This window comes from Allorhizobium ampelinum S4 (genome assembly GCF_000016285.1).
Classification (GTDB): Bacteria; Pseudomonadota; Alphaproteobacteria; order Rhizobiales; family Rhizobiaceae; genus Allorhizobium; species Allorhizobium ampelinum.
Genome location: NC_011989.1, coordinates 1,948,788 through 2,064,130 on the forward strand (window position 1 = coordinate 1,948,788; position 115,343 = coordinate 2,064,130).

General features: G+C 57.3%; 100 protein-coding genes, 1 tRNA gene and 1 riboswitch (2 of these 102 cut by a window edge). Of the genes, 59 read left to right on the forward strand and 42 right to left on the reverse strand.

Annotated elements, in window-relative coordinates; genetic code table 11:
* Positions 1-242 carry the beginning of a DUF72 domain-containing protein gene (locus AVI_RS09325; protein ID WP_015916116.1) on the reverse strand. Its footprint begins 562 nt before the window's first position, so only the first 242 of its 804 coding nucleotides appear in the window; its start codon is at positions 240-242; the stop codon falls past the left edge of the window.
* Between the two features lie 21 nt (positions 243-263).
* Positions 264-3,185 carry an excinuclease ABC subunit UvrA gene (uvrA, locus tag AVI_RS09330; RefSeq protein ID WP_015916117.1) on the reverse strand — a complete coding sequence of 974 codons (2,922 nt, stop codon included), beginning with the start codon at positions 3,183-3,185 and terminating at the stop codon, positions 264-266.
* A 279-nt stretch (positions 3,186-3,464) separates the two neighbouring features.
* On the opposite strand from uvrA, the gene AVI_RS09335 reads away from it, so the two are divergent.
* Entirely contained in the window at positions 3,465-3,995 is a 531-nt protein-coding gene (locus tag AVI_RS09335; RefSeq protein WP_015916118.1) for a single-stranded DNA-binding protein, read from the forward strand.
* A gap of 42 nt (positions 3,996-4,037) precedes the next feature.
* Complete coding sequence (locus AVI_RS09340) at positions 4,038-4,292, forward strand: hypothetical protein (protein WP_041696642.1); 255 nt, start codon at positions 4,038-4,040, stop codon at positions 4,290-4,292.
* Between the two features lie 75 nt (positions 4,293-4,367).
* Here the strand turns inward: AVI_RS09340 and AVI_RS09345 are convergent, their stop codons facing one another.
* Complete coding sequence (locus AVI_RS09345) at positions 4,368-4,997, reverse strand: MarC family protein (RefSeq protein ID WP_015916119.1); 630 nt, start codon at positions 4,995-4,997, stop codon at positions 4,368-4,370.
* 278 nt (positions 4,998-5,275) lie between these two features.
* Here AVI_RS09345 and gyrA point away from each other — a divergent pair, with 278 nt between their 5' ends.
* Complete coding sequence (gene gyrA, locus AVI_RS09350) at positions 5,276-8,068, forward strand: DNA gyrase subunit A (protein ID WP_015916120.1); 2,793 nt, start codon at positions 5,276-5,278, stop codon at positions 8,066-8,068.
* 124 nt (positions 8,069-8,192) lie between these two features.
* Here the strand turns inward: gyrA and AVI_RS09355 are convergent, their stop codons facing one another.
* Positions 8,193-10,652: a heavy metal translocating P-type ATPase gene (locus AVI_RS09355; RefSeq protein WP_015916121.1), complete on the reverse strand. Its 2,460-nt coding sequence runs from the start codon at positions 10,650-10,652 to the stop codon at positions 8,193-8,195.
* Between the two features lie 185 nt (positions 10,653-10,837).
* Between AVI_RS09355 and ccoG the strand changes: the two genes are divergently transcribed.
* From ccoG to AVI_RS09385, 6 genes are all read left to right on the forward strand, one after another.
* The gene (ccoG, locus tag AVI_RS09360) at positions 10,838-12,424 is read left to right on the forward strand and encodes a cytochrome c oxidase accessory protein CcoG (protein ID WP_015916122.1); all 1,587 of its coding nucleotides are present in this window, start codon (positions 10,838-10,840) and stop codon (positions 12,422-12,424) included.
* A complete protein-coding gene (locus tag AVI_RS09365; protein WP_015916123.1) occupies positions 12,421-12,915 on the forward strand; it encodes a FixH family protein in 495 nt (164 codons plus the stop codon). The genes ccoG and AVI_RS09365 overlap by 4 nt, the downstream gene beginning before the upstream one ends.
* A complete protein-coding gene (locus tag AVI_RS09370) occupies positions 12,912-15,275 on the forward strand; it encodes a heavy metal translocating P-type ATPase (protein WP_015916124.1) in 2,364 nt (787 codons plus the stop codon). Before AVI_RS09365 ends, AVI_RS09370 begins: the two co-directional genes overlap by 4 nt.
* Positions 15,272-15,421: a cbb3-type cytochrome oxidase assembly protein CcoS gene (gene ccoS / locus AVI_RS09375; protein ID WP_015916125.1), complete on the forward strand. Its 150-nt coding sequence runs from the start codon at positions 15,272-15,274 to the stop codon at positions 15,419-15,421. Before AVI_RS09370 ends, ccoS begins: the two co-directional genes overlap by 4 nt.
* A gap of 137 nt (positions 15,422-15,558) precedes the next feature.
* On the forward strand, positions 15,559-16,989 hold the full coding sequence (gndA, locus tag AVI_RS09380) for an NADP-dependent phosphogluconate dehydrogenase (protein WP_041698004.1): 1,431 nt from the start codon (positions 15,559-15,561) through the stop codon (positions 16,987-16,989).
* Positions 16,990-17,063: 74 nt separating this feature from the next.
* Positions 17,064-17,915, forward strand: coding sequence for an MBL fold metallo-hydrolase (locus AVI_RS09385; protein ID WP_015916127.1), 852 nt, complete (start codon positions 17,064-17,066; stop codon positions 17,913-17,915).
* Between the two features lie 35 nt (positions 17,916-17,950).
* Here AVI_RS09385 and AVI_RS09390 read toward each other — a convergent pair whose 3' ends face one another.
* Positions 17,951-19,000: a LacI family transcriptional regulator gene (locus tag AVI_RS09390; RefSeq protein ID WP_015916128.1), complete on the reverse strand. Its 1,050-nt coding sequence runs from the start codon at positions 18,998-19,000 to the stop codon at positions 17,951-17,953.
* Between the two features lie 419 nt (positions 19,001-19,419).
* Between AVI_RS09390 and AVI_RS09395 the strand changes: the two genes are divergently transcribed.
* The 9 genes from AVI_RS09395 to AVI_RS09435 all read left to right on the forward strand — a co-directional run bounded on the left by AVI_RS09395 (position 19,420) and on the right by AVI_RS09435 (position 31,692).
* Positions 19,420-20,655 (forward strand): ABC transporter substrate-binding protein, encoded by a 1,236-nt coding sequence (locus tag AVI_RS09395; protein WP_015916129.1) that lies wholly within the window; start codon positions 19,420-19,422, stop codon positions 20,653-20,655.
* A 256-nt stretch (positions 20,656-20,911) separates the two neighbouring features.
* Positions 20,912-21,814 carry a carbohydrate ABC transporter permease gene (locus AVI_RS09400; protein WP_015916130.1) on the forward strand — a complete coding sequence of 301 codons (903 nt, stop codon included), beginning with the start codon at positions 20,912-20,914 and terminating at the stop codon, positions 21,812-21,814.
* A gap of 7 nt (positions 21,815-21,821) precedes the next feature.
* Positions 21,822-22,745 (forward strand): carbohydrate ABC transporter permease, encoded by a 924-nt coding sequence (locus AVI_RS09405; RefSeq protein WP_085946626.1) that lies wholly within the window; start codon positions 21,822-21,824, stop codon positions 22,743-22,745.
* 3 nt (positions 22,746-22,748) lie between these two features.
* The gene (locus AVI_RS09410) at positions 22,749-23,840 is read left to right on the forward strand and encodes an ABC transporter ATP-binding protein (protein WP_015916132.1); all 1,092 of its coding nucleotides are present in this window, start codon (positions 22,749-22,751) and stop codon (positions 23,838-23,840) included.
* 178 nt (positions 23,841-24,018) lie between these two features.
* Positions 24,019-26,466: a beta-mannosidase gene (locus AVI_RS09415; RefSeq protein WP_015916133.1), complete on the forward strand. Its 2,448-nt coding sequence runs from the start codon at positions 24,019-24,021 to the stop codon at positions 26,464-26,466.
* A 63-nt stretch (positions 26,467-26,529) separates the two neighbouring features.
* Complete coding sequence (locus AVI_RS09420) at positions 26,530-27,291, forward strand: sugar phosphate isomerase/epimerase family protein (RefSeq protein ID WP_015916134.1); 762 nt, start codon at positions 26,530-26,532, stop codon at positions 27,289-27,291.
* Positions 27,292-27,318: 27 nt separating this feature from the next.
* A complete protein-coding gene (locus AVI_RS09425; RefSeq protein WP_015916135.1) occupies positions 27,319-28,452 on the forward strand; it encodes a Gfo/Idh/MocA family protein in 1,134 nt (377 codons plus the stop codon).
* A 324-nt stretch (positions 28,453-28,776) separates the two neighbouring features.
* Positions 28,777-29,808 (forward strand): L-glyceraldehyde 3-phosphate reductase, encoded by a 1,032-nt coding sequence (gene mgrA, locus AVI_RS09430; protein ID WP_015916136.1) that lies wholly within the window; start codon positions 28,777-28,779, stop codon positions 29,806-29,808.
* 258 nt (positions 29,809-30,066) lie between these two features.
* Positions 30,067-31,692, forward strand: a complete 1,626-nt coding sequence (locus tag AVI_RS09435; RefSeq protein WP_015916137.1) for a glycoside hydrolase family 43 protein — start codon at positions 30,067-30,069, stop codon at positions 31,690-31,692.
* On the opposite strand, the gene AVI_RS09440 is transcribed toward AVI_RS09435, so the two are convergent.
* The 4 genes from AVI_RS09440 to msrP form a co-directional block, all read right to left on the reverse strand.
* Positions 31,677-33,551 carry an O-linked N-acetylglucosamine transferase, SPINDLY family protein gene (locus tag AVI_RS09440; RefSeq protein ID WP_015916138.1) on the reverse strand — a complete coding sequence of 625 codons (1,875 nt, stop codon included), beginning with the start codon at positions 33,549-33,551 and terminating at the stop codon, positions 31,677-31,679. The two genes, AVI_RS09435 and AVI_RS09440, sit on opposite strands and share 16 nt — an antisense overlap.
* On the reverse strand, positions 33,548-35,371 hold the full coding sequence (locus AVI_RS09445) for an O-linked N-acetylglucosamine transferase, SPINDLY family protein (RefSeq protein ID WP_049777175.1): 1,824 nt from the start codon (positions 35,369-35,371) through the stop codon (positions 33,548-33,550). Before AVI_RS09445 ends, AVI_RS09440 begins: the two co-directional genes overlap by 4 nt.
* Before the next feature lie 142 nt (positions 35,372-35,513).
* Complete coding sequence (msrQ, locus tag AVI_RS09450) at positions 35,514-36,161, reverse strand: protein-methionine-sulfoxide reductase heme-binding subunit MsrQ (protein WP_041696647.1); 648 nt, start codon at positions 36,159-36,161, stop codon at positions 35,514-35,516.
* Positions 36,162-36,163: 2 nt separating this feature from the next.
* A complete protein-coding gene (gene msrP / locus AVI_RS09455; RefSeq protein WP_015916141.1) occupies positions 36,164-37,111 on the reverse strand; it encodes a protein-methionine-sulfoxide reductase catalytic subunit MsrP in 948 nt (315 codons plus the stop codon).
* 258 nt (positions 37,112-37,369) lie between these two features.
* On the opposite strand from msrP, the gene ilvD reads away from it, so the two are divergent.
* Entirely contained in the window at positions 37,370-39,205 is a 1,836-nt protein-coding gene (gene ilvD, locus AVI_RS09460) for a dihydroxy-acid dehydratase (protein ID WP_015916142.1), read from the forward strand.
* Between the two features lie 69 nt (positions 39,206-39,274).
* Here the strand turns inward: ilvD and AVI_RS09465 are convergent, their stop codons facing one another.
* The 6 genes from AVI_RS09465 to rpe all read right to left on the reverse strand — a co-directional run bounded on the left by AVI_RS09465 (position 39,275) and on the right by rpe (position 44,751).
* A complete protein-coding gene (locus AVI_RS09465) occupies positions 39,275-39,751 on the reverse strand; it encodes a VOC family protein (RefSeq protein WP_041698016.1) in 477 nt (158 codons plus the stop codon).
* Between the two features lie 171 nt (positions 39,752-39,922).
* Entirely contained in the window at positions 39,923-40,915 is a 993-nt protein-coding gene (locus AVI_RS09470; protein ID WP_041698019.1) for an Lnb N-terminal periplasmic domain-containing protein, read from the reverse strand.
* Between the two features lie 181 nt (positions 40,916-41,096).
* Entirely contained in the window at positions 41,097-41,729 is a 633-nt protein-coding gene (locus AVI_RS09475; protein WP_015916144.1) for a LysE family translocator, read from the reverse strand.
* A gap of 226 nt (positions 41,730-41,955) precedes the next feature.
* Positions 41,956-43,257 (reverse strand): adenylosuccinate lyase, encoded by a 1,302-nt coding sequence (gene purB / locus AVI_RS09480; protein WP_015916145.1) that lies wholly within the window; start codon positions 43,255-43,257, stop codon positions 41,956-41,958.
* 88 nt (positions 43,258-43,345) lie between these two features.
* Entirely contained in the window at positions 43,346-44,077 is a 732-nt protein-coding gene (locus AVI_RS09485) for a DUF2259 domain-containing protein (RefSeq protein WP_139191472.1), read from the reverse strand.
* Positions 44,074-44,751, reverse strand: a complete 678-nt coding sequence (rpe, locus tag AVI_RS09490) for a ribulose-phosphate 3-epimerase (protein ID WP_015916147.1) — start codon at positions 44,749-44,751, stop codon at positions 44,074-44,076. The genes AVI_RS09485 and rpe overlap by 4 nt, the downstream gene beginning before the upstream one ends.
* Positions 44,752-44,944: 193 nt before the next feature.
* On the opposite strand from rpe, the gene AVI_RS09495 reads away from it, so the two are divergent.
* Positions 44,945-45,706 (forward strand): SDR family NAD(P)-dependent oxidoreductase, encoded by a 762-nt coding sequence (locus AVI_RS09495; RefSeq protein ID WP_015916148.1) that lies wholly within the window; start codon positions 44,945-44,947, stop codon positions 45,704-45,706.
* Between the two features lie 10 nt (positions 45,707-45,716).
* Here AVI_RS09495 and AVI_RS09500 read toward each other — a convergent pair whose 3' ends face one another.
* Positions 45,717-46,787: a branched-chain amino acid ABC transporter substrate-binding protein gene (locus AVI_RS09500; RefSeq protein WP_234617765.1), complete on the reverse strand. Its 1,071-nt coding sequence runs from the start codon at positions 46,785-46,787 to the stop codon at positions 45,717-45,719.
* Positions 46,788-47,005: 218 nt separating this feature from the next.
* Between AVI_RS09500 and AVI_RS09505 the strand changes: the two genes are divergently transcribed.
* The 4 genes from AVI_RS09505 (at position 47,006) to AVI_RS29060 (ending at position 50,761) form a co-directional block, all read left to right on the forward strand.
* The gene (locus tag AVI_RS09505) at positions 47,006-47,458 is read left to right on the forward strand and encodes a flavin reductase family protein (RefSeq protein WP_015916150.1); all 453 of its coding nucleotides are present in this window, start codon (positions 47,006-47,008) and stop codon (positions 47,456-47,458) included.
* A 21-nt stretch (positions 47,459-47,479) separates the two neighbouring features.
* Positions 47,480-47,824, forward strand: coding sequence for a TfoX/Sxy family protein (locus tag AVI_RS09510; RefSeq protein ID WP_015916151.1), 345 nt, complete (start codon positions 47,480-47,482; stop codon positions 47,822-47,824).
* Positions 47,825-48,389: 565 nt separating this feature from the next.
* On the forward strand, positions 48,390-49,910 hold the full coding sequence (locus AVI_RS09515; RefSeq protein ID WP_015916152.1) for a tyrosinase family protein: 1,521 nt from the start codon (positions 48,390-48,392) through the stop codon (positions 49,908-49,910).
* Between the two features lie 71 nt (positions 49,911-49,981).
* Positions 49,982-50,761 (forward strand): copper chaperone, encoded by a 780-nt coding sequence (locus tag AVI_RS29060; protein ID WP_187152349.1) that lies wholly within the window; start codon positions 49,982-49,984, stop codon positions 50,759-50,761.
* On the opposite strand, the gene AVI_RS09525 is transcribed toward AVI_RS29060, so the two are convergent.
* The 4 genes from AVI_RS09525 to AVI_RS09540 all read right to left on the reverse strand — a co-directional run bounded on the left by AVI_RS09525 (position 50,753) and on the right by AVI_RS09540 (position 54,308).
* Positions 50,753-51,157, reverse strand: a complete 405-nt coding sequence (locus AVI_RS09525; RefSeq protein WP_015916154.1) for an NUDIX domain-containing protein — start codon at positions 51,155-51,157, stop codon at positions 50,753-50,755. The two genes, AVI_RS29060 and AVI_RS09525, sit on opposite strands and share 9 nt — an antisense overlap.
* A 1-nt stretch (position 51,158) precedes the next feature.
* Positions 51,159-52,733, reverse strand: a complete 1,575-nt coding sequence (locus AVI_RS09530; protein ID WP_041696649.1) for a DEAD/DEAH box helicase — start codon at positions 52,731-52,733, stop codon at positions 51,159-51,161.
* Between the two features lie 141 nt (positions 52,734-52,874).
* Positions 52,875-53,498 (reverse strand): LysE family translocator, encoded by a 624-nt coding sequence (locus AVI_RS09535; protein ID WP_015916156.1) that lies wholly within the window; start codon positions 53,496-53,498, stop codon positions 52,875-52,877.
* Between the two features lie 132 nt (positions 53,499-53,630).
* On the reverse strand, positions 53,631-54,308 hold the full coding sequence (locus tag AVI_RS09540) for an alpha/beta hydrolase (RefSeq protein WP_015916157.1): 678 nt from the start codon (positions 54,306-54,308) through the stop codon (positions 53,631-53,633).
* Between the two features lie 296 nt (positions 54,309-54,604).
* Here AVI_RS09540 and AVI_RS09545 point away from each other — a divergent pair, with 296 nt between their 5' ends.
* From AVI_RS09545 to sufA, 8 genes are all read left to right on the forward strand, one after another.
* Positions 54,605-55,768 carry a cysteine desulfurase family protein gene (locus AVI_RS09545; RefSeq protein ID WP_015916158.1) on the forward strand — a complete coding sequence of 388 codons (1,164 nt, stop codon included), beginning with the start codon at positions 54,605-54,607 and terminating at the stop codon, positions 55,766-55,768.
* Positions 55,769-55,912: 144 nt separating this feature from the next.
* Positions 55,913-57,382, forward strand: a complete 1,470-nt coding sequence (sufB, locus tag AVI_RS09550) for a Fe-S cluster assembly protein SufB (protein WP_015916159.1) — start codon at positions 55,913-55,915, stop codon at positions 57,380-57,382.
* 279 nt (positions 57,383-57,661) lie between these two features.
* On the forward strand, positions 57,662-58,417 hold the full coding sequence (gene sufC, locus AVI_RS09560) for a Fe-S cluster assembly ATPase SufC (protein WP_015916160.1): 756 nt from the start codon (positions 57,662-57,664) through the stop codon (positions 58,415-58,417).
* Between the two features lie 23 nt (positions 58,418-58,440).
* Positions 58,441-59,715, forward strand: a complete 1,275-nt coding sequence (gene sufD, locus AVI_RS09565) for a Fe-S cluster assembly protein SufD (protein ID WP_015916161.1) — start codon at positions 58,441-58,443, stop codon at positions 59,713-59,715.
* Positions 59,708-60,100: a VOC family protein gene (locus tag AVI_RS09570; protein ID WP_015916162.1), complete on the forward strand. Its 393-nt coding sequence runs from the start codon at positions 59,708-59,710 to the stop codon at positions 60,098-60,100. Before sufD ends, AVI_RS09570 begins: the two co-directional genes overlap by 8 nt.
* On the forward strand, positions 60,090-61,340 hold the full coding sequence (locus AVI_RS09575) for a cysteine desulfurase (RefSeq protein ID WP_015916163.1): 1,251 nt from the start codon (positions 60,090-60,092) through the stop codon (positions 61,338-61,340). Before AVI_RS09570 ends, AVI_RS09575 begins: the two co-directional genes overlap by 11 nt.
* 26 nt (positions 61,341-61,366) lie before the next feature.
* A complete protein-coding gene (locus AVI_RS09580; RefSeq protein ID WP_015916164.1) occupies positions 61,367-61,747 on the forward strand; it encodes an SUF system Fe-S cluster assembly protein in 381 nt (126 codons plus the stop codon).
* Positions 61,748-61,887: 140 nt separating this feature from the next.
* Positions 61,888-62,274, forward strand: coding sequence for a Fe-S cluster assembly scaffold SufA (gene sufA, locus AVI_RS09585; RefSeq protein ID WP_015916165.1), 387 nt, complete (start codon positions 61,888-61,890; stop codon positions 62,272-62,274).
* A gap of 285 nt (positions 62,275-62,559) precedes the next feature.
* On the opposite strand, the gene AVI_RS31055 is transcribed toward sufA, so the two are convergent.
* The gene (locus tag AVI_RS31055; RefSeq protein ID WP_156536474.1) at positions 62,560-62,712 is read right to left on the reverse strand and encodes a hypothetical protein; all 153 of its coding nucleotides are present in this window, start codon (positions 62,710-62,712) and stop codon (positions 62,560-62,562) included.
* 122 nt (positions 62,713-62,834) lie between these two features.
* Positions 62,835-62,960, reverse strand: coding sequence for a hypothetical protein (locus AVI_RS31715; protein WP_267889559.1), 126 nt, complete (start codon positions 62,958-62,960; stop codon positions 62,835-62,837).
* Positions 62,961-63,179: 219 nt separating this feature from the next.
* On the opposite strand from AVI_RS31715, the gene coaD reads away from it, so the two are divergent.
* The 5 genes from coaD (at position 63,180) to tgt (ending at position 67,161) form a co-directional block, all read left to right on the forward strand.
* On the forward strand, positions 63,180-63,674 hold the full coding sequence (gene coaD, locus AVI_RS09590; protein WP_015916166.1) for a pantetheine-phosphate adenylyltransferase: 495 nt from the start codon (positions 63,180-63,182) through the stop codon (positions 63,672-63,674).
* Positions 63,675-63,701: 27 nt separating this feature from the next.
* Positions 63,702-64,280, forward strand: coding sequence for a peptidylprolyl isomerase (locus AVI_RS09595; RefSeq protein WP_015916167.1), 579 nt, complete (start codon positions 63,702-63,704; stop codon positions 64,278-64,280).
* 100 nt (positions 64,281-64,380) lie between these two features.
* Entirely contained in the window at positions 64,381-64,890 is a 510-nt protein-coding gene (locus AVI_RS09600) for a peptidylprolyl isomerase (protein ID WP_041696653.1), read from the forward strand.
* Between the two features lie 79 nt (positions 64,891-64,969).
* Positions 64,970-66,028 (forward strand): tRNA preQ1(34) S-adenosylmethionine ribosyltransferase-isomerase QueA, encoded by a 1,059-nt coding sequence (queA, locus tag AVI_RS09605; protein ID WP_015916169.1) that lies wholly within the window; start codon positions 64,970-64,972, stop codon positions 66,026-66,028.
* Between the two features lie 2 nt (positions 66,029-66,030).
* On the forward strand, positions 66,031-67,161 hold the full coding sequence (gene tgt / locus AVI_RS09610; protein WP_015916170.1) for a tRNA guanosine(34) transglycosylase Tgt: 1,131 nt from the start codon (positions 66,031-66,033) through the stop codon (positions 67,159-67,161).
* 13 nt (positions 67,162-67,174) lie between these two features.
* Here tgt and AVI_RS09615 read toward each other — a convergent pair whose 3' ends face one another.
* A complete protein-coding gene (locus AVI_RS09615) occupies positions 67,175-67,462 on the reverse strand; it encodes a hypothetical protein (RefSeq protein WP_015916171.1) in 288 nt (95 codons plus the stop codon).
* Between the two features lie 338 nt (positions 67,463-67,800).
* Between AVI_RS09615 and AVI_RS09620 the strand changes: the two genes are divergently transcribed.
* Together AVI_RS09620 and AVI_RS09625 are read left to right on the forward strand one after the other, a co-directional pair.
* Complete coding sequence (locus AVI_RS09620; protein WP_015916172.1) at positions 67,801-68,556, forward strand: metallophosphoesterase; 756 nt, start codon at positions 67,801-67,803, stop codon at positions 68,554-68,556.
* A 100-nt stretch (positions 68,557-68,656) separates the two neighbouring features.
* On the forward strand, positions 68,657-69,244 hold the full coding sequence (locus tag AVI_RS09625; protein ID WP_015916173.1) for a DUF1349 domain-containing protein: 588 nt from the start codon (positions 68,657-68,659) through the stop codon (positions 69,242-69,244).
* Between the two features lie 147 nt (positions 69,245-69,391).
* Here AVI_RS09625 and AVI_RS09630 read toward each other — a convergent pair whose 3' ends face one another.
* The 4 genes from AVI_RS09630 to AVI_RS09645 all read right to left on the reverse strand — a co-directional run bounded on the left by AVI_RS09630 (position 69,392) and on the right by AVI_RS09645 (position 74,143).
* On the reverse strand, positions 69,392-70,324 hold the full coding sequence (locus AVI_RS09630) for an XdhC family protein (protein ID WP_015916174.1): 933 nt from the start codon (positions 70,322-70,324) through the stop codon (positions 69,392-69,394).
* A gap of 74 nt (positions 70,325-70,398) precedes the next feature.
* A complete protein-coding gene (locus AVI_RS09635) occupies positions 70,399-72,690 on the reverse strand; it encodes a xanthine dehydrogenase family protein molybdopterin-binding subunit (RefSeq protein WP_015916175.1) in 2,292 nt (763 codons plus the stop codon).
* Positions 72,687-73,670: an FAD binding domain-containing protein gene (locus tag AVI_RS09640; RefSeq protein ID WP_015916176.1), complete on the reverse strand. Its 984-nt coding sequence runs from the start codon at positions 73,668-73,670 to the stop codon at positions 72,687-72,689. Before AVI_RS09640 ends, AVI_RS09635 begins: the two co-directional genes overlap by 4 nt.
* Entirely contained in the window at positions 73,670-74,143 is a 474-nt protein-coding gene (locus tag AVI_RS09645; RefSeq protein ID WP_015916177.1) for a (2Fe-2S)-binding protein, read from the reverse strand. Before AVI_RS09645 ends, AVI_RS09640 begins: the two co-directional genes overlap by 1 nt.
* Before the next feature lie 329 nt (positions 74,144-74,472).
* Between AVI_RS09645 and AVI_RS09650 the strand changes: the two genes are divergently transcribed.
* A complete protein-coding gene (locus AVI_RS09650) occupies positions 74,473-75,081 on the forward strand; it encodes a TetR/AcrR family transcriptional regulator (RefSeq protein WP_049777293.1) in 609 nt (202 codons plus the stop codon).
* Positions 75,082-75,087: 6 nt separating this feature from the next.
* Here the strand turns inward: AVI_RS09650 and AVI_RS09655 are convergent, their stop codons facing one another.
* Positions 75,088-75,960 carry a DUF3313 domain-containing protein gene (locus tag AVI_RS09655; protein WP_015916179.1) on the reverse strand — a complete coding sequence of 291 codons (873 nt, stop codon included), beginning with the start codon at positions 75,958-75,960 and terminating at the stop codon, positions 75,088-75,090.
* Positions 75,961-76,244: 284 nt separating this feature from the next.
* A complete protein-coding gene (gene cckA, locus AVI_RS09660) occupies positions 76,245-78,863 on the reverse strand; it encodes a cell cycle histidine kinase CckA (protein ID WP_015916180.1) in 2,619 nt (872 codons plus the stop codon).
* Positions 78,864-79,305: 442 nt separating this feature from the next.
* Between cckA and AVI_RS31400 the strand changes: the two genes are divergently transcribed.
* Entirely contained in the window at positions 79,306-80,778 is a 1,473-nt protein-coding gene (locus AVI_RS31400; protein WP_015916181.1) for a flagellar biosynthetic protein FliO, read from the forward strand.
* A 422-nt stretch (positions 80,779-81,200) separates the two neighbouring features.
* On the opposite strand, the gene dksA is transcribed toward AVI_RS31400, so the two are convergent.
* The gene (dksA, locus tag AVI_RS09670) at positions 81,201-81,620 is read right to left on the reverse strand and encodes an RNA polymerase-binding protein DksA (RefSeq protein ID WP_041696655.1); all 420 of its coding nucleotides are present in this window, start codon (positions 81,618-81,620) and stop codon (positions 81,201-81,203) included.
* 296 nt (positions 81,621-81,916) lie between these two features.
* Here dksA and AVI_RS09675 point away from each other — a divergent pair, with 296 nt between their 5' ends.
* The 4 genes from AVI_RS09675 to AVI_RS09690 all read left to right on the forward strand — a co-directional run bounded on the left by AVI_RS09675 (position 81,917) and on the right by AVI_RS09690 (position 85,821).
* Positions 81,917-82,417 (forward strand): SixA phosphatase family protein, encoded by a 501-nt coding sequence (locus AVI_RS09675; protein WP_015916183.1) that lies wholly within the window; start codon positions 81,917-81,919, stop codon positions 82,415-82,417.
* Between the two features lie 139 nt (positions 82,418-82,556).
* Positions 82,557-84,026: a YcjX family GTP-binding protein gene (locus tag AVI_RS09680; protein WP_015916184.1), complete on the forward strand. Its 1,470-nt coding sequence runs from the start codon at positions 82,557-82,559 to the stop codon at positions 84,024-84,026.
* Positions 84,023-85,120 carry a YcjF family protein gene (locus AVI_RS09685; RefSeq protein WP_015916185.1) on the forward strand — a complete coding sequence of 366 codons (1,098 nt, stop codon included), beginning with the start codon at positions 84,023-84,025 and terminating at the stop codon, positions 85,118-85,120. The genes AVI_RS09680 and AVI_RS09685 overlap by 4 nt, the downstream gene beginning before the upstream one ends.
* Positions 85,121-85,272: 152 nt before the next feature.
* A complete protein-coding gene (locus AVI_RS09690) occupies positions 85,273-85,821 on the forward strand; it encodes a hypothetical protein (RefSeq protein WP_015916186.1) in 549 nt (182 codons plus the stop codon).
* Positions 85,822-85,994: 173 nt separating this feature from the next.
* On the opposite strand, the gene speB is transcribed toward AVI_RS09690, so the two are convergent.
* The gene (speB, locus tag AVI_RS09695) at positions 85,995-87,050 is read right to left on the reverse strand and encodes an agmatinase (RefSeq protein ID WP_015916187.1); all 1,056 of its coding nucleotides are present in this window, start codon (positions 87,048-87,050) and stop codon (positions 85,995-85,997) included.
* A gap of 25 nt (positions 87,051-87,075) precedes the next feature.
* Positions 87,076-88,257 carry an aminotransferase gene (locus AVI_RS09700; protein WP_015916188.1) on the reverse strand — a complete coding sequence of 394 codons (1,182 nt, stop codon included), beginning with the start codon at positions 88,255-88,257 and terminating at the stop codon, positions 87,076-87,078.
* Between the two features lie 429 nt (positions 88,258-88,686).
* Between AVI_RS09700 and sthA the strand changes: the two genes are divergently transcribed.
* Complete coding sequence (gene sthA, locus AVI_RS09705; protein ID WP_015916189.1) at positions 88,687-90,111, forward strand: Si-specific NAD(P)(+) transhydrogenase; 1,425 nt, start codon at positions 88,687-88,689, stop codon at positions 90,109-90,111.
* A gap of 57 nt (positions 90,112-90,168) precedes the next feature.
* Here the strand turns inward: sthA and AVI_RS09710 are convergent, their stop codons facing one another.
* From AVI_RS09710 to AVI_RS09730, 5 genes are all read right to left on the reverse strand, one after another.
* On the reverse strand, positions 90,169-90,921 hold the full coding sequence (locus tag AVI_RS09710; protein WP_015916190.1) for an MBL fold metallo-hydrolase: 753 nt from the start codon (positions 90,919-90,921) through the stop codon (positions 90,169-90,171).
* Positions 90,922-91,099: 178 nt separating this feature from the next.
* Complete coding sequence (tig, locus tag AVI_RS09715) at positions 91,100-92,581, reverse strand: trigger factor (RefSeq protein ID WP_015916191.1); 1,482 nt, start codon at positions 92,579-92,581, stop codon at positions 91,100-91,102.
* Between the two features lie 383 nt (positions 92,582-92,964).
* Positions 92,965-93,049: transfer RNA gene (locus AVI_RS09720), tRNA-Leu, on the reverse strand.
* Between the two features lie 133 nt (positions 93,050-93,182).
* A complete protein-coding gene (locus tag AVI_RS09725; RefSeq protein ID WP_015916192.1) occupies positions 93,183-93,764 on the reverse strand; it encodes a GDYXXLXY domain-containing protein in 582 nt (193 codons plus the stop codon).
* Positions 93,761-94,870 (reverse strand): DUF2157 domain-containing protein, encoded by a 1,110-nt coding sequence (locus AVI_RS09730; protein ID WP_049777177.1) that lies wholly within the window; start codon positions 94,868-94,870, stop codon positions 93,761-93,763. Before AVI_RS09730 ends, AVI_RS09725 begins: the two co-directional genes overlap by 4 nt.
* Before the next feature lie 634 nt (positions 94,871-95,504).
* Between AVI_RS09730 and AVI_RS09735 the strand changes: the two genes are divergently transcribed.
* Positions 95,505-95,654: a DUF1127 domain-containing protein gene (locus tag AVI_RS09735; protein ID WP_015916194.1), complete on the forward strand. Its 150-nt coding sequence runs from the start codon at positions 95,505-95,507 to the stop codon at positions 95,652-95,654.
* Positions 95,655-95,857: 203 nt separating this feature from the next.
* On the opposite strand, the gene AVI_RS09740 is transcribed toward AVI_RS09735, so the two are convergent.
* The 3 genes from AVI_RS09740 to AVI_RS09750 are packed head-to-tail and all read right to left on the reverse strand — an operon-like array spanning position 95,858 to position 99,106.
* The gene (locus AVI_RS09740; protein WP_015916195.1) at positions 95,858-96,397 is read right to left on the reverse strand and encodes an MOSC domain-containing protein; all 540 of its coding nucleotides are present in this window, start codon (positions 96,395-96,397) and stop codon (positions 95,858-95,860) included.
* Position 96,398: 1 nt separating this feature from the next.
* Positions 96,399-97,706: a replication-associated recombination protein A gene (locus AVI_RS09745; protein ID WP_015916196.1), complete on the reverse strand. Its 1,308-nt coding sequence runs from the start codon at positions 97,704-97,706 to the stop codon at positions 96,399-96,401.
* Positions 97,703-99,106, reverse strand: a complete 1,404-nt coding sequence (locus AVI_RS09750) for a DegQ family serine endoprotease (protein WP_015916197.1) — start codon at positions 99,104-99,106, stop codon at positions 97,703-97,705. Before AVI_RS09750 ends, AVI_RS09745 begins: the two co-directional genes overlap by 4 nt.
* Before the next feature lie 256 nt (positions 99,107-99,362).
* Here AVI_RS09750 and AVI_RS09755 point away from each other — a divergent pair, with 256 nt between their 5' ends.
* The 5 genes from AVI_RS09755 (at position 99,363) to AVI_RS09775 (ending at position 104,629) form a co-directional block, all read left to right on the forward strand.
* Entirely contained in the window at positions 99,363-99,725 is a 363-nt protein-coding gene (locus AVI_RS09755) for a lysozyme inhibitor LprI family protein (RefSeq protein ID WP_041696660.1), read from the forward strand.
* 89 nt (positions 99,726-99,814) lie between these two features.
* A complete protein-coding gene (locus AVI_RS09760) occupies positions 99,815-100,324 on the forward strand; it encodes a DUF1203 domain-containing protein (RefSeq protein ID WP_015916199.1) in 510 nt (169 codons plus the stop codon).
* A 51-nt stretch (positions 100,325-100,375) separates the two neighbouring features.
* Positions 100,376-101,977, forward strand: coding sequence for an asparaginase domain-containing protein (locus AVI_RS09765; protein WP_015916200.1), 1,602 nt, complete (start codon positions 100,376-100,378; stop codon positions 101,975-101,977).
* 149 nt (positions 101,978-102,126) lie between these two features.
* Positions 102,127-102,462: a PilZ domain-containing protein gene (locus tag AVI_RS09770; protein ID WP_015916201.1), complete on the forward strand. Its 336-nt coding sequence runs from the start codon at positions 102,127-102,129 to the stop codon at positions 102,460-102,462.
* Between the two features lie 163 nt (positions 102,463-102,625).
* Entirely contained in the window at positions 102,626-104,629 is a 2,004-nt protein-coding gene (locus AVI_RS09775) for a bifunctional 2',3'-cyclic-nucleotide 2'-phosphodiesterase/3'-nucleotidase (protein WP_015916202.1), read from the forward strand.
* A gap of 76 nt (positions 104,630-104,705) precedes the next feature.
* Here the strand turns inward: AVI_RS09775 and AVI_RS09780 are convergent, their stop codons facing one another.
* Together AVI_RS09780 and AVI_RS09785 are read right to left on the reverse strand one after the other, a co-directional pair.
* Positions 104,706-105,032: an HlyU family transcriptional regulator gene (locus AVI_RS09780; RefSeq protein ID WP_015916203.1), complete on the reverse strand. Its 327-nt coding sequence runs from the start codon at positions 105,030-105,032 to the stop codon at positions 104,706-104,708.
* A 139-nt stretch (positions 105,033-105,171) separates the two neighbouring features.
* Positions 105,172-106,209: a glycosyltransferase family A protein gene (locus AVI_RS09785; RefSeq protein ID WP_015916204.1), complete on the reverse strand. Its 1,038-nt coding sequence runs from the start codon at positions 106,207-106,209 to the stop codon at positions 105,172-105,174.
* A gap of 690 nt (positions 106,210-106,899) precedes the next feature.
* On the opposite strand from AVI_RS09785, the gene ilvA reads away from it, so the two are divergent.
* The 7 genes from ilvA to AVI_RS09825 form a co-directional block, all read left to right on the forward strand.
* Complete coding sequence (gene ilvA, locus AVI_RS09790; protein WP_015916205.1) at positions 106,900-108,150, forward strand: threonine ammonia-lyase; 1,251 nt, start codon at positions 106,900-106,902, stop codon at positions 108,148-108,150.
* Between the two features lie 185 nt (positions 108,151-108,335).
* Positions 108,336-108,444, forward strand: a riboswitch (guanidine-I (ykkC/yxkD leader).
* A gap of 70 nt (positions 108,445-108,514) precedes the next feature.
* Positions 108,515-109,588: a putative urea ABC transporter substrate-binding protein gene (locus AVI_RS09800; RefSeq protein WP_015916206.1), complete on the forward strand. Its 1,074-nt coding sequence runs from the start codon at positions 108,515-108,517 to the stop codon at positions 109,586-109,588.
* Between the two features lie 73 nt (positions 109,589-109,661).
* The gene (locus AVI_RS09805) at positions 109,662-110,480 is read left to right on the forward strand and encodes an ABC transporter permease (protein WP_015916207.1); all 819 of its coding nucleotides are present in this window, start codon (positions 109,662-109,664) and stop codon (positions 110,478-110,480) included.
* On the forward strand, positions 110,477-111,292 hold the full coding sequence (locus tag AVI_RS09810; RefSeq protein ID WP_041696665.1) for an ABC transporter ATP-binding protein: 816 nt from the start codon (positions 110,477-110,479) through the stop codon (positions 111,290-111,292). The genes AVI_RS09805 and AVI_RS09810 overlap by 4 nt, the downstream gene beginning before the upstream one ends.
* 7 nt (positions 111,293-111,299) lie before the next feature.
* Positions 111,300-112,130, forward strand: a complete 831-nt coding sequence (locus AVI_RS09815; protein ID WP_041698044.1) for an urea amidolyase associated protein UAAP1 — start codon at positions 111,300-111,302, stop codon at positions 112,128-112,130.
* Between the two features lie 11 nt (positions 112,131-112,141).
* On the forward strand, positions 112,142-112,792 hold the full coding sequence (locus AVI_RS09820; protein ID WP_015916210.1) for an urea amidolyase associated protein UAAP2: 651 nt from the start codon (positions 112,142-112,144) through the stop codon (positions 112,790-112,792).
* A gap of 3 nt (positions 112,793-112,795) precedes the next feature.
* Positions 112,796-115,343 carry the 5' portion of a 5-oxoprolinase/urea amidolyase family protein gene (locus AVI_RS09825; RefSeq protein ID WP_015916211.1) on the forward strand. Its footprint extends 1,184 nt past the window's final position, so the window shows 2,548 of its 3,732 coding nt (coding positions 1-2,548); its start codon is at positions 112,796-112,798; the stop codon falls past the right edge of the window.

Sequence of the window (115,343 nt, forward strand, 5' to 3'; positions counted from 1 at the left end):
TTGGTGCAATAACGACTGGCTTTCAGCGAAAAGATGAAATCGTCAGGCACGTCAGAGGCCCATTTGGCAAAGGTTTCCGGCTTCTGGCTGGAATAATAGGTACCGTTGACCTCAATAGCCGTGAGCTGGCGGCTGGCATGTTCCAACTGCCGTTTCTTCGGAAGCCTTTCAGGATAGAACGTGCCTTCCCATGGCTCGAAAGTCCAGCCGCCGATGCCGGTGCGGATTGTGCCTGCGGTCATCTGCCCACTCCTTGTTGATCGCTATTCTGCGGCTTGCGGCTTCTTCATCGGACGGCGCTCCAGCAACTCCCTGAGGAAGTGGCCGGTATAGGAAGCCTCTACTTTGACGATCTCTTCCGGCGTGCCTTGGGCAACGATCTGGCCGCCGCCATCGCCACCTTCGGGGCCGAAATCGATGATGTGATCGGCTGTCTTGATGACCTCGAGATTGTGCTCGATGACCACGACGGAGTTGCCCTGATCGACCAGTTCCTGAAGCATTTCCAAGAGTTTGGCAACGTCATGGAAATGCAGGCCGGTGGTCGGCTCGTCTAGAATATACAGGGTGCGGCCCGTCGATTTCTTTGATAGCTCCTTGGCAAGCTTGATTCGCTGGGCTTCGCCGCCCGACAGCGTATTGGCCTGTTGCCCTACCTTGATGTAGCCGAGGCCGACATCGAACAGCGCTTGAAGCTTGTCGCGCACCGCAGGCACAGCCGAGAAGAATTCCACACCTTCCTCGACCGTCATGTCCAGGACGTCAGCAATCGACTTTGTCTTAAAGGTCACATCAAGCGTTTCGCGATTATAGCGCTTGCCGTGGCAGACGTCGCAAGTGACATAGACATCCGGCAGGAAGTGCATTTCAATCTTGATGACGCCATCGCCCTGGCAGGCTTCACAACGTCCGCCCTTGACGTTGAAGGAAAAGCGGCCGGGCTGATAACCGCGCGCCTTGGCCTCTGGAAGTCCAGAAAACCAGTCTCGGATTGGCGTAAATGCGCCGGTATAGGTGGCGGGATTGGAGCGCGGCGTGCGACCAATCGGCGACTGGTCAATATCGATCACCTTATCGATGAATTCGAAACCATCGATCCGGTCGTGATCGGCGGGGTTCTCGCGCGCGCCCATCACCCGTCGTGCTGCGGCCTTATATAATGTCTCGATCAGGAAGGTCGATTTTCCGCCACCGGAAACGCCAGTAACGGCGGTAAACACACCAAGTGGAATGGCCGCCGTGACATTCTTCAGATTGTTGCCCCGTGCGCCGATCACCTTGATCTGCTGACCTTTTTTCGGCTTGCGCCGCGCCGGCGGCACTTTAACGCCAAGCTCGCCGGTCAGATACTTGCCGGTCAGCGATTTGCTGTTGGCCATGATATCCTGCGGACTGCCCTTGGCAATCACCTGGCCGCCATGAATGCCTGCCGCAGGACCGATATCGACCACATAATCGGCGGCCAGAATGGCATCCTCATCATGCTCGACGACGATCACCGTATTACCGATATCGCGCAGATGCTTCAGCGTATCGAGAAGGCGGGCATTATCGCGCTGGTGCAGGCCAATCGATGGCTCATCCAGCACATAAAGCACGCCGGTCAGGCCTGAGCCGATCTGCGAGGCAAGCCGGATGCGCTGGCTTTCACCGCCAGACAGAGTGCCGGAATTGCGCGACAGGCTGAGATAGTCCAGCCCGACATCGTTGAGGAAGCTCAAGCGTTCGCGGATTTCCTTGAGAATACGAACGGCAATTTCATTCTGCTTGTCGGTCAGCAGACCAGGCAGGGTCTCGAACCAGCCACCGGCAACCCGGATCGACATTTCCGTTACCTGGCCGATATGCAGGCCGTTGATTTTCACCGCCAGCGCTTCCGGCTTCAGCCTGAAACCCTTGCAGGCCGGGCAGGGCGCGGCGGACATGTAGCGCTCGATTTCTTCTCGCGCCCAGGCACTATCGGTTTCCTTCCAGCGCCGCTCAAGGTTTGGGACGATGCCCTCGAAGGTCTTCGTCGCGCTATAGGAGCGCGCGCCATCGGCGTAGTGAAACTCGATCTTTTCTTCCGTGCCGTGCAAGATGGATTTCTGTGCCTCGGCGCTCAGATCCGACCATTTGCTGGTCAGCTTGAAGCCGAAAGCCTTGCCAAGACCTTCAAGGGTCTGATCGTAATAGGGAGAGCTGGATTTTGCCCAAGGGGCAATCGCGCCGTCCTTCAACCGCTTGTCTGCCTCGGGAATGATCAGCGCTTCATCTATCTTCTGCTGGAAACCCAGGCCGTCGCAGGTCGGGCAGGCGCCAAACGGATTGTTGAAGGAGAAAAGCCGGGGCTCGATTTCCGGAATGGTAAAGCCGGAGACGGGGCAGGCGAATTTTTCCGAAAACAGCACCCGCTCATGGGTCTCGTTCAACGACTTGTTGGCGGAACCGCCAGCCGAGGTTTCATTGGCCGGCAGCGGCTTGTCGGCAAATTCGGCGACCGCCAACCCGTCGGCAAGGCGAAGGCAGGTTTCCAGGCTGTCGGCCAGCCGCGAGGCCATGTCGGCCCGTACCACGACGCGGTCAACGACAATGTCGATATCATGCTTGTATTTCTTGTCGAGTGTTGGCGCCTCGGCAATTTCGTAGAATTGGCCATCGATCTTGACGCGCTGGAAGCCCTTCTTCATCAGCTCGGCGAGTTCTTTCTTATACTCGCCCTTGCGGCCCCGGATCAGTGGCGCAAGAATATAAAGTCGGGTCCCTTCCTCAAAGGCCAGGACGCGATCAACCATCTGGCTAACGGTCTGGCTCTCGATCGGCAGGCCGGTGGCTGGCGAATAGGGCACGCCAACGCGGGCAAACAGCAGGCGCATGTAGTCGTAGATTTCGGTGACAGTGCCGACCGTCGAGCGCGGATTGCGCGAGGTGGTCTTTTGCTCGATGGAGATTGCAGGCGACAGGCCTTCGATCAGGTCCACATCGGGCTTCTGCATCATCTCCAGGAATTGCCGGGCATAGGCCGACAAGCTTTCGACGTAGCGGCGCTGGCCCTCGGCATAGATCGTATCGAAGGCCAGCGACGACTTTCCCGAGCCGGAAAGGCCGGTCATCACGATCAGGCTGTTGCGCGGCAGGTCAAGGTCGATGCCCTTGAGATTGTGCTCGCGCGCACCACGGATGGAAATCGTCTTCAATTCGCTCATAACAAAACTCGGTTTGGGAGAGAGCCGCAGGCAGGAATGCCGCTCCTTATTTAGTCACTGCTGCCGTCCTGTCGAGACGGGTACGTCGATTCTGCGTTGGATTCCGATAGAGTTGACTGCATCATACAAATTTATTAGAACAAAGAAAGAACATTTTTTGGTTTAGATTCTTCGCTGTGGATTACAGGTGATCTGCCTGCCCTTAATCGACAGGGATAGGATAAGGTTAAAATTGATTGGATTTGTAAGCCGCCCCATGGTGGCAGCGAGGTGAGTATCATGGCTGGAAGCGTCAACAAGGTTATATTGATCGGCAATCTGGGAGCTGACCCGGAAATTCGCCGTACCCAGGACGGTAAGCCGATTGCCAACCTGCGCATCGCCACGTCCGAATCCTGGCGCGACCGTAATTCCGGCGAGCGCAAAGAAAAGACTGAATGGCATAGCGTGGTGATCTTCAACGAAGGTCTCTGCAAGGTGGCCGAACAATATCTGAAGAAGGGCGCAACTGTTTATATCGAGGGCCAGCTTCAGACCCGTAAATGGCAGGACCAGAACGGCAATGACCGTTACTCGACGGAAATCGTCCTCCAGGGCTTCAATTCGACCCTGACCATGCTTGGCGGTCGTGGCGATGGGGCAGGCGGCGGTGCTGCCCGTGGCGGCAGCGATTTCGGCGGAGGGGGCGGTGGCTACGACGACTACGGCTCGGCCCCGGCCCGCAGCGGCGGTGCGTCGTCCGGCGGTCGCGGTGCCAGTGCGCCGTCGGGCGGATTCTCGCGCGATATGGATGACGATATTCCGTTCTGATCGGCAGGATCAGCAAAATTTTTGATGTGATCGGAGGGGTCTATGCCTGAAGATGAAACCAAAAGCAGACCGTCTCAATGGCGGATTATTCTTGCTTTCATACTCGATCTGTTCAGTTCATTTTTCGTCTTGGGTTATATCGTCGGTTATCTGAGCGGTGGTTTGACGCCAGACGGTTTTCAGTTGAACGGCTTACCCGCCTTCATCATGTTTGCTTTGGTTGTCGCCTATTTTGTCGTGTTCAATCGATTTCTGGGCGGTACGATCTGGAACCGGATATTGCGGGCGAACTATTAGAAAATGTCCGTCCTAAACCGCCTGGGAAGGTTTCGGTTTTGCAATGGCGATGCCTTCATCGCCATTGCATGGGCATCAAAGGTGAAATGCCGATTTGATGCCGTCAACGACGAATTGAACGGATAGGGCGGCCAGGATGACGCCGAGCAGGCGAGTTAGGATGGCCCGGCCTGTCACACCTAAAAACCGGTCGAGGCGGTCGGCGATCACCAGGGCCAGCAGTACGACACCAATGCACAGTCCGATGACCAGGATCAGTTCCGTGCGCTCTACCGGGCCGGGCAAGGCGCCAGCCAGCAGAATGGTGGCGGAAATGGCGCCAGGGCCAGCGATAAGCGGCAAAGCCAGCGGGAAAACGGCGATATTGTGCATATGATCGCGGGTAATCGCGTCTTCCGAGGTCTTTTCCTTACGCTCCTGGCGTTTTTCGAAGATCATCTCGAAAGCGATGGCAAATAGCATCAATCCGCCTGCGATACGGAATGCGCCGATGGAGATGCCAAGTGCTTCGAGAATGCTGGCGCCGAAAACAGCAAAGACCGCCAGGATGCCAAAGGCGATGGCCGCGCCACGCAAGGCCACTTGTTTGCGTTGCTGCCGGGTCATGCCGCGTGTCAGGCCAAGAAACAGCGGTGCCAGGCCCGGCGGGTCCAGCGTCACCAACAGGGTGGTGAAGGCATTGAGGAGAAGTTCGACATTGGTCATGGATGTTCTCCTGTTTCGGTTTGGATAAAGGCCACAGATTGCGCGAAACTGGGGCGCGATGGTTTCTTCTACCATATACGGGCCGTTGAAGAGTGATTTCCGGCGCGTGGAGGCAACGTCAAGCCAACAGTGACGGTCATTCGGGCAGATAGCGCCTCAGGGTTCAAGAAATGCCTTGTCATAGCCGCAAAAGCCTGTTCAAAACCTCCCAGCTAATTGGCGCGGAAAGGGGCTTTCCGCTATAAAATCCCTAGTGATTCTAACAGGCGTGACCCGTTTTGACTGAGCAAAGCACACCCGGCGGCAAAATGCCGTCCGATATCGAACCCATTTCGATTATAACGGAGATGCAGCGGTCGTATCTCGATTACGCGATGAGCGTTATCGTCAGCCGCGCACTTCCCGATGTCCGCGATGGTTTGAAGCCCGTTCATCGTCGCATTCTGTTTGGCATGTCCGAGCTGGGTATCGACTGGAACAAAAAATATGTGAAATGCGCCCGTGTAACCGGCGACGTGATGGGTAAATTCCATCCACACGGCAACTCGGCGATCTATGATGCGCTGGCCCGTATGGCGCAGGATTGGTCGCTAAGGCTGCCGTTGATCGACGGTCAGGGCAATTTCGGCTCCATCGACGGCGATCCGCCAGCGGCGGAACGCTATACCGAATGCCGCCTGCAAAAAGCCGCACATTCGCTCCTGGACGATCTCGACAAGGACACCGTCGATTTTCGTGACAACTATGATGGCACGCTGTCTGAGCCTGTCGTCGTGCCAGCGAAATTCCCCAATCTGCTCGTCAATGGCGCTGGCGGTATCGCGGTCGGCATGGCGACGAATATTCCGCCGCACAATCTGGTCGAAGTCATCAATGGCTGTATCGCGCTGATTGAGAACCCGGCTATCGACTTGCCGGAACTGATGCAGATCATTCCCGGTCCCGATTTTCCGACTGGGGCGCTGATTCTGGGTCGAAGCGGCATTCGCTCTGCCTATGAGACCGGACGTGGTTCGGTGATCATGCGCGGTGTGGCGCGGATCGAACCGATGCGCGGTGATCGCGAACAGATCATCATCACCGAGATTCCCTATCAGGTGAACAAGTCGACGATGATCGAGAAAATGGCCGAACTGGTGCGCGACAAGCGCATCGAGGGCATTTCCGACCTGCGTGACGAATCCGACCGTCAGGGCTACCGCGTCGTTGTCGAGTTGAAGCGCGATGCCAATGCGGACGTGATCCTCAATCAGCTCTACCGTTATACGCCGCTGCAAAGCTCGTTCGGCTGCAACATGGTGGCGCTGAATGGCGGCAAGCCGGAACAGTTGACGCTGCTCGACATGCTGCGGGCTTTCGTCAGCTTCCGCGAGGAGGTTATTAGCCGGCGAACAAAGTACCTGCTGCGCAAGGCGCGTGACCGCGCCCATGTGCTGGTTGGCCTCGCCATTGCCGTTGCCAATATCGATGAAGTCATCCGGCTGATCCGCCAGGCGCCAGATCCACAAACAGCGCGCGAGCAGTTGATGGAGCGGCGCTGGCCGGCAGCTGATGTCGAAAGTCTGATCCGGCTGATCGATGATCCGCGCCATCGGATCAACGAGGACAACACCTATAACCTGTCGGAAGAGCAGGCCCGCGCTATCCTTGAATTGCGTCTTGCTCGCCTGACGGCCCTTGGTCGCGATGAAATCGACGAGGAATTGAACAAGATCGGGGCGGAAATCTCCGATTATCTCGATATTCTGTCGTCTCGCACGCGGATTCAAACCATCGTTGTCGATGAGCTTGTCGCCGTGCGCGATGAATTTGGCACGCCACGCCGCAGCCAGATCATGGAGGGCGGTCCTGATATGGACGATGAGGATCTCATCGCCCGTGAAGACATGGTGGTGACCGTTTCGCATCTCGGCTATATCAAGCGTGTTCCGCTGGTCACCTATCGCGCCCAGCGTCGCGGCGGCAAGGGTCGCTCCGGTATGGCAACCCGCGATGAGGATTTCGTTACCCGGCTATTTGTTGCCAATACCCATACGCCGGTTCTGTTCTTCTCGTCACGCGGAATCGTCTACAAGGAGAAGGTCTGGCGTCTGCCGATCGGCACCCCACAGTCGCGTGGCAAGGCACTGATTAACATGCTGCCACTGGAGCCAGGCGAGCGGATCACAACGATCATGCCGCTGCCCGAGGATGAGGCAAGCTGGGATAATCTCGACGTGATGTTCTCGACGACGCGGGGCACCGTGCGTCGTAACAAGTTGAGTGATTTTGTTCAGGTCAACCGCAATGGCAAAATTGCGATGAAGCTTGAGGAAGAGGGCGATGAAATCCTCTCCGTCGAAACCTGCACGATTGATGACGATGTGCTTCTGACAACCGCTTTGGGCCAGGCGATCCGCTTCCCTGTCGATGAAGTCAGAGTGTTTGCCGGTCGCAATTCCATCGGCGTTCGCGGCATTTCGTTGCAGCCGAATGACCGGATCATCTCGATGACAATTCTCAGCCATGTCGATGCCGAACCATGGCAGCGTGCGGCCTATCTGAAGCGTTCGGCTACCGAGCGCCGCGCCAGTGGCGTGGATGAGGACGACATCGCACTGGTTGGCGAAGAGGTGGGTGAAATCGGTGATCTTTCCGAGGAACGTTATCAGGAACTGAAGGCACGCGAACAATTCGTGCTGACGATTTCCGAACGCGGTATTGGCAAGCGCTCATCTTCTTACGATTTCCGTACGTCGGGTCGAGGCGGCAAGGGCATTCGGGCCACCGACACGTCGAAGACATTGGAAATCGGCCAGTTGGTCGCCGCCTTCCCGGTCGAAGACAAGGACCAGATCATGCTGGTCTCAGACGGTGGTCAGTTGATCCGCGTGCCGGTTGATGGCATCCGCATCGCCAGCCGCGCCACCAAGGGCGTGACGATCTTCAATACTGCCAAGGATGAAAAGGTCGTATCGGTCGAGCGCATCAACGAGCCGGAAGGCGAAGAGGATGGCGAGATCGGCGCAGAGACCAGTGCCGAGGAGGGTGTCGCCACCGATACAGCGACGCCGGATGAGAGCGCGACCTAAGGGATCTCCTTTAGGTTAAAAACCAGAAGGCCATGGCGTTATCCGCGCCATGGCCTTCTGCGTTCTGATAATCTTTGTGCCAAAAATCTGCCCCGTGCTCGTTTGTCAGATGCAGAGCCTGCCTTCACGCCGGGCGTAACTTGCGCAGCCTGAGCGCGTTGGTCAGCACAAAGACACTGGACAGTCCCATCGCACCGGCGGCGAAGATCGGCGATAGCAATGTTCCATTGACGGGGTAGAGCAGACCAGCCGCCAGCGGGATCAGCAGGACATTGTAGGCAAAGGCCCAGAACAGGTTCTGGCCGATATTGCGGATCACCGCCTTGCTGATGGAGATCGCCCGCGCCACGCCTTGCAGGTCGCCGGACATCAGCACGACATCGGCGCTTTCGATGGCGATATCGGAGCCGGTGCCAACTGCGATGCCGATATCAGCGGCGGACAGGGCCGGGGCATCGTTGATGCCATCGCCAACGAAGGCAAGCTTGCTTCCATCCTTGCGAAGACCGGCAATTGCCGCAACCTTACCGTCGGGCAGGACTTCGGCAATCACCGTGTCGATGCCGAGGCGGGCGGCGATAGCCTCCGCAGTGCGGCGGTTATCACCGCTGATCATCGCCACCTTGAGGCCAAGGTCATGCAAGGCGCGGATTGCCGCCGGTGTGGTTGCCTTGATCGGGTCGGCGACGGCCATCAGAGCCACGGGTTTGCCATCAATTGCCAGATAGAGCGGGGTTTTTGCGTCCAAACCGAGTTGTTCGGCGTCCTCGGCAAATGGCGAGAGATCAATGCCATGCCGGGTCAGCGCCCGGTCGGCACCAACAAGCACCTGATGGCCGGAGACGATACCGCTGATACCGTAGCCTGGCTCTGCAACAACATCGGTTGCGATCTGGCGAGGCGCTTGTTCAGCCTCGGAAGCGGCCAGGATGGCTTTGGCAATCGGGTGTTCTGAGCGCGCCTCTAGGCTGGCTGCGAAGGACAGAATATCGGCGCGGGAAAAGCCGTCTGCCGCCATCAGATCGGTCAGTTCCGGCCTGCCTTCGGTTAGCGTGCCGGTCTTGTCGAGAGCCACGACCGTGACATCACGCAGGCTTTGCAAGGCTTCGCCCTTGCGAAACAGCACGCCCAACTCGGCGGCACGGCCGGTGCCAACCATGATCGAGGTCGGTGTGGCCAGCCCCATGGCGCAGGGGCAGGCGATGATCAGCACAGCAACCGCATTGACCAGCGCATAGCTGAGTGCAGGCGTGGGGCCAAACAACAGCCAGACAATGAAGGTGAGCAGAGCCGCCGCGATCACGGCTGGAACGAACCAGCCGGTTATCCGGTCCACCATCCCTTGAATCGGGAGTTTCGAGCCTTGCGCGGTTTCCACCATGCGGATGATCTGGGAGAGCAGCGTGTCAGCCCCGACCTTGGTGGCGCGAAACCGGAAGGCGCCGTTTTTGTTAATTGTACCGCCGGTTACTACGTCGCCGTCTGCCTTTTCCACCGGAACCGGCTCGCCTGAGATCATCGATTCGTCGATAAAGGAGCGGCCTTCGATCACCACGCCATCGACAGGAAGTCTTTCGCCGGGACGGATGTCCAAGATGTCACCGACGATAACGGCGGCAATGTCGAGATCAACAGGCTTGCCCTCCCGGATCACCCGCGCGGTTTTGGGGCTAAGGCCGATCAGCCGTTTAATGGCGTCGCTGGTCCGGCCTTTGGCACGACTTTCCAGCGTTCGGCCCAGCAGCACCAGCGTGACGATAACGGCTGCCGCCTCATAATAGACATTGACGGTGCCTTGCGGCATCAGCCCCGGCATGAACGTGGCGACCAGCGAATAGCCATAGGCGGCGGATGCGCCCAGCACCACCAGCGAGTTCATATCTGGATGAAGGCCTATCAGGTTCGGCACGCCACGGCGAAAGAATGTGAGGCCAGGACCAAACAGCACTAGCCCGGCCAGCAGGGCCTGAAGCACCCAGCTGGTCTGCATGCCAAGCGTGTTCATCACCCAGACATGCAGGGCAGGAATGAGGTGCGACCCCATTTCGATGATGAAAACCGGAAGAGTCAGGAGAAAGGCAATCACAGTCATCCGCGTCAAGCGATGCGTCTCATCAGCGCGCTGATCGGGCAGGGGGTCGGACGGCGCTTCCGGATTGGCGGGTTTGCGAATGTGATAACCGGCCTGTTCAACGGCAGCCACGAGGGTCTGTCTATCCGTGTCTGCGGTGACAGTCACGGTAGCGCGTTCGGTTGCCAGATTGACCGCAGCTAAACTGACGCCTGGCACGGCGGCCAAGGCTTTTTCCACGCGCCGCACACAGGAGGCGCAGTTCATGCCGTCTATGTCCAATTCCTGGGTCTCGATACGCGGCGCATAACCGGCCTGTTGAATGGCTGCCAGCACGGCGGCGAGATCCGGCTGCTGGGAAAATTGCACACTTGCCTTTTCACTGGCCAGATTGACCGAGGCAGACGATACGCCCGGCACGGCGACAATCGCCTTTTCGACCCGCCGCACGCAAGAAGCGCAATTCATGCCATCGATAGCGATGGTGGTTTCAAGGGTGTTGCTGGCATTCATCGGTCTGGTTCCTATCCGGCTGCCAGCCATAGATAAGGCTTCCCACTATGGGAAGGTCAAGGCGTGAACTGGAGAAATCTCACCATAGCGAGGGCTGCTGTTTGAGGCGCATCGCCGCAGCTTGACTTAAGTCAAGGTTACAAAGGGCGGGACGTGAAAAACCTCTGATAACGAGAGGTGCCGTTATGACGAGCAATGGGATAGAGACACGACCGGATGTTGAGCGTTTTACCGCCGAGCCGGTGAATTCCGCCAAAATTCGCAGGCCGCTCTATGAAGCCCGCAAGAAGATCTTTCCAAAGCGTGCTTCGGGCCGTTTCCGGCAGTTCAAATGGCTGATCATGGCCATTACGCTTGGGATTTACTATCTCACGCCTTGGCTGCGCTGGGATCGTGGTGCCTATGCCCCGGATCAGGCGGTATTGATCGATCTGGCGCATCGGCGCTTCTACTTCTTTTTCATCGAGATCTGGCCGCAGGAGTTTTTCTTTGTCGCGGGCCTGCTGGTCATGGCGGGGTTTGGCCTGTTCCTGGTCACGTCAGCGGTCGGGCGCGCCTGGTGCGGCTATACCTGTCCGCAGACGGTCTGGGTCGATTTGTTTCTGGTGGTCGAGCGCTTTTTGGAAGGCGACCGAAATGCCCGCATCAAGCTGGACGGCGCGCCTTGGAGCCCGTCCAAGATTTGGAAACGGGGTGCCAAGCATGTCACCTGGATCATCATCGGCGTGCTGACCGGCGGCGCGTGGATCTTCTATTTCGCCGATGCGCCGAGCTTGCTGAAGGAGTTCGTCACCGGTCAGGCCGCCGGCGTTGCCTATGTCACTGTCGCCATCCTCACCGCCACAACCTATGTGTTCGGCGGGCTGATGCGCGAGCAGGTCTGCATCTATATGTGTCCATGGCCACGCATTCAGGGCGCCATGCTGGACGAAAAGTCGCTGGTCGTGACCTATAATGATTGGCGCGGCGAGCCACGGACCCGTCACGCCAAGAAAGTCGCCGCAGCCGGTGAGACTGTCGGGGACTGTGTCGATTGCAATGCCTGCGTGGTGGTCTGTCCGATGGGCATCGACATCCGCGAAGGTCAGCAGCTGGAATGCATCACCTGCGCGCTTTGTATCGATGCCTGCGATGGGGTTATGGATAAGCTTGCCAAGCCGCGTGGGCTGATCGCCTATGCGACATTGGAGGAATATCAATCCAATATGGCGCTGGCGACCGATAACGGCACCCAGTCGATCGATCCCGACCGGGTCCGCAAGGCCGATGGCAGCTTTGTCGATTCCATCAGGCATTTCGACTGGCGGGTGATTTTCCGGCCCCGGACCTTGCTGTATACAGCCGTCTGGTCAGCCGTCGGCGGCGGCCTGTTGTTTGCGCTGATGACCCGCGACAGGCTGGACATCAACGTGCTGCATGACCGCAATCCGCAGTATGTGCTCGAATCGAGTGGCGCGATCCGAAACGGCTATACGGTGCGGCTGCTCAACATGATCCCGCAACCACGCGACCTGACGGTGACGCTGGACGGCCTTCCTGACGCCACCATGAAGGTCAACGGCATGCAGGACCAGCCCGGTCGGTCGATCATCGTCACGGCGGAACCGGATGAGGCGACCACGCTGAAGATCTACGTCACGCTTGCCGGTCGTGACGTGACGGAGGCTTCCGAGCCATTCCGCTTTATCGTCAGTGATCCGAATTCCAGCGAGCAGGCCATCTACAAGGCTACATTTAACGGTCCCGGCAACGGATCTGGAGAGAAAAAATGAGTGCTGACAGCCCCAAAACCTTTACTTTCACAGGCTGGCACATGCTGGCGACAATCTGCTCCTTCTTTGGGGTGATCATCACGGTCAACCTGACCATGGCCTGGTATGCGGGCCATAGCTGGAGTGGCATGGTGGTGCAAAACACCTATGTCGCCAGCCAGCAATTCAACGACACGACAGCGCAAATCCGCAAGCTGCTGGATACGGGCATCCAGGGAACGATGACGATAAAGCAGGGGGCCATTGCCTATGATCTCGCCATTCCCGGCAAGGGTCCTGTGATTGCCGATCAGGTGGTCGCCAATTTCAAGCGCCCGGTCGGTGAGCATCAGGATTTCACCGTCATGCTGAAGCCAGCCGGTCCCGGACACTTCACCGGCGACCATCCTGTTGATGATGGCCATTGGATCGTCGAGACCATTGCAACGCGTGATGGGCAGCTGGTCATGCATGAAGCCAACCGTATGGCTGTCATCGGGGGTGAAAAATGAGCTGCTGCGCGGCGGGCTCGGAAGCGGCCCTCGACCTGGAACGCTCAGGGGCGCTGCTGCCATCCTCGGAGGAAATCCGGCTGGCAAGCCGGGATCTGGGCGAGGGGTTGACCCAGGTGGATTTCAGCGTACCCGGCGTCTATTGCGGCGCCTGCATCACCAAAATCGAGACGGCCTTGAAGCGTCTGCCTGCTGTCGAGCGCGCCCGCGTCAACCTCTCCACTCGGCGCGTCGGCGTGGTCTGGCGGACAAGGGTTGCAGAGGAAGGGCCGTTCATCGACCGGGAAGCAGGCCCATTTACGCACGATAGCGGGTTCGATCCGGCGGAGCTTGCGCGCGCCATTGCGTCTACCGGCTATAGCTGCCACCTGTTCACGCCTCAGGATCTGGCCTCCGATCTGCTCTTGAAACAATTGATCCGGGCCGTCGCCGTTACCGGCTTTGCCGCCACCAATATCATGCTGCTGTCTGTCTCCGTCTGGTCCGGTGCGGATGCATCGACGCGGGATCTGTTCCACTGGATTTCGGCACTGATTGCCGCCCCGGCCCTGATCTATGGTGGGCGGTTCTTCTATCAATCGGCCTGGACGGCACTTCGGCACCGGCGCACCAATATGGATGTGCCGATTGCCATCGGCATCTCGCTTTCTTATTTCTCGTCGCTGTGGGAAACCATTCATCACGGCGAACACGCCTATTTCGATGCGACGGCGTCGCTACTGTTCTTCCTGCTGATCGGCCGGGCGCTGGACCATATGATGCGCGACCGCGCCCGTTCGGCGATCAGCGGTCTGGCGCGGCTCAATCCACGCGGTGCCACTGTTGTCGGCGCAGACGGTAGCCGGGAATACCGGCTGGTGGATGATATCAAGGTGGGTGAACATGTCGCCATTTCCGCGGGCGAGCGTATCGCGCTTGATGGCACCGTCATCGCCGGGACCAGCGATCTCGACGTCTCCATCGTCAATGGTGAAAGTGCGCCGCAAACCGTGGGGCCTGGTGACGCCGTGCAGGCAGGAACACTGAGCCTCACAGGATCGCTGACCGTCAAGGCGACGGCACAGGCACGCGATTCCTTCCTGTCGGAAATCATCCGGCTGATGGAGGCGGCGGAGGGTGGCAAGGCGCATTACCGCCGCATAGCCGACCGCGCCTCGCAGCTCTATGCGCCTGTCGTCCATCTGCTGGCTCTCACCTCTTTCATCGTCTGGGGGCTTTATGACGGCGACTGGAAACATGCCCTGATGGTGGCGATTGCCGTGCTGATCATTACCTGCCCTTGCGCATTGGGTCTGGCCGTGCCGGTCGTGCAGGTGGTAGCAGCCGGAAAGCTGTTCCAGCGCGGCATCATGGTCAAGGACGGCTCGGCCATGGAGCGCCTGGCCAAGGTGGATGCCGTCGCGTTCGACAAGACAGGCACGCTGACGCTTGGCCGCCCCATGCCCGTCGATATCAACAAGGCCAGCCCCGGCATGATCTCCATCGCCGCCGGGCTTGCTGCTCATTCCCGTCATCCGCTGTCACAGTCCCTGTGGCGCAGCGCCTCATCCAATTACGCAGCCGGGGCAATCCGCAATTTCTCCGGTGTGACGGAAATTCCGGGTAGCGGCGTTGAGGCCGACGCGGCGGAAGGGCGCTACCGGCTTGGAAACCGCCGCTTTGCACTCGGCTCAGGCGAGGGTGAGGCCGATGGTCCGGCTCTGTCGGAAGTCATTCTTTCGCTGAATGGTTACAGTCTCGGCTGTTTCCGCTTCGAAGACAGCCTTCGCCCTAGTGCAGCGGAGGTTATTGCCGGGCTACAGGCCGAGGGCATGAGGGTCACGATCCTTTCGGGAGACAGGACGCCGGTGGTGAAAGCGCTCGCTGCACGGCTTGGCGTCGACGCGGCAGAGGCCGAACTCTCGCCATCCGGCAAGGCAAAGTTTTGCGCGTCAGCGGACGAGGCCGGGCAGCATCTGTTGATGGTAGGCGATGGCATTAATGACGCGCCAGCGCTATCGGCTGCCTATGTCTCCATGGCACCAGCCACGGCAGCCGATGTCGGGCGCCAGGCCGCCGACTTTGTCTTCATGCATGAGGGATTGGATGCCGTGCCCTTTGCCATAAACGTCTCCCGCCGGGCAGGGCAGTTGATCCGCGAGAATTTCGTGCTGGCAATCGGCTATAACGTGCTGGCCGTGCCGGTCGCTCTGCTGGGCTATGCCACACCGCTGATTGCCGCCGTCGCCATGTCGACCTCCTCGATCATCGTGGTGGCCAATGCGTTGCGGCTGAACGGGTTGGGCGGATTTACCCGCAAGGCCGACGCTCATGCCCTTCAACCCGCATCGAACCGCAAACCGCTGGGAATAGCCGCATGAACATGCTGATCTATCTCATTCCCATCGCGCTTTTGATGGGTGGCATAGGGCTTGCCGCCTTTCTCTGGTCGCTGAAAAGCGGCCAATACGAGGATATGGATGGCGCGGCGTGGCGGGTGATCACTGATGACGATGACCATCCTTGATCGTTGATTTGCCGATCATTTATGCATCTGCCGTCATGCATCCTTGTCTGTGCCATTTCATGTTGCATCTTGCTCCCCTGCCAAAGGAGTGCCAAAACAGCGCTGTCGTTTTTGGTTGAATGAAATGGAGCATGGTTATGCAGCAGGCGGAAATCGGACTGATCGGCCTTGGCGTTATGGGATCGAACCTGGCGCTCAATATTGCCGAGAAAGGCAACCGCATCGCGGTCTTCAACCGGACACCGGCGCGCACGCATGAATTCATCGGCGAGGCGGGCGACCTTGCCGGCAATATCATCGGCTGCGACACAATCGAGGAGTTTGTGGCCGCCATTCGCCCACCGCGCCCGATCATCATCATGATCAAGGCTGGCGACGCCGTCGATCAGCAGATGGAATTGCTCAAGCCGCATCTTTCGGCCAATGACATCATGATCGATGCGGGCAATGCCAATTTCCGCGACACGATCCGCCGTTTCGACAATCTGAAGGATAGCGGCCTGACCTTTATCGGCATGGGCGTTTCCGGTGGTGAGGAAGGCGCGCGTCACGGCCCTTCGATCATGGTCGGCGGCCTGGAGGAAAGCTGGAAGCGGGTCGAAAAGGTTCTCACCTCGATTTCCGCCAAGTTCAATGGTGACCCCTGTGTGGCCTGGCTCGGCAATGATGGGGCCGGTCATTTTGTCAAGACCATCCATAATGGTATCGAATATGCCGACATGCAGATGATTGCCGAAATCTATGGCATCCTGCGCGATGGGCTTGGGATGTCGGCCAGCGAAATCGGCGATGTATTCGGCCAGTGGAACAAGGGCCGCCTGAATTCCTACCTGATCGAAATCTCTGAAAAGGTGCTGAAGGCCAAGGACCCGATCACAGGCAATCCGATGGTGGATGTCATCGTCGATGCCGCAGGCCAGAAAGGCACCGGCAAATGGTCGGTGATCGAAGCGCAGAATCTCGGCATTGCCGCGACCGGCATCGAGGCCGCTGTGGCGGGACGTGTCCTGTCTTCGCAAAAGCAGGAGCGTGTTGCGGCGGAAGGAATTTTCGGCCTGCCGAAACCCGTCGAAAAGCCGCATGACGGCATGGCTTTCCTAGCCGATCTGGAAAGCGCGCTGCTGGCGGCAAAAATCGCTGCCTATGCCCAGGGGTTTGCGGTGATGGCTGCGGCCTCCAAGGAATTCGGCTGGTCGCTGCCGATGCCGACGATTGCGAAAATCTGGCGGGAAGGCTGCATCATCCGCTCGCAATTCCTCGACGAAATCACCTCGGCCTTTACCAAGGACCCTGACGTGGCAAACCTGATCGTCACACCGGCCTTCTCGAAAATGGTCAAGGATAGCGATGCAGCCCTTCGCCGCGTCGTCTCCTACGCAGCCCTTTCCGGCCTGCCGGTTCCGGCCCTTTCCTCGGCACTGTCCTACTTTGACAGCTACCGTCGCGGTCGCGGCACCGCCAACCTCATCCAGGCGCAGCGCGACTTCTTTGGCGCACACGGTTTTGCGCGGGTGGACGGCAAGGATTATCCGCACGGCCCCTGGGGCAGCGGTGCAGCGATCTACTGATCCCAACGGTTTTGCAATAAAAGCAATGCCTCGCTGCTTCACCGCAGCGGGGCTTTTTTGAGGGCGTTGTTTCGATGAACGATCATCTTGTCATTCTGGGCAGCAAGGGCGGCCCGGCGATCCGCCCCGGCGGCCCCAATCCAACATCGATGCTGCTCACACTCGGCGGACGCCGCATTGTTGTCGATTGCGGCCTTGGCGTAACACGCGGGGTGGTGGAGACGGGCATGTCGTTGAAAGAACTGGATCTTATATTCATTACCCACCTCCATTCCGATCATGTATTGGAGCTTGGTGGGCTTCTCCATACGGCCTGGACGACGGGGCTTGCAACGCCGGTGCTCGTCTATGGGCCTTTGGGCACGCAGCAGCTATGGCAGGGGTTTCTCGCCTCGCTTGACTATGACATCCGCACGCGAATCGAAGATGAGGGCAGGCCGGATCCGGCGGAATTGATTACCATCGTCGAATATGGCGAAGGGCCGATTTTCGACGAAAACGGCTTGACGGTGTCGGCATTGCGCGTTGACCATCCACCCGTGACGGAATGCTTTGCCCTGCGGTTTTCCTACGGCGAAAAGACGGTCGTGCTGTCGTCCGATACTGCCTATTTTCCGCCGCTGGCACAGTTTGCAGCCGGGGCCGACATTCTCGTTCATGAGGCCATGTTGCCGGACGGCGTGGAGAACATCGTTGCCCGAACTGGCAATGGTGCTCGCCTGCGGGAGCATCTCTACGCATCGCACACGCTTGCCGAAGATGCCGGACGGCTGGCGAGTGCTGCGGGCGTGAAAAAGCTCGTGCTCAATCATCTCATTCCTGCCGATGATCCGGCTTTTGGCGAGGCGGATTGGCGCCGTGCGCTTTCTACCGTCTGGCATGGACCATTGGTCATCGCCAGGGACGGGGTTTGTATCCCGTTCTGATCAACGGCCAAGATTCCTGTTGGCGGGTTATTGGTTCAGGACCACACAGGCTGGCTGATGCTTTGCAGCAGATGCGGCTCCACGCCATCGATGCTGGCAATCACCGCCTTGGCGAGTTCGCGTCCGGCCATCAACGCATCCTCATTGGCGGTGATGATTTCAGGACGTATCCACTTGAGGATTGGCACCGATTGCTTGGATACGAGATCAACATCCAGGCCCAGCCTCTTGTTCGCGGCATCAATACCGGCGTTGACGGCGATCGCGGCGCTGCTGGAAGAGCAGATGATTCCGTCTGGGGCCTCTGGTGAGCGCATCAGTGCTTCTATCGCGTTGCGGATCTCCTCGAGCGATCCATCGATATTGACGGAAACCGGCACTTCTTCAGCACCGGCCTCACGGATGCCGGCCACAAAGCCATCATGGGTATGGCGGTAATAGGTCAACTTGTCGGTCGGCGGTAACAAGGCGATCCTCCGCCGATGACGCTCGGCGAGGCGCTTTACCGCCTGGCTGGCAAAGGCCTCATTGTCGAAATCGTGAAACGGATGGATGAGACCGGATGCCGTGCGGCCATGGGCGGCAAACGGCATGCCGCGCTCTGTCAGCAGCTTGATGCGGGCATCGTCGGGTTCGGTGCGTGAAATAATCACCCCATCCGCCGAACCGGTGTCAAGAATATAGCGCACCGGCTGCATCGGGTCTTTGCTATGGGAATGCGGGGTGACGACGATATGGTAAGGCGTGCCTGACAAGACTTCGGAAATGCCGAAAACCATCTGGCTGCTGAAACCCATGATTTCTTCATCGATGCTGAGCACCAGGGCGATGACATTGGTCTTGCCGGTGCGCAGGCGCACTCCCGCACGGTTGGGCTGATAGCCCAATTGCCGCGCCACCATCCGCACCCGCTCCTTGGTATCGGCGCCGATATCCGGCGCATCCTTCAACGCGCGCGATACCGTGGTAATGCCGAGCCCGGTCAGGAAGGCAATGGTCTTGAGGGTAGGGCGTTCGCCCTTCCCCTCATGTACGGCCCCTGCATGTAAGGCCGTTTTCAGGCCTGGTCTTCGCTCATCATTCATGAAATGTCCGCCAGTAAAGTCTATTTCTACACTCCAATACTCAGTTTCGGCAAGGAGGTCTGTGACGGGAACCGTCACCGGACGAAAGGTCGATGCGTTCTAAATTCTGAAACGATACAGTAAAAATGTCGAGCGCTAATTCGGGATATTTTTTCAGATGAATTACAATCATTGCAGGTGCTGAGTCAGCTCAACCTATTTCGCATTTGCGAAGGAAAATCTATTTATTGAGGAAAAACAGCCTAAAATATCAGACTGCATTGCGATAAATCCTGATTTTCGGGATGTTTTTCCGATTTATGGTGGGCGCAATTTCAGGTGCAAAAAAGGTTGAATAAAAAATTTCTAATTCCCGGTTGCGTCCTCAAGAAGATTGACTTAGGTTTTTCCGGCAACGTTTCAGTGAGGGAGGAGACTCAATGATAATTCGGTGCATTGCGGCTGCATTGGCAGCCACTGTGGCCTTGCCGCTCGGCATGGCCAGCGCGACCGATCTGGAAGTGACCCATTGGTGGACTTCGGGGGGAGAGGCGGCTGCGGTCAAGGAGCTGGCAAAAGCTTTTGACGCGACCGGCAACAAATGGGTCGATGGCGCCATTGCCGGTTCTGGTGGCACGGCACGACCGATCATGATCAGCCGTATCACCGGTGGTGACCCAATGGGGGCGACCCAGTTCAACCATGGCCGTCAAGCGCAGGAGCTGGTGGAGGCCGGTTTGATGCGCGATTTGACGGATGTGGCCACCAAGGGTCACTGGAAAGATGTGATCAAACCCGCCAGCCTGCTGGATAGCTGCACATTGGATGGCAAAATATACTGTGCGCCAGTCAATATCCATTCCTCGCAGTGGCTTTGGCTGTCGAATGCGGCCTTTAAGAAAGCTGGCGTTGAGGTTCCTAAGAACTGGACCGAGTTTGTGGCCGCTGGCCCCGCTTTGAAAAAGGCAGGCATTCAGCCATTGGCGCTTGGCGGGCAGGCATGGCAGGCCAACCTTGTTTTTGATGACCTGTTGATTGCTCACGGTGGCAAGGACTTGTACCTGAAAGCCTACAAGGACAAGGACGCCAAAGTTGTGGCTGGGCCGGAGATGGCAAAAATCTTCCAGGCAGCAGAAGAAGCGAGAAAGCTTTCTCTGGGCACCAATGTTCAGGACTGGAATCAGGCCACCAATATGGTCATTACCGGAAAAGCCGGTGGTCAGCTTATGGGTGACTGGGCGCAAGGCGAATTCCAGCTTGCCGGGCAGGTGGCGGGTAAAGACTATTCCTGCCTGCCGGGTCTTGGCATGAATGAATATCTCACGGCAAATGGTGATGCATTCTACTTCCCCAAGCTGAAGGATGCTGCAAAATCCAAGGCGCAGGATGTGCTTGCCGAGACGATAGTTGATCCGAAAACGCAAGTTGCCTTTAATTTGAAGAAGGGTTCATTGCCTATTCGCGGCGATGTGGATTTGGCTGCTGCCAATGACTGCATGAAGAAAGGTCTGGCCATTTTGGCAAAGGGCAATGTGCTGCCGAGCACGGACCAATTGCTCTCTGCTGATACGCAAAAGCAAAAAGAAGACCTGTTTTCACAGTTCTTTGCCAACCCCGCCATGACACCCGAAGCCGCGCAGAAACGTTACGCTGAAATTATCTCCAGCGCAGACTGACACTGCCATTTTTAAAAGCCAGTCTCTCCATCTGTCGTCACCCTCGGGCTTCTCCCGAGGGTCTGTCGCCACAAAACTATGTCATTGACGTTGTTTCTGAAATTGGACGGCAGCAGATGCCCGGCACAAGGCCGAGCATGACGTCGGAGAGCTTTGAGGCGGAGGTGTGATCAAAGCGGGTTTACCGCCCGCTTTGATGTACCGACGCACATATTCAGTTTTATTTTTGACGCTGTGAGAAGAGGAGGTTGCTCTGATGATGGCCAAGGGCCAAACCACGCGACCCACACGGTGGCTGCGCAATCTGAATGCAAAAATTGCATCGATCCCGATGATCCTGATCGCGACAGTGATCTTCTTCGGTGGCAGTCTATGGACGGTCGTTTATTCTTTTACCAATTCCAAGCTTTTGCCGAGGCTGAATTTTGTTGGCCTTGATCAGTATGACCGCCTGTGGAGTTCGGCGCGCTGGATTATTTCCATTCAAAATCTGGCAATCTACGGTGTGCTGTCGCTTCTCTTCAGTCTTGTCATCGGCTTTGTGCTGGCGGCGCTGATGGATCAGAAAATCCGCTTTGAAAACGTGTTTCGCACGATATTTCTCTATCCCTTTGCCCTGTCCTTCATTGTGACGGGTCTGGTGTGGCAGTGGATTCTCAATCCTGAATTCGGCATTCAATCGGTTATCCGCTCGCTGGGGTTCACCAATTTTAATTTCGATCCGCTCTATAACCAGTCCATCGTGATCTACGGCATTCTGATTGCCGGGTTGTGGCAGGGCACGGGTCTGGTGATGTGCCTGATGCTGGCGGGCCTGCGCGGCATTGATGAGGATATCTGGAAGGCATCGCGCGTTGATGGCATTCCGACCTGGAAAACCTATCTGCTGATCATCATTCCCATGATGCGCCCGGTGTTCATCACCACGGTGGTTATCATCACCAGCGGCATTGTTAAGGTCTATGATCTGGTGGTGGCACAAACCAGCGGCGGACCCGGCATTGCCTCGGAAGTGCCTGCCAAATATGTTTATGACTATATGTTTCAGGCGCAAAATCTGGGGCAGGGCTTTGCTGCCTCCACCATGATGCTGCTCACTGTCGCCATTATTGTCATCCCATGGGCCTATCTGGAATTTGGAGGGCGCAAGCGTGGCTGATCGTTCCATTATCAAACCTTCGGATTTCAAAAACACCGAAAAGCGCCTGAGAGATGGGCCTCAGGGTGCCAAGCCAAAACGTACGCTTTCACCGCGCAACATCATACTCTATGGCATTCTGTTTGTGGCGGCTACCTACTATCTCTTGCCGCTTTACGTGATGGTGGTGACCTCGCTGAAGGGTATGCCGGAAATCCGCATGGGCAATATCTTTTCGCCGCCTGTGGAAATCACCTTTGAACCATGGGTGAAAGCGTGGAGCCAAGCCTGCACGGGTCTGAATTGCGATGGCCTGTCGCGTGGGTTCTGGAATTCGGTGCGTATTACCGTTCCCTCAATGCTGATCTCGATCCTGATTGCTTCTGTCAGCGGCTATTCGCTCGCCAACTGGCGGTTCAAAGGGGCCAATCTGTTTTTCGCGGTGCTGGTTGTGGGGGCCTTCATTCCCTATCAGGTGATGATCTATCCGATTGTCATTATCTTACGTGAAGCGGGCATCTATGGCTCGCTGTCTGGGCTGGTGATTGTGCACACCATCTTCGGAATGCCGATCCTGACGCTGCTGTTTCGCAATTACTTCTCCTCGCTGCCCGAGGAATTGTTCAAGGCTGCCCGGGTGGATGGGGCAGGGTTCTGGCAAATCTATTTCCGCATCATGCTGCCCATGTCGCTGCCGATCTTCGTTGTGGCGATGATCCTTCAGGTCACGGGCATCTGGAATGATTTTCTGTTCGGCGTGGTGTTCACCCGGCCTGAATATTACCCGATGACGGTGCAGCTCAACAATATCGTCAATTCGGTTCAGGGCGTGAAGGAATACAACGTCAACATGGCCGCAACGATTTTAACGGGCGCCGTTCCCCTGATTATCTATTTCGTCTCTGGGCGCCTGTTTGTGCGCGGTATCGCCGCTGGCGCTGTGAAGGGGTAAATCATGAATACCAGTGTTTCTATCCGTGACCTTTCTTTGAATTTTGGTGCCGTGACGGTGCTGAAAGACCTCAATCTCGATATTGCCGATGGCGAGTTTCTGGTGCTGCTGGGATCGTCCGGCTGCGGCAAGTCCACGCTGCTCAACTGCATAGCCGGGCTTCTCGATGTCTCCGAAGGGCAGATTTTCATCAAGGACAAGAACGTCACCTGGGAAGAGCCCAAGGATCGCGGCATCGGCATGGTGTTCCAGTCCTACGCGCTTTATCCGCAGATGACCGTGGAGAAAAACCTGTCCTTTGGCTTGCAGGTGGCGAAAATGCCCAAGACCGAAATCGACAAACGGGTGGCGCGCGCCGCCGAGATCCTGCAAATCGGGCCGCTGTTGAAGCGCAAGCCAGCCGAGCTTTCCGGTGGCCAGCGCCAGCGCGTGGCCATTGGCCGGGCGCTGGTGCGCGATGTCGATGTCTTCCTGTTTGACGAACCGCTGTCCAATCTTGATGCCAAGCTGCGGGCCGAACTCCGCGTTGAGATCAAGCGGCTGCATCAATCGCTGAAAAACACGATGATCTACGTCACCCATGACCAGATCGAGGCGCTGACGCTGGCTGACCGGATCGCCATCATGAAAAGCGGTGTCATCCAACAGCTGGACGATCCGATGACCATCTATAACCGGCCGAAAAACCTGTTCGTGGCTGGCTTCATCGGCTCGCCGTCGATGAATTTCTTCAAGGGCGAATTGCGCGAAAAGAATGGCGCGGTGGTGTTTTCCTCCGGCGGAGTCGATTTCGGCCTGACCGGCTATCAGGCCGATAGCACGCTCCTGCCCGGACGCAAGGTCGTGCTGGGCGCGCGTCCCGAACACATCGCCGTGGACGGCGATATCGGTCCGGGCGAGGAGGCGCATCCAGCTCTCGTTGACATTGAGGAGCCAATGGGCGCCGATAACCTCCTCTGGCTGAAGCTGGCGGGACAGGTGCTGTCAGTGCGCATTGCTGGCACTAGGCGCTACCGGCCCGGCAGCGAGGTTAAACTCGCCTTCGACATGTCCGTCGCATCGATTTTCGACGCCGAGACGGAAATGCGTCTTTGATACCAAGCCTCGAAGATGCTCACGCATCCTCGTCTTGAAGGCATTGCAAATATCTCAAATGCCTGAACGGCTTGAGATATTTTCAAACGGAATACCAACCGCCATTTTCAATGACCCTTGGTATGACACCCCTATCCAGAGGAGCGGTATCATCCGCTCCGCAGTTATCGAGGTGACCATGACCGATATCCACGACCTTGCCGGCCCCTGGCAGCTTTCCACCGTAAACGGTGAACACGCCTGCACCATCACCTTGCCCGGCGACGTGCATAGCGCGCTTCATGCGGCAGGCATGATTGCCGATCCTTATTTCGCCAGGAATGAGGAACAGGTGCAATGGGTGGCCGAAAGCGATTGGGTGCTGGTGCGCAGCTTCCATCTCGATGTGGCCGATGCGGACTGGTATCTGGACATCGACAATCTCGACACCGTCGCCATGGTGTTCATCAATGACATCCCGGTACTGTCTGCCGACAATTGCTTCCGGCGCTACCGCCCGGATGTCAGCGCCGCCTTGCAGCCGGGCGAAAATACCATTCGCATTGTCATCCATTCCAGCATCAAGGCAGGGGCTGAGCGGCAGGCGCGCCAGCCCTTTTACGTGCCTTACCATCCCGGCAATTCGCCGATTCCGCACGGTAACATGCTGCGCAAGCCGCAATGCCATTTCGGCTGGGACTGGAATATCGCCATCGCGCCGCTTGGCGTCTATGGCACCATTGCCATCCGCAAACTGGACCCGGCGCGAATCGAGCATGTCGAAACCAGCCAGCTGCACCATGCCGATGGCCGGGTGGAGCTGACGGTCAAGGCAACGATCTTTGCCAAGACCCCATCGGTGGTGCCGGTGCATTTCCAGCTGGAGGACGAGCGGCTGCGGCTGGACTGCGGCGTCAATGCCGGGGAAACGGTCATTACCCATGTGTTCGAGATTGAAAATCCTCGGCTATGGTGGCCAGCGGGCAGCGGCGAGCAGGCGCTTTATGCCCTTAGCCTAGACGTGCCGGGCTATACAGTCGAAAAGCTGATCGGCCTGCGGGTCATCGAACTGCTGACCGATGCGGATGAGGCGGGCAGCCGGTTTGCGTTCAAGGTCAATGGTCGGGAGATCTTCTGCCGGGGCGCCAACTGGATTCCCGCCGATGCGCTGTTTTCGCGTTCGTCGCTTGAAAAAACCAAGGGCTTGCTGGACTCGGCGGTCGCGGCCCATATGAACATGATCCGTGTCTGGGGTGGCGGTTTTTACGAGGCCGACTGGTTCTATGATCTGTGTGACCGCTTGGGCCTGCTGGTCTGGCAGGACTTCATGTTTGCCTGCAATCTCTATCCCTGTACCGATGATTTCCTCGATAATGTCGCAGCTGAAGTCGATTATCAGGTCCGTCGCCTGCAATCGCATCCGTCCATTGCGCTCTGGTGCGGCGACAATGAATTGATGGGGGCGCTGACCTGGTTTGACGAAAGCCGTGATAATCGTGACCGCTATCTGGTTGCCTATGACCGGCTGAACCGGGTGATCGAGCAGGGGGTCAAAAAGACCTTTCCGCAAGCCATCTGGTGGCCCTCCAGCCCCGCCTCCGGCTATCTCGACTATGGCGATGCCTGGCACGCCGATGGCTCCGGCGATATGCATTACTGGTCGGTCTGGCACGAGAACAAGAGCTTCGACAATTACCGAAGCGTCAAGCCGCGCTTCTGCTCGGAATTCGGTTTCCAGTCCTATACGTCATTGCCTGTCATCGAGAGCTTTGCCGAGGCAAAGGACATGAATATCGCCTCGCCGGTCATCGAGCTACACCAGAAGAATGCAGGTGGTAATGAGCGGATTGCAGGGACCATATTCCGCTATTTCCGCTTCCCGAAAGATTTCGCCAATTTCGTCTATCTCAGCCAGATCCAGCAGGGCCTGGCAATCAAGACGGCGGTGGACTATTGGCGCTCGCTGAAGCCGCATTGCATGGGTACGCTGTATTGGCAGCTCAACGATACCTGGCCTGTCGCCTCCTGGGCGAGCCTGGATTATGGCGGGCGGTGGAAGGCCATGCATTATATGGTCAAGCGCTTCTTCCAGCCGGTGGCCATTGCCGCCATCCCGGATGAAACGGGCAAGCGACTGCAGTTCTCCATGGTCAATGACACGGCTGACAGTGTCGATATCGATTTGACCGTGTTTGCGCTGACATTGTCTGGTGAGCGCCGGACACTGATGACGGCAAGCGGATCATGTTCACCTGACCGGGCAGAGATTTTGAGTTCCATTGAACTATCAGATGTCCCAGGTAATGGACTGATAATATGGGATTTCAAGGCATCCAATGGCATGAAAGGCGAGGGCCATTTTGTGTCAGGCGGCGCTTACAAAAGCCTGGAACTGGAACCATCGGGTCTTGAGCTAAAGGCCATGCCACAGGCCGATGGTTCTTTCGAATTGACGGTCACGGCCTCCGGTCTTGCGCTGTTCGTGATGATCGAAAGCCGCCTCGACGGGAGCTACAGCGACAACGCCTTCGACCTGACCGCCGGTGAAAGCCGCCGTGTGACCTTCACCCCAGCCACTCCGCTGCCGCCGGGCGAAGTGCCTGATTTCACTCTTTACGATCTCTATTCCTGCCAAACCGCCGACTAATCCGACACAAACCGACAACCCGCGTCATGGGAGGCGCGGCCAATTTTTCAGGAGGAAATGACCATGACCGATCTCGGTTTTCAGCTTTACAGCGCCCGCAATTTCCAACCGTTTTCCGCTATCCTTCCGAAGTTGAAGGCGGCAGGCTATACCCATGTCGAGGGCTATGGCGCGATGTATGCCAGCGCCGATGATGCGGCACTGAAAGCGTTGCGCGACGATCTCGACGCCAATGACCTGACCATGCCAACCGGCCATTTCGGCCTGGACCTGTTGGAAAGCGATCCGGCCAAGGCTCTCTCTATTGCCAGGACCTTGGGCGTCAAGGCGGTCTATTGCCCTCATCTCGTTGCGGACCTGCGTCCAACGGATGCAGCGGGCTGGTTTGCTTTTGGTCAAAGGCTGGAAAAGGCAGGCAAGCCTTTCGTCGATGCCGGGCTGCTGTTCGGCTGGCACAATCATGATTTCGAATTTGCGGTACTTCCCGACGGTTCAACACCGCAGGAGCAGATTTTCGCCGGTGGCCCGAGCCTGACCTGGGAAGCAGATCTGGCCTGGGTGGTGCGTGGCCATGCCGATCCCTTTAGCTGGATCGAGAGCTATGGCAAGCGGATCACCGCCGTGCATGTCAAGGATATCGCGCCCGCAGGTGAAAACAAGGATGAAGACGGCTGGGCCGATGTTGGCCACGGCACGGTCGATTGGAAGGGTCTGGTGGCCGCTCTGGAGCGCTATAACGTCCAATATTACGTGGTAGAGCATGACAATCCGAACGATATCGACAGATTGATCACTCGGTCTATTGCGTCCTTCAATTCATTTTAAATCAGTTACTTGTCAGGATAATCTCAGATGACACGTGAACTTAATGTCGGCATTATCGGATGCGGCAATATTTCCTCGGCCTATTTCACTCTTGCACCACTGTTCAAGGGCATCACGGTGGTGGCCTGCGCCGATATCAACATGAATGCAGCGGAGCTGCGCGCCGAGGAATTCGGCGTCAAGGCCCAGACGGTGGACGAGCTGCTGGCCAATCCGGATGTGGATGTGGTGGTCAACCTCACCATTCCGGCGGTGCATTATGCCGTTTCCAAACAGATCCTCGAAGCGGGCAAGCATGTCTATTCGGAAAAGCCGCTGGTGCTCAGCCTGGAAGAAGGTGAGAGCCTGCGGCGGATCGCCAAAGACAAGGGTCTCTCAGTCGGCTGCGCCCCTGACACCTTCCTGGGTGGTGCGCATCAGCTGGCGCGCAAGCATATCGATGAAGGTGGCATTGGCCGCGTCACATCAGGCACCTGCCATGTGATGAGCCCCGGCATGGAAATGTGGCACCCGAACCCGGATTTCTTCTTCCTGCCGGGCGGCGGGCCGATCCTCGATCTCGGGCCTTACTACATTGCCAACCTGATCAACCTGATCGGCCCGGTCAAACGGGTCGGGGCGCTGACCTCGATGGCCAGTGAGACCCGCACCATTACCAGCGAGCCGCGCAATGGCGAGGTGATCCCGGTCAAGACACCAACCAACATTCACGCCCTGTTGGAATTCGCCAATGGCGCGACCATTACGCTATCGGCCAGTTGGGATGTCTGGTGTCATCGCCATGCCAATATGGAGCTATACGGTACGGAAGGCTCGTTGTTCGTCACTGATCCGAATTTCTTCGGTGGCGTCGTGGAAGCCACGGGCCGCAACAAGGAGGTCAAGCCGCTGGAGGAATGGGACCATCCGTTCGGCATCAACAACCAGGAAAGCGCCCAAGGGCCGCGCGCCAATTATCGCACGGCAGGGCTTGCCGACATGGCCCTGGCGATCATTGAGGGACGCGATGCGCGTTGCTCGCTGGACCGGGTTTTGCATGGGGTGGATGTGATGACGGCCATTCTGAAATCCGGAGAGACAGGCGAATTTGTCTCGCTCTCCACCACCTGTACCCAACCGGCGGCTCTTGGCGTAGAAGAGGCAAGGGCCTTGCTTCGGTAAGGCGCACGAGAGCATTTCCAGCCAAAGTGTATCGCGGTTTGGCGTTCGGAAATGCGTAAAAACAAAGAGCTAGAGCATCTCCGCGATTCAACGAAACGCGGAAATGCTTTAGTGGAATGAATTTGACATTTGATACCCCCTTTGCGGCACCCTCGAGGATCAAATGTCAAATTCTTAAATTCCACTAGAAACAGAGACTTGCTAGTGGTCCTGAAGATTCCGACATTTGCTCTCGAGGGTGCTGCAAACGGAGGCAAATGTCGGAATCGGACCACTAGACAAAGGCGGCGGCGTAATGCCGTCGCCCATTTCAAGGAGCATATCATGACCTGGCAACCGGCTGAAAACCGCTATGAGCGGATGACCTATAATCGTTGCGGCAAGAGCGGGCTGAAATTGCCAGCGATCTCGCTTGGTCTCTGGCATAATTTTGGCGATGACACGCCGCATCAGTTGAAGCGGGACATGTGCCGCCGCGCCTTTGATCTCGGCATTACCCATTTTGACCTTGCCAACAATTATGGCCCTCTGCCGGGTGCCGCGGAACTGGCCTTCGACGAAATCCTCAAAACGGATTTTCATGGACTGCGTGACGAGCTGATCGTCTCGTCAAAGGCCGGATACAATATGTGGCCCGGTCCTTACGGCGAATGGGGCAGCCGCAAATATCTCATCTCATCCTGCGACCAGAGCCTGAAGCGCATGGGTCTGGACTATGTGGATATTTTCTATTCCCACCGTTTCGACCCTGACACACCGCTGGAGGAAACCTGCGGCGCGCTCGATCATATCGTCCGTTCGGGCCGGGCGCTCTATGTCGGGATTTCCTCCTATAATTCGCAGCGAACCCGCGAAGCGGTCGAGATCATGAAGGGCCTCGGCACGCCGCTGCTGATCCATCAGCCGAGCTATTCGATGCTCAATCGCTGGGTGGAGGATGACAAGCTGCTCGATACGCTTGAGGATGTCGGCATGGGCTCCATCGTGTTTTCGCCATTGGCGCAGGGCATGCTGACCACCAAATATCTCCAGGGCATTCCCGAGGACAGCCGTGCTGCCCAGAACCACTTCCTGAAGCGCGAGTTCATTCGTCCTGAGATCATCGAAAACATCCGCAAGCTGAACGCGATTGCCGAAAAGCGCGGCCAAACGCTGGCGCAGATGGCGATTTCCTGGGTGCTGCGCGGTGGTCGCGTCACGTCTGCCCTGATCGGCGCCAGCCGCGTGTCGCAGATCGAGGATTGCGTCAAGGCGCTGGACACGCCGGACTTTACCGAGGCGGAACTGGCCGAGATCAACGTCTATGCCAAGGAAGCCGATATCAATCTCTGGGCGAAATCCGCCGAGCGTGATTGAGTACGCCTTTTCGGCAAGTTTCCTCGCCTTTTAAGGCGAAGATACGGTTTATAAGCAAACATCGATCTCGGCATTTCGTCATCCTCGGGCCTGTCCCGAGGATCTACCACCGACTCCACGTCATTGACGTGAATTGATACATTCAACGGTGGCAGATGCTCGGCACAAGGCCGAGCATGACGTCGAGATTGGAGCGCTTTGTCAGCAGTCAGTCTCTTCGCCTTTCAAGGCGAAGAGTTTTCTCGTGGAGGAGGAAGCATGATCATCAACCCAATCCTGCCGGGCTTCAACCCGGACCCGTCCATCTGCCGGGTGGGGGAGGATTATTATATCGCCACCTCAACCTTCGAATGGTATCCGGGCGTCCAGATCCACCATTCCCGTGATCTGGTGAACTGGACGTTGATCCGCCGCCCGCTGGAGCGCCAAAGCCAGCTGGACATGCGCGGCAATCCCGATAGCTGCGGCATCTGGGCACCGTGTCTGTCCTATGCCGATGGGCTGTTCTGGCTGGTCTATACCGACGTGAAGCGCCTTGACGGCAGCTTCAAGGATGCCCCCAATTATATCGTGACCTCGCCAAGCATTGAGGGCGAATGGTCCGATCCGTTCTATGTCAATGCTTCCGGCTTTGACCCCTCGCTGTTTCACGATGACGATGGCCGCAAATGGTTCGTCAACATGCAATGGAACCATCGAGCTGAGGCTTTCAATACCATTGGCCCGCATCCAGCTTTTGACGGCATCCTGTTGCAGGAGTGGGACCCGGTGACGAAAGCCCTGACGGGACCGGTACGCAATATCTATCCCGGAACCGAGCTTGGACTGGTCGAAGGACCGCATCTGTTCAAGCGTAATGGCTGGTACTATCTGACGGTTGCTGAAGGTGGCACAGGCTACGACCATGCGGTCACCATGGCGCGGTCGCGCCATATCGAAGGCCCCTATGAGACCCATCCTGACCGGCATCTGATCACGTCTAAGGACAATCCCAAGGCAGAGCTGCAAAAGGCCGGCCATGGCCAATATGTGGAAACGTCTGACGGGCAGGCCTATCACACCCATTTATGCGGTCGCCCGCTGGCGCCTTATCGCCGTTGCACGCTGGGGCGTGAGACATCCTTGCAGAAATGCGTCTGGAAGGACGATTGGCTCTATCTGGAGCAGGGCGATCAGGTGCCTGCGGTCTACGTGAAGCCGCCTTTACCGGCAGAGCGTTTGGAAAAGCCTGCAATCACCGAATACCGTTTCGATCCGTCCGGCCTGCCGATGGATTTTCAATGGTTGCGGACGCCAGAGCCGGAGCGGATTTTCAACCTCTTGGCAAGACCCGGATTTCTGCGACTCTATGGACGTCAAAGCATTGGCAGTTGGTTCGAGCAAGCGCTTGTCGCCCGTCGCCAGCAGCATCACTCCTTCCGGGCGCAAACCCGGATCACTTTTGCGCCGCAGACCTATCAGCAGGCGGCGGGCCTGACCCATTATTATAACCGCTACAAGTTTTACGCCCTGACTGTGACCTGGCACGAGACGCTGGGCCGGGCTCTGACCATCCTGTCCTGCCCCGGTGACTATCCGGGCGGCAAGCTGGTCTTTCCCATCGATGCCGGATTGGCTCTGCCGGATGGCGACATCGATCTGGCGATGGAGGTCATGGATAACGATCTGCAATTCCTCTGGCGTCCAGCGGGCGCAAGCCTGGATGGTTCCGGTGAGGCATGGCAGACGGTTGGCCCGATCCTCGACGCGGGCGTCATTTCTGATGAGGGCGGACGCGGCTTTGACGCATCCTTCACGGGTGCCTTTACCGGCCTGTTCGCCTTCGATCTGACGGGGCAGGCGAGACCTGCCGATTTCGACGGCTTCATCTACGAGGCGCGTTGAAAACTGGCGCCATCACGGGGCAGGGCTACGACATCGAAATGATCCGGTGTAAGGCCCGCCTTGGCGCAGTCTGCCATGGTGTCATAAGCCGCCTCCAGATGGTGGCAAAACCGCGTCGCATCAAACAAAGGCGCTATAAACCGTTGTTCGGCGATATGCGCCTTCAATCGGGCAATCCTGGCGGGATCATTGATCATTACCGTGGCAAGCTCGACGAAATTGTCTTCGTCTCGCGCCACCAGCTCATCGAGACCGATGGCTTTCAACAGGCTTTCCGAGACGCGAGACGCGAAATTCGTACCCCGCTTCGTTATAACAGGCAGGCCCGCCCACAGCATATCCGAGGTGGTCGTGTGGCCGTTATAGGGAAAACTATCGATGGCAAAATCGGCAGCCTGGGCGCGGGCGATATGGTTTTCATACAGCATTTTCGGGGCAAACAGCAGTTGCGATTGCTTCACACCAAGCGATTTGAAGAAGGCGGCGGTGGATTGGCGAGCGCTATGGCCATCGACCATCATCCAGAGCAGAGCCGTTGGATTGGCCTTGAGGATGCGCGCCCAAAGCCGCAAGGTTTCCGGCGTGTTTTTCGACTGGCTATTGAAGGCACCGATCACCACTCTGTCCGCAGGCAGGCCAAGCGCCATGCGGGACGAAGCGGACGGCAAGGGACGATGAAACGGATCGTTCGGCTGGTAGCTTTCCGGCAGTCGGCAGAATTTCTCGTGATAGTGAGGCTTAGCGCTATCCGGCAGCACTATACGGTCGCCAATGACGTAATCGCAATCGACATCGCAACAACTGCCGGGAAAGCCCAGCCACGCGACATGAACCGGTGCAAGAGGGCGGTTCATCAGCCCGGAGCGGCTGTCGCGTGTGTGGCCTTTCAGATCGACCATGATGTCGATCTTCATGGCCCGGATCGTCGCTTCTGCCTCATCGTCAGTCTGGTCGGCAATCGAGGTGATCGCCCCCCATTGCTGACGACCGCCCTTATCGATATCGACGAGGTGGCGAGGCGTGTGGCAAAACAGAAAGATCTCGAAACGGCTGGTGTCATGGCTGGTCAATACGCTGCGCAGCAAACGCATCGTGGCGTGATTGTCCCAGAAATCGCCGGAAAGATAGCCAATTCTCAGCTTTTCGCCCCAGACATGCGGCAGACTGCGCCGTGTTGTCTGTGAGGCCGCCGTCATCGCCTGTGTCATCGTATAGTAACGGGCAAGCCTGTTCAGGCGTTCATCCGCCAGCCACATCAGATTGGCATGGGGCGATTCCATGGCGAGAAAATCCACCTTGCCAGCCGCGATATCCCGGTGCAGCAGTGCCTCCTCGGCTGTCAGGATGTCGTAATTGCATTGCATCCGGGCAATCTGCACCAGCGCCATGCGCACTTTCGGCAGGTCCGGGCGCAACTGCCGCAGGCTTGTATAAATCGGCAGGCAGAGTGGATGGTGGATGTCATTGCCGATCGACAGGGCGGCAAGCACCAGATCATCGATATCATTGCTTGTCCCCAGCGTGGCGATCAGGGCGTCTTTTGCCGCGCTGGACAGAGGAACAGTTCCAGATTTCAGCACCACATAGGCAGCGTCCAAGGTCGCGGGGCCAATTGCGAGGCTGTTCAAGGCAAGAGCAACGGCCTTTTCCTGCTGCATGGCCGCTAGATAGAGACGCGCCGCATGGCCGAGAAACCCCGCCTGGGCGGAGGGATCAAACGATGCGACACTCTCTGCGAGATCAACGAAGGCTTGTGCGGCATCAATGATTTTGCCTGCCGATTCCAGAGTTTTGGCCGCAAGAATCCTCAGGTCGAGATCCGAGGCTTGCGAACCCATCTCATCCACCAGAACCGTCATGGCATGTGGCTTTCTTTTGTATGGGGAACATCGAAATGGTCTGGTGACAATCCCGCTTTGGCACGCTCCGCCATCATTTCATAGGCGGTTTCAAGGTGGCGGCAAAAGCGCTTTGCATCAAACAACGGCGTCTTGAAGCGTTGATCGACCAAATGTTGTTTCAGGGCGCGCAGCTTTTCCGGGTCGTTGATGAGTGCTGTTGCCAGCGCCACGAAATCCTGTTCGTTGCTTGCCACCAGTTGCGGCAGGCCGATAGCGTTCAGCAGGCTTTCCGACACGCGGGACGCAAAATTACGGCCTTGCATGGTCATCACTGGCAACCCGGCCCAAAGCATATCAGATGTCGTCGTGTGACCATTGCAGGGGAACGTATCGATGGCGAAATCAGCCGCCTGCGCCCGGGCCAGATGCGCCGCATAGGCCATTTTCGGCGCAAACAGCAATTGCGATTGCTTGACGCCCAGCGTCTTGAAATGGGCAGCGGTTGCCTGACGCGCGCCATGGCCGTCGATCATCAGCCAGAGCAGCGCCTTGGGATTGGCCTTGAGCACCTCGGCCCAAAGCCGCATGGTGAGCAGCGAGTTCTTGCGCTGGCTGTTGAACGCGCCAATCACCACGCGGTCAGCCGGCAGGCCAAGCGCCATGCGACTGGCGGCATCGGCCAGCGGACGATAGATGGGGTCGTTCGGCTGGTAGCATTCCGGCAGACGGCAGAATTTCTCATGGTAATGGGGCTTTGAACTGTCGGGCAGCACAAACCGGTCGCCAATCGCATAATCGCAATCGATCTCGATACAGGTGCCGGGAAAGCCCAGCCATTGGACATGCACCGGCGCCAGCGGCCTGTTCATCAGGGCAGAGCGACTGCCGCGCGTATGGCCCTTTAGATCGACAAGAATATCGATATTATGCGCCCGAATCCTGGCCGCCGCCTGATCATCGCTCATATCGGTGATCGAAACGATCCTGCCCCATTGCTGGCGTCCGCCATTGTCATAGGCCAGAAACTGGTCGGACGTGTAGCAAAACAGCGTGACATCGAAGCGCGAGGCATCATGGGCCGTCATCACCGAGCGCAGCAGCCGCATGGTGGCGTGATCGTCCCAATAATCGCAGCTCAGATAGCCAATACGGATCTTTTCGCCCCAGCTATGTGGCTGGCTATGCCGCAAGGCCTGCATGGCCGGAGTGACGGGCGGGAAGCCGTTGATCATCGAGGCCAGACGGTTCAGCCGCTCATCGTCTTCCCACATCAGGCTGGCATGTGGCGGCTCCTGGGTAAGGCACGCAATTTCGCCGCGTGCCAATTTTTCCCGCAGCAGCGGCTCTTCTTCCAACAGAACCGGATAATGGCATTGTTCACGCGCCACCCGCAGCAACAGCATCAGCACGTTATCGTCTTGCGGTCTCAGGCGACGCAGTTTCTGCAACACGGTTAGCGTCAGCGGATTGCGGCTGTCTGCCGAAAGGATTTCACCGGCCTTTTGCCAATGCTCCGGCCTCTCGCTAGCGACCAAGGTGGAGAGCAACGCATTCATGCGCTCCGGCGGGTAGGTCGCCTCTGTATCCAGCGCCAGAAATGCGGCATGAGCGCGCAACCGCGATCCCTCCGGCTCCGGCATCCGGCTTGCCGCAAATTCAAAGGCTTCGACCGCACCCTCGACAGAACCCAGTTTCAGCAGGATTTCCCCAAGCAGGCCAGGCGCATCTGGACCGGGAAGGCTGGCAACCAGGCCGGAGACCACCTCCAATGCCGCCTGATACTGGCCACTGTCATAAAGGCGTTTCGCCTCCTGGAGGGGGGCGGCAACATTCAACACGGTTTCTGGTCTCCCTGCATGGCCGAAAACCGATTCGAGAGTCCGTCAGGTTCAGAGTAAACCCGCCAGGCTCCAGACACGCACGTTTCCGTTTATCTTCCTGGGAAAACACTAGGAAGTCTGGCTTGTCTGAGCCTAAACCTTAAGCGGTTCGCGTTGCCGCCTTGGCCAGCGCCGCCTTTTTGCGCTTCGCCGCCATCAGCCTTGGACGTACCAGCCGGTAACCAAGCAACAGGATAACGATGCCGGTATAGATCGCTGGCTCCAGCGTGAAGGACTTACGCGACAGGACGAAATGCAAAAGCCCTGCGGCCAGAATGATATAGCTCGCCTTATGCAGCGTGTTCCAGCGGCTGCCAAGCTTGCGGATCGACCAGCGATTGGAGGTCAGCGCCAGCGGAATAAGCAGGATGAGACCCAACATGCCAAGCATGATATAGGGCCGTTTCAGGATGTCCCCGAGAATGGACGAGAGAATCAGGCCTCTGTCCAGCGTCAGATAGACGGCAAAATGGGCCAGAACATAGTAGAACACCAGAAGTCCCAGCGCCCGGCGATAGGCGATGAAATTGTATTTTGCCAGATCGCGCAGCGGCGTTATCGCCAGCCCCAGACAGAGGAACCGCAAGGCCCAGAGCCCGAGACGATGCTCGAATTCACGCACCGGATCGGCGCCGAGATCGCCGAAAACGCCAAGATAGAAAGCGTAGAGGCCAGGCATGAGGCCAAAGGCATAAAGCGCCCAGATGGAGAGCGATTTTTGCCGTGCGGAGAGACTGAAAGAGGCCATGATCAGAAATTCTTGGTCAGGTCCATGCCAGCGTAAAGGCTGGCGACCTGTTCCCCATAACCGTTGAAGGGCAGGGTATCCTTGCGTGAGCCGCCGAACAGGCCACCACCTTCACCTATGCGCCGCTCGGTCGCCTGGCTCCAGCGGGGGTGATCGACCTTGGGGTTCACATTGGCATAGAAGCCATATTCATTGGCGGCCAGAATGTTCCAGGTGCAGGGAGGCTGCTTTTCTGTGAGGGTAATCTTGACGATGGATTTAATGCCCTTGAAGCCGTATTTCCATGGCACGACAAGCCGCAAAGGCGCGCCATTCTGGTTTGGCAGCGTTTCGCCGTAAAGTCCGGTGGCAAGGATGGTCAGCGGATGACGCGCTTCATCCAGCCTGAGGCCATCGACATAGGGCCAGTTGATCGACTGGAAGAAACCGCTCTGGCCCGGCATTTCTTCCGGGCGCACCACGGTTTCAAACGCGACATATTTGGCGCTGGCCAGCGGCTCGACACGGTCGAGAAGCGCCGACAGCGGAAAACCATCCCAGGGAATGACCATGGACCAGGCCTCAACGCAGCGCATGCGGTAGATCCGCTCTTCCATGGTGAAGGACTTCATGATGTCCTCGATGGCGATCTTCTGCGGCTTGGAAACCAGGCCGCCAACCTCCACGGTCCAGGGGGTCGGCTTGAATTTGCCGGAATTGGCGGCGGGATCGGACTTGTCCGTGCCAAATTCATAGAAATTATTATAGGTGGTGACGTCTTTTTTCGGCGTCAGCTTGTCATCCACCTTATAATCCGACGGCTTGGCGGTAAGGGGCGCGGCCAGCACGTCACCAGCCGCCGCCAGCGCCAAGGTTCCCGCTGCACCGCCGATCAGGCTGCGGCGTGACAGGTAGATGCTCTGCGGTGTAATCTCGGACGCTGGAATATGCGGTGGTCGAAACGCGGCCATGTTCATCGTGCTCCCTGTCGATTATCATCAGTCTACGATTGAATACGGCAAATAGATCGAAAAAGTTACAAGGACAGATCGATTTGATGATGAGTTAACTTCACAATCTTGTGCGCCGCTGCCATCTCGCTCATTCAGCTTTCCGGGAGCGTACCGTTTTCGACCATGCTGATAGTGACACAAAGGCCCGACTGCCGTAGATAAATTGGAAAATTCGGCCCGTTTCCGGCGCAATAAAATAGTATTGAGGTGACATCCATGCCAGCCTATCGCTCAAGAACCACGACCCATGGCCGCAACATGGCAGGCGCGCGCGGCCTTTGGCGCGCAACCGGCATGAAGGATGGCGATTTCGGCAAGCCGATTATTGCCGTAGTCAACTCCTTCACGCAATTCGTACCCGGTCACGTGCATCTGAAGGATCTAGGCCAGCTCGTGGCCCGCGAAATCGAAGCAGCTGGCGGCGTTGCCAAGGAATTCAACACCATCGCCGTGGATGACGGCATCGCGATGGGCCACGATGGCATGCTCTATTCGCTGCCATCGCGCGAAATCATCGCCGACTCGGTGGAATATATGGTCAATGCCCATTGCGCCGATGCCATGGTCTGCATTTCCAACTGCGACAAGATCACCCCCGGCATGTTGATGGCATCGTTGCGCCTGAACATCCCAACTGTGTTCGTCTCTGGCGGACCTATGGAAGCGGGCAAGGTTGTCATGCATGGCAAGAAGGTCGCACTTGACCTCGTGGATGCCATGGTCGCCGCTGCTGACGACAAGATTTCGGATGAAGATGTAGCGACCATCGAGCGTTCTGCCTGTCCGACATGCGGCTCATGCTCTGGCATGTTCACCGCCAATTCCATGAACTGTCTCACGGAAGCCCTCGGCCTGTCCTTACCCGGCAATGGCTCAACGCTGGCAACCCACTCCGACCGCAAGCGGCTGTTTGTGGAAGCGGGTCATCTGATCGTTGACATCACCCGCCGCTACTATGAGCAGGACGATGAAAACGTGCTGCCGCGCAACATCGCCTCCAAGCAGGCGTTTGAAAATGCCATGGCGCTGGACATTGCCATGGGCGGCTCCACCAACACCGTGCTGCATATTCTGGCCGCCGCCTATGAAGGCGAGATTGATTTCAATCTTGATGATATTGACCAGTTGTCGCGTCGCGTGCCGTGCCTGTCCAAGGTGGCACCGGCCAAGCAGGACGTGCATATGGAAGACGTTCACCGTGCAGGCGGCATCATGCGCATTCTCGGCGAGCTGGATCGTGGTGGCTTGATCAACCGCGACTGCCCAACCGTTCATGCGCCAACACTGGGCGATGCTATCGACCGTTGGGATATCACGCGCACCAACTCTGAAACCGTGCGCGAGTTCTTCCGCGCTGCCCCCGGCGGCGTGCCAACGCAAGTGGCGTTTTCGCAGTCTTCTCGCTGGGATGAGCTGGACATGGACCGCGAAAATGGCGTTATCCGCTCGGTTGAAAAGCCATTCTCCAAGGATGGTGGTCTGGCGGTGTTGAAGGGCAATATCGCCTTGGATGGCTGCATCGTCAAAACCGCTGGTGTCGATGAAAGCATCCTGAAATTTACCGGTCCGGCCAAGGTCTATGAAAGCCAGGATTCGGCAGTCAAGGCCATTCTCAGCAATGAGGTCGTGGCAGGCGACGTTGTGGTCATCCGCTACGAAGGACCGAAGGGCGGCCCGGGCATGCAGGAAATGCTGTACCCAACCAGCTACCTGAAATCCAAGGGCCTCGGCAAGGTCTGCGCCCTGATCACCGACGGCCGCTTCTCCGGCGGCACATCGGGCCTGTCCATTGGCCACGTCTCGCCAGAAGCGGCGAACGGTGGCACCATCGGCCTGGTGCGCAACGGCGACACCATCGCCATCGACATCCCGAACCGTACCATCGAACTGATGCTGTCCGAAGGCGAGCTCGCCGCCCGCCGCGTCTCACAGGATGCCGCTGGCTGGAAGCCTGCTGAGCACCGCAAGCGCAAGGTGACAACGGCGCTGAAAGCCTATGCTGCGTTTGCGACGTCGGCAGATTTGGGCGCTGTGCGGAAATTACCGGAGTAAACGTCGGATATTTGAAATGTTCCTGAACGCCGTCGCAAAATTGCCTTTGCGACGGCGCTGTCGTTTTATTCACAACTCAGCACGGTTGTTCATCTGCTCCCACTCCGTAAATGTCACAGTGCCACTGATCTCCGGCCGAGGTGTTTCGTGTAAAACCGTTATGAATTCGAGGGAATGGCCATCAGGATCATCAAAATAGACGCTTGCGGCTGGCACCCAAGGAAATACAACAGGCTCGTTGATCTCTGTACTGCCGCCGCCACGACGTGGAACAACACCTCTTGATTTAAGATACTCAGGTGCACGAAGTATTTCGTCTAGGGTGGTCTGAAACGCGATATGCAGTCTCATTCGCAACGGTGAACTGTGAATAGACCAAAGGCCAAGCATGGATCGGTCCCGTCCTCCGACCCAGAAAAACGCTACATTGCGGCTCGGTATTCTATGAGCAAATTCCAAACCCACGACGTCTCGATAAAAGTCGATTGACCGGTCAAGATTGGAAACAGTGAGGTGGGTCTCATACAGCCCTTTTATTGCAATCATGTGCATCAACTCCTTATTCTGCCCTCCGCGTAAAATTGCGCTGGCAGGCTTGGTTTGGGTTGATAGTGTTTGTAGAACCTCAACTTAAGTTGAGGTCAATAGTGTCTCTATAAAAATGTCGAGGGAGAAACCGAAGGATGAAGAGCCTCGCCTCCTTAAATTACCAACATTTTACTGCCTGATCGCACTGGAATAATCCGCTGGTGAATTCCCCGCTGCTTGTCCTTTGGCGCTGATGGCAGCACGTTTGCGCAATTCCGGTTCCGGCAGCTTCCAGACTGATGCTCCATGCTCGGCAAGATAGCCTGGCAGGTAGCCCGACAGCAAAACGCGATAATCGGTTGGAATGCCGGGTTCAATCTGGCGGGCAAGATCAAACACCACTGTGGTGCAATTGGTGGTGATTGTGTCGTAGAATTTTGGCTGTTTGGCGAGCTGATCGGCCGAATTCACGTAATTCAAAAACAAGGCGCGCATCGCCTGTTTGGGAATATCCAGCGGGTAAAGATAGGTGTCTTCCTTGCGCATATTGGTGCGAAGATAGAGAATATCCCGCTCATCCGCGGCGAGAAAAGCCAGTTCATAGGTTTTGAAAAAGCCTGCAATCGATGAATAGGATTCGGTCTTCTCGCGCCGCGTTTCCACCGAGAACACCACGCGCTGACCATCCTCAAAACCGAAGCTAATGAGCGTATGGGCAATGGCATCCATGCCCCAATAGGACAGGACCATATCGGCCTCATTCAGCTTGTTGAGATCATATTGCCGCGTCTCCCATTTTGCATCGGCAACAGTGTCGCTTGTCCAGTTGAAGTTTCGCACATTCTGGAGCGTGACAATGCTGTTCTCAACGCTCCCGGTGACAGTCCTCGACACATCCGTCGCCCAATCGCGATCAAGACTCGGTTTGATCGAGTGCCACCAGATACCAACGACGACCAGGCTCAGCACAAAAAGGCCGACCGATGCGAGCAGTGACTTTCGGCCCAACGAGATGATGGCGAGTACAAATACCAGCCAAAGCCCAGCTGCAGCTCCCCGAACATATTCTGGCCCGGGAATGCGATACCAGAGCGCCAGAGCAATCCAGCCTGTGGCAACGAGTGCTGCCAGAACCAGAAGAGAAAGCAGGATCACACTGATAAAACGAAGAAGAAGTTTCATGCCGCATTCCATTTTTCCACGGCGCTTATCCGCGTACCTGACTGATAATGGTCAAGAATATAGCGAGTAAGTGCGGTTTAACAATGATCAGCGGGAGGATGAATGGGCGGGATCCAAGTCGTAAAGAACGGTGTTTCTGGAGTCCGTCTGGTTCAGAATGCATCAACGGACCTTGCCAATTTCAGTTTCTCGTGCCCAGAGCTAAGCGGCAGGCCAAACCAGTAAAGACCGTCGCAAGAAGATATTGAGGCAGTTTTGGAAAGCGACGCACTGATGAAAGATGGTTGCGTATCCGGCTGCCGAGGAGGATGACCACGCCATTCACGAACATTCCGATGACATTCAAGACCGTGGCAAGCAGCAGCATTTGCACGAGCAGAGAGCCTTGTTCCGGGTTTACGAATTGCGGAAACAGGGCAAGAACGAAAAGCGCCATTTTGGGATTGAGAAGATTGGTCGCAAGACCTTCTGTAAAAATGCGTTTGCCAGAGAGGCGCTTGAGTGACGATTGAGGAGAGAAGCCTGCACCTTGTGACCGTATCGTCTTATAGGCAAGGTACAGCAAATAGATGCAGCCGGCCCAACGCACGATCTCATAGGCGACGGGAACAGTGAGGAAAAGTTGCGATAGTCCAAGGGCAGCAGCCGTTGCGTGACAATAGCAACCAAAGGCAATGCCCGCATATGTCAGAAATCCAGCCGACCGGCCTTGGCTAACACTGCGCGATGCAATGAGCAGCATATCCGGGCCGGGAGTGGCTGTGAGAACCAATGAGGCCGCGGCAAAAAGCATGAATGTAGAAAAATCCGGCATAACATCCCTCGATATAATGGAGCCGGAATTCTTGATTATCATCCGGGACGTTGAATGCAATCTGTTTTTGAGGTTAAGGCCTCAATCACCTTATAGGTCATGCTCCGCCGTGCGCCGAGCCGCTGATAACGTCGAAATGCTATCGAAGGTGTCACCCTCAAGATAAGCCCGAGGGTGACATGATCCAAAACAATCCCATTAAAATTCAGCGCTTTTCAGGTGTTTTTCACCCAAAAACCCGCTTGAAAATCGTATCGACATGCTTGGTATGATACCCAAGGTCAAACTTCTCACGAATTTGCTCTTCGCTTAGAGCTGCGCGCACCTCAGCATCTCCCAGCAGTTCTTCCAAAAAGTCCTTGCCCTGTTCCCAGACCTTCATGGCGTTGCGCTGCACGAGGCGGTAGCTGTCTTCGCGGGAGACGCCGGCTTGGGTGAGCGCCAGCAGCACGCGCTGGCTCATGACGAGGCCGCGGAATTTGTTCATGTTTTTCAACATGTTTTCCGGGTAAATCACCAGTTTTTCAACAACGCCAGCCAAACGGTTCAGGGCGAAATCGAGCGTGATGGTGGTGTCGGGGCCGATGGCGCGTTCAACGCTGGAGTGGCTGATGTCGCGCTCGTGCCAAAGCGCCACATTTTCCATGGCAGGCACGACCGACATACGCACGAGGCGGGCGAGGCCGGTGAGGTTTTCGGTCAGCACAGGGTTGCGCTTGTGCGGCATGGCCGATGAGCCCTTCTGGCCCGGAGAGAAGAACTCTTCGGCTTCCAACACCTCGGTGCGCTGCATATGGCGGATCTCAATCGCGACGTTTTCAATCGACGAGGCAATAACGCCCAAAGTGGCGAAGAACATCGCATGGCGGTCGCGTGGGATGACCTGCGTGGAGACCGGCTCTGGAACGAGGCCGAGCTTTTCGCAGACATGTTCCTCGACGCTGGGGTCGATATTGGCAAAGGTGCCAACCGCACCGGAAATAGCACCCGTGGCAATTTCAGCGCGGGCGTTGACGAGACGGGCGCGGTTGCGCTCCATTTCGGCGTAGAACCGGGCAAAGGTCAGCCCCATGGTGGTGGGTTCGGCGTGAATGCCATGGCTGCGGCCAATGCGAACCGAATCCTTGTGCTCAAAGGCGCGGGTTTTCAGCGCGGCCAGCACGCGGTCCATATCAGCCAAGAGCAGATCGGCAGCGCGGACCAGCTGAATGTTAAAGGTCGTGTCCAGCACGTCCGAGGAGGTCATGCCCTGATGCACGAACCGGCTGTCGGGGCCGATAAACTCTGCCAGATGGGTGAGGAAGGCGATGACATCATGCTTGGTGACGGCTTCGATTTCGTCGATGCGGGCCACGTTAAACTCGGCAGCACCACCCTTTTCCCAGATGGTTTTGGCGGCGTCCTTCGGGATCACACCCAGCTCAGCCAGCGCGTCGCAGGCATGGGCCTCGATCTCGAACCAGATGCGGAATTTGGTTTCGGGCGACCAGATGGCGACCATTTCTGGCCGGGAATAACGCGGGATCATCGGCTTGATCTTTCTTGCATGAATAACCTATGCCGCCCCATAGCAAACATAGCAGCCGATCTCAACGGCAACGGCGCGAAAGGTGGTGTCAGGGCTTGATCGGCACGGCGAGCCAGCGCCCGTCGGAGCCTTCGGAAGAGGGGTTCATGACAAGAACCAGCGCGATCTGCACCACATTGCCGCCAGGAACCTGATAGGTGACGACGCCGCCGAGCCTGTAGCCTGTGGGACAGCGGCGGCTGGCGGGCACATGGCCGTCTTCATAGACCACTTTGTCTTGCTTGGCGCCGTTGATCTGCGTCATCTTCAGACGAAAGCCCTTGATGGTCTGTACCTGGTCCTTGCAGGCGGCAGGGGCGCCTTCGTCCAGCTCTTCCAGCGTCAGTGTATTGGGCTCACCCACTGTCGGCTGGGAAGCGTGAACACGGTAGCTGAGCACATGCGGATCGGTGCCGATCTCGCTTAGGGGATTGAAGGCAACCACTTCACCGGGATGATCCAGCAGGCCACGGTCCTGAACGGTTTTGGCCACCTGATCCATGCTCTGCTTGCGGATCGCGGCCATGCTGGCCTTGTCATCATCACCGCGCAGGCGCACCGGCGTATCCGGCAGGAACGTATTGTTGTTGAGATCGATGGCAAAAATATTCGAATAGGGCGTGTTGACGCCGCTCTGAACCCCATATTCCTCGAAGGCAAAGACGGACCCGTCGGCGGAAAAGCCGATGGGGCGAACGGCGGCGATATCGCCTGCCGCAGCGGGCAGGGCGGCAAGGCTGCCCACGGCAACCATTGCTGCGGAAAGCCAGTGAAGTTTCAAGACCGGCCTCCTTCAGCGGCATGGCGCAATGCCGTCACCGTCTCACGATAGGCATCGATACCCTGGCCCTTGTATATGGCAGATCCTGCCACCAACACGTTGGCACCGGCCTTTGTGGCAATCGGCGCTGTCTCCACGGTGATGCCGCCATCGACTTCCAGTGCAATTGGCCTATCGCCAATCAGCGCCCTTGCCTGGGCGATCTTGTCCGCCGCAGCCGGGATAAAGCTCTGCCCGCCAAAGCCGGGATTGACACTCATGATCAGGATCAGATCCACATCATCAATGACATTTTCCAGCATGGAGACCGGCGTGGCCGGATTGATCGATACGCCAGCTTTCTTGCCCAAGGCGCGAATGGTTTGCAGCGAACGATGCAGATGCGGCCCGGCTTCGGCATGAACGGTGATGTAATCACATCCCGCATCGGCAAAGGCAGCCAGGAACGGATCGGCAGGGGCAATCATCAGATGGCAGTCGAACACCGCTTTGGTATGGGGCCGTAACGCCTTGATAACCGCCGGGCCGAAAGAGATATTCGGCACGAAATGGCCATCCATCACATCGAGATGAATCCAGTCGGCGCCCGCCTCCACAACATCGGCAACTTCAGCCCCCAGCCGGGAAAAATTGGCGGCGAGGATCGAAGGGGCGATCAGCAGCGGAGGTGTCATTTATCTCATTCTTTCGAAATAGCGGATGTCGTGCCGCTCATAGCATTCCCGCATTAGCGCGACAACCTTTCCTGTGGCCCGGATTGCGAAAGTCGGTTGATTTTACAGCCGCTTTGCGGGCGATCATGATCCGGCCTTGGACAGGTGCGACAGCCGGGTTATGAATGCTTGGAGATGACCTATGGGAGGAAATATGGGCAGGTTTGTGATCATCACCGGCGGCAGCACGGGCATAGGGCGCCAGCTGGTCCAGGCTTTTGCCGGTCTGGGCGACACGGTGGCCTTCAGCTATCTCGGCGACGATGCACCGGCCAAAAGCCTGGTGTCCCTGATGGAGCAACAGGGCCGCAACGTGCTGGCCCTTTCCGCCGATGTCGGCGACGGAGACACCGTCGAGCAATTCTTCAACCAGGCCTGTGCCTGGGCCAAGGCAAGCCCGGCTGTCCTCATCAACAATGCCGGTGTGCAGACCTGGTCCAGCCTGCTCGATCTCTCCGAAAAAGACTGGAACCGGGTGATCCGCACCAATCTGACCGGGACATTTCTCAATACCAAGGCGGCTGCAAGCCGGATGGTGGCAGCTGGTAACGGTGGCGCCATCGTCAATATCGGCTCGGGCTGCAACAAGCTCGCCTTCCCGAATCTGGTTGATTACACCGCCTCCAAGGGCGGGGTCGAGCAATTCACCAAAGTGGCCGCCGTCGAACTGGGGCCGCATGGCATCCGGGTCAATTGCGTTGCCCCCGGTGCCATTGCCACGGAACGAACCTATGAGGAAGCGCCTGACTATGGCGAAGTCTGGGGCAAGGTCACGCCACTGCGCCGGGTGGGGACGCCGCAGGATATTGCCGGCCCCGTGCTCTATCTCGCCAGTGACGCGGCTGGCTTCGTGACCGGTCAGACGCTCTGGGTCGATGGCGGCCTGTTTACACGGCCAGTTTGGCCTTACGAATAGCCGCTTGGCGTTATTCGCTGAGTGGACGCGACGGCTGAAAACTACCGTCACGCCATTCCTGCAATTGAAACGGATTGTCGCTGAGTTCGTGGCCGTCGGTAAAGGACAGCGAGCCGATGACGGTCTCAGCCTTGGTCTTGCTGATCGCTTCAGCCAATGACGGTTCGTTCAATGCCGCCGCCGCATGCAGAAACTGGACGCTGGCAAAAGCGGGCAGGGCATAGCCATCCGCTGCGCTGCCCTGTATTCGTAGCGCATCAACCGCCTTCTGTGCGCTCGGCATTCTGGCATAATCCGGCGTTATCACGGCCAATACCCCGTCTTGCAGTGGAACGGGCCGATCTACCGCCCTCATTGCCTCGCCACCCATCAGCGTCAGGGGAATATTTTCGGCCTTGGCATCGCGGGCGATGATCGAGACATCGCTACGGTCACCGCCGATGAAGACATTGGTCGCGCCCGTCTTCTTCAAGCGCCGCACCAAGGCAATTTGTTGCTCCTGAGCCGGGCGGTAAGTATCAGTGAAAACCGGTTTCATGCCGCGCTGTTCCAGCGACGCTCGGATGGCTTCCACCAGTTCACGGCTGCGGATCGTGCCGTCATCGAGAAGCGCGAAAGCCGTTCCCGCCCATTGGCTGACGATCACATCCACCAGCTTTTCGCTTTCCGCTTTGGTGCTGGGTGCCAGCCGAAAAAGCGGCCATTGGTTCTTCAAGGCATCTTCCATAACGGTGGGCCAGCGCACTGAAAGCGTCACAGCCGGAATACCAGCCGGGCCAAGCTTGGCCAGCAAACCATCAAGGCTTTCGCTGCACAGAAATCCGATCGCCGCATCGACCTTCGCTGTCACAAGCTTGTCGGCAATCGCCGCGCCAGTGGCTGTAGCGCATGGCTCGTCAATCACAACCAGCGTATCACCGCTTTGTTTTGCCGCAGCGTCTGCCCCCGCCCGCATCTGCTGACCAAGAACGGCATAAGGCCCGCCCTGCGGCGCAACCAACCCGATGGTAAGGGCAAATGCACCCGGCGCTGCTAACGCATAGCCTATGCCGAACAGCAGTGAAAAAACGCGTAATATCATTTCAATCCGGATCATCATGAATTTTCAGTTACCTTAGCGGCACAGCAACAGCAAGGGAATGAAAATGTCCAGGTCGTAGCCGTAAGATGCTGCTGGAGCATAATGGTTTCGTAAAACCGCTTCACACTTTTACGCATCATGCTCTATAGCCATTCTTGACAAGCAAATTGGCAAGGAGTGCAGGCGTGGCTATCGATCCTTTGGACTATCGTGAAGCGATGAGCCGCTACGCAGGCCACGTGCAGATCGTCACCACCGAATTTCAAGGCGTTGCCAGAGGCACGACCATCACTGCCGCATGCTCGGTTTCCGATCAGCCGCCGATGGTGCTGGCTTGCATTAACAATCAGAACGAAGGCAACAAGCCCTTCTTCGAAAGCGATTGTTTTGCCCTCAACACGCTTGCCGCTCATCATCAGGATCTGGCCGGAGCATTTGCTGGCTTTGGTAAGCTGTCGAGCGAAGAACGATTTGCGCTTGGCACCTGGGAACAGATGATTACCGGCGCGCCACTGCTGACCGGCGCCATCGCCGCCTATGATTGCCGGGTCGTAGACCGGAAAATCACCGCCACGCACACGGTGCTGTTCGGCGAAGTGGTGGGGCTGAAGCTTGGTGAAAAGGCTGCAACGCTTCTTTACCTGCAAAGAGGTTTCCATACCGTAGAATAGGCCAGATCATGGACCCAAATCATGGACAATGCCGATATTGAAGAGATGTTTCAATCGCTGGGTCCGGTTAGTATCCGACGCATGTTCGGTGGCAAGGGTATCTATCACCACGGCATAATCTTCGCGCTTTATCTTTTCGACGAGATGATGCTGAAAGCTGACGCGCAGACGGCACCAGAGTTTGCCGCCGCTGGCGCCCGGCAATGGGTCTATCAGCGTCCGGGCAAGAACCCTGTCGCCATGCCCTATTGGTCTGTGCCGGAAGACGCGTTCGACGATCCCGACGAAATGGCGCGCTGGGCGAGCCTGGCCTATGAGGCGGGTATCAGGGCACAAAAGCCTTCAGCCTCAACGCGCCGCAGGTGAACCTCGGCGCGGCAACAGTCGCTTAAGACGGCCTGGACACCGTAGCCAGGAGATTGGCGCTCGCGCCATCGCGTTGCCACAAAAAAGCACCCAAAAAAGGGCTCTTCGCGAAAGCTAGGCGACTTGACGGACATCTAAATCAATAGTAGCAATTTTATTATATTCAACCAAAAGAAGCATTTAACTGTGTGAGGGTTTACTCGATCGCTCTTTGAAATCCAGTGGGTTTTGAAGGCAAGAATCATTCATATAATTTCACTCACCAATGTTTTTGTCAGGGAAAATCGAGCTCGAGTTTCCCCAAATTCAACAGACAACCTGAAGACTAAAGCATCATGGTGATGCTGATTTCCGACAATGTGCCAAAGGGTCCGCATTCAATGGCCAGGCCATTCTCTGCGAATTCATAAGGGTAAGCCATTCGGCTGAAGCCCTTTTCCTCACCAACCGTAAGACGTCACTTCCCTCTCCAATGGAGAGATATCGGGAGGGGCGAAGCTGTGGCCTATGGGAGGAAAATCCATAATTTCTGATCGTTTTTTCTTTAAATATCCCGGGGGATAACATGGTTTACATTCGTAAAAGTGTATGGGCGAATGGCGGCGATTTCAGCGATCCAATTCTCTATTGGTATGCCAAGGGTGTCGGCAAGCTGCGCCAAAAGGCATTGGCCGATAACACCAGCTGGAATTTCATGGCTGCGATCCACGGGATTGATATCGATGATTCCGATAGTCTCTGGACGAAATATGGATATTACACGGCTGGTGAGACCCTGCCGTCCCAAGCAGATCAGGATCTCTATTGGAACCAATGCCAGCACGGCAGCTGGTATTTTCTGCCCTGGCATCGCGGCTATATCTGGTCGATTGAAGCGCTTGTGCGGGCGCAGATCGTCGCGCTAGGAGGTCCGGCGGACTGGGCCATGCCCTATTGGAACTACAGCGATACGACCAATCCCAAGGCACGGATGATGCCACCTGCCTTCGCGCAGGAAGAGTTTGAAGGTGGTCCTAATCCGCTCTACATCAAGCAGCGCTACGGATCAGGAACGCCACCGATTATCGTGCCTGTCGAGGATGTGAGCCTGGAGGCACTGGAGTGGCCTATTTTCACGGGTGTGTCCTCAGGCGGTAGCCCAGGATTTGGTGGCGTAAAGACGGGCTTTTCCCACGATAGCGACACATTCGGCCTGTTGGAACACATGCCACACAATGTGGTCCATATTGCTATCGGCGGCGAATATAATGGCGATGAAGCCCTGCCAGGCCTAATGGCCATACCGGACACGGCGGGACTAGATCCGATCTTCTGGCTGCATCATGCCAATATCGACCGGCTTTGGGCGCAATGGAATGCCGCGTCCCCACAGCATAAGAACCCTGTCGATCCGGCCTGGTTGGACGGCCCTCAGGACCGTAAATTCGCCGTGCCGAACCCGGATGGAACGCCATATTATTACAAGCCCTCTGATATGCTGGAGACCACAAGCCCGAAACTGGATTATACCTATGACCAGTTCGTTGTCGCTCAAGCCCCTGTTCTGGCGGCGGCTGTCGCAACAGGAGGAAAAGCAGTGACGGAACCCAAAGCTGCCGAACTGGTCGGGGCGAATGCGGATGTTCTTGCTCTAGCCGGTGAAAAAACGGCATCGGCGGTTCGTCTCGACGATGCCTCGTCGGCGCTTTTCGCTGCACCGAAGACGTTGGCTTTGGGGTTGCGCAGTGGCGATGTCCCGCGTGACAGGTATTTCCTCAATCTGGAAAACATTCGTGCACAACAGGATGGCTTCGTGATTGATGTCTATCTCAATCTGCCCGATGATGCCGATCATCAGCACCGTCTGGACCTTCGTGCTGGCTCTGTCGGCCTATTCGGTGTTCGCAATGCGTCGAAAACCGACAGCTCCCATGGCGGACGGGGTGTGACGCAGGTTCTTGACATCACAAGACTCCTGTCCGGCTTAATCCATAGTGGCGACATTGCCAAGAGCGGCTTGAGCGTCCATCTCGTTCCCCGGAAGGCTCTGGGAGACGATGCAAAGGTCACTGTTGAACGCATCAGCCTTTACCGTCAGCCGGGCTAAACAGCATGGCTCCCACTCTGTCTCGGCTCAGGGCCGTGGTCTCCTTGCTGAAGGAGCCACCATGGCCCACCTTGCTTACCTTCAGCCTCCTCGGCTGGCTCGCCATGGCTTTCACAAGCCATGGCAGCGACGCGCTGGATCTTTGCATTTCGGCCTCTGGCGCTCTTCTGGACCGCGGCTGGCGCGCCTTCCAGGTGCAAATATGGATGATGTCCATATCCGGCGTTGCTTTGTCTTTGATAATTATGCTGACCGCAATGATGTCATTGATTTTGCGCGACCCGATCAAACATATCTGGAACCGTAGCCTCAAGAGGCGGCGAGTACGCTCGTTGGGCATGTTCTTTGTCAGTTATTGCGGTCTCTGGGCTGTTTGGGCACCACTGCTTGTGGTCCTCGGCATGCTGCTGCGGGTGACTGCCAGCCTTGTTGATCTACCAGTCCTGCTGCTGGCATTGGGCCTCGTTGGCTTCTGGCAAATCACACCCTGGAAACAACGTATCTTGAACCAGTGTCACTGGACGCCGCGATTGAGCGCTTTTGGCTGGTCCGCAGACCGCGATTGCCTGCGCTACGGCCTGCGCGAGGGCGGACTTTGTGTTGGTACCTGCTGGGCGCTGATGGTGTTACCATTCGCCGAGTATGACTACCATCTTCTGTTTATGGCTGCCACATCGGTAATCATGGTCTCGGAGAGGCTGCGTCCCGGACGTCCAGCTCGCTGGACTATAGCAGGACCAGCAGGCCTTGTGTATCAAGGAGCGCTTAAGCGGTTACGCCGCACAACCAACACTGTTCCAGGATGCTTTGATGGTTGCGATCCGTCACGGCACGCGGAAAAATCAGCGTAAAAACGGCAGTACGGCCTTCGTAAAAGCCGATAAAGGTTGCGGCAGATCATCTAACGCAAACCAACCGAAGTCCGAAAGCTTGTCAGGCTCTGTCAGCGTCGCTTCGCCGGAGATGTCGCTGGTCTTATAGAGAAGAGAGACCCAGTGCTGGCGGTCGGCTGCGATGATCTGTTCGCTGACGCTGACAAATTCCACGGAGCCGATGGTCAGGCCGGTTTCTTCTTCGGCCTCACGCCGGGCTGCTTGTTCCGCAGGTTCAAGCACATCGACCTTGCCGCCGACAATACTCCAAAAACCGGCTTCGGGTGGGCGCATTCGCTTATAGAGCAAGAGCTTGCCATCCCTGACAATGGCAAGGCCAACGCCGACACCCGGAAAATCTAATCCGGGAACCATATCAGGCTTTGGCGCTGGCAACGATCAGCATGAAAGCCGGAATATCATCGCCGAAACCAACCGGTGTCGGGCCGTCATCATGGTCGCGGTAATGCTGGCGGCGGCGTTCGCGCTGGTCGTCATTGGCCGGGTTGGGCGCCTGATTATTGCGATAATCGCGGTTGCCCTGGCTTGGCCGTCTGTCTGTCTTGCGCTCTTGCTTCACGCTATCCACCTTGGTTGCGACGACTTCTACAGCCGCTTCGGTGCTAATCTGCTCTTCTGTCGTGTCAGGCTTGTGACTGCTGCGATGTTCACGGTCACCGTCACGCGCACCGTCTCTGGAGCGCTCCCGGCCACGGCCCCGGTCACTACCGTTTCTGTCACTACCGCTCTTGTCACGAGCATTCTTGCCGCCCCGGCCACGGCGCTCATCACGATCACCTTCAGCCATAGGCGGCAGAGAGGCGACGTCGCCGTCCAGCCATTCTGGCTTTTCACCGATCAGTTTTTCAATCGCGTCGAGATATTTTGCGTCGGACTTGGTCACCAGCGTGAACGCACGGCCGGAGCGACCGGCACGGCCGGTACGGCCGATGCGGTGGACATAGTCTTCCGCATGAATCGGCACGTCGAAATTGAACACATGGCTGACATCAGGAATATCAAGGCCACGAGCCGCAACGTCGGAAGCGACCAGAAGGGTGATCTGATTGTCCTTGAAACCGGCCAGCATGTTGGTGCGCGAACGCTGGTCCATGTCGCCATGCAGGGCGCCGACCGAAAAACCATGACGTTCCAGCGAGCGGAACAGATCGGCCACATCCTTCTTCCTGTTACAGAAGATGATGGCGTTCTTCAGATCGTCCTGGGCGCGGATAATGTCACGCAGGGTGGAGCGCTTTTCATAGTCCTTGTTCTGGCAGGCCACCAGCCGCTGCGTCACGGTCTTAGCGGTCGAAGATGGCGGAGCCACCTCGATCCGTTCCGGATTTTGCAGGAACTTGTCGGCCAGCTTCTGGATTTCCGGCGGCATGGTGGCCGAGAAAAACAGCGTCTGACGGGTAAAGGGAATGAGCTTGGCGATGCGCTCGATATCGGGAATGAAGCCCATGTCCAGCATGCGGTCGGCTTCGTCGATAACGAGGATTTCGACGCCGGTCATCAGCAGCTTGCCGCGCTCGCAATGGTCCAACAGGCGGCCAGGCGTGCAGATCAGCACATCGGCGCCACGCTCCAGTTTGCGGTCCTGTTCATCGAACGAAACGCCGCCGATCAGCAGGGCAATGTTGAGCTTGTGATTCTTGCCGTATTTTTCGAAATTCTCGGCCACCTGGGCTGCAAGTTCGCGCGTCGGCTCCATAATCAGCGTGCGCGGCATGCGTGCGCGTGCGCGGCCTTTTTCGAGCAATGTCAGCATCGGCAGTACGAAGGACGCCGTCTTGCCTGTACCCGTCTGGGCAATGCCGCAAATGTCGCGGCGCATCAGGGCCGGCGGAATGGCGCCAGCCTGGATTGGTGTCGGCACGGTGTAGCCGGCATCAGTTACAGCGGAAAGAACTTTTTGGCTCAGGCCAAGGTCAGCGAATGTGGTCAAAGGGAAATGTTTTCCGTTCCGTTCTTGCGAACTCAAGATGAATCGCCCGCGAACAGGCGTTAACGCCAGCGCGGGATAGGCCGAAAACGCCTCAAAGTCAAGGAATACGCCCTTCGCTGCGCCATAAAGCTTAACGAAACTTCAATTTCCGCGGCCAGATGCGAGAATAGCCAGCCCGGCAGCACCCAAAAAACCTCCGGTCGTGCGGTTTATCAGCGCCACGCTACGGGGTGTTTTCAGGACGCGTCTGGCCCGTTCCGACAGAAAGATATGGCCACCGATCACCGCGGTCTCGACCGCAAGAATGATCCCGATAATATCGATCAGCGCCGACACATTGAAGGATGCGGGTACGAAATTCGGCAGCAGCGCCAGATAGAAAAGCGGCATTTTCGGATTGCCGAGATTGAGCGCGAAACCTGTCAGGTACACGGGGAACAGTGATCCACGGCGCTCCATAGGCACCATCTGCGGCAGGACCGGCTTTGCCATCCACAGGCGGACACCCATCCAGATGAGATAAACCGCACCGCCGTAGCGCAAAAGCTCCATCAGCCAGCCCATATCCTGCGCCAGCACGGACAGGCCGAAAAATGCAAGCGTCAAATAAATCAGGATGCCGGTTACCGTACCCAGGCCATAAGCAAGACCCGACGCTGGCCCATGGGAAAGGGTGCGGGCCATGATCGTCACATTATCAGGACCGGGACTGGCAGCAAACACCAGAAAGGCCAGCGCAAAGGTGAGCATTGAATGCAGGTCCATGACAATCCCCTTTTCCTTCCCAGAGCTTCTGGCCCAGAGCTTCTGGAAGCAAATTTTGACGCATAGACTATGCCACAAAAAACGCCGGTTGAAACAACCGGCGTTTTTATTTGGAAAGGAAAGATGTGCTGATCAGCGCAGCCGCTTGGCAGCCGGTTCCGGCACCAATTCGCCTTCAAGGCGGCGGTCGAGATAATCCTCGCATTCGCCCATCAGCGTTTCGACCTGACCATTGAAGAAATGGTTGGCGCCGGGCAAGGTCTTCTGGGTGATCAGAATACCCTTCTGAGTCTTCAGCTTGTCTACCAGTCCTTGAACGTCCTTTTCCGGCGCAACCTTGTCGGCGTCGCCATGGATAATCAGACCCGACGAAGGGCAGGGGGCGAGGAAGGAGAAATCATAGGTATTCGGCTGCGGCGCAACCGAAATGAATCCTTCGATTTCCGGGCGGCGCATCAACAGCTGCATGCCGATCCACGAGCCGAAGGAATAGCCGGCAACCCAACAGCTCTTCGAATCGGGATGCAGGCTCTGCACCCAATCCAGCGCCGAGGCCGCATCGGACAATTCGCCGGCGCCGTGGTCGAATTCACCCTGGCTACGGCCAATGCTGCGGAAGTTGAAGCGCAGGGTGGTAAAACCACGCTTCTGGAACATGTAGAACAACTGATAAACGATCTGATTGTTCATCGTGCCGCCAAATTGCGGATGCGGATGCAGGATGATCGCAATCGGGGCGCTCTTTTCCTTGGAGGGCTGGTAGCGGCCCTCTAGACGTCCTGCGGGTCCGTTGAAAATGACTTCGGGCATGGATACTCCGGTCTTGGCGTGTTTTTTTGCCTTCGCACCCTTGGCAGGTCGGAAGATGACTTGACGGGGGCACTCAGCTTTTCTAAAACCCAGTTTAGAACCATTCGAAATTATGGGTCGCTGTGTTATTGAATGTGTCATAGGACAGTCGGGGTGAAAATTTCAAGAAAAATGCATCTTCTAAGGCTGATGCATGATTTTCTCCGAAAACAGGGCATGATTTAAGACAATACGCAGGTTTTGCGCCCTCCGGGTCAAGATCGCGGCACAACAAAGTGGACCATATCAGAGAAAACATGGCTGAACGCATTTACATGGACTGGAATGCCACCGCGCCGCTTCTGAATGAAGCGCGTGATGCCATGCTGGCTGCTTTGGCCATGCCGGGCAATCCGTCCTCTGTTCATGCTGAAGGCCGGACTGCCCGCGCCCTGGTAGAAAAGGCGCGCCGCCAGGTGGCGGAACTTGTCGGAGCCGCGCCTGCCAATGTCATCTTCACCTCGACAGCAACGGAAGCGGCAAATTTTGTTCTATCGCCACGCTATAGAATGGGCCGTTCGCTGCTGGCTGTCGGACGAGCCTATGTCTCGGCCATCGAACATCCCGCCGTGCGGCAAGGCGGACGGTTTTCGCCTGACTGTGTGACCGAAATCCCGGTGACTCGGCAGGGCGTGGTCGATCTCGATGCCCTGGAACGGGCGCTGGCCGACCACCCTGCCGATCAGGGCATGCCGCTGGTCGCCGTGATGCTGGCCAACAATGAAACCGGCGTTATCCAGCCGGTCGAAGCTGTTGGGAAACTGGTTCACGCCAAGGGCGGATTGCTGCTGGTGGATGCGGTCCAGGCGGTTGGGCGTATCCTGGTGGATATTGCGGCCCTGGATGCGGATTTCCTGATTGTCTCGGCTCACAAACTTGGCGGCCCCAAAGGGGCTGGTGCCGTGGTTGCTCGCGGCGAGGCGCTGATGCCGGAGCCGCTGGTACGCGGCGGCGGCCAGGAAAAGGGCCATCGTGGCGGCACGGAGAACCTTTCTGCAATTGCGGGCTTCGGCGCTGCTGCGGACCATGCTACAAAAGACTTGATAAATCGCAATTTACAGATTGCGGCCTTGCGAGATGCTTTGGAAACAGGCATGCGCAGCATCGCGCCCGATCTGGTGATCCACGGCGCAGGTCAGACACGTATCGGCAATACGAGTTTTTTCACGCTGCCAGGACTTAAGGCGGAAACCGGGCAGATCGCCTTTGACCTGGAAGGCGTGGCACTGTCTGCCGGAGCGGCCTGTTCTTCCGGCAAGGTTGGACAGAGCCATGTTTTGACGGCGATGGGATTGGATGCCGGCAGTGGCGGCTTGCGACTGTCGCTCGGTCCCGCCACAACGGCAGAGGATATCGAGCGGGTCATCTCGGTTTTCGCCAGGATTGCCGGGCGGCGCCAGCTTGCCGGTCACGCGGCGTGAGACGCGAAAAGAGTGCCTGAAGAGGCGGAATAAACGCAGGTTTGGGGGTGAAAACTCATCTCCATTCCCTATATGAGAGCGGATCCCCCGCTGAAACGTTGACAAGCTGCCGGACCTTGGACCCGGCGAGATTGGAGAACGCTAATGGCTGCCGTACAAGAAACGATCGATCAGGTCCGCCAGATCGACGTCGATCAGTACAAGTATGGTTTTGAAACCATGATCGAAGTCGACAAGGCCCCGAAGGGCTTGTCGGAAGACATCGTCCGTTTCATTTCCGCAAAGAAAAACGAACCGGACTGGATGCTGCAATGGCGTCTTGACGCTTACCAGCGTTGGCTGACGATGGAAGAGCCCGATTGGGCTCGCGTCCACTATCCGAAGATCGACTTCAACGATATCTATTACTATGCCGCGCCGAAAAGCACGGCTGGCCCGACCTCAATCGACGATGTCGATCCTGAGCTTTTGAAGGTCTATGAAAAGCTGGGCATTCCGCTGCGCGAGCAGGAAATCCTGGCAGGCGTCCAGACCTCGAAAATTGCCGTCGATGCGGTCTTCGATTCGGTCTCTGTTGTCACCACGTTCAAGGCTGAATTGATGAAAGCCGGCGTGATCTTCATGTCGATTTCGGAAGCCGTGCGCGAATATCCTGATCTGGTGAAGAAATATCTAGGCACCGTCGTGCCTGTCACCGACAATTATTACGCAACGTTGAATTCGGCAGTGTTTACCGATGGTTCATTTGTGTTCATTCCAAAGGGCGTTCGTTGCCCGATGGAATTGTCCACCTATTTCCGCATCAACGAGAAAAACACCGGCCAATTCGAACGCACGCTGATCATTGCCGAAGAAGGCGCTTACGTCTCCTATCTCGAAGGCTGCACGGCCCCGCAGCGCGATGAAAACCAGTTGCATGCCGCCGTGGTCGAGCTGGTGGCGCTGGACGATGCCGAGATTAAATATTCCACCGTCCAGAACTGGTATCCGGGTGACAAGAACGGCAAGGGCGGCATCTATAATTTCGTCACCAAGCGCGGCGATTGCCGTGGCGCGCGGTCGAAGATTTCGTGGACGCAGGTCGAGACCGGATCGGCGATCACCTGGAAATACCCGTCCTGCATTCTGCGCGGCGATGACAGCCGCGGTGAGTTCTACTCGATTGCCGTTTCCAACGGTTATCAGCAGGTCGATAGCGGCACCAAGATGATCCATCTCGGCAAGAATACGTCGAGCCGCATCATCTCCAAGGGCATTTCGGCGGGCTTTTCCAGCAATACCTATCGCGGCCAGGTTTCTGCGCATCGCAAGGCTGAAAATGCCCGTAACTTCACCCAGTGCGACAGCCTGTTGATCGGCGACAAATGCGGGGCGCATACCGTACCCTATATCGAGGCGAAGAACTCTTCGGCTCAGTTCGAGCATGAGGCGACAACCTCGAAAATCTCGGAAGACCAGCTGTTCTACTGCCTGCAACGCGGCATTCCCCAGGAAGCCGCCATCGCCCTGATCGTCAATGGTTTCGTGCGCGAAGTCATCCAGGAATTGCCGATGGAATTTGCGGTTGAAGCGCAGAAGCTGATCGGGATTTCACTTGAGGGTAGCGTGGGGTGATGATGGAAAAGAGGCAGCGACAAGTAAAGCAGTCGATGCCTCTCCAAGTCGATGAGTTTGAAACGCCACGTCGTAAACATCGGTACCTAGCTGATAGAATGGGGCGTTTCTCGGGTGTCTTAGACATCTTACTTTACCCGCAGGGATGGCTTTGGCTGATTGCTTTTTGTCTTCGTTCGATTGGTCGATTTCTGAAGGCTTTCACCCACTAACCTCAGTCGAATTTCGAATGCAGCGCTGTAAAGCCGCGCAATTCAACTTTGAAGATGGATTATAAAAATGCTTGAAATCAGAAACCTTCACGCCCGGATCGCGGAAGACGGCACGGAGATCATTCGTGGCCTCAACCTGACGGTCAAGGCTGGCGAAGTGGCGGCGATCATGGGGCCGAATGGCTCGGGTAAATCGACGCTGTCCTACATCCTTTCGGGCCGCTCGGACTATGAAGTCACCGAGGGCGAGATCCTCTATAATGGCGAGAGCATTCTGGAGCTTGACCCGGCGGAACGCGCTGCCAAGGGCATTTTCCTGGCCTTCCAATACCCGGTCGAAATTCCGGGCGTTGCCACCATGCAGTTTTTGAAAGTGGCGATGAACGAGCAGCGCAAAGCGCGCGGTGAGGCTGAACTGACGACGCCCGATTTCATCCGACGGGTGAAGGAAGCGGCTGGCGAGTTGAAGATTAACCCCGACATGCTGAAGCGTCCGCTGAATGTCGGCTTCTCCGGTGGTGAGAAAAAGCGCGCGGAAATCCTGCAAATGGCGCTGCTGGCGCCGCAACTGTGCATTCTGGATGAAACCGATAGCGGCCTCGACATCGACGCGCTGAAGATCGTCGCTGATGGCGTAAATGCATTGAAGTCGCCGGATCGTGCCACCATCGTCATCACCCATTATCAGCGCCTGCTGGACTACATCGTGCCAGATACGGTCCATGTTCTCTACAAGGGCCAGATCATCAAGACCGGCGATAAGAGCCTGGCGCTCGATCTGGAAGCCAATGGCTATGCTGACATCATCGGCGAAGCGGCCTGACCGGTCGAAAAAGGAGTGTTGCAATGAACATTCAAGCTGCCAATCGGTCCACAGCGGCCGAGGCTGCGCTGGTCGAAGCCTATACGGCCCAACTCGGTGATTTGCCGGGCGATGGGGCCGTGCTGGGCGCGCGGGATATCCTGTTTGATGACCTGAAGCGGGCTGGCCTGCCAACGCGTCGCGTTGAAGCCTGGCATTATACGGATCTTAAAACCCTGCTACGGGCCATCCCCGACGCTGCAACGCTAACGCCTTCGAAGGCTGTGGCACCGCTGGTGGAGGCGGCTCGTATCTTTGAACTGCGCCAGGGCCTGAGCCGCGACGTTTCTGCGCCAGATGGCGTGAAGGTCCATGCCTATAGCGAAAGCCTGCTGGATGGAACGGCGGCGGCGGATCTGGTTGCCTTCTCCAAGGACGATACTATCGGCCGGATCAATGGCAGTTTCGTGCGTGACGGCTATCGGCTGAGCGTCGAGGACAATGTCGAGGTCGACAGGCTGATCGAGTTGCAGGCCTATCAGGGTGGCGGTCAGAGCCATTCTCGGTTCGTGGCAAGCTTCGGCTCTGGCTCAAAGGCAACGGTGATCGAGCGCCATCGCAATTCCGGCGAAACCGCTGGCCTGATCTCCAGCGTCAGCGACCTGGACTTGGGCGAGGGTGCCGAAGTGACGTGGATCATCGTGCAGACCCAAGGTCTTGCCGATACCCATCTGGGCCAGATCAAGGTCGTGCTGGGGACCAATGCCAAGCTGAAGCTATTTGTGATCAACGCTGGCGGCAAGCTGGTGCGCCAGGAAATCCATGTCAGAACGGCAGGCGAGGGCTCCGATTTCACGCTCCGCGCTGTCAACCTTCTGGGTGGCGAAAGCCATACCGATGTCACCATGACGCTTGGTCATGACGTGCCGAACACCACCTCGACGGAAGTGATCCGCAATGTGGTGTTCGACCGGGCGCGTGGCGTCTTCCAGGGCCAGATCCGGGTTGCTCCCGACGCCCAGAAGACCGATGCACGCATGGCCTGCAACACGCTGTTGATGTCTGACGATGCCGAATATTCGGTCAAGCCGGAACTGGAAATCTTTGCCGATGACGTGCAATGCGCCCATGGTGCAACGGTTGCCGATATCGACCACAACCACCTCTATTACCTGATGGCGCGCGGCATCCCGCAAAAAGTCGCCCGTGGGCTGCTGATCAAGGCTTTCGTCACCGAATTGGTGGAAGAACTGGAAGATGAGGAACTGGTCGAGGCCCTGGAAGGGGTGATCTCCGACTGGCTGGAGACCCATGGCTGATCTCCCCGTCAATCTCGATCACGCCGTGATCCATGTTTCCGATTGGGAACGGGCGCGCGATTTCTACACGAAAGTGATCGGGGCTGAAGCGGTCGCCACGGCAGCCGGAGGATATGTTTTTCGGCTTGGTGCACAGCAGTTGAATGTTCATGGCCCCGGCGCAATCGGCACGCCGGTGGCCCGCATTCCTGTCGCTCCGGGAAACAGCGATCTTTGCTTCCGCTGGCGTGGAAAGATCAGCGATGCCAAGGCCCATCTCGAGGCCCAGGGGATTGCAATCGAACTGGGACCCGTTCGTCGTTTCGGCGCTATGGGCGAGGGAACAAGCCTCTATTTTCGCGATCCGGATGGTTCGCTCATGGAGTTTATCAGCTATGACGCTTAATCTGGCGAAACTTCCATCGACCTATGATGTTGAGGCCGTCCGAAAGGATTTCCCGATCCTGTCACGGCTGGTGCATGGCGATAAACCGCTGGTCTACCTGGATAACGGTGCGTCTGCGCAAAAACCCCAGGTGGTGATCGATGCCATCAGCCATGCCTATTCCAACGAATATGCCAATGTGCATCGCGGCCTGCATTTTCTGTCCAATACCGCGACCGATGCTTATGAGGCAGCCCGCGAAAAGGTGCGGCGTTTTCTGAATGCCGGATCGGTGGACGAGGTGATTTTCACCAAGTCTTCAACCGAAGCTATCAATACGGTGGCCTACGGCCATGGCATGAAAGAGATCGGCGAGGGCGATGAAATCCTCCTGACCATCATGGAGCATCACTCCAATATCGTGCCCTGGCATTTCCTGCGGGAACGCAAGGGGGCAAAGCTGGTCTGGGTGCCGGTGGATGATGATGGTGCGTTCCACATCGAGGAATTCGAAAAGCGGCTGACCGACCGTACCAAGCTTATTGCCGTCACCCATATGTCCAATGCGCTCGGAACCGTGGTTCCGGTCAAGGAGATTTGCCGGATCGCCAGGGAGCGCGGCATTCCGGTGCTGGTCGATGGCAGCCAGGCGGCGGTGCATATGCCGGTCGATGTGCAAGACATCGACTGCGACTGGTATGTGATGACCGGCCACAAGCTTTACGGCCCATCCGGCATCGGCGTGCTCTATGGCAAGATGGACCGGTTGCGCGCCATGCAGCCCTTCATGGGCGGCGGCGAAATGATTGTCGATGTGACCGAGGATATGGTAACGTACAATGATCCGCCGCATCGGTTTGAGGCAGGAACGCCGCCGATTGTTCAGGCCATTGGGCTTGGCCATGCGCTGGATTATATCGAGGGTCTTGGCCGCGAAGCAATTGCCGCTCACGAGGCCGATTTGACTGCCTATGCCCATGAGCGGCTGACGGCGATCAATTCGCTGCGGATTTTCGGCAATGCACCGGGCAAGGGCGCGATCTTCTCCTTCGAGATCAAGGGCATCCACGCCCATGATGTCTCGATGCTGATCGACCGGCGCGGCGTGGCGGTTCGGGCTGGCACGCATTGCGCTCAGCCATTGCTGTCGCGTTTCGGTGTTACCTCTACCTGCCGGGCCTCTTTTGGCCTATATAATACCCGTGAAGAAATCGATGCGCTGGTGGAAGCGCTTGACTATGCCAAGACCTTCTTCGGCTGAGGATTGAAACCATGAGCGTCAGCGATATGAATACCAGTAAAAATGACGAGAAGCCGGACGCGCGCGAAGGCATCGTTCATTCCAGCATCCCACCGGAGGAAGTCGCCCGCTTGTCGGACGATATCATTTCGGCCCTTAAAACCGTCTATGACCCGGAAATTCCGGCGGATATTTTTGAGCTTGGCCTGATCTACAAGGTCGATATTGAAGACGACCGCATGGTGAAAATCATGATGACACTGACGGCACCCGGCTGCCCGGTGGCTGGCGAAATGCCAGGCTGGGTGGAAAATGCGGTTGGCTCGGTGGAGGGTGTTTCCGGCGTGCAGGTGGAAATGACCTTCGATCCACCATGGACACCGGACCGGATGTCTGAAGAGGCGCAGGTCTCCATCGGCTGGTATTAAGTAAGGGCGGCTTGCTGAAAGGCGAGCTGCCTATTACATTGTCAACATGCCGGTTTTGTCTGGCGCTGTTCCGGTTAAGAAACCGAACCCACTTTAAAAAACACCGGGCCTTGAACCCGGCTGTGAAAAGGAGAAAGCCTATGGGCTTTGCGGTGATGACCATGACCGATGCGGCAGCAGCCCGCGTCAAGGAAATTGTCGAGAATTCTGGTCCCGATGCCAAGGGCATTCGTGTCGGCATCAAGAAGGGTGGCTGTGCGGGGATGGAATATACCATCGACCTGGTGACGGAGCCTAACCCGAGGGATGACTTGATTGCCCGCGACGGCGCCTCCGTCTGGCTGGAGCCAGCTGCTGTGCTCTATCTGCTGGGTACAGAAATTGATTTTGAGACCACGACGCTTCGCTCCGGCTTCACCTTCCGCAATCCGAACCAGACCTCTGCCTGCGGCTGCGGCGAGTCTGTGGAGTTGAAGGCCGCAGATTTGGCTGAACTTGCCAAGCAGCGGCAGGCAGTCCACGTCTGATCAGAGCCTATTTCTGCCATAAAATAATGTCACAAAAAGAAACGCCTCGCTTTCAGATGAAAGGCGAGGCGTTTCTCATAGATCCGGGTAGAATTCAATTATTTCAACAGGGATCGCAAATCATCTTGCTCACGACGTAGCGCAGAGATCGTCGAAACGACAGAGTAGACAAACATCGCGCTGATAGCAGCCGAGAGCACGCCGAGAAGCAAGAACATCTTGTTTTCCTTTGTGTCTGATCATCACTTATCCAGCCTCAACGAAAATCCTGCACCAAGGTTCCAATCAGCGGCTGGCGCTGTGGTAAGGCTGCGAAATCGACGTACGGAAATTGGAAGGGGCGCGGTCTTCGTTCATGTGAAAACCAATGCTCGTTGCCAGCATAGCGCCGATCATGGCAGTCCAAACCAGATTAATCATCGTCACTTTATCAAGCATGGGTTTCGTCCTTCGTTTTGACGGGGTCAGTTGCAGCAACAATGGCTGCAACCGCGTCTTGTTCCTGTGAGCAGTGCACTCTTTTTACAAAAGCCGTGCTGAAGCTGCCCTTAACACTCCGTTCATCTGGCGTTCATCTGAGCGGCCAGAAATGCGAAGCAGTCGTCTTCATGTTCATCAAACCAAGCAACCAATGCTTCAAGAACAAATGCGCTGGCAATTGCGATACTCAAAACAACTACAAGCATTGTTTGCTCTCTTGGCCTTGTCGTTGAACATGATCCCTGTATAAACACCCGGCCTTGAAGCGGGCCTGAATGTGCCGTTCATCAGGCATTCATGGGGCAGGCAGGGAATGGTCTGGCCACAAATATGAACGAAACAGACATGAAAACCGGGGCGGTAGGCGCTTGCGGTTCCAGTCTGTCCGTGACAAAAGGCGGGCATAAAAAGATGAGGGCGGACCGATGACAATTGCCTTTTATCCGGGCTCTTTCGACCCGATGACCAATGGCCACCTGGATGTCCTGGTTCAGGCGCTCAATGTCGTTCCCAAGGTTGTCGTCGGGATCGGCATTCATCCCGGCAAAGTGCCGATGTTCAGCTTCGAGGAGCGCGCAGAACTGATTGCGACCAGCCTTGGAGAGGCTGTACCTTTGCGGGCAGGGGATGTCTCGGTCATCGCTTTCGATGGTCTGGCCGTCGATGCCGCCCGCCAGCATGGGGCGACGCTTCTGGTTCGCGGCCTGCGTGATGGGTCGGATCTCGACTATGAAATGCAGCTTGCGGGCATGAACCGGCAGATGGCGCCAGATCTGCAAACAGTCTTCTTGCCAGCCGGCACGGCTTCGCGGCCCATAACGGCCACATTGGTCCGGCAAATCGCCACCATGGGCGGTGATGTCAGCGCCTTTGTCCCCCCGCAGGTGTCGCGGGCATTGAAATCCCGGCTCAAAACCTGAGCCGATCCGAGAAATTACGGAGCCTTCATGAAACTCATGTCTCTTGCTTTCGCGGGCCTGCTCGCGCTTTCCTCCCTTGCCACCAACGCAATGGCCCAGGCCGCCTCTGGTGATAACACCATGACCATCCAGCTGAAGGACGGCCCCGTCGTCGTACAGCTGATGCCGGAGGTCGCACCAAAGCATGTCGCGCAGATCAAGACGCTGGTGAGCCAGGGTCAATATGACAACGTCGCCTTTCACCGCGTCATCGAGGGCTTCATGGCCCAGACCGGCGACGTGCAATATGGCAATATGAAATCCGGCTTCGACAAGAGCCGCGCAGGCACCGGCGCTTCCAAGCTGCCCAATATTCCCGCTGAGTTTTCCAAGACACCTTTTGTTCGTGGCACAGTCGGCATGGCCCGTTCCCAGGATCCGAATTCTGCCAATTCGCAATTTTTCATCATGTTCGGTGACGGCAGCTTCCTGAACGGCCAATATACCGCAGTCGGCAAGGTTGTCTCCGGCATGGAATTTGTCGATAAGATCAAGCGCGGCCAGGGCGGCAATGGTGAGGTCAGTGACCCCGACCGGATGATCAAGGTCACCCTCGGAAAGAAGTAATTTACCACCGCGCATCGCCCCTCTTGCCAGCCTGTCCGGGCAGGCGAGGAGGGAATGACCATTAAAAGTCCGAGAAAATCGGAATACCAAGGAGAAAAACATGGCCGAGATCAAAGATCCGGAAAATACCGTCATCCTGGAAACCACCAAGGGCAAGGTCGTTATCAGCCTTTTCCCTGATCTGGCCCCCGGCCATGTCGCACGCATCAAGGAATTGGCCCGCGAAGGCGCCTATGATGGCGTGGTTTTCCACCGCGTCATTCCCGATTTCATGGCCCAGACTGGCGACGTGAAATTCGGCAAGAAGGGTGGCGAAAGCTTCAATCCGGGCCGCGCTGGCATGGGCGGCTCCGACAAGCCGGACCTGAAGGCTGAATTTTCGGCCACGCCACATGTGCGCGGCACCTGCTCCATGGCCCGTTCGCAAAGCCCGAACTCTGCCAATTCGCAGTTCTTCATCTGCTTTACCGATGCGCCTTGGCTGAACAAGCAATATTCCGTCTGGGGCCAGGTCATCGAAGGCATGGATGTCATCGACGCCGTCAAGAAGGGCGAACCGGTCACCGATCCGGATTCGATCATCTCGATGAAAGTCGCCGCCGACGCCTGATTTCGGCTTTTCTGTCAGCCCGCTCCGGTGCTTCGGCGCCGGGGCGGGTTTTCGCGTTTCCAAACCCTGTTGCGGTATCATGCGTGTAGACCTGTTCGATTTCGACCTTCCTGACGAAAATATCGCGCTGCGCCCGGCCAATCCGCGCGATCAAGCGCGGTTTCTGATCGTTCGCCCGGATGGATCGCTGATGCTGGAAGATCGCCGGGTGTTCGAGCTGCCGTCCTTCCTGAGGGCAGGAGATGCGCTTGTCTTCAACGACACCAAGGTCATTCCGGCCCAGCTGGAAGGTGTTCGCATCCGGGAAGGGGCCGAGCGCACGCCGGTGTCCTGCACGCTGCATATGCGCGTTGCCGCCAATCGCTGGAAAGCCTTTGCAAGGCCGGGCAAACGGATCAAGCAAGGCGACGTGATCGACTTCGACGGCCTCTCGGCAAACGTCGCGGAAAAAGGTGAGGCGGGCGAAATCGATCTGGAATTTGCTGCCTCCGGCCCCGATCTTGACCGGGCGATTGCGGGTGTCGGCCATATCCCGTTGCCGCCCTATATTGCCGCAAAACGCCCGGAAGACAGCCAGGACCGCACCGATTATCAGACCATTTATGCGCGGGAAGAGGGGGCGGTTGCCGCACCAACCGCCGGTCTGCACTTCACGCCTGCCCTGTTCGAGGCGCTCGATAAAGCCGGGATCGAGCGCCATTTCGTAACGCTGCATGTCGGCGCGGGCACCTTCCTGCCGGTCAAGGCCGACGATACCGACGACCACAAAATGCATCAGGAAATCGGCCATGTCTCGGCTGAGACGGCGGAGGCCCTGAACGCGGTCAAGGCGCGGGGCGGGCGGATCGTCAGTGTCGGCACCACGTCATTGCGGCTGCTGGAAAGCGCTGCCAGCGAGGATGGCCGTCTCCTGCCCTGGTCGGATGCGACGGGCATTTTCATCACGCCCGGCTACCGCTTCAAGGCGGTTGATGTGCTGATGACCAATTTTCACCTGCCGAAATCCACGCTGTTTATGCTGGTTTCGGCGTTTGCCGGGCTTGAAACCATGCGGGCCGCCTATGCCCATGCGATCGAGACCGGCTACCGTTTTTATTCCTACGGCGATTCCAGCCTGCTCTTCCGGAAAGACAAATAACAATGAGCGAGCAGTTCACGTTTACCCTGAAAGCCACCAGCGGCAAGGCCCGGCTTGGCGAAATCACCATGCCGCGCGGCGCGATCCGCACGCCGGCCTTCATGCCGGTCGGCACGGTCGGCACGGTCAAGGCCATGTATCTCGATCAGGTGCGGGAAGGGGGCGCCGATATCATTCTGGGCAATACCTACCACCTGATGCTGCGTCCAGGCGCTGAGCGCGTCGCTAGACTGGGCGGTTTGCACGAGTTGATCCGCTGGCCGCAGCCGATCCTGACCGACAGCGGCGGGTTTCAGGTCATGTCGCTCTCTGGCCTGCGCAAGCTGGATGAGCAGGGCGTCACCTTCAAGAGCCATATCGACGGTTCGCTGCATCACATGTCGCCGGAAAGATCCATCGAAATCCAGGGCCTGCTGGACAGTGATATCCAGATGCAATTGGACGAATGCGTCGCCTTGCCCGCTGAACCGCGTGAGATTGAGCGGGCCATGGAAATGTCATTGCGCTGGGCGGAGCGTTGCCGCGTTGCCTTTGGCGAACAACCCGGCAAGGCAATGTTCGGCATCGTGCAGGGCGGCGATCAGCCGGGCTTACGCATACGTTCTGCCGAAGGGCTGAAGCAATTGGACCTGAAAGGCTATGCCGTCGGCGGGTTGGCGGTCGGTGAGCCGCAGGAGGTGATGCTCAGCATGCTTGACATCACCCTGCCGGTGCTGCCGACAGAAAAGCCGCGCTACCTGATGGGCGTCGGCACGCCGGACGATATGTTGAAATCGGTCGCGCGTGGCATCGATATGTTCGATTGCGTCATGCCGACCCGCTCCGGCCGTCATGGCCTCGCCTTCACCCGCCGCGGCAAGGTCAATATCCGCAATGCTCGCCACGCGGAGGATAAACGCCCCCTGGACGAACAATCGTCCTGCCCGGCGGCACGAGATTACTCGCGTGCCTATCTGCACCATCTGGTGCGTTCCAACGAAGCGCTGGGCGGCATGCTGTTATCCTGGAACAACCTATCCTATTATCAGGAACTGATGCAGGGCATCCGCCAGTCAATCGCCGAAGGCAGGTTTGAAGATTTCATGGCCGAGACCATGGAATGCTGGGCGCGGGGTGATATCGAGGCGGCGTAAAGGTTTGATCTGATCAGTGCTCTGCCATGTTAGACTGTGGGCCAGACACAGCAACAGCAGACAGATGGACGGATGAGATCGCGGTCTGCGATGCCCGAAAGGCCAGGGCCTCGATCAGGGACTGCTGGATGGCATCGCGCAATTGATGCGATGTTTTCACCGTCTGCTTCTTGTCGAGCCACTGCGCCGCGTTGACAAGGTTTGCGCCTTCCTGAACCATGATCCTGTGCGCGCGCTCCAGCGCCCAGGATTCCCAATCATTGTTGAGCCAATCATTGCTGAGAAAGTGTTCAATAGACATATCATTTGCCCCCGGAAACATGTCCGTCATCAATGCGATTCATTCGCCAAAACAGAATAACAAACCTTATGATTCGCTAAAAAATAAAAGCGCGTTAAGTCCGATTTTTTCGTGAGATACCTGAAATTTACAGGGAGTATTTTTGAGTTATCAAGTCTAAGTTGGGCATTTGACACAGTTGTCTTATTTAAAGTTGCTGGCAGACGGACAAGAGCAATAGCTGGCGTGGTTTAATTGTGAATTTCGAGAGCCCTTTTGGTTTCGTCCTCACGCATGGTGGGTGAAGCAAATGGGCAAAAATGACATGAGAACGAACAGCAGATCGAGCTGGAGAGTATATGCGGATTTTTGTCGGATCGGATTTTCACGCAGACCATCAGGAGAACATGGACTGGCTCCGGCAGATCTCGACGCACGACTACCGGCAGGACGTGCTGATCGTTGCCGGAGACGTTGCAAACGGCATGGCGCTGTTTCAGACAGTCATGGAACTCCTGGCCCAGCGATTTTTCAAGGTTCTATATGTGCCGGGCAATCACGATCTATGGGTTGATGCCGAAGGGCAGGGCTCATCCTTCGACAAGTTCCAGCGGCTGAAAGCCGCCTGCGCCGATCTGGATATCGGCATGGAACCATTGGCACTCGGCAACACGCTGATCGTCCCGCTGCTGGGCTGGTACGATTACTCTTTCGGTCCGCCCGGCTCCATCCTCAAACAGGCCTGGATGGATTACCGCCGCTGTGATTGGGAAGGCGGTTCCGATGATGAGGTCAGCCGGTATTTTGACAGTGGCAATGCGGAACCAGATACATCAGGGTTTTCATCGATCCTGTCTTTTTCGCATTTCCTGCCACGCATCGATCTGATGCCGGAGCGTATGCCGGAAAAATACCGATTCCTTTATCCAGTGCTTGGCTCCAGCCGGTTGGAAGACAGGATCGCGGCTCTCGGCTCCCACCTGCATATCTACGGTCACAGCCATCTCAACCGCCGTATCATCAAGGACGGACGTACCTATATCAACAACGCCTTCGGCTATCCTTCGGAGCGCCACATTGCTGCAAGGATGCTGATGCAAGTGGGTGATGTCTAGAGGACGTTTGTGCTGTTCGCACAGAGCGCGGATCTCCCGATCGCTCACGTCCAGCACAATGGCTTCCGGAGGGCGAAGGTCAATTTAAGGAGGAAAACTCGTGGACGTTAATCTCAAAGAGGCCAACTGGCTCAATCAACCGGCAGTGTGGCAGGCCACAAAAACTGGCCTTACTCTAACGACGGATGCGAACACTGATTTCTGGCGTAAGACCCATTACGGATTTACGCGCGATAGCGGGCATTTCCTCGGTACTTCCGTTGACGATGGTTTCACGGCGTTTGTCCGCGTCCAGGGGGAGTTTCGGTCACTCTATGACCAAGCTGGCCTTATGGTGCGCATTGACGAAAGTCGTTGGGTCAAGACAGGTGTGGAATTCACCGATGGAGAACGCTTCCTGAGTACGGTCATCACTGATGGGAAATCTGACTGGTCAGTATCCCAGCCTTTCAAAGAGCTCGAAGATTTCTATATTCGGGTGACACTGAAGGAAGGCGCGATGCGCATTCAGGCATCGTCAGATGGCAGTGTGTGGCCGCTACTGCGTCTTGCTCCGTTTCCAGAGGCTTCTCGTTATCTCGTCGGCTTGACTGCGTGTACGCCTGAACGAGGTGGACTGGATGTTCGGTTCTCAGAGTTCACAATAGGCGCGGCGATAACGACCGATCTTCATGACCTTACAGCGTAGCAGTGCCAACAAGCATTCCACATTTGAAAATGAACTCTGCCTTTGTTATCTATTGCAAGTCGCACTTCATCCTTGAACCCACCCCAGCTACATACAAAAGTTAGATAAGATAGATTATGGAACTAATTGATATCCAAAGAGTGAGATTTACCCGAACCGGGCAACTCGTGTGGCGGCAAGATCAGCCAGCACCGACAATGCCAAGGACTGGGCATCTCGAGCTCTATTGAAGATGCCGATGGGTGATTTGATGCGGGCTAAGTCGGCTTCACTGTATCCGATGTCGCGCAGCCGTTCCATCCGCCTCGCATGGGTTCTGGCGCTGCCGAGAGCGCCGAGATAGAAAGGCTCAGCACCAAGCGCTGCCTGAAGAACCGGTATTTCCAAATCGATATCATGGTGCAGAAGTGCCACTGCCGTATCTGCGTCAATCCGGCTGGCATCCGGCTCAAGGTTGGCGTTATCGTGACGATAGACTTCATAGCCCGCAGCCTCGGCGATCCTGGCGGTCGTATCGACTTCGATAGATCGACCAGACAGAAAAACCCGCGCCCTTGGGCGGTAGACCGTGACGAAATTTTCGCATTGCCAACCGGCGCGTTTCGGCGCCTCGATTGCTGTTAAGGCCTGTTTCGACGGTTCGTAGCGCAGACCGGCTGGAGACCTGTTTTCAAGGCCATCAAGCACGGTGCGGATCGGCGCGCTGTGGCGAAGAACGTGGATGGCGATGGTGATGCCGCCGCCACAGGGCAGCACGATATCGAAAAACGGCGATCCTTCGCCAAACAATACGTGGCGATCCGCACCTTCGCCAATAGCATCTACCGCTTCACTGGCCACCGCTGCCTCGACGCAGCCACCTGAGACGAAACCGCAATAACGGCCATCGTCGCGGATCGCCATATGCGCGCCGAGCGCACGCGCGGATCCACCCCGGATCTCTATAAGAGTGGCGAGTGCGACGCCTGCCCCGCCGTCGAGACAGTCCATCGCGAACCGTAATATATCCGCGGCACTATCGGTCGAAAATGCCCTTTCAGGTACCAAGGTCCTGAAGGCTGTTTGGGATATATTGTTCATTCAGGCACCACTTTCTTTCCCTTCGCCATACCGTCGGCGCAGGTAGCGCCGACGGTATTTACGGGAAGTCTTCCTCAGATGAGCTTTTCCAGAGTGATCGGCAGATCGCGGACACGCTTGCCGGTGGCATGGAAGACAGCATTGGCGATAGCGGGCGCGACACCGACAATCCCGACTTCGCCGACCCCTTTGCCGCCAAGCGCAGAGGCTTCATAGTCAGGTATGCCCACTGAAATCACCTGGATATCGGGAATGTCAGCATTGGTCGGCACGAGATAATCCGCCATATTATTGTTAACGACGCGCCCGTTGCGGCTGTCCACCAGCCCCTCCTCCAGCAAAGCCTGGCCGATGCCCATGATGATGCCGCCTCGCCACTGGCTTTCCACCATTTTCGGATTGTAAAGCCGTCCGCAATCGAAGGCGGAAACCATGCGCGAGACCCGGACCGTGCCGAAATCCTCATCGACCCGAACTTCGACGAAGTGAGCGCACCAGCTGTGCATGGACGTGTCGCCCATGGTCGGGCCTTGCACTCTTGCCATGCTGGTCCAGGCGCCCTTGTGGTCGGCGGCGCTTTGGGCATCATCGGGCAACGTATTGCGCCGCACTTCAATCTCATCGCGGTTCAGGGCTGTCATCAGCTCGGGTAGGGTGATCGAAGGCCCCTCGCCGCGTGACATGGCAATCCGGCCATCGCTCAATGTCAAAATATTGGCGCCGGTCTCGCGGAATGGCGAATTGGCGTCGTTAAGGGCTAGCGCCAGTATTTCGTCACGGGCGGCCAATGCTGCCTTGTGGACAGCGCCAGTGATCGACCCGGCCAACATCGACCCACCGGCAATAGCCGATCCCGGCAGCCTGGAATCGCCAAGCACAACGTCAATCTGCTCGACAGGCACGCCCAGCGCTTCGGAAGCGGTCTGGGCAAGGATTGTATAGGTACCCTGTCCCATGTCTATGGCGCCACTGACAACCTCAACCCGCCCGTTCGCCAGAATGCGGATCATCGCTTCGCTTGGCGCGCGGATGACTGGAAACGTGCCGCAGCCGATACCCCAGCCGATCAGTTGGCGTCCGTCGCGCATGGTCCGGGGTTGAGCACTGCGCCGTGACCAGCCGAAAGCCTCGGCACCCTGGGTGAGGGCCTCGCGCAATTGGCGCGTGGACCACGGCTTGCCCGATTGATAATCGCGGTCGGCATAGTTTTTCAGGCGTATTTCCAGGGGGTCCATACCGATGGCAGCGGCCAGTTCGTCCATGGCGCATTCAATGCCGAAGGCGCTGGGATTTTTGCCCGGCCCCCGCAAAGCGCCTGGTGTCACGGTATTAACCGGCACGACGCGATGCTCGGAACTGAAATTCTCCACCTTGTAAAGAATCGGTGTCGCAGCGCCGGTCTGCTCAGGATAGTCCATGTAGGTGGATGTCTCACTGGCACCGCGATGAAGGATTGCCTGTAAAATCCCGTCCTGGGTTGCGCCCAAGGCGATGGTTTGGCGCGTCGCGGCACGTCCGCCGTAACTGGTGAAATTCTGGGGCCGGGTGACGGCCAGTTTGACGGGACGGCGCAGCTTTTTCGCCGCTGCTGCTGCCACCGCGCCATAGGCCAGCGCTCCGCCCTTGGAACCGAAACCGCCACCAATAAACGGTGAGACGATACGGACATTCTCCAGCGGCAGGCCGAACCATTCAGCGTAGCTGCGTGCCATGCCGTGGGTCCATTGGCTCGGCTCCCAAAGCGTCAACCGGTCCTCGTCCCATTGGGCGGTCAGGCCATGGGGTTCCATAGCGACATGGTATTCGCGCGGGGTCCGATATTCAGCCTCGATGCGCACTGCGGACGCTGCCAGCGCCGCCTCGGCATCACCCCACGAAACATTCAGATTATCCATCAGCTTGCCTGAACCAGCATTTGGATCGTCTAGTCCATTGATTGCAGTGGATTCTTCATAGACTACACGAACCAGCTTGGCTGCTTCGGCTGCTTGTTCCCGGCTTTCGGCGATGACCGCTGCAATCAATTGACCATTGAAGGTTACTATATTCGACAAGGGATAATAGGGCTGGTTATCGGGCCGATTTCCGTACCAATCAGACGCAGTGATCAGACCGAGATCGTCCTGCGGCGTCAGCACCATCAATACGCCCGGTGCAGCGTTCGCTGCGGATGTATCAACAGACACCACCCGACCGGACGCGATCGTGCTCTGCACCAGCACCGCATGGGCAGGGTTTTCCACCGGATATTCCAGCGCATAGGTGGCAGCCCCAGTGATTTTTCTCTGTCCTTCGAACCGTGAAAGACGGCCACCGACCGCACCATCGGCGGCATCGCCGTGCTTGCGTGCTGTCACTATTGTCATGCGAGACCTCCCAGAGTGAGGATGGCGCGGGCGATAACGCGCGGCGCCAATTGGATCTTGTAGTGATTATCGCCCTGCGACACCGCGCCTTCCATCGAAAGCCGGCTGGCCTGCTCGACGGTTTGCGGCTCCAGCAGCTTGCCGATCAGCGCCTGTTCAACGGCGCGGACCCGCCAAGGCTTGCTGGCCACGCCACCAAGCGCAATGCGAATATCCCGGATCGTGCGGCCATCCTCTTCCAGCTCAAGGCCAACGGCAGCGCTGGCTGCGGCAAATTCATAGGACTGGCGGTCGCGGATCTTCAGATAGGTGGAATTTTCAGCCGCAGCAGATGCCGGAATGGTCATGGAGAGGATCATTTCCCCTGGCTTCAACAGGGTTTCGAGATGCGGGGTATCGCCATAGGGCAAAAAGAAATCGTCGATAGCGATCTGCCGCTCACCCAAATCCACTGAGGCATCAAAGGCGGTCAGCGCCACGGCAAGATCGCCGGGGTAGCTGGCAATGCAGAGATCGCTGGTACCCAATACCGCATGGTTGCGGGTCACGCCGCCGATGGCTGAACAGCCGGAACCCGGTGCGCGCTTGTTGCAGGCTGCAAATGTGCCTGGATCACGAAAGTAGGAACAGCGGGTGCGTTGCATGAGATTGCCACCAACCGTCGCCATGTTGCGCAGTTGGGGCGACGCCGCCAGAGACAGCGATTGCGCAACAGCTGGATAGCGCGTCTTTATGGCAGGGTGATCGGCCACGGTGGACATTCTGGCCAAGGTGCCAATGGTGGCTCCAGTTTCGTTCACGGTAATGGTGCCAAGTCCGGCCAGATGGCTTATATCGAGGACATTATCCGGCTCCGCAACACCGGATTTGGCAAGGTCAAGCAAGCTCGTACCACCGGCCAGCAGCGCTGTTTCTGCTTGGTGCGTTGCTTCACGCGCCGCTTGTATGGACGATGCTCGACTATAGGAAAAGCTCTTCATCATGCAGCCTCCGCCGCGTCACGCACCGCCGCCATGATGCTGTTATAGGCCCCGCATCGACAGAGGTTTCCAGACATATATTCGCGGATTTCCGCATCCGATCCAGCATGCCCCTCATGGATGCACGCCACAGCCGACATGATCTGGCCGGGTGTACAATAACCGCATTGAAAGGCATCCTGTTCCAGAAAAGCTGTTTGAACCGGATGCAATTCGCCATTTGGCGATGCAATGCCTTCTATCGTGGTGATCGCATGGCCTTCCGCTTGTGCTGCCAGCATCATGCAGGACAGGACCCGCTTGCCATCGACATGGCAGGTGCAGGCGCCGCACTGACCCTGGTCGCAGCCCTTCTTGGTGCCGGTCAAAGACAAATGCTCGCGAAGCGCGTCAAGCAAGGTCACGCGCGGTTCAACGTCACATTCGTGAACCGCGCCGTTGATGGTCAGACTGATATGAAGTGTTCCTGACATGATAAGCTCCGTGCTGTCGCTTAAAAGAGTGAATAGGCACCATGCGTTTGCTTAAACGCATTGCGCTTGCCGTCTCGGACGAAAAATTTCAAAGGCGATTGTGGACAGCCTTGGCTGTCAGAAATGATGCCGACTTGAAGGACGGGAGATGCGCACTATTTTTAACATGACATCCTCCCCTCTTCTGGACTATGACTTGGAAGGCCCCACTAACCGGAGGAGCCTCCGTTTAAACTAGAGGTTTGTCGTCTCTCGTCAAGCCCCAATTGTCCCGGAGCAGAATTTTGGCATCGGCTGCCTCGAACACATCTTCGCCGAAGGCACCCAAAATGCGTGCGGATGCCCAGCGAAACCGGGAGAAATTGGTCGAGGTGGCAGCCCTCGCCTTTGCCGAAAAAGGCGTTGAAACCTCGCTTGAGGATATCGCCCGGCAGGCAGGTGTCGGCATCGGCACGCTGTACCGCCATTTTCAGACGCGCGAACATCTCGTTGAGGCGGTTTACCGGCGCGAATTGTCAAGCCTGGCAGAAGCAGCGACGGAGCTTGCAACCACGCTGCCCGCCGATATGGCGCTGGAGGAATGGATGCGGCGTTTTGTGGGCTATATCGCCACCAAACGTGGCATGGCCAATAGTTTGAAAATTCTTATGAATTCCAATTCCAGCCTGTTTGCGGAGGGGTCTGGCCTAATCCGCGATGCGGTAGCCCGGCTGATGACAAAGGCGCAGGAACAGCAGCTTATCCGCGACGATATTGGCGAGGCTGACCTGCTGCACGCTTTGTCCAGTATCTATTCCATGCCCGACACCCCGGAATGGCGCGACCGTTCACATCGGCTGATCGGATTGCTGATGGATGGATTGCGCCATAAAGGCCATCCAAAAGCTGACGGCGTGGACCGAAACCTGGAAACTGAAAACAGCTTCCAGGATCGATAGTATGCGTTACTGCCTGCCGGCTTTGTCCGACCAGGATGGCGGCGCGCCGACCATGGTTCCAACCATTCCGCCAATGCCCGGTGCGCGGCCGAAGGCTTCGCAGGCGGCATTCTTGGGTGCTCCGCCCAGTCCCGATTTCAACTTTTGCCCTGATGGCAAGGATAGGTTGATGCCGGAAGGTTTCTGGCCTTTTTGCAGCATCTGCGAAAACTGGCCGGCAAAGGCTGAGGCCAGACCATAGGCATCGCCGACTTCGGAAACGCGGGGACCGTTGGTTATCGAGTTTGCACCCCTGGACCAGACGATTGCCGCGACTTGTGTTCCCTGCGGGGTAAGCGCTTCGGCTTCCACGGCAAGGCCGCCAAGACCGATCGGAAGACGGGGAATACCGACCGGCAGGACGGCGGATGTTCCAAGCGTTGTCACCTTGGAAACACCAGCGGCAACCTTGCCGGTCGGAACAATGTCGGTAATCTCCGCTTGCACGGTCAAATCGGCTGGTTCTCCGGGGCGAACCACAAGAAACCTGTCGCTGAGATCAATGCACAATGCCCGATCCAGCGCGTTGGAAACCAGCCGGTCGCTGCCTGGTTCATGGAGCTTCGCGCGCGCCTGCGGCGATAACTTCGTCGGTGAAATGGCGATTGAGCGGGCCGTCAAAAGGCTCCGTTCATCCAGAAACACCCGCGATTTGCTGAGCTTGCCCTCGACCGGGCCCAGCTTGTCATAGGACTTGAGCGAGCCCGATTGCGTCAATGGAACTGATCCGCAGCCGGAAAGACCGAGAGCCACTGCCAAAGGAAAAACCACTGAAAAGCCCAGGCGACTTGCAGGTTTAGCCTCGCGACGGGCAAGGGCGCAGGCAAGCATATATGTCATAAAATAACGACCTTTTCTTCAAGCCTTGGCACCATATGTCGTGATCGATTCGCAAATCCAAAAAAGATGTCGAAGCCAAGGTCAATGGCCCCTTCTATAGAAATCGATTCAAGGCAATTTCGCGGTGTTCTATGTGGCAAGCACGAATATAATTATCATGAATAAATGTTTTCAATTAAAGCAACAGAGTCACACCAAATATGCCGTTCAACTCTCGATCCGCGCACAATCACGCGCCCCATCGAGCGCGTGATTGATCTTCCTATTTTCAATCTACAGTCAGTTCAGGCATCCAGCATTTCGCGAACGGCGATGGCCAATTGCTTGAGGGAGAAGGGCTTCGGCAGGAATCCGAACTTGGCATCCGCAGGCAGGTTTCGCGCAAATGCATCCTCGGCATAGCCAGAAACGAAGATGAATTTCATATCCGGATAGGTCTTGCGCAATTCCTTCAACAGCGACGGGCCATCCATTTCCGGCATCACCACGTCGGAAACGACAATATCGACCTTGCCTTCCAGTTCCTCCATGATTTCCAGCGCCTCGACGCCGGAACAGGCCTCGTGGACCGTATAGCCCCTGGTTTCCAGCATGCGCTTGCCGCCGCGCCGCACGGCGTCCTCGTCCTCTACCAGCAGAACCACGGCGGATTTGCCTGTCAGGTCGTCTGGCTCCTTGGAGTTTTCGGATTCGGACGCAGCCAGAACCCGGCCATTGCCCTGCTGGGCTTGCGCGCCAGGTGCAAGGGTCGCATCGATCACCACTGGCTCGACAATATGGCGCGGCAGGAAAATCCGGAATGTCGTGCCTTCGCCAACCTCCGATTCCAGATAGATATAGCCGCCGGACTGTTTGACGATGCCATAAACCATGGCAAGTCCCAGCCCGGTCCCTTTGCCGACATCCTTGGTGGTAAAGAAGGGCTCGAAGATCTTGTCGAGGATCTCAGGCGCGATGCCGGTGCCCCTGTCGGCCACTTCGATCAGCACGAAATCCTCATGCGGCAGGCCGCGGTGATTATAGGCGGCCGCTTCGACACCGGTGACATTGCGGGTGCTGATGGTGATATTGCCGCCTTGCGGCATGGCATCGCGGGCATTGACGCAGAGATTGATCAGCACCTGTTCGAATTGAGAAAGATCCGCCTTGACCGGCCAAAGATCACGTCCGTAATCCACATGCAGCTTGACATTGGTGCCTGAGATCAGCCGGTCGACCAACATGCGCAGGTCACCGATCACATCGGTCAGGTTCAGCACCGTCGGGCGCATGGTCTGTTTGCGCGAAAAGGCCAGCAACTGCCGGACCAGAACGGCGGCGCGATTGGCATTGCGCTTGATTTCCATCAGATCGGCAAAACTCGAATCCGAAGGTCGCGCCTGAAGCAGCAGATGGTCGGAAGACAAAAGAATGGCGGTCAGAACATTGTTGAAGTCATGGGCGATGCCCCCGGCCAGCGTGCCGACAGCATTCATCTTCTGCGTCTGGGCCATCTGGGTTTCCAGCGCCTTCTGGTCCGTGACGTCAACCGCGTAAACGATGGCCGCCTCTTCCGGCGCCTCGTCACTCTGGTCGATGACCGCGTTCACGTAGAACCGGAAATGACGCATGTCATCCAGCGGATGGCGCGAATCAATTGGTGCAATGTCCACCTGCCGGTCGCGCGCCTGCGACAGCGCCTCGGCGAATACCGGACGCTCATTATCATGCAGGACGGCATCCAGCCGGATCTTGCGGTCGATATCATCACGGGAAACGACATCGGAAAAGAATTTCAGGAACGGCGCATTGGTGCGTAGGATGCGCCCCTGCCCGTCCACCGAGGCAATTGCCATCGGCGTATTGTTGAAAAACCGGGTAAAGCGCATGGAGGCCGAGGAATCCGAACGGTCACCAGCAATGACTTCCTGACGGGCCAGCACGATCGTCCGGCTCTCCCCCGGCGCGCCATCGCGGGCCGAGCGAACCCTATGGACAAGGCGAGCCGGAAAACTGCGGCCATCAGCCCGGCGCAGGTCGAGATCGAGAGTCGCGGTCTTCGACAGGCCTGGTTCGGCCTGTACCGACTGGATCAGCGCCATGCCCTCGCCCGCAACCAGGTCCTTAAGGTAGATGGCGCCTGGCGAAAATTGCGTGAGATCAATGCCGAGCCATTCCGACAGGGTGGCATTGAGATAGAAGATCTCGCCCTTGCGGCCAGCCGAAAAGAAGCCAGCTGGCGCATGATCGAGGTAATCGATCGCGTTCTGTAATTCCTTGAAAAACCGCTCTTGGTCGTCACGGTCGGCCGTAATGTCGGCAATCTGCCAGATCTGAAGGCCTTTATGCGGCCCCTTTTCCACCAGACGGCGAGCCCGCAACCGGTACCAATGCGCGCCGGAACCATTGTCTGAAAACGGTCCGAGCGGCTTCAGCAGCCGAAACTCCTCCTGCCCGTCCCGGTCCTCGCGCAAGCCGTTGATCAGCCGGTAAAGTGCTTCACCAGCCTCGCGATGGCGCGACAACAGCGCTTCCAGCGTCTGTACGTCTGTTGCCCTGCGTACGCCGGTCATCCGGCCATAGGCGGCATTGGCATAGATAATGTGCCCACGCGGATCGGTGACCAGCGTTCCCTCACTCTGGCTGTCGAGGAAGGCGCGGCCAAGACCGTCGGACGGAGTCTGCGGCATGACTTCGATAAACCCGATAATCGCCGAGACCAGAAAGAAAATGCCAACAATGGCCAGGACGCCGAGCACCCCCAGCACGATCTGGTTATCCAGCGAGTTTTTGAAGACCACGAAGGCGGCGGCGGCAGCCAGCAGAACAAAGGCCAGGATGACGATGCGAAACGCGGCCCCGCTACTCGGCCTGCGATCCACCAGCGGGCCTACGCTTTCGTCTGTCTGCTGCTGGTTTGTCATTCGGTCCTCATCTCGGCGTTCATTTGCCTTGTTATCCGGCGCCTTGTCACCCGGCACCTTATCCATCCGGTGCTTTGTCAGCCGGCAGCATTGCCACCACGATAGCTGGTCTCGCACGGCCTGTCCCGTCGCCATTGCCGGGAATCACGGTTAGCAACATCTTTACCAACTTGAATGGGCAGCAAAAAGCACAGCAAGGCCACCATTGCCGACCATTCACAGCCAATCCCACACTCTGATGCGCAATCAGGTGCAGATCTTCGGCACCTTACCCCTTCACTTCGTGGGCAATCGCAATAAATAGGCAGGGAATAAATGCCGGAGCTTGCTTGGCCATGGTGCGATGCGCCATATAGAGCCCATATAGCTTTGCCTCGTTTTTCAAAGGCAAAGTCGAAAATTGCGTAGAATGACCACCGATACTCGGACGGAGACAGCCACCATGATGGACGATATTCTCAACGCCTATGGCAGCCGCTTCCTGATTGCCGCTGGCGGGGTGTTTCTCGCCCTCGCCGTGCTGGTCGTGATATTGTGGATCCTGAAAAACCGCGCTCCATCGCCCTTCGTGCGTGGTGGGCGCAATCGCCAACCACGCTTGCAGGTGCTGGATGCCGCCGCCGTGGATGCGCGTCGCCGGCTGGTGCTGATTCGCCGCGACAATATCGAGCATCTCATCCTGATCGGCGGCCCAACCGATATCGTGGTCGAAAGCGGCATTGGTGAACCCAAGGCCTATCTGGCTGGGGAACTTGCCGCCAACGAGGCACTTGTCAGGAATCAGGAGCTCCTCAAGGCTCAGGAATTGGCAGAACTGGCCTCACGCCAAGTCAAGGACACCGAACAGAAGACGCAAGCCGCGTTGCAGACACCCCCATCACGGCTGGAAGCCCAACCGACCCGACAAGATCCGCGTCCGCAGCCAGTCTCTGCACCGCCTCAGAAACCAGTTGCGAGACCGATTACCACGGCTCAGTCTCAGGAGACCGTATCCACTGCCGCCCAAGCAATGCCCGCACCGCCTGCCCCACAGCCCCTTGGGCAAAAACCGATGCAGGCCCCCGCTGCGCTAAAGCCCAAACCTGAAGACACTATTCAGCACCCACAGAGCGTCGAACGCCCGCCGCAACCGGCGGCACCCCAGATTCCACCACAGCAGGCTCAACCAATAAAGGCTCCAGTCACTCAAACCCAGGCGGTAGCGCAGGCCGAGAACCGACAAGCGGCCCCCGAACCTTTGACTGCGGCGATTGCCCCGGAAATTCCGATGGCGTCCAATGTCAGAGCCGAGCCGCGCGCAACAGAGACCATCACCGCACAGCCGGTCACCGCTGTTTCGTCGCCACCACCGTCAGCGGCGCCGGTTGTCAACCCGCCATTGAGCGCTGGTCGCAACGAGGCACCGGCTGAAACTGCACCGGACGTTGAGCCCCCCATGATGGCGAGTAAGCCCGCCGACGTGTCGATGCCGGTTTCCGAGCCTCGGGTTGCGCCCGCGACGACATCCCCACAGGAGGCCAGCCTGTTGCTGGATGCTGCGCGCGAACGGGTATTGAAAGCACGGGTCGAACCTTTTTCCGCAGATCGCTACAAGAGCCCGACCCCGCCCGACGAGATCGACCTGTCACCTGGACCTGCTGCTGAGAAAACCCCGCAGGAAGATTCCGGGCCCGACCTCGACACTCTGAAAAGTGAATTTGAAAAGATCCTCGACGGCGAAATTCTGACCCAGCCAGCGGCGCGTCCAAAACCAACCGTTGAACCACCGGTTGCCCGCGCAGTTGCGCCTATCAGAACGCCGCCCGGCGCCAATCCGCAAGCCACCGTGACATCCGACCCCGCACCGAAGGAAGGCAATTTGCAGGACGAAATCGCCCGGATTTTCGGTGAAATGGGCGCTCCGCGCAAGAATTAGAGTTCGCCTTACGAAAGGTGAAACCAGATTTTTCAGAAAGATAACCGCATCAAGGATAGTTGGCCACTTACACCCTCTAAAGAGGGGGCTAACGTCTACATGAATTAATACGCATAATATCCTAGGGGCATTTCATACATAATAGACTCCGCTGCCATGTGCCTCAACAGGCCACGGTGGCGGACAGGCTCATGCAAAAGGATTTTGCATCGACTGACGATGATCTGGAAAATCTCCAACAGGCTACCAAAACGGAAGACGCTGTTCTAACAAAAAGCCGCATAGGCGGGCATTCCATGTCTCAGAGCCACGTCTACCGGCTACGGTACGCTTGCGCTTAGTCATGATTTTCTGCACAGAAGCCGCACGCAAAATCACTGCGTGCCTTTGCCTCTCTGAACGCTGGGGTGACTATTTGACGTCTATTCGTCGCGATAGACTTTTTCGCGTCGCTCGTGGCGTTCCTGCGCCTCGATTGACAGGGTCGCGATCGGGCGGGCGTCGAGGCGCTTCAAGCCGATTGGCTCGCCGGTTTCCTCGCAATAGCCGTAGGTGCCATCGTCGATCCGTTGCAATGCAGCATCGATCTTGGAGATCAGCTTGCGCTGCCGGTCACGCGCCCGAAGCTCGATTGCGCGGTCGGTTTCCGAAGATGCCCGGTCTGCCAGGTCAGGGTGATTGGCACTCTCTTCCGCGAGATGGCCGAGGGTTTCCCTTGCCTCACGCAGGATGTCGTTTTTCCAAGCGATCAACTTGGCGCGAAAATAAGCTCGCTGGTTCGCGTTCATGAACTCGTCGTCATCCGAGAGCACATAGTCGCTAAGATTGATCTTCTCACTCAACGCGATTCTCCTGAAGAACATCTCAATGGCGGACGTATATACTTTGAAAAGGTCGCATTCAAGCCTTACTCAAGGCTTTCCTTGATTTTTAAATCTGTTACAAAAATCAGCTAAAGGACTATTTTTTCATCGTTTTTCCTTCGTGTGGCTTATTTGTCGCAGAACCCCTTGACAAAGGTTTACACCCAGCGTCTCCAGCCGGGTCACTTACCTCTTCCAGACCCTACAACCCATCCTGTTGACGCCGCATGAACTGGCGGGATAGGTAAGGCTTCGATCCAACGGACACCATCTGCATGACCGTCACCGTCTCCAAACCTTTCCGGGTCTATCTCATGCGGCATGCCGCCGCCGATTGGCCTGGGGCCGGGCAAAAGGATTTCGACAGACCCTTGAGCAATACGGGTTACGCCCATGCCGAGATGATAACTAGCATGGCTGCCGACAAAGGTTACCGCCCCGATCTGGTGATCTGTTCGACGGCTGTCAGATGCCGTCAGACGGCGGATGCCGTGCGCCGCAGCATGTGCGCAGAGGATGTGGAAATCCGCTATGTCGATGCGCTTTATAATGGCGGTGCCGAGACCTATCTGGAAATCCTACGTTCCTCTTCCCAACAGGGGTCGATCATGCTGATCGGCCACAATCCGGCAATCGAGGAATGTCTACATGTGCTGATCGGCGAACAGGCTTTGGCCAGCACCATTCCGCAGGGCTACCCGGCGGGCGGACTGGCGATTATCGACGCAGCAGACACCCCAAGCCGTTGGCAATTGGCGGACTTTCTTCAGGCCTGAGGGTCGGCTACAAAAAGCGGATGGGGCAAAGGCGCACATAGCAGGGGCGCAAGCGATCATGACGCAGCGGTATTAGGCCCAAGCCTTCAATCTGCTGGCCGGCACCCTATATGCAGGCAAACAACAGGACCATTGCCCAGTGCCGCCATCCATGACCAGTTTTACCGACGAGACCCGCATCGCGCTCGACAATCTTGCCGACCGGGCCTCGAACCTGCTGTATCCAACGATCCGCCTCGGGGTCACGGGCCTGTCGCGGGCCGGCAAAACCGTCTTCATCTCCTCACTGGTCCATAATCTGCTGAATGGTGGCCGCCTGCCCTTGTTCGAGCCGCTGCAATCAGGCCGGATTTCCCGCGTCACATTGGAGCCGCAGCCGGATGACGCCGTACCGCGCTTTCAATATGAAGACCATATTCGCGCCCTGGTCCGCGATCGGGTCTGGCCGGGCTCTACCCGGGCCATTTCAGAACTGCGGCTGGTGGTGGAATACCAGAGCGCCAGCAGCTGGGGCCGGATATTTTCCTCCGGTAAACTGGCCATCGACATCGTCGATTATCCCGGCGAGTGGCTGCTGGATCTGCCGCTTCTCGCTCAGGATTATGAGACCTTCAGCCGCAACACCGTGGAGCTGGCCCAGACCGGCATCCGCAAGGAATTGTCGGCGCGTTGGCTGGGATTGGCAAGCCGGGTCGATCCAGATGCACCCGCCGACGAAACCACAGCCCGCCAATTGGCGGAAGCCTTTGCCGACTATCTGAAAGCCTGCAAGGCCGACGAGCGGTCGCTTTCGACGCTGCCGCCTGGCCGATTCCTGATGCCGGGCGATCTCGATGGATCGCCAGCGCTGACCTTTGCGCCCCTGGCGTTGAAGCCAGACACCAAAATCATCCGAGGTTCGCTGCGTGCCATGATGGAGCGCCGCTACGAATCCTATAAAAGCGTGGTGGTTAAACCGTTCTTCCGTGAACATTTTGCCCGTCTCGACCGCCAGATCGTTCTGGTTGACGCGCTTCAGGCCATCAATCGCGGGCCGGAAGCGGTGCAGGACCTGGAGCGGGCGCTGGCCGATGTGCTGACCTGCTTTCGCCCCGGCAGTTCCAGTTGGCTGCGGGGCCTGCTTGGACGACGGATCGACAAGGTTCTGGTGGCCGCCACCAAGGCCGACCATCTGCACCATGAAAGCCATGAGCAATTGCAGGCCGTCACCAGGCGGCTGGTTGATGGGGCCATCACCTCTATCGGCATGGCGGGCGCGGGCATCGAGGTGGTTGCCATGGCCTCGGTGCGGGCAACGCGGGAAGCAACCGTCAAGCAGGATGGCCATTTGCTGCCCGTCGTGGTCGGCACGCCCATGCAGGGCGAAACCATCGGCGATGAGCGATTCGATGGCAACCGCAAGACAGCGGTCTTTCCTGGCGACCTGCCGGATAATATCGAAAGCCTGTTTCAAACGCCAAAATCCGGAAAAGACACCGGGCCGGATCTCAACATAATCCGGTTTCGCCCGCCGGAGCTGGACGAAACAGGCGGCGGCATCAAGCTGTCTATTCCGCATATAAGGCTCGACCGCGCCCTGCAATTTCTCCTGGGAGACCGTTTGGCATGAGCAAGGCACCAGAAGATCAACGCCCGATGCCACGCCGGCCTGCGGCCTTTTCGCTAGAGGAACCGTCTTCCTCCCCTGCCCGTCCGCCTTTTGCCGAGGCACAGGAGCCGCAAAGACGCGCGCCGAAAAGCTTCGACGCCAATGTGACGATCACGCCCGATGCTGAAGACCCGTTCCTGGCAGGCTTGAGCGAAGACGAGGCCATCTTGCCAATTGCAAGACCCGCCAAGCGCCGCTTCTCCTTCGGCAAGCTCGCCGGTGCAGCATTCGGCGCGCTTGCCTCCTTCGCCATTGGTCTCTGGATTGATGACCTGATCCGCGATCTTTTCACCCGCGCCGATTGGCTTGGTTATACCGCGTTGACCTTGCTCGGCATCGGCCTTCTGGCTCTGACCGTGGTGGTGATCCGGGAACTGGCGGGTATTTACCGGCTGAATGCCGTGCAGGCCATCAAACAGCGCGCCAGTGCACTTTCCTTGCAGGGTACGGCCAGCGAAGCGCGCAAACTGGTCAAGGACGTCGAGGATCTGACCCAGCACCGGGCGGAAACCGCCCGGGGTAGGAGTGTGCTGAAAGCCGCCGAAAACGACATTATCGATGCACCGCATCTGATTGCCTTGGCCGAGCGGGAATTGCTGGCGCCTCTGGATGCCAAGGCCCGCAGCCTGATTATCAACGCCTCAAAGCGGGTGTCTGTGGTCACAGCTGTCAGCCCGCGCGCCCTTGTGGACCTTGCCTATGTGCTGTTTGAAGTGGTGCGCCTGGTGCGCGCCATGGCGGAACTTTACGGTGGCCGCCCCGGCTCCATCGGCATGTTGCGGCTCTTGCGCGATGTCTTCGCCCATCTGGCCGTGACCGGCTCGATTGCCATTGGCGATGGCCTTGCTCAGCAAGTTCTGGGCCATGGCCTTGCCTCCCGGCTGTCAGCAAGGCTTGGTGAAGGGGTGATCAACGGGTTGATGACGGCGAGAATCGGTATTGCCGCCATGGACCTCTGCCGACCCCTGGAGTTCAAAGCGTTAAGACGTCCAGGCATTGGAGACTTTATGCCAGCGCTGAAACCGGCCATCAATCCCGACAGCAAGGCCTTGTAAAAATTACAAATTCCGCGAAATACCCTTCAAGAGATCTCGTGTGGGCTAAAGAGTGGAAACCGCATTGAGACGATGGCGACTAAGGAAATATTAACCATCCTTGCACTATAAATCAGCCAACAAGTGTTCGTCGATTACGCCAAGGAAAGCCGATGCCGCACCGTTTCTCTTTGCTACTCGGCAGTTTTGCCGTTGCCTGCGCCATTGCCCTTCCGGCAGGCGTTGCTGATGCAGCCCAGAAGGATCGCCAGTTCTTCGAATCCGTTTCCGGCGTCTGGAGCGGACCGGGCGAAATCGTCGCTGGAAAGTACAAGGGTACAAAATTCAACTGCAATCTGACGGGTGAGCCTGTCGAAGGTGCAGAGGCTGGCATCAAGCTGGGCGGGACGTGCCGGGTCGGCGTGTTTTCCCAACCGATGAATGCCGTGATTTCAATGAAGGGCGGCGCCTATAGCGGCCAATTCCTCGACGGTGCCGAAGGCAAAGGCCTCGACATTATCTCCGGCCAGGTGAATGGCGATAAGGTGGTCATGGGCATTAACCGCGCCAAACTGAACGGTGCCATGGTCGCCAGCATCGAAGACGAAAAGGCCATGAACGTCACCATTTCAGTCAAGGTCGAAGACCGGATGATCCCGGTCATTGGTTTGCGGCTCAATCGCCAGGTTGACCAGTTGGCCGTCGGCTCGATCAAGAAATAAACCGGCCTTCCATGGCGGCAACAGTTTCCAGACCCGGCATTGAAAGATTGCCGGGTTTTTATTTATGGAATAAATAGACCTCCACCTTCGGGGGAGTTTTAGTTCCTTCATAAAAAGGCGTGGGAGACCTAATCACCCTGCCCCGCCTTTACCTTTACCACGTCTTGAAATGCCTATTCCTTGCCAATGGACGGACTGAAAACCATCAGGCTGAGGATTTCGAACAGCACCTGCGCCCCCGCCTGCGCCGTATTTGTGGTGCTGTCATATTGCGGCGCGACTTCCACAACATCGCCACCGACAAGGTTGACACCTTTCAGACCGCGCAGCAGTTCCAGCACCTCGCGCGTGGTCAAGCCGCCGACCTCGGGCGTGCCAGTTCCTGGCGCAAAGGCCGGATCGAGACTGTCGATATCAAAAGACAGATAGGTCGGACCATCCCCGACCACCTGCAAAGCCTTGGCGATCACCGCTGGAATGCCAAGCGCTGAAATCTCTTCGGCATGAATAACTGTCATGCCGCTTTCATAGCTGAATTCCCAAAGATATTCCGCCGGTCCACGAATACCGATCTGCACCGTGCGCGACGGGTCCAATACACCATCCAGCACCGCATTTCGAAATGGGCCGCCATGGTGAAACTTGGTCTGATCAAACAGGCCGCTGGTATCGCAATGGGCATCGATATGAATAAGCCCGACCGGTCGGTCTTTCCCGACGGCCTTCAGGATCGGATGCGTAATTGAGTGATCGCCGCCGACGCTAAGCGGCACCACTCCTTGTGTCACCATCTGACCGATACGTTGTTCAATATCGACATGGCTCTGTTCCAATCTATAGCGGCTGGCAAACGGCACATCACCGACATCAGCCACCTTCAATTCATGGACAGGCGCGCAATCCAGCACATGGTTATACGGCCCGATCCGCTCGATGGTGCGCAAGGCACGCGGCCCGAAGCGGGAACCAGGGCGGTTGGTGACGCCCAGATCCATCGGCACGCCGATAATGCCCACGTCCAAACCGCCAAAATCCGGATTGTCCGCCTCGACCTGCCGATAGGGCGCCGAGAGAAACGTCGGAATGCCGGAATAAGGAGCAAGCCTTGTTCCCTTACTGTCAAAAATCTTTTCAGCCACCCGCTTGAAGCGGGGATCAAACACTTCCCCGCCGGTTTCGCCGCCATATTTACGTCGCAGCGCGTCGAGCTTTTCATTGTCGAAGGCCATAATCGTCACCTTTTCCAGACAGGGTTCAACCAGCCAACGTAAATGTCCTCAACCGGTCCGGCAATGTCTCGATGGTCGGGCAATCGACATTGGCGAAGGCAAGCCGCAGATACCCCTCCTGCCGCGACCCGAAAAATCCGCCGGGAACCGCCAGAATGCCCGCTCGCCGCGCCAGTTGTTCGGCGACATCGATGGAGGCGGCCTGTCCGAACGGATGGCGAGCAAAGGCGAAATAAGCGCCGATCGATGCCAAATGCCATTGCGGCACAAGGTCGAAGGCCCGGCGCAGCGCCACGGTACGCCGGGCGATCTCGGCGGCGTTTTCCGCCCGCCAGCCATCCAGAACCGGCAAAGCCTTGGCAAGCGCGATCTGGGCAGCACGCGGCGCGCAGATCTGCAAATTATCCATAATCTTGGCGATTTGCTCCACCACAGGTCCGCCAGCGCAAATCGCCGCCAGACGATGACCGGGGATGGCGAAGGATTTCGAAAAACTGTAAATCTGGATCAGACCCTCCGGCCAATCCGGCTGCGAAAACAGCTCATGCGGCCTGCCGAATTCAGGATTGAGAAAATCGCGGTAGGTTTCATCGACAATCAGCCAGACGCCATGGGCGCGGCAGAGCCGGTAGAGATCGGCGAGCAGTTCTTTCGGATAGACCGCACCGGTCGGATTGTTGGGCGTTACCAACGCCAGCGCCTTGATGCCGCTTTTCACCACCTGTTCCGCCCGGTCAAGATCCGGCAGGAAACCGTTGTCGCTGTCGCAGGGCAAGGCGACTGTTTCGATGCCCAGCATGGCGAGCGTCGTATCGTGGTTGAAATAGAAGGGATCGGTCAGCGCGATCCTTTCGCCCGCCCCCGCCAGTGCCATGGCAGCACAGATGAAGGCCTGATTTGCACCAGCGGTAATGTGAATCTGCTCCGGCGTGAAAGCTGCACCATAAAGCTCGGACAGATGCGTGCAATAAGCCCGCCTGAGAACCAGTTCACCTTCGATTGCCCCATAACCGCAGGCTTCGGCAGACCCCGCCGCTTGTGCGAGCCAGGCCAGCAGATCGGCATGCGGCGGATGGCCCGGTGCGGCCTGCGACAGATCGATCAACGGTCCCGCTGCTGCGTCATAAGCCCGTCCCCAACCGAAAACCGAGGGAATGGGCGGCGTCGCGAGCCGGGCGACGCGCGGATTAAAGGAGGCAAGAGACATGAGCAGATCCATATTGGCGGGAGGAACACCAAATATATAGGCTGTCCCGACCGGGTGGCGCAATCACTGAGCCACTACAATGCCGTGTTGCCCTATATGGCGCACAAAGGTTCGCTGTAGCTCTCTATGTTTGCTGGATATTCTTCCACAGCAGCCCGCGAAAATCGCCATCTGCTCGACATATCAAGCTGATAGCACCATTTCCGGATTCGTTTTATGAACAGCCGTTCCTTTCGCGGATGTCCCTCGTGCCGTATGAGCCCCTCAAAGACCCACTTTTTTCAGGGGATTTTTTGTGTGCAGTGCAATGCGGGATAACCAAACAGTTAGAATGCTCTGCTACATTGTCGTCATTGGCATACGCAATTGCGTTGCGAGACAAGCCAGGCAACGGTCAAGGCAGGCCGGTAGCAAACAGGAAGAACGGATATGTACCAGTATGATCTCGTGGTAATCGGCAGCGGTCCCGCAGGACGCCGGGCTGCCATTCAGGCCGCCAAGCTTTCCAAGAAGGTCCTGGTCATCGAGCGCGGCGGTCATGTCGGCGGGGTCTCTGTCCATACCGGCACCATCCCTTCCAAAACGCTGCGTGAAACCGCTCTCAACCTGACCGGCTGGCGCGAGCGCGGATTTTATGGCCGCTCCTACCGCGTCAAGCAGGAAATCAGCGCCGATGACCTTCGCCGCCGCCTACTGATCACCCTCGACCATGAAGTCGATGTGCTGGAACACCAGTTTTCCCGCAACCGGGTGCAGCAATTGCGCGGTCACGCGATCTTCCTTGATGCTCACACGCTTGAGGTCACCAAGGAAGACGGCGAAGTGCAGCGCGTCAGCGCCAATGCAATCCTGCTGGCAGTCGGCACCCGGCCGCACCGGCCTGCGCACATCGCCTTCGATGGCGTCAGCATTCTCGACAGCGACGACATCGTTCATATCAAGGACGTGCCCCGTTCCATGGTGGTGATCGGCGCGGGCGTTATCGGCATCGAATATGCGACGATCTTCAGCGCTCTGGATACCCAGGTGACGGTGGTCGAGCCGCGCGACAGCATGCTGGATTTCATTGACAAGGAAATCGTCGAGGACTTTTCCTACCAGCTCCGTGACCGCAACATGAAGCTGATCTTCGGACAATCGGCGGAAAAGGTCGAAAAAGAAGATGGCAAATGTCGGGTGACGCTGAAGAATGGCCGGGTGCTGACCTCCGAAATGGTGCTGTTTGCCGCAGGCCGAGTCGGCGCCACCGATACGCTGAACCTTGCAGCCTGCGGGCTGGAAGCTGATAACCGTGGCCGGTTGAAGGTCAATCCGGAGACGTTCCAGACCGATGTCCCCAATATCTATGCGGCCGGTGACGTGGTTGGTTTTCCGAGTCTGGCCTCCACATCGATGGAACAGGGCCGTATTGCCGCCCGCCATGCCGTTGGCGCCCCTTCCGGCGAACCGCCACAATATTTCCCCTATGGGATTTATGCCGTGCCCGAGATTTCCACCTGTGGACTGACCGAGGAAGAGGTCAAGCAACGCGCCATTCCCTATGAATGCGGCATTGCCCATTTCCGCGAGACCTCACGCGGCCATATCATGGGCCTCGATAGCGGCATGTTGAAAATGATCTTCTCGCTGAAAACCCGCCGCCTGCTCGGCGTTCATATCGTTGGCGAAGGCGCAACCGAACTGGTCCATATCGGCCAGGCCGTGCTGAACCTGAAGGGAACAGTGGAATATTTCGTCGAAAACACCTTCAATTACCCGACGCTGGCAGAGGCCTATAAAATCGCCGGACTGGACGCCTGGAACCGGATGGGAGAACTGAAGGTCGAAAAAACCGTGAAAAATGCGGCGCAATAGGCTCGAAAACCTGGCATTCGCCCGAGCTAAACCGCTGCGCACTTTTGCGGGAATAATCTAGAAAACCAGGCTGGCGCCATCAGCGGGAATGTAGAGCCTTGCTCTCACCTCTGGCACTTGCCTCTGTGCGGCGGCGGCAAGATCGGAGCGACTGACGGTGGCGTGGTCGACGGCGTCGAGATGAGTAGCTATGACCATGGCTTGGGGCGCAAGGTGCAAGACCTCCATCACCATGGCGGCATCCATTACCAGCGGCCCACAACCGTTCCATTCCGCACCGCAGGCGTGAACGACGATCACATCCGGGCGGTGATCAACAAGCACCTGCCGCACCGCATCGCACAGAATGGTGTCGCCAGCCCAGTAAAGCACCGGTTCAGCGGCGGCACGCAGCAGGAAGCCACTGACGTCTCCCATATCCGCCAGCACCTCAGGCGGCCCATGTTGGCCATATGTCGTTTCCAGACGCACGTCGCCAAGCTGTGTGGCACTTTCAATCCCGATCACCCGCGAGAAGCCCATGGCACGGATCGCCGCCACATCGCGTGGGTGGCAGAATAATGAGATGTCAGGTGGCAATAGCTGTTTGGCAACATCGTCGAAATGATCGGAGTGAAGATGCGAAACCAGCACCGCGTCAATGCCGTGAATCACCTGCTCGACCGGGATTGGCAGATCGACCAGTGGCGAGGCCAAGGCCCCGCGATAGCTTCGGCCCTGCCCCTTTGCCGCCAGCCAAGGGTCAATCAGCAGCGTTAGCCCGGCCATCTTTAACCGCAGCGTGGCACTGCGGATCAATTCTATCTCCATGCCGCTCTCCAACACCCACGGATTTTTCTACAGCCTTCTATCAAAGACAATTGATTCTCTGGAAGCACCACCCCTGTCCCATCAAGCCCCACCCTACCTTTCAGAACAGCGCTCATCAGCATAAAAAAAACCGCCCCGAAAGGCGGTTTTATCATTACCGAAGTCGTAGAAGGGTCGCTTATTCAGCGTCGCCTTCGTCAGCAGCCTTCTTCTTCGCGGCTGCCTTCTTCTTTGGAGCGGCTTCTTCGCCTTCAGCGGAAGCGTCTTCAGCCTTGGCAGCCTTCTTCTTGGCCGACTTCTTGGCAGGCTTGGTGTCGTCGCCGTCTTCGTCTTCAGCCAGCAGTTCTTCCTTGGTCACGGTCTTGTCCGTAACATTGACCTCGGAGATCAGCTTGTCCATGACCTTTTCTTCAAAGATCGGAGCACGCAGCGAGGCGGAGGCGCCGGGCGTGTTACGGAAGAAGTCGATGATCTGCTTTTCCTGACCTGGGAACTGCTGCAACTGAGCGTAAAGCGCACGCTGCATTTCTTCCTCGGTCACATCGATAGCGGCCTTTTCACCGATTTCGGACAGAACCAAGCCGAGACGAACGCGACGTTCGGCAAGCGCACGATATTCTTCGCGGGCTGCGTCTTCGGTGGTCTCTTCATCTTCGAAGGTCTTGCCGGACTGTTGCAGATCGGTGTTGATCTGGCGCCAGATATTGTCGAATTCGGCATCAACCAGACGCGAAGGCGCTTCGAACTTGTACATCTCGTCCAACTGATCAAGGATCTGACGCTTGATCTTCTGGCGGGTCACATTGCCGTACTGGCTTTCGATCTGGCCGCGAACGATTTCCTTCAGCTTATCGACCGATTCCAGGCCGAGTTTGGTGGCCAGCTCGTCATTGATCTCGGTTTCAGCAGGAGCCGCAACTTCCTTGACAGTGATGTCAAAGGTGGCGTCCTTGCCAGCCAGATTTGCAGCCGGATATTCGGTCGGGAAGGTCACGTTGATGACCTTTTCGTCGCCAGCCTTCAGGCCAACCAGCTGCTCTTCAAAGCCGGGGATGAAGCGGTTGGAGCCGATGACCAGCTCTGCATCTTCGTCCTTGCCACCGTCGAAGGGAACGCCATCGACCTTGCCAAGGTAATCCATGGTGACGCGGTCGCCATCAGCAGCAACACCGTCCTTGGTGGCGAAGGTCCGCGCGCTTTCGGCGATCTTCATGATCTGTTCGTTGACTTCGTCTTCCGACACTTCAACGACTTCGCGGACGATCTTGATGCCGTCGACCGGCTTCAATTCGATAGCGGGAATGACTTCATAGGCAAGCGTGAATTCGAAATCGGCCTGCGCATTGAGGATCTTGTCGGCTTCCGCCTCGTCCTCGGTCATCGCCACTTCCGGCTGGGTCGCGGACTTTTCACCACGTTCAGACAGGATTGCGGACGGGCGGTCGCGAACGATTTCATTGACCAGTTCGGCCATAACCGACTTGCCATACATCTTCTTCAGGTGACCTGCCGGTACCTTGCCCGGACGGAAACCGTTGATGCGAACCTTGTCCTTAACGTCGGCAAGGCGCTCATTCATCTGCGCTTCCATGTCAGCGGCCGGAATGATGACCTTGAGTTCGCGCTTCAGCCCTTCAGCGAGCGTTTCGATAACCTGCATGTTCTAACCTTCGTGTCGTGGCAGCCATGCTCGGACAGCCATGTGTTTCGTTGGCGCCCGTGCCCGGACAGCCGGTTCTTATCGTCTCGGCTGCGAGGCAGCCGGTGGTTTTCCACAGTGCCGTGCGTTTGATAAAACGCACAAGGGACGCTGTAACACTTTAAATTCGCTGCATAATTCCTTGAGCCAATCCGGTTCAAGGAATTATGCAGCCAGCACGCCCTCCGCTGATCCAGAGGCGGCTGTGTGGCAAACATTTAGCATCTTGCCAGGCAAAGCAGCTCCACAGGCCACGCGTGCAGGCCTCATCACACAGACCCTAACATACAAACAATGGGCCGGAATGCACGCATTCCCGCCCTCTGCCTTGCTGCCTTACGTTCTGGTGCGGGTAGAGAGACTTGAACTCCCACGCCTTGCGGCACCAGAACCTAAATCTGGCGTGTCTACCAATTTCACCATACCCGCGATCCATCAGAACGTCATGCACTTTGCATGACCCCGCCGGAGCGCGGTCTCTATAACACCCGTTTTTCAACACGCAAAGGAAAAATGACAGTGACATGTCCTCACCGTGAAATCACATCCCGACAGGCATCGGTCAAAAATCCGGTTCCCGATAAACCGGCTGGCCCGCAACGAACAATTGCCGGATCTGCGCCCGTCCCGCATGAGACACCCGTATGGCGATTGAAACCGCACCTTGATTACGCTGTGCCTCGATATCGCGGCCCTCGCCTTCAGGGACATAGAATCGCTCGATCCCGTAATGGACGGTCAAACTGTCTCCGGGCGCCAGAGGCGATGGAAAGGACAGCGGTTCGCTTAACAGCACGACGCTTCCCGGCTTTGCCGGCAGATCGGCGACCGACGCCTCTTCGACCGTGGCAAAGCCATCGGCCTGCGGCACGACACGGACATGCAGACGCACATCCTGTCGGCTTGATGGACGAGGACCGATGATCTTCTCTTCAGGAATGCGGGAAATCGGATAATTCAGCACGACAAAATCGCCGCGCAGCAGATCGCGCGGATCGACCGCCTCGGTCCGCAGCAGGACCTCCTGGCCGTTGCGCAAAATATTGGCCCGCTCGCCAATCTGGTAGCCGATCGCCGCCGTTTGCAGGGCAGCCAGAAGAATCGCCGCGGAAACCAGACGAAAAATATGATTGCGCTGCATCATGACCGCTCCCGTCCTTCAACCGCCATCGGACGCTTGCGCGTACCCAGCAGCTTTTCCATCTGGCTGACGCCGAGGGCCAGCAAAGCGACAATCACACCGGCGATCAGGAAAAAGCCCGATGTCCCCAACAGAGAATCAATTGTTGTGAAGGACAGATAGAGGATCTCGCCTGCGAAAATCAGATAAGCCAGCGCCCTCACGACACCGTCGTGACGCCCACGAAGCACAAGGGCCGCAATGGAGATACCAACCGCAGTGACGGCCACCAGCGCCAGTGGCAAACCGTGATCAAACTCAATATTGAGGATGAAAAGACCCATTGCCGCCAGCAGCAAGGCATGAAAACCGGCAATCTGCACGGACATATACCGGGCGAGCAGCGGCAAGGCTGACGCTGCGAATGCGGCCACCCCTAAAGCCACATAGGCCATGGCAAGGCCTGGCTGCATGATCTGCGCATAGATCCAGGCAAGCCAGCCAAGAATCAGCAGGCCGGATATATGCTGAACCCGGATGTTTCCGGTGAAAAGTGCCAAGCCTGTAACGAGCACAGCCAAAAGGGGCGGTGTCCAAACTGCCTCCAGCGTCCAGGAGAAATCAAACTGGTCAAGGGTTGCAGCCGCCAAGCCCAGCGCCAGAACACCAACGAAAGCCGCCATCGCACCGGAGCGAAACAATAGGCAGGACAGGCTTGCCATACCGATCCACAGATAAAGCAGATCGAGAAGGTCACCCGACAGGTGATACAGCTGCCCAACCAGCGACAGTGCTGCGCCGAAACTGGCTGCTCCCAGCACCAGAAGGGCATGACCCGACGCCTGCCGCCCTTGAGCGAGGCAGAAGGCAGCGCCGCCATGAAAGCCCCAGATCAGCAGAATCAGGCTAGACACCTTCACCAGGCGCGGAATGGCCTGCCAATTGGCCGCCACAAGCAGCAGGATGGCGGCAGAGACCAGCACTGCCGACAGCATGAGCAAAACGCCGCCGATATTGAAATTGCCCGCCCGGCCATCATGATCCTCGATCATCGCCTCGGCGGCCTGTTTGCTGATCAGGCCCATGCCGGTCCAGCGATCAAGATCTTTCTTCAGTTTCGCCCGATACATCATAGCTCCGTCCGTCGCGGCAGTCCTCTATATAGGCGCCTTTTCAACAATGTCGAAAACCCGATTTCAGCGTCGCAGCAGCGAGAACTATCAGGTTGGCATGGGTATTCAGCCAGCGATAATTACCACATGCGCGAAATGCATAGCTCACATGACAATATCGCACTGCACAAAACCCATAAAAACGATTAGATAAATACCAACAGCAGACGAGAACATCAGTGTTTACGGATGCGAGCAGCGAAAGCTGCAATTCAGTTTCGGCGCCGCATACTCCTCCTCCCAATGCGCGCCGAACGGGCTGACAACCCTCCTCCTCCCAGTTGTCGCCCATTTCAAATGACGCCCGCCGGATCTCCTCCCCCGGTGGGCGTTATTGTTTTCAGCCTCTTCTCCTCCACCGTTCATGAACGACTGAAACCGCTCAAACGCAGATTTTCAGCAGCGGGACCATTGTGAGCCGAATTTGCTCGAGAAATAGACAGTTCTTAACAAATCATTGAGGCGCCATGCAATCACAGCATAGGTGCTCCGCTGGAATGGCACTTCATAAGTTATGCCGCAGCGCATATATTCTCCTCAACACATGAAGGGCTGGCCGATTTGCCAGCGAACGCTGAAAAGAGGCAAGACCATGAACATCACTCGCTCGCTGAACAACTGGCGCAAATATCGTCAGACCATTACTGAACTTGGCCGCATGTCGGACCGCGAATTGCACGACCTCGGCATTGGCCGCGACGACATCCGTCGCGTTGCCCGCCACGCCGTCAAGGCTGGCTGATCTACCGGTCAAGTGATCGCTTGAATTTACATTTAAAGCGTCGAACATTCCCTTCAGGGTGTTCGGCGCTTTATTGTTTTATAATGCTGAGAGACATGATCTTCCGTCGCGAGGAAAACCTGGATCGATAAGCACAAGAACGACCGTGCCGCAAAAAGCGGCTTTCTTCCCCATAAGAGCCGTAACGCGGGTTGGTGGCGAATTTAGACCGGCAACAGAGGCCGATGCGGAGCGCCGGGTTGCTCGACACGGATACTATCACCCGGACGCACCACGCCACCTTCAATGACAATTGCCATGACGCCTGCCTTGCGGATCAGGCTACCGTCCGAGGCTCGGTCCAGCACCGCCTGCATCAAGCCCGGCTGAAAATTATTGATCTGTTTGCAGGGATTGCGAAGACCCGTCACCTCGACCACCGCACCTGAGCTAAAATGCAGGCGGGTTCCTTGCGGCAGCGCAAGAAGATCGACTCCAACTGTGGTGATGTTCTCGCCAAGATCTCCCGGCTGCACCGAAAAACCCTTATCTCCAAGCTCTCCTAGCAATTCAGCGTGAATAAGATGAACCTGGCGCAGGTTCGGCTGGCTCGGATCGGCGGCAACGCGAGAGCGATGCTGGACCGTGACGCCGAGATGAGCGTCGCCTTCCACACCCAATCCCGCCAGAAGCACGATCTCATCTCGCCCCTGCTTACTGAACAGGTGATCTTTGGAAAGGCTGACTGCCTCAACCCTCATCATCTCAACTGCGCTCCCGCCTCAGCTTTGCCCACCAGTCCAGCCGCTTGCGGATATCCCGCTCGAAACCGCGTTCCGGCGGATCGTAAAAGGTCTGGCGGCCCATTTTTTCTGGAAAGTAGTCCTGCCCGGAAAAAGCATCCGGCTCGTCGTGGTCATAGCGATAGCCGTCCCCATAGCCCTCGCCCTTCATCAGCTTGGTTGGGGCGTTGAGAATGTGCTTTGGCGGCAGCAGCGAGCCATTTTCCTTGGCGGCGCGCATAGCGGACTTATAGGCGGTATAAACGGCGTTGGATTTCGGCGCGGTGGCGAGATAGACGCAGGCCTGCGCCAGCGCCAACTCCCCCTCTGGCGAGCCGAGATAATCATAGGCATCCTTGGCGGCGTTACAGATCACCAGCGCCTGCGGATCGGCAAGGCCAATATCCTCCACGGCCATACGCACCAGCCTGCGGCCGAGATAAAGCGGATCTTCCCCGGCATCGAACATCCGGCAGAGATAATAAAGCGCCGCATCCGGGTCCGAGCCGCGCACGGATTTATGCAGCGCCGAGATCAGATTGTAATGGCCGTCCTGCCCCTTGTCATAGACCGGGGCGCGCCGCTGCACGATCCGAGTCAGCCCCTCGGTATCGAAGACCTCTCCCTGGCGCGCTGCCCGCCAGACTTCTTCGGCCAGCGTCAGGGCCGCCCGGCCATCGCCATCCGCCATGCGGATCAGGCTGGTACGGGCAGGCTCATCCAGCGGCAAAGGTTTTTCCTCGGTCGCTTCGGCCCGTTTTAGCAGCGTCTCGATACTCTCTTCGTCATGCGGCTTGAAGGTCAGCACGCGGGCGCGGGACAAAAGCGCGGCATTCAGCTCGAAAGACGGATTTTCCGTGGTGGCGCCGACCAGAATGACCGTGCCATCCTCCATGACCGGCAGGAAACTATCCTGCTGCGCGCGGTTAAAGCGATGGATCTCATCGACAAACAGCAATGTCTGGCGACCAGACATGCGCCGGGCGCGGGCGCCCTCAAACACCCGCTTCAGATCCGCCACGCCGGAGAAAATTGCCGAAATCTGCTCGAAGGCCAGATCCGCCTCCCCCGACAGCAGCCGAGCAACAGTGGTCTTGCCAGTGCCGGGCGGCCCCCAAAATATCATCGATCCCAGAGAGCCGGATGCAATCATCCGGGCCAGAACACCGTCCTGCCCGGTCAGATGATCTTGCCCCGTCACATCAGAGAGCGCTTTCGGCCTGAGCCGATCCGCAAGCGGCCTTCGGGCCGCCATGTCCTCATCCAGCTTCGGGGCAAACAGATCGCTCATCGAAACATCTGCCGCAGCCGCTGGCCATTGCGATCGATCTCAATCCGCCAATAGGCGGGCGAGCCTGCCGCGATCTTCACCATATCCCGCGACGAAGTAACCTCGGTGCCATTGATGGAGACGATGATATCGCCGGGCTGGAAGCCAAGCCGCTGCGCAACCGAACCATCAGCGACAGCGGTAATCGCCACGCCACTTGTCTGCGTGTTCAGTTTCAGCTCATAGGCAAGACGTGGCGACAGATTGCCGACCGTTGCACCTTCAAACGGACTGTTGTCCTTGATCACCTGTTCGTCGCGCGGACGGGTCTCCGGTGCACCGGCCAGCGTCAAGGTAATGTCCTTGGGCTTGCCATTGTCAATCACGTTCAAAGTCACCGACTTACCAAGGCCTGTCGTCGTCAGGCGGTAGTTTAGGGCATCGGGATGCTCAACAATCACCCCATCCACCGCCGTAATCACCTGCCCGGCCTTGATACCAGCCTTGTCTGCCGGGCCGCCTTCCACCGTCTTCGTCACCAGCGCACCCAAAACCTGTTTCAGACCAAGTGCGTCAGCGACATCTGACGTGACCGGCTCGAATGTGGCGCCAACGTAAGGCCGCTCGAACGATGATGCACCCTTGTCAGCCGCCTCCAGGAACACTTTGACCAGATTGGCGGGAATGGCGAAACCAACGCCGTTCGAGCCGCCGCCCTTGGAAAAGATCGCGGTATTCAAGCCGATCAACTCGCCATTCATATTCATCAGCGCGCCACCGGAATTGCCGGGATTGATCGACGCATCGGTCTGGATGAAGAAGCCGAAATCGCCTTCCGATACCTGGTTGCGCGCCAGGCCGGAGACAATGCCACTGGTCACCGTCTGACCAACACCAAAGGGATTGCCGATTGCCAGCACGAGATCGCCGACCTCGATCTTATCCGAATCGGCGATTTTCAGCGTCGGCAAACTTTCCTTAGCGTCGATTTTCAAGACAGCCAGATCCAGCCGCTCATCCTTCAAAACAACTTTCACCGGATATTCCCGGCCATCGGACAGCGCCACCTTGATATCGTCTGCCCCTGCGATGACGTGAAAATTGGTCATCACCGTGCCGTTCGCCTCAACAATCACCCCGGAGCCCAGCGAGGTCTGGCGTTCCGTGCGGTTGGGAAACCGCTGGCCAAAAAATTGCTGGAAGAATGGATCGCCGGCAAAAGGATTGACGCGGCTCTGGACGATCCGCTCGGCATAGACATTGACGACAGCCCCATGGGTCTGCTTGACCAGAGGGGCAAAGGACATCTGCATATCCGCCCGGCTTTGGGGCAGGCTTTTCGCGTCCTGCGCCAGTACCGGCGAACCGGCCAGACATGCAAGGACGATGACAGCGGGAGACATCGATTTCAGGCCACGCATACGGGTTTCCTCTTCATTCTCCCAAAACTTGACGGCCAAGTCTTATGGGAGGTTTTCGCAAAGCAAAATAGGCTCTTGGGTGAAAATTGTGGCAAAGCATCGTCATTTCAAGCGGCGACGGTTCGGCGCAACGACAATAATGAAAACCGAGACGCCACGGCCCATCAAACCGGGGAACATTTGCTGGTGAGGTGCATTCTTGATAGCCTTACCTTGCGAAAAGCCTGCCGCTTCGAATGACCGGAAAGCCATGACCATGAAAACCGCATCTGCCACCACCTCGATTTTGTTTCTCAGCACCCTGGTGATTGCAGGCATGATGCCCCGCCACGGCGATGCCGCCAGTTTCGATTGTACCAAGACCGATCTGAAGGCAGACGAAAAAGCGATTTGCGACAATCGCGATCTGAACGATCTCGACGTGAAGATGGTCACGACTTTCGAGCTGATTTCCGGCCTGCTGCCCATGGGCAATCGCGGCGAATTGCAGGACCAGCAGACAGTCTGGCTGAAAACCCGCCAGTCCTGCAATGCCGACAACGACTGCATTACCAAGGCCTATGATGCTCGGTTGAAGGCATTGAAGAGCGTTTACGACAAGATTGAACGTCCGCTTTAAGTTTCTTTGCGCGTTGGCAAGAACCGGGTGGCTTCGCTCCACCGTCCAGGCAAGAGTTTGGCGCATTCACGTCAAACAGGAGCCGGACAATGCAGACCATCCGCTTTACCCCCATGCCCTCCACCCTTGCCGAAGCCTACCGGAGCGGTGCGCCGGATGCCTATGGATGCGTGCCGGAACGCCGCACCTCGCCTGGTGGCAGCTATCAATGCCGCCATTGCCTGGCGCCGATTGCCGAAGGTGCGCCTTATCTAACCCTGGCCTATCGGCCTTTCCCGGATCTACAGCCCTATGCCGAAACCGGACCGATCTTTCTTCACGCCGAGGAATGCGCGGCTTACGATGAAGGCGATACTTTGCCGCCAATCTTCGAAAGCCCCGATTATATCGTGCGTGGCTATGGCCGCGATGACAGGATCGTCTATGGCACCGGTGCCGTTACCGAGACATCTCGGATTGCGGCGCGCGCGCAAGAGCTTCTCCAGGACGAAAAAATCGCCTATGTGCATGTCCGGTCGGCTCGCAACAACTGCTTTCAATGCAGGATCGAGCGGACCCCGGTGGGCGAAGATCTGCCGGGGGGATTGGAAACCGCCTAGAGTTAGTCAGGGAAAACCTGACAGGCTCTAAGCACTGCAAGGAGACATGTCTTGAAAATTGGCGTCATCAATACCGGCGGCACGATCAGCTGCGTCGGCAATCCACTGGCTCCGATGACCAGCACGCAATTCAAGGCAGCCTGCCAGTCCCATCTCGACCCGATTCTCAAGCAGAAATTTGCCGATCTGGTGCTGGACTATGTGACCGACCTCGCCTTTCCCGAAAGCGAGAGCGGCATGTTGGACAGCACCAATCTGCAACCCTCCGACTGGTGCTTGATTGCTCGCCATATCCTGGAGCGCTACGACACGGTGGACGGCTGGATCGTATTGCATGGCACAGATACCATGGATTACAGCGGCACAGCCCTGGCCATGCTGCTCTCGCGCGTCAGTGCCGATGGCACTGTGCTAGCACAACTCAGCAAGCCGGTGATCCTCACCGGCTCACAAGTGCCGCTGTTTCATTCCCCCACGCCGGGGGTGATTTCCGGCATGACGTTCAATAGTGACGCCTTTCAAAATGTCTGTGGTGCGGTCGCAGCCGCCCAGACTGGCCTTGCCGGTGTCAGTGTATTTTTCGATAGCCAGTTGATGCGCGGCTCACGGGTGGTGAAAGCCGATGCCAGCCAGTTTCGTGGCTTTTCCAGCCCGAATTTCCCGGTTGTCGGCCAATATGGCATCACCCTCGGCCTCAATGCCGACCTTACCTCGCCGCCGCCTGTGTCCTCCGCCGTCAGTCTGGATGATGAAGCTGCACGGGCAGAAACCCTGACCCAGTTGCATGCCATCACGTCCAACATAAACAAGGCCCCGGTCATCACTCTCGGGGCCTTTCCCGCCTGGTACGATGCCGCCCAAGGAAAGGCGCTGCTGGCCGATATGATCCGCGCCTGCGTGGCCCAGGGCATTGGCGGATTGGTGCTGCAAGCCTATGGCGCAGGCAATTTTCCAAGCGGAAATGCCCGGCAGCCGGACCAGGGCGCTATCTACAAGGCCTTGGAGGAGGCCAACCGGGCTGGCGTGGTAATTGTTGATAATACCCAGGTTCTGCAAGGTGCTGTGGACTATAATACCTATGCCGCAGGGGCCTGGCTGCCCGCGATAGGCGCATTGAACCCCGTAGATATGACCGTCATGGCCTCCCTCGCCAAGCTGACCGTGCTTCTGGCGGCCCGCGATGCAAATGGCTGGTCACTGGACGATGTCAAATATCTGATGCAGATCCCGCTGGTTGGCGAGATGGCCGATATTGCCCGGCTGGACAGCCGCAGCAATGCCGTGCTTCTTCCCGGCCAATCACTCACCACATTCAATGGTAGCGCCAGCCTGGTGAACGACCCGATGCTCGGCCCGCAACTGCGAGACAGCTCCGGCAAGACGCTTTGGTCAATGCTGGGTGAAAATGAAAAAGCCGCCCTGCCCGGCCGGTTGCAGATCCGCGACGATGGAAATCTGGTTTTTTATAACCGCAACAATCAGCCCTTGTGGCAGAGCGAGACCGGTGAGGAAGGCGCCTCTTCACAATTGCGTCTTGGACAGCCAGACGAAAACACCGTGTGCTTGAGCGTTTATGATTACAACCACCGCCAATCGCTCTGGAGCAAGACTTTTTTGCTTCCATCCGACAGGTATCAAGACTCGAAGATGTGAACCACAGCGTCGCAGAAAAACAGCCGTTCGTCTGACGTGGCGGGCGGCTTTGAGCCGCTTGATGTAAGCGGGAATTTTAACGAGATTTTTTACAGTATTTACAATGATCGCCGTTAAAATCGAAAGGAACCTAGAAAAAAGACTTTCACATGCAAAACAACCTTAAAATGGACATTCGCACAGCCCCCCGAAGCCGCTGCCGCATGGATAGTGCCGTGCGCTATATGCGCCAGGTTGCCGATTGCCGGATCATCGATATTTCCCGCTCAGGCTTGGCACTTGAACTCTACACTGCCTTCCACGCAGCAGCTGGCAGCACCGTCCTCATCGAAAATGAGGAAATTGGTCTGCTGGAGGGAATGGTCCGCTGGAACCGGGGCGGACGGCTGGGCATTCAGTTTCGCCAGAACAGCAATTCCATTGCGAAGGTCGCCGCTTACTTTCGCAACTTCCACCAGGAAGTGCGCCCGGTCCTGAAACGATAGACCCGATCGCTCCCCCACAGCTTTGATCGCTCGCGCTAAATGTCACCGGTCAATTTCTGGCGCGCACGGTATTTCAGATTAGCATCATCAACCTGTCATGATATGAAGGCAACTGGTTTGCGATGCTCACGCATCGACGAAGACATTTGCCAGGAGCCTTCCCATGTCGCCACTCGCACACTTGCGCCCCACCGACCTGCACCCTATTACGCGCCGCTCGCTGTTGGGAGGTTTTGCCGCTGCCAGCGCCCTTGTCGTGCTTCATCCGTTTGCCGCCAGGGCAGCAGCCAATCAGGCGCATTTGCGATTGATGGAAACCACCGACATCCATGTCAACCTGATGCCCTACGACTATTATGCCGACAAGCCCAATGACACGATGGGCCTGACGCGCACAGCGACGTTGATCGACGAGATCCGGGCCGAAGCTGGCAACTCCATGTTGATCGACAATGGCGATTTGCTGCAAGGCAGCCCGATGGGCGATTACATGGCTTATAAAAAGGGCATCAAGGCCGGTGATCAGCACCCCGTCATGAAGGCCATGAACACGCTGGGCTATGATTGTGGCACGCTTGGCAATCATGAATTCAATTACGGCCTCGATTTCATGTTCAACACGCTGGCGGCGGCGAAATATCCTATTGTCTGCGCCAACCTGACCAAGGGCCAGCTCGCCTCCGATCCGAAAAACGACGCGCTATTCTTCAAGCCCTTCACCATCATCGAAAAGACCATCAAGGATGGCGCGGGCACCGAGAGCGTGATCAAGGTCGGCTTTATCGGGTTCGTTCCGCCGCAGATTATGCTCTGGGATGCCAAGAACCTCGAAGGCAAGGCCCAGACCCGTGACATCGTCGAGGCGGCGCGCGCCTGGGTGCCTGTCATGAAAGAGCAAGGTGCTGATATCGTTATCGCGCTCTCGCATTCCGGTATTGATGGCAGTGGCCAGACGGAGAGAATGGAAAATGCTTCGCTCTACCTGGCCACAGTTGACGGCATCGATGCGATTTTCACCGGCCATCAACATCTGGTCTTTCCCGGTCCAAAAACCTGGGATGGTGTCCAGGGTGCCGATCCGCTCAGGGGAACATTGATGGGCAAGCCCGCGGTCATGGCTGGCTTCTGGGGTTCACATATGGGCCTGATCGACTTCATGCTGGAAAAAGACGGCAATCGCTGGAAAATCGTCGATTTCACCGCTGAGGCGCGGCCGATCTATCACCGCGATGACGCCAAGAAAATCATTGCCGATGTCAGGGACAATCAGGACGTTGTGGCGGCCGTAAAGGACGAACATGAGGCAACTTTGGCCTATGTGCGCACCCCGGTCGGCAAGACCTCCGCACCGCTTTACTCCTATTTTGCGCTGGTGGCCGACGACCCCTCGGTGCAGATCGTTTCCAATGCCCAGACCTGGTATATCAAGGACATGCTAAAGGAGACGAAATACAAGGATTACCCGGTACTGTCAGCCGCAGCGCCGTTCAAAGCTGGCGGCCGCGGTGGCGCCGATTATTATACCGATGTTCCCGCAGGCGATATCGCCATCAAGAATGTCTCGGACCTCTACCTCTATCCAAATACCGTGCAGGCAGTGCTGATAACAGGCGCGCAAGTCAAGAACTGGCTGGAAATGTCGGCTGGCATGTTCAACCAGATCAAGCCCGGATCGAAGGATGCGGCCCTGCTCAATTTCGACTTCCCATCCTACAATTACGATGTGATCGACGGCGTCACCTATGAGATCGATCTGTCGCAGCCAGCGAAATATGACAAGGACGGCAAAGCGATCAATCCGGATGCAAACCGGATCAAAAACCTGAGCTTTAACGGCAAGCCTATTGATCTTGAGCAGCAATTTGTGGTCGTCACCAACAATTACCGCGCTGGCGGCGGCGGAAAATTCCCTGATATCGCCTCCGACAAGGTGATTTTCGTCGGCCCGGATACCAATCGCGATGTCATCGTCCGCTATATCGTCGCGCAGGGTACCATCAACCCCTCGGCTGACGGCAATTGGCGCTTTGCCGCGATCCCCGACACGACCGCCAGCTTCCAGACAGGCCCCAAGGGCCGGGCGTTTGCCACTGAGGTCAAGGGCGCGAAGATCGAGGATGCCGGTGACGGCGCGGACGGTTTTGCCAATTACCGGCTGATTCTGTAAAACCACGATCCAGCTGAAACGCAAAACGCCCGGACCAAATCCGGGCGTTTTGCGTGAAAAATGATCCCTAAAATCTTTAAGCGCTGCGATCCTTGGCACCATCGGCAAACAACGAAGGTCCGTTCTGGTCAATAATCTGGCGGGCCTTGCGGAAGGTGCAATCCAGCGCATCTTCCTTGGATGTAAACATGTCGGCGCGAATGAAGCTGCGGGTCAGCGTTTCGCCATTGACGTCCTTTTCGATCCGCCCGGCCAAACGCAACTGGCTACCTTCCTTGATCGGCTCGGCATAGATCCGGCAATCGCCATGCAATTGCGGCTCGACGGAAACGGACTGCTTCGTCTCATCTGATGCTGAAGAACCCGAAAACGCCGAAAAGATCTTCGAAAGAAAGGATGCCATTGCAACTGCCCTCTGCCTGCCAACAAATATCATGGCGCAGGGACACTCACGCATCCCGGCCAAGACCAATGTCGTTTGTCGGCAAGCATGATCATAAAATCAAGCGATTTTGCTCAGAACCGCCGATAAAACGCTGATATCAGGCGACTGCATCCTCAGCAGGCATGGATTTCACTGCGGTTTCATTGGTCATCACACGACGGTTGCGCAGGAAAAACTGGAAACTGGTTGGCGCCCGCATCAGATAACCGGGATAGGCAGCAACCAGCCGCATCAAAACCTTGAAATCCGGCAGGTAGCCTTTGGCCAGGCCACGCAACAAGGCATAGGTATAGGCGCCTTCATAAAGCTTCTGGCGGAACAGAACAGTCTCCGGATCGGCAAGCAAGATAACCGGCGTATCCTTGAGGTAATTATATTGAAGCGCCAGACAACCCTGAATCGCCACGGATTTCGGGCTATCCCAGGACACGTTGGACCAGTAGAGATTAACGCCTTCCAGGCAGCTGACATTGATCTTCGGATCGATCACCGTGTCGTTGAACAGGCAAAGCTCGATCCAGAAAACATGATCCTCGCCCGCACTGCGCAGCGCGCCATTGAAACGCAAACCGGCATTTTTCTTGAAGCGGTAAACGACGGTCGATGTCTGCGGGGGGCACTCGCGGATCATCACTTCCGCAAGCCGGCCCTTGCGGAAGGCATGGTAATTGTCACCGCAGATCAAGTCCTCATCGGAAGCAAGCGCGCGGCGCGTACCTGGAAGACTAATGAAATAGTCGGCATAATACTTGCCACGAACATGGTTGCAGAAGAAGAAATCGCCAAACACAAGCCCGTCCAGGGCACGCTGAATGTGATCGTCGTGCCAGACGTCGTCGGAATCGAGAAAGGCTACATAGTTGACGGGATCGGCTTCAAGATAATCCAGCGCCATATTGCGCGCTTCGCCTGGTCCACCATTGTCTTTTTCAAGCAGAACGATGCGCAGATTGGGACCGGCTTCGAAATCAGCAAGTTCCTCTTTGGCGGAAATTGGCGAGCTATCGTCAACGATAACAACGCTTATCTCAACGTCACTGTCTAACTTCTGCGATTTAATCGATTCCAGAGCCCGGGATAAAATTCCCTTCTCTTTCTGGAAAAAGGGAATCACGACAGCAACCGATACACTCATCATACACCTCACGTTGCTTCAACGACACCCTTTGCCACGCACGGATTTCAAGCCATACGCAGCCAAGATCTGTTCGGACACCATCACTGGTGCCGCAGCGTTCACGGAAAAATCATTAATACAAAATTAAGCCTACACAACATTAGTCGAGCCAGCAACATCTAGAAACGTCATTTATTGGGTCTATTTTTTTAAGAATCATGGGAACGAAATCAGCATTACCATTATGTTACACATGTATTTTAAGGGGTTTCCCAAATTGGGACAGCACTGTTAAAGCAGTAAAATCAGGAAAAACTATTCGAAATCAACATTTTGGAAAATTGATATGTATCACCCCCCTTATTGTTGGGGATTTTTTACAAACCATAAGTGGATCTATTCTAGTCAATGCAACCGAATATGATTGCATGCTTGACTGCAAAAAACGGAACTTATGGTAAATTTCTTGATAGCGTCAGTTTATGATCCATATCGAGACATGGACTGAGGCTTTTACAGAGGTGCTTAGAACCCTGCTCTTCCTGCTTTCGCTCCAGTAGAGCGCGTCAGCAACGTCGATCGCCTATACCCTGCCAAGGTAAAATCGTATTTTTCACTATCTGCTGCAGGATTGCTTAAAGCAGTTCCAACTTCGGGATCGATGGGTTAGCAGATAGACCTGATATTGCCGATGCTGGAAACCAGACCATGACAAAAACTGCCGTCCAAGATGCCGTTCATGCGCTTCGCGACCTTTTCCCCGCGACACCACTGCAATTGAGCGAGCACTTGAGCACGTTGTTCAATGCCAACATTTATCTGAAGCGTGAAGACCTGACGCCGGTGCGCTCCTATAAGGTGCGTGGCGCCTATAACTTCTTCCGCAAGGTTATCGCCCTGGGGCAGATCGACAAGATCTTCGTCTGCGCCTCAGCAGGCAATCATGCGCAAGGTTTCGCCTTTGCCTGCCGTCATTTCGGCGTGCATGGCGTGGTGTTCATGCCGGTGACCACGCCGCAACAGAAAATCGACAAGACCCGCAAGTTCGGTGCCGAATTCATTACCATAAGGCTGGTCGGCGATATTTTCGACCAATGCTACAAGGCGGCCCGCGACTATGTTGAGGAAGCTGACGGCTTGATGGTGCCGCCTTTCGACCATGCTGACATTATCGAAGGCCAAGCAACCGTTGCTGCCGAAATTCTGGAGCAACTATCGGAAGAGGTCACCCCCGATCTGGTGATCATGCCCGTCGGCGGCGGCGGCTTGAGTGCGGGCATGACGGGCTATCTAGCCGAAGACCTGCCTCTATCCGCTTTTCTCTTTGCCGAGCCGGTCGGCGCGCCAAGCCTGAAACGCTCGTTGGAAGCGGGTGAAGTCATCACCCTGCCCAAGGTGGATAATTTTGTCGACGGTGCTGCCGTGGCGCGGATCGGCGATGCCAATTTTGCGGCCCTGAAACACTTCCCGCCCGCTCAGGTCATGCTGGTGCCGGAAAATGCGATTTGCGGGACGATCATCGACATGCTGAATGTCGAGGGCGTGGTGCTGGAACCGGCCGGCGCCTTGGCGATTGCCACACTCGGTCTGCTGGAGCGCTCATCCATCGAGGGCAAGACCGTGGTTCTCGTCGTCTCCGGCGGCAATTTCGATTTCGAGCGCCTGCCAGATGTAAAAGAGCGCGCCATGCGCTATGCCGGTTTGAAGAAATATTTCATCCTGCGCCTGCCACAGCGGCCCGGCGCGTTGCGCGATTTTCTCAACCTGCTCGGCCCCGAAGACGATATCGCCCGCTTCGAATATCTGAAGAAATCCGCCCGCAATTTCGGCTCGATCCTGATCGGCATTGAAACGACGGATGCCTCGAATTTTTCTGGTCTGTTACAGCGGTTCGAGGAAAATGGTCTCGGCTATGAAGACATCACCGAAAACGACATCCTGGCCAATCTGATCATCTGACGATGTTTAAAATTGCACCTTTGCCTGCTTAAAATTTAACGTCCTGCCGCATTTGCGGGACGACAATTGCAGATTACAGAACAGTAGATTTGGAGAAATGGCCGGAAAACAAAGGATAAACAGCCAAAACTCCAAAAAAAGCTCGATCATTGCCAAGCTGGCACAAGATTTGCTAGTATACAGCCAGAGTTGGCAGCTAGGGTTCCGGCGCGAGAAGCGTGACTGGTCCGAGAGCAGCCACCGGCGGGGGAGACATCCCTGTCGGGTGCACGGCGGGATAAAAGCCCGGGAGACCTCGTTAGCCAAGGGATTGGCGGCGTTGGTCTATGCCGATCCCTTTTGAAAAAAGCAAAAGGGGAAATTCATGCGCCTGTTCTCAAAACTTATTTCTGTTTCTACACTGTCCGTAGCCATGTCGCTGGGCGGACTTATACCAGCCGATGCCGCGCCCAAGAAGGAGTTCAAGGTCGCCTGGTCGATCTATGTCGGCTGGATGCCCTGGGGCTATGCCAGCGACCATGGCATCGTCAAGAAATGGGCCGATAAATACGGCATCAAGATCGATGTCACCCAGTTCAACGATTACGTGGAATCGATGAACCAATATACCGCCGGTGCCTTCGACGCGGTCACGCTGACCAATATGGACGGTCTCTCGATTCCCGCCGCCGGTGGCGTCGATACCACGGCGGTGATCGTCGGCGACTTTTCCAATGGCAATGACGCGGTTATCCTCAAGGGTAAGGACAAGCTTGCCGATATCAAAGGCCAGAACGTCAATCTGGTCGAATTTTCCGTCTCGCATTATCTCTTGGTGCGGGCGCTGGAGAGCCTTAAACTTACGGAAAAAGACGTAAAAGTAGTCAACACGTCAGATGCCGACATGGTCGCCGCCTATAAGACCGATGACGTGACCTCGGTCGTCACCTGGAACCCGCTGGTCTCCACCATCCTCGAAGACCCGACCGCCAAAAAAGTGTTCGACAGCGCGCAAATCCCCGGCGAAATCATGGATCTGATGGTCGCCAATACCGAAGTCCTCAAGGACAACCCGGATTTCGGTAAAGCACTGGCGGGGATCTGGTATGACACGGTCAAGCTGATGATGGCCGACACAGCAGAGGGCAAGGCCGCCCGCGAGGAGATGGGCAAGGCCTCCGGCACCGACCTCAAGGGCTTTGGCAGCCAGTTGGCCGCCACCAAGCTGTTCGACAAGGCAGCGGATGCCAGCACCTTCACCACCTCGCCCGGCCTGCCGAAGACCATGGATCTGGTGCGCAATTTCCTGTTTGAAAAAGGCCTACTGGGTAATGGCGCGCCGTCTGCCGACGTGATCGGCATTGAAATGCCTGACGGTAAGGTGCTGGGCGACAAGGGTAATGTGAAGTTCCGCTTCACAACCACCTATATGGATGCCGCCGCCAAAGGCGCACTCTGAAACTTATCCGGGACGCATATCCGGGGGCGGGTGATCGCCCGCCCCACCTTCCCCAAGAATTCGGAGCGACAGGATGCGCTGGATCAATCAAAAACCGAGCAATGGTGCGAAACTAGGCCTCGCCACCCTGCCCTTTGTGCTGGTGCTGCTCGCCTACGCCGCAGGTTCGGCGGCACGGCTGGCGGAAAACGCCAATGACAAGCTGCTGCCGGGCTTTGTCGCCTTTGCCGATGCCATCAACCGTTTAGCCTTTACCGCCGATGCCCGCACTGGCGACTATATTCTCTGGACCGATACGCTGGCCAGCCTGACGCGGCTTTTCTCCGGGCTTGGCATTTCGCTGCTGATCGCGCTGACCATCGGCATGGCGATTGGGATGCTGCCCTATCTGCGTGCGCTGCTGTCACCCTTCGTCGCCGCGATTTCCATGGTGCCGCCACTGGCGCTGCTGCCTATTCTGTTCATCGCCATGGGGCTCGGCGAAGTGTCGAAAATCACCCTGATCGTCATCGGCGTTGCGCCGATCATGATCCGCGATCTGGCGCTCACCGCCCTGGCCCTGCCGCGCGAACAGATCATCAAGGCCGAGACTCTAGGCGGCTCCTCCTGGCAGGTCGCCATCAGGGTGGTCCTGCCACAGATCCTACCGCGCCTAATCACCTGTCTCAGATTGCAGCTTGGCCCGGCCTTTCTGTTTCTGATCGCCGCGGAAGCGATTTCCTCCGATAGCGGTCTCGGCTACCGGATCTTCCTGGTGCGCCGCTATCTCTCCATGGACGTGATTTTTCCTTACGTGTTGTGGATCACGCTGATTGCCGTTGTCGCCGATGTCCTGCTCGACCGGTTGCGCATCGCTTTGTTTCCCTGGTCCAACCTGGAGAAGGGCGCATGAGCGGGCTGAAGATCGACAATATCTGGAAGGAATATGGCGACCAGATCGTGCTGGAAAGCGTCTCGCTAACGGTCGCATCTCGCGCGTTCGTGGCGCTGGTCGGTCCGTCCGGCTGCGGCAAGAGCACGTTTCTGCGGATGCTGCTGGGGCAGGAACAGCCGACACGCGGCATTATCCTGCTGGATGGCAAGCCGCTGCCGAAGGAGCCGGGGCCGGATCGCGGCGTCGTCTTTCAGCGCTATTCGGTATTTCCTCACCTCACCGTGCTGGGCAATGTGCTGCTGGGTAAGGAATTGCCCGTCTCGCTATTGGCTGGCCGCCTGTTCGGCTCTGCCCGCCGCAATGCCGTGGATGAGGCCCGCGCGATGATTGCCGCCGTTGGCCTTTCCGGATCAGAGGCCAAATATCCGGCCCAGCTTTCGGGCGGTATGCAGCAACGGCTGGCGCTCGCGCAAGCGCTGATCATGAAGCCGAAAGTGCTGCTGCTGGACGAGCCGTTCGGGGCGCTCGATCCGGGTATAAGGGCCGAGATCCACACGCTGATGAAAAAGCTCTGGCATGAAAATCCGATGACCGTCGTCATGGTTACGCATGACATGCGGGAGGCCTTTACGCTGGCCAGCCGCGTTGTCGCTTTTGAGCGTCCCCGTGACCGGCCCGAGGAAAAACAGCGCTACGGCGCCACCATCACCAAGGACATTTCCATCTGGCCACCCCGCCAGGCGGGTACCCCTTCCATCTTTCGCCCTGACCGGGACGGCCCGGTCGCATCCATCGGGCTTCACCGGGACGACCCGGCACATCGTCGATAGGAGACCCATCATGCATATCCGACGCTCTGCCGAAGAGATTGCCGCCAACCGGGCGCGCTATGAGGAACACCAGAAAAACGGACTGGACTTTTCCCCGAAGGCCTTGCCGGGCAAAAGCCCGCTGCCCGCACCGGACATCGAGGCGACAGACCTTATCCATAGCGAGACCATCCCCGGAGGCTGGTATTGGTCCACGCGGGTGAAAACCCATGAAACGCTGCGGATCGCCCTGCCCCACGGGTTTTCAACCGTCACCTTGGTCGCCTGGAACGCTGATGATCCGTCCGAAAGGCTGAACCTGCCCGATACCGTCAAGATGCAATGGACCACCGGGCTTGGCAAAGGCCGGGTGATGTTTTCCGACATGGGCAAGGTGATGTTTTCGATCACTGAGGACACATGCGGCGCGCATGATTGCCTGATGGGTGGCTCTACCGCCGCCAGCAACGCCCGCAAATATGCCAGCGCCAACAGCCAGGGCTTGCGCAATACCCGCGATAATTTCCTGATCATGGCGAGCAAGCTCGGCCTCGACAAGCGCGACATTCCAGCAGCGCTCGCACTCTTTGCCCCAGTGCGGGTCGATGCAGACGGACGCTTCCATTGGAGGCCGGAGCTGCTCAATGGCGGAGACTATATCGAGCTTCGCGCCGAGATGGAGATGATTGTCGGCTTTTCCAATTGCCCGCATCCGCTCGACCCCAATCCGCTTTACCAGCCCCATCCCGTTGTCATTAGCCGGATAAAGGCCAAGCCGCCACAAGCCGACGATCTTTGCCGCACGGCGACAGCGGAAGCTGTACGTGGATTTGAAAACAATGCGTTTGCAGCGCTGTAAGGGAGGAAGCCATGTCTGAATTCAACACCACGTCCCCCCTTCGCACGCCTGATACCGCTGTGCAGGATCACGTCATTGCGGCGGAAGCGCCATTTTCCACGGTGGTCAAAAAAGGCCAGATTCTGCGGATCGAAGACAGCTATGGCCAGCAGGCCATCGACACGCTGTTTTACAACGCCAAGGATTTTTCCGAGCGCTATTCTAATCAGGATACGATGCGTGAACAGGGTGCCGCCTATATTTCCACCGGCACGAAAATCATCTCCAATGAAGGCCGGATCATGCTGACCATGACCGCAGACAGCTGCGGGCGGCATGATACCTCTGCCGGGGCCTGCTCCTGCGAGAGCAATACGGTGCGCTTTGGCCATGGCACCAAATATCTGCATGCCTGCCGCGATAATTTCGTGCTGGAAGTGGCCAAACACGGCATGAGCAAGCGCGACGTGGTGGCCAATATCAACTTCTTCATGAATGTGCCGATTGAGCCGAGCGGCCAGATGACCATTGTCGATGGCATTTCCGCCCCCGGCGATTATGTCGAGCTACAAGCCGAAATGGATGTGCTGCTGGTGATTTCCAATTGCCCGCAGATCAACAATCCCTGCAACGGTTTTGATCCGACGCCTGCACGGGTTCTGGTCTGGGATAGCGAGGCCTGATCGATGTTCAAAAAGGTTCTGATTGCCAACCGGGGCGAAATCGCCGTCCGGATCATCAAGACATTGCGGCGTCTGGGCATTGCCTCTGTCGCCGTCTATTCCGATGCCGACCGGTTTGCACTGCATGTACGGCAGGCCGATGAAGCCATCCGGCTAGGCCCGGCCCACGCCAGCGAAAGCTATCTGAATGTCGAGGCGGTGATTGCCGCCTGCAAGGAAACGGGGGCTGAAGCCGTCCATCCCGGCTATGGCTTTCTCTCCGAAAATATCGGCTTTGCCGAGCGGCTACAGGCCGAAGGCATCGCCTTTATCGGCCCGACGCCGGAGAATATTGCCAGCTTCGGCCTCAAACACACGGCAAGGCAACTGGCGGCAGACAGCGGCGTGCCATTGCTGCCGGGTAGCGGCTTGCTGGACAGCGCCGAAGACGCCCTCTCGCAAGCCGAGTTGATCGGCTATCCGGTGATGCTGAAATCCACGGCGGGCGGCGGCGGCATCGGCATGCAGCTCTGCCATGACGCCACAAGCCTGCAAGCGGCCTTCGACACCGTACAGCGCACTGCCAAGGCCAGTTTCGGCGATGCGAGGGTCTATCTGGAGCGCTTCGTTTCCAAGGCAAGGCATGTCGAAGTACAGATCTTTGGCGATGGACAGGGCCGGGTCATTGCACTTGGCGAACGGGATTGCTCTCTCCAGCGCCGCAACCAGAAAGTCATTGAGGAAACCCCGGCCCCCGGCCTGTCGGACGCGGTGCGCCAGCGCCTGCATGCGGCAGCCGTCTCGCTTGGCCGCTCGGTCCATTACCGCTCGGCAGGCACGGTGGAATTCATCTACGACCCCGCCCGCAAAGAGTTTTACTTCCTGGAGGTCAATACACGGCTTCAGGTCGAGCATCCCGTCACCGAGGCGGTGTTCGGTATCGATCTGGTGGAATGGATGATCCGCCAGGCTGCCGATGAGGATGTGCTGACCGGCAATGAACATCTGGTGCCGAAGGGGGCGGCCATCGAGGCCCGGATTTATGCCGAAATGCCCCATGCCGATTTTCGCCCCAGCGCAGGCCTGCTGACGGACGTGGTGTTTCCGAAAACGGCCCGCGTCGATGGCTGGATCGAAACCGGCACGGAGGTGACACCCTATTACGACCCGATGCTGGCCAAGCTGATTGTCACAGCCAAAGACCGTGAGACGGCGATTACCGCTTTGCAATCGGCCCTGTCAGAGACGTCCATTTCCGGCATCGAGACCAATCTCGATTATCTCGCTGCCATTGCCGCCTCTGATCTGTTTTTAAGCGGTCATGTGGCAACCACGGCGCTGAAGGATTTTTCCTTCGTGCCTGATGTGGTCGAGGTCATCGCCCCCGGTGCGCAATCCAGCCTTCAGGAATTGCCGGGGCGGCTGGGGCTTTGGCATGTTGGTGTGCCGCCGAGCGGACCGATGGACGCCCGCTCCTTTCGCCACGCCAACCGGCTGGTCGGCAATGGCGACGAGGTGGCGGCGCTGGAACTGACCGTCTCCGGGCCGGTGATGAAATTCTTCTCCGATGTTACCGTTGCACTGGCCGGTGCCGAAATGGCGATGACATTGGATGGCACGCCGGTCGCGCATAATACGGCCTTCACGGTCAAACCCGGACAAGTTCTCGCCATCGGCAGGATTTCCGGTCCCGGCCAGCGCGCCTATCTAGCGGTGTCGGGCGGCTTCGCGGCACCTGTCGTGCTTGGATCGCGCGCCACCTTTGGCCTAGGCCAATTCGGCGGCAATGCCACGGGGACCCTTAAGGCAGGCCATGTGCTACGGCTGGCTCGCAGCCCACAACCCGTCACCACGCCCGCCGATGAGCCACCGGAGCTGACGAGGGCATGGTCGGTCGGCGTGGTCTACGGTCCGCATGGTGCGCCGGATTTCTTTCTGGACAGCGATATCGAAACGCTGTTTTCGACTGATTATGAGGTGCATTTCAACAGCGCCCGCACCGGGGTCCGGCTGATCGGTCCTGCGCCGACATGGGCGCGGCAGGATGGCGGCGAAGCCGGGCTTCATCCTTCCAACCTGCATGACAATCCTTATGCGATTGGGGCCATAGATTTTACTGGGGATATGCCGATCATTCTTGGTCCTGACGGTCCAAGTCTGGGCGGTTTCGTCTGCCCAGCGGTGATTGCCGGTGACGAACAGTGGAAGATGGGCCAGTTCAAGCCCGGCGATACCATTCGTTTTCATCCTGTGGGGCGCGATGGGGATAGTGCCGCTGCTTTAGGAAGTGTCGAGCATGGGATACCCCCCTCTGCCTTGCCAGGCATCTCCCCCTCAAGGGGGGAGATCGGGGATGGTACCGCCGAAATATCTCGATCCGTATCGTCAAAGAAGATGTTTTCAGTCTTGCCAATCTCCCCCCTTGAGGGGGAGATGTCCGGTAGGACAGAGGGGGGTAAACCACCAATTCCAACGGCAGCTGAAACCCGCCTTCCACCAGAAGCCGGCTCCCCCATCCTCAGCCACAATTCAAACGGCCCCGTCTCCGTCACCTATCGCCGTCAGGGCGATG

Excerpts from the sequence above, each read along its gene's own strand:
- uvrA (WP_015916117.1), bottom strand. The coding sequence starts at position 3,185 with ATGAGCGAATTGAAGACGATTTCCATCCGTGGTGCGCGCGAGCACAAT.
- AVI_RS09335 (WP_015916118.1), top strand. The coding sequence starts at position 3,465 with ATGGCTGGAAGCGTCAACAAGGTTATATTGATCGGCAATCTGGGAGCT.
- AVI_RS09340 (WP_041696642.1), top strand. The coding sequence starts at position 4,038 with ATGCCTGAAGATGAAACCAAAAGCAGACCGTCTCAATGGCGGATTATT.
- AVI_RS09345 (WP_015916119.1), bottom strand. The coding sequence starts at position 4,997 with ATGACCAATGTCGAACTTCTCCTCAATGCCTTCACCACCCTGTTGGTG.
- AVI_RS09355 (WP_015916121.1), bottom strand. The coding sequence starts at position 10,652 with ATGAATGCCAGCAACACCCTTGAAACCACCATCGCTATCGATGGCATG.
- ccoG (WP_015916122.1), top strand. The coding sequence starts at position 10,838 with ATGACGAGCAATGGGATAGAGACACGACCGGATGTTGAGCGTTTTACC.
- AVI_RS09365 (WP_015916123.1), top strand. The coding sequence starts at position 12,421 with ATGAGTGCTGACAGCCCCAAAACCTTTACTTTCACAGGCTGGCACATG.
- AVI_RS09370 (WP_015916124.1), top strand. The coding sequence starts at position 12,912 with ATGAGCTGCTGCGCGGCGGGCTCGGAAGCGGCCCTCGACCTGGAACGC.
- ccoS (WP_015916125.1), top strand. The coding sequence starts at position 15,272 with ATGAACATGCTGATCTATCTCATTCCCATCGCGCTTTTGATGGGTGGC.
- gndA (WP_041698004.1), top strand. The coding sequence starts at position 15,559 with ATGCAGCAGGCGGAAATCGGACTGATCGGCCTTGGCGTTATGGGATCG.
- AVI_RS09385 (WP_015916127.1), top strand. The coding sequence starts at position 17,064 with ATGAACGATCATCTTGTCATTCTGGGCAGCAAGGGCGGCCCGGCGATC.
- AVI_RS09390 (WP_015916128.1), bottom strand. The coding sequence starts at position 19,000 with ATGAATGATGAGCGAAGACCAGGCCTGAAAACGGCCTTACATGCAGGG.
- AVI_RS09395 (WP_015916129.1), top strand. The coding sequence starts at position 19,420 with ATGATAATTCGGTGCATTGCGGCTGCATTGGCAGCCACTGTGGCCTTG.
- AVI_RS09400 (WP_015916130.1), top strand. The coding sequence starts at position 20,912 with ATGATGGCCAAGGGCCAAACCACGCGACCCACACGGTGGCTGCGCAAT.
- AVI_RS09410 (WP_015916132.1), top strand. The coding sequence starts at position 22,749 with ATGAATACCAGTGTTTCTATCCGTGACCTTTCTTTGAATTTTGGTGCC.
- AVI_RS09415 (WP_015916133.1), top strand. The coding sequence starts at position 24,019 with ATGACCGATATCCACGACCTTGCCGGCCCCTGGCAGCTTTCCACCGTA.
- AVI_RS09420 (WP_015916134.1), top strand. The coding sequence starts at position 26,530 with ATGACCGATCTCGGTTTTCAGCTTTACAGCGCCCGCAATTTCCAACCG.
- AVI_RS09425 (WP_015916135.1), top strand. The coding sequence starts at position 27,319 with ATGACACGTGAACTTAATGTCGGCATTATCGGATGCGGCAATATTTCC.
- mgrA (WP_015916136.1), top strand. The coding sequence starts at position 28,777 with ATGACCTGGCAACCGGCTGAAAACCGCTATGAGCGGATGACCTATAAT.
- AVI_RS09435 (WP_015916137.1), top strand. The coding sequence starts at position 30,067 with ATGATCATCAACCCAATCCTGCCGGGCTTCAACCCGGACCCGTCCATC.
- AVI_RS09440 (WP_015916138.1), bottom strand. The coding sequence starts at position 33,551 with ATGACGGTTCTGGTGGATGAGATGGGTTCGCAAGCCTCGGATCTCGAC.
- msrQ (WP_041696647.1), bottom strand. The coding sequence starts at position 36,161 with ATGGCCTCTTTCAGTCTCTCCGCACGGCAAAAATCGCTCTCCATCTGG.
- msrP (WP_015916141.1), bottom strand. The coding sequence starts at position 37,111 with ATGGCCGCGTTTCGACCACCGCATATTCCAGCGTCCGAGATTACACCG.
- ilvD (WP_015916142.1), top strand. The coding sequence starts at position 37,370 with ATGCCAGCCTATCGCTCAAGAACCACGACCCATGGCCGCAACATGGCA.
- AVI_RS09465 (WP_041698016.1), bottom strand. The coding sequence starts at position 39,751 with ATGATTGCAATAAAAGGGCTGTATGAGACCCACCTCACTGTTTCCAAT.
- AVI_RS09470 (WP_041698019.1), bottom strand. The coding sequence starts at position 40,915 with ATGAAACTTCTTCTTCGTTTTATCAGTGTGATCCTGCTTTCTCTTCTG.
- AVI_RS09475 (WP_015916144.1), bottom strand. The coding sequence starts at position 41,729 with ATGCCGGATTTTTCTACATTCATGCTTTTTGCCGCGGCCTCATTGGTT.
- purB (WP_015916145.1), bottom strand. The coding sequence starts at position 43,257 with ATGATCCCGCGTTATTCCCGGCCAGAAATGGTCGCCATCTGGTCGCCC.
- rpe (WP_015916147.1), bottom strand. The coding sequence starts at position 44,751 with ATGACACCTCCGCTGCTGATCGCCCCTTCGATCCTCGCCGCCAATTTT.
- AVI_RS09495 (WP_015916148.1), top strand. The coding sequence starts at position 44,945 with ATGGGCAGGTTTGTGATCATCACCGGCGGCAGCACGGGCATAGGGCGC.
- AVI_RS09500 (WP_234617765.1), bottom strand. The coding sequence starts at position 46,787 with ATGATATTACGCGTTTTTTCACTGCTGTTCGGCATAGGCTATGCGTTA.
- AVI_RS09505 (WP_015916150.1), top strand. The coding sequence starts at position 47,006 with ATGAGCCGCTACGCAGGCCACGTGCAGATCGTCACCACCGAATTTCAA.
- AVI_RS09510 (WP_015916151.1), top strand. The coding sequence starts at position 47,480 with ATGGACAATGCCGATATTGAAGAGATGTTTCAATCGCTGGGTCCGGTT.
- AVI_RS09515 (WP_015916152.1), top strand. The coding sequence starts at position 48,390 with ATGGTTTACATTCGTAAAAGTGTATGGGCGAATGGCGGCGATTTCAGC.
- AVI_RS09525 (WP_015916154.1), bottom strand. The coding sequence starts at position 51,157 with ATGGTTCCCGGATTAGATTTTCCGGGTGTCGGCGTTGGCCTTGCCATT.
- AVI_RS09535 (WP_015916156.1), bottom strand. The coding sequence starts at position 53,498 with ATGGACCTGCATTCAATGCTCACCTTTGCGCTGGCCTTTCTGGTGTTT.
- AVI_RS09540 (WP_015916157.1), bottom strand. The coding sequence starts at position 54,308 with ATGCCCGAAGTCATTTTCAACGGACCCGCAGGACGTCTAGAGGGCCGC.
- AVI_RS09545 (WP_015916158.1), top strand. The coding sequence starts at position 54,605 with ATGGCTGAACGCATTTACATGGACTGGAATGCCACCGCGCCGCTTCTG.
- sufB (WP_015916159.1), top strand. The coding sequence starts at position 55,913 with ATGGCTGCCGTACAAGAAACGATCGATCAGGTCCGCCAGATCGACGTC.
- sufC (WP_015916160.1), top strand. The coding sequence starts at position 57,662 with ATGCTTGAAATCAGAAACCTTCACGCCCGGATCGCGGAAGACGGCACG.
- sufD (WP_015916161.1), top strand. The coding sequence starts at position 58,441 with ATGAACATTCAAGCTGCCAATCGGTCCACAGCGGCCGAGGCTGCGCTG.
- AVI_RS09570 (WP_015916162.1), top strand. The coding sequence starts at position 59,708 with ATGGCTGATCTCCCCGTCAATCTCGATCACGCCGTGATCCATGTTTCC.
- AVI_RS09575 (WP_015916163.1), top strand. The coding sequence starts at position 60,090 with ATGACGCTTAATCTGGCGAAACTTCCATCGACCTATGATGTTGAGGCC.
- AVI_RS09580 (WP_015916164.1), top strand. The coding sequence starts at position 61,367 with ATGAATACCAGTAAAAATGACGAGAAGCCGGACGCGCGCGAAGGCATC.
- sufA (WP_015916165.1), top strand. The coding sequence starts at position 61,888 with ATGGGCTTTGCGGTGATGACCATGACCGATGCGGCAGCAGCCCGCGTC.
- AVI_RS31055 (WP_156536474.1), bottom strand. The coding sequence starts at position 62,712 with ATGCTTGATAAAGTGACGATGATTAATCTGGTTTGGACTGCCATGATC.
- AVI_RS31715 (WP_267889559.1), bottom strand. The coding sequence starts at position 62,960 with ATGCTTGTAGTTGTTTTGAGTATCGCAATTGCCAGCGCATTTGTTCTT.
- coaD (WP_015916166.1), top strand. The coding sequence starts at position 63,180 with ATGACAATTGCCTTTTATCCGGGCTCTTTCGACCCGATGACCAATGGC.
- AVI_RS09595 (WP_015916167.1), top strand. The coding sequence starts at position 63,702 with ATGAAACTCATGTCTCTTGCTTTCGCGGGCCTGCTCGCGCTTTCCTCC.
- AVI_RS09600 (WP_041696653.1), top strand. The coding sequence starts at position 64,381 with ATGGCCGAGATCAAAGATCCGGAAAATACCGTCATCCTGGAAACCACC.
- queA (WP_015916169.1), top strand. The coding sequence starts at position 64,970 with ATGCGTGTAGACCTGTTCGATTTCGACCTTCCTGACGAAAATATCGCG.
- tgt (WP_015916170.1), top strand. The coding sequence starts at position 66,031 with ATGAGCGAGCAGTTCACGTTTACCCTGAAAGCCACCAGCGGCAAGGCC.
- AVI_RS09615 (WP_015916171.1), bottom strand. The coding sequence starts at position 67,462 with ATGTCTATTGAACACTTTCTCAGCAATGATTGGCTCAACAATGATTGG.
- AVI_RS09620 (WP_015916172.1), top strand. The coding sequence starts at position 67,801 with ATGCGGATTTTTGTCGGATCGGATTTTCACGCAGACCATCAGGAGAAC.
- AVI_RS09630 (WP_015916174.1), bottom strand. The coding sequence starts at position 70,324 with ATGAACAATATATCCCAAACAGCCTTCAGGACCTTGGTACCTGAAAGG.
- AVI_RS09635 (WP_015916175.1), bottom strand. The coding sequence starts at position 72,690 with ATGACAATAGTGACAGCACGCAAGCACGGCGATGCCGCCGATGGTGCG.
- AVI_RS09640 (WP_015916176.1), bottom strand. The coding sequence starts at position 73,670 with ATGAAGAGCTTTTCCTATAGTCGAGCATCGTCCATACAAGCGGCGCGT.
- AVI_RS09645 (WP_015916177.1), bottom strand. The coding sequence starts at position 74,143 with ATGTCAGGAACACTTCATATCAGTCTGACCATCAACGGCGCGGTTCAC.
- AVI_RS09650 (WP_049777293.1), top strand. The coding sequence starts at position 74,473 with ATGCGTGCGGATGCCCAGCGAAACCGGGAGAAATTGGTCGAGGTGGCA.
- AVI_RS09655 (WP_015916179.1), bottom strand. The coding sequence starts at position 75,960 with ATGACATATATGCTTGCCTGCGCCCTTGCCCGTCGCGAGGCTAAACCT.
- cckA (WP_015916180.1), bottom strand. The coding sequence starts at position 78,863 with ATGACAAACCAGCAGCAGACAGACGAAAGCGTAGGCCCGCTGGTGGAT.
- AVI_RS31400 (WP_015916181.1), top strand. The coding sequence starts at position 79,306 with ATGATGGACGATATTCTCAACGCCTATGGCAGCCGCTTCCTGATTGCC.
- AVI_RS09675 (WP_015916183.1), top strand. The coding sequence starts at position 81,917 with ATGACCGTCACCGTCTCCAAACCTTTCCGGGTCTATCTCATGCGGCAT.
- AVI_RS09685 (WP_015916185.1), top strand. The coding sequence starts at position 84,023 with ATGAGCAAGGCACCAGAAGATCAACGCCCGATGCCACGCCGGCCTGCG.
- AVI_RS09690 (WP_015916186.1), top strand. The coding sequence starts at position 85,273 with ATGCCGCACCGTTTCTCTTTGCTACTCGGCAGTTTTGCCGTTGCCTGC.
- speB (WP_015916187.1), bottom strand. The coding sequence starts at position 87,050 with ATGGCCTTCGACAATGAAAAGCTCGACGCGCTGCGACGTAAATATGGC.
- AVI_RS09700 (WP_015916188.1), bottom strand. The coding sequence starts at position 88,257 with ATGTCTCTTGCCTCCTTTAATCCGCGCGTCGCCCGGCTCGCGACGCCG.
- sthA (WP_015916189.1), top strand. The coding sequence starts at position 88,687 with ATGTACCAGTATGATCTCGTGGTAATCGGCAGCGGTCCCGCAGGACGC.
- AVI_RS09710 (WP_015916190.1), bottom strand. The coding sequence starts at position 90,921 with ATGGAGATAGAATTGATCCGCAGTGCCACGCTGCGGTTAAAGATGGCC.
- tig (WP_015916191.1), bottom strand. The coding sequence starts at position 92,581 with ATGCAGGTTATCGAAACGCTCGCTGAAGGGCTGAAGCGCGAACTCAAG.
- AVI_RS09725 (WP_015916192.1), bottom strand. The coding sequence starts at position 93,764 with ATGATGCAGCGCAATCATATTTTTCGTCTGGTTTCCGCGGCGATTCTT.
- AVI_RS09730 (WP_049777177.1), bottom strand. The coding sequence starts at position 94,870 with ATGTATCGGGCGAAACTGAAGAAAGATCTTGATCGCTGGACCGGCATG.
- AVI_RS09735 (WP_015916194.1), top strand. The coding sequence starts at position 95,505 with ATGAACATCACTCGCTCGCTGAACAACTGGCGCAAATATCGTCAGACC.
- AVI_RS09740 (WP_015916195.1), bottom strand. The coding sequence starts at position 96,397 with ATGATGAGGGTTGAGGCAGTCAGCCTTTCCAAAGATCACCTGTTCAGT.
- AVI_RS09745 (WP_015916196.1), bottom strand. The coding sequence starts at position 97,706 with ATGAGCGATCTGTTTGCCCCGAAGCTGGATGAGGACATGGCGGCCCGA.
- AVI_RS09750 (WP_015916197.1), bottom strand. The coding sequence starts at position 99,106 with ATGCGTGGCCTGAAATCGATGTCTCCCGCTGTCATCGTCCTTGCATGT.
- AVI_RS09755 (WP_041696660.1), top strand. The coding sequence starts at position 99,363 with ATGAAAACCGCATCTGCCACCACCTCGATTTTGTTTCTCAGCACCCTG.
- AVI_RS09760 (WP_015916199.1), top strand. The coding sequence starts at position 99,815 with ATGCAGACCATCCGCTTTACCCCCATGCCCTCCACCCTTGCCGAAGCC.
- AVI_RS09770 (WP_015916201.1), top strand. The coding sequence starts at position 102,127 with ATGCAAAACAACCTTAAAATGGACATTCGCACAGCCCCCCGAAGCCGC.
- AVI_RS09775 (WP_015916202.1), top strand. The coding sequence starts at position 102,626 with ATGTCGCCACTCGCACACTTGCGCCCCACCGACCTGCACCCTATTACG.
- AVI_RS09780 (WP_015916203.1), bottom strand. The coding sequence starts at position 105,032 with ATGGCATCCTTTCTTTCGAAGATCTTTTCGGCGTTTTCGGGTTCTTCA.
- AVI_RS09785 (WP_015916204.1), bottom strand. The coding sequence starts at position 106,209 with ATGAGTGTATCGGTTGCTGTCGTGATTCCCTTTTTCCAGAAAGAGAAG.
- ilvA (WP_015916205.1), top strand. The coding sequence starts at position 106,900 with ATGACAAAAACTGCCGTCCAAGATGCCGTTCATGCGCTTCGCGACCTT.
- AVI_RS09800 (WP_015916206.1), top strand. The coding sequence starts at position 108,515 with ATGCGCCTGTTCTCAAAACTTATTTCTGTTTCTACACTGTCCGTAGCC.
- AVI_RS09805 (WP_015916207.1), top strand. The coding sequence starts at position 109,662 with ATGCGCTGGATCAATCAAAAACCGAGCAATGGTGCGAAACTAGGCCTC.
- AVI_RS09810 (WP_041696665.1), top strand. The coding sequence starts at position 110,477 with ATGAGCGGGCTGAAGATCGACAATATCTGGAAGGAATATGGCGACCAG.
- AVI_RS09820 (WP_015916210.1), top strand. The coding sequence starts at position 112,142 with ATGTCTGAATTCAACACCACGTCCCCCCTTCGCACGCCTGATACCGCT.